General features: G+C 68.9%; 108 protein-coding genes, 1 tRNA gene, 1 pseudogene and 2 riboswitches. Of the genes and pseudogenes, 75 read left to right on the top strand and 35 right to left on the bottom strand.

Going from position 1 to position 110201, the window contains the following annotated elements:
* The 18 genes from ACFPZ3_RS04060 to ACFPZ3_RS03975 form a co-directional block, all read left to right on the top strand.
* The coding region (locus ACFPZ3_RS04060) for a DNA polymerase III subunit delta' C-terminal domain-containing protein (protein WP_379512566.1) at positions 1 to 740 on the top strand (740 nt) is incomplete at its 5' end.
* Between the two features lie 218 nt (positions 741 to 958).
* Positions 959 to 1486 (top strand): sigma-70 family RNA polymerase sigma factor, encoded by a 528-nt coding sequence (locus tag ACFPZ3_RS04055; RefSeq protein ID WP_379512565.1) that lies wholly within the window; start codon positions 959 to 961, stop codon positions 1484 to 1486.
* A 104-nt stretch (positions 1487 to 1590) separates the two neighbouring features.
* Positions 1591 to 2508, top strand: a complete 918-nt coding sequence (locus ACFPZ3_RS04050) for a permease-like cell division protein FtsX (RefSeq protein WP_379512564.1) — start codon at positions 1591 to 1593, stop codon at positions 2506 to 2508.
* Between the two features lie 124 nt (positions 2509 to 2632).
* Positions 2633 to 3466 carry a PSP1 domain-containing protein gene (locus tag ACFPZ3_RS04045; RefSeq protein ID WP_379512563.1) on the top strand — a complete coding sequence of 278 codons (834 nt, stop codon included), beginning with the start codon at positions 2633 to 2635 and terminating at the stop codon, positions 3464 to 3466.
* Positions 3467 to 4098: 632 nt separating this feature from the next.
* Positions 4099 to 4175: transfer RNA gene (locus ACFPZ3_RS04040), tRNA-Thr, on the top strand.
* 279 nt (positions 4176 to 4454) lie between these two features.
* On the top strand, positions 4455 to 7571 hold the full coding sequence (locus ACFPZ3_RS04035; RefSeq protein ID WP_379512562.1) for an AfsR/SARP family transcriptional regulator: 3117 nt from the start codon (positions 4455 to 4457) through the stop codon (positions 7569 to 7571).
* 66 nt (positions 7572 to 7637) lie between these two features.
* Positions 7638 to 7961, top strand: a complete 324-nt coding sequence (locus ACFPZ3_RS04030) for a phosphotransferase-like protein (RefSeq protein ID WP_379512561.1) — start codon at positions 7638 to 7640, stop codon at positions 7959 to 7961.
* A gap of 129 nt (positions 7962 to 8090) precedes the next feature.
* Positions 8091 to 9665, top strand: a complete 1575-nt coding sequence (locus ACFPZ3_RS04025) for a sulfatase-like hydrolase/transferase (protein ID WP_379512560.1) — start codon at positions 8091 to 8093, stop codon at positions 9663 to 9665.
* 128 nt (positions 9666 to 9793) lie between these two features.
* The gene (locus ACFPZ3_RS04020; protein WP_379512559.1) at positions 9794 to 10282 is read left to right on the top strand and encodes a GNAT family N-acetyltransferase; all 489 of its coding nucleotides are present in this window, start codon (positions 9794 to 9796) and stop codon (positions 10280 to 10282) included.
* Entirely contained in the window at positions 10279 to 11220 is a 942-nt protein-coding gene (locus ACFPZ3_RS04015; protein WP_379512558.1) for a phosphotransferase family protein, read from the top strand. Before ACFPZ3_RS04020 ends, ACFPZ3_RS04015 begins: the two co-directional genes overlap by 4 nt.
* Before the next feature lie 70 nt (positions 11221 to 11290).
* Positions 11291 to 11806 carry a DUF305 domain-containing protein gene (locus ACFPZ3_RS04010; protein ID WP_379512557.1) on the top strand — a complete coding sequence of 172 codons (516 nt, stop codon included), beginning with the start codon at positions 11291 to 11293 and terminating at the stop codon, positions 11804 to 11806.
* A gap of 65 nt (positions 11807 to 11871) precedes the next feature.
* Positions 11872 to 12570 (top strand): FadR/GntR family transcriptional regulator, encoded by a 699-nt coding sequence (locus tag ACFPZ3_RS04005; RefSeq protein WP_379512556.1) that lies wholly within the window; start codon positions 11872 to 11874, stop codon positions 12568 to 12570.
* 19 nt (positions 12571 to 12589) lie between these two features.
* Positions 12590 to 13840: an ABC transporter substrate-binding protein gene (locus ACFPZ3_RS04000; protein WP_379512555.1), complete on the top strand. Its 1251-nt coding sequence runs from the start codon at positions 12590 to 12592 to the stop codon at positions 13838 to 13840.
* 14 nt (positions 13841 to 13854) lie between these two features.
* The gene (locus ACFPZ3_RS03995; RefSeq protein ID WP_379512554.1) at positions 13855 to 14688 is read left to right on the top strand and encodes a carbohydrate ABC transporter permease; all 834 of its coding nucleotides are present in this window, start codon (positions 13855 to 13857) and stop codon (positions 14686 to 14688) included.
* Positions 14685 to 15497 (top strand): carbohydrate ABC transporter permease, encoded by an 813-nt coding sequence (locus tag ACFPZ3_RS03990; RefSeq protein WP_379512553.1) that lies wholly within the window; start codon positions 14685 to 14687, stop codon positions 15495 to 15497. The genes ACFPZ3_RS03995 and ACFPZ3_RS03990 overlap by 4 nt, the downstream gene beginning before the upstream one ends.
* On the top strand, positions 15494 to 18427 hold the full coding sequence (locus ACFPZ3_RS03985) for a glycoside hydrolase family 38 N-terminal domain-containing protein (protein ID WP_379512552.1): 2934 nt from the start codon (positions 15494 to 15496) through the stop codon (positions 18425 to 18427). Before ACFPZ3_RS03990 ends, ACFPZ3_RS03985 begins: the two co-directional genes overlap by 4 nt.
* A complete protein-coding gene (locus ACFPZ3_RS03980) occupies positions 18424 to 19641 on the top strand; it encodes an enolase C-terminal domain-like protein (protein ID WP_379512551.1) in 1218 nt (405 codons plus the stop codon). The genes ACFPZ3_RS03985 and ACFPZ3_RS03980 overlap by 4 nt, the downstream gene beginning before the upstream one ends.
* 9 nt (positions 19642 to 19650) lie before the next feature.
* Positions 19651 to 21087, top strand: coding sequence for a S10 family peptidase (locus ACFPZ3_RS03975; RefSeq protein ID WP_379512550.1), 1437 nt, complete (start codon positions 19651 to 19653; stop codon positions 21085 to 21087).
* Here ACFPZ3_RS03975 and ACFPZ3_RS03970 read toward each other — a convergent pair.
* The 5 genes from ACFPZ3_RS03970 to ACFPZ3_RS03950 form a co-directional block, all read right to left on the bottom strand.
* On the bottom strand, positions 21046 to 21876 hold the full coding sequence (locus tag ACFPZ3_RS03970; protein ID WP_379512549.1) for a hypothetical protein: 831 nt from the start codon (positions 21874 to 21876) through the stop codon (positions 21046 to 21048). The genes ACFPZ3_RS03975 and ACFPZ3_RS03970 overlap by 42 nt on opposite strands.
* A gap of 80 nt (positions 21877 to 21956) precedes the next feature.
* Positions 21957 to 22376 (bottom strand): peptidase inhibitor family I36 protein, encoded by a 420-nt coding sequence (locus tag ACFPZ3_RS03965; protein ID WP_379512548.1) that lies wholly within the window; start codon positions 22374 to 22376, stop codon positions 21957 to 21959.
* Positions 22377 to 22607: 231 nt separating this feature from the next.
* On the bottom strand, positions 22608 to 23378 hold the full coding sequence (locus ACFPZ3_RS03960; protein ID WP_379512547.1) for an SDR family NAD(P)-dependent oxidoreductase: 771 nt from the start codon (positions 23376 to 23378) through the stop codon (positions 22608 to 22610).
* Positions 23375 to 24385: a DUF4432 family protein gene (locus tag ACFPZ3_RS03955; RefSeq protein ID WP_379512546.1), complete on the bottom strand. Its 1011-nt coding sequence runs from the start codon at positions 24383 to 24385 to the stop codon at positions 23375 to 23377. Before ACFPZ3_RS03955 ends, ACFPZ3_RS03960 begins: the two co-directional genes overlap by 4 nt.
* Entirely contained in the window at positions 24382 to 25497 is a 1116-nt protein-coding gene (locus tag ACFPZ3_RS03950) for a DUF4185 domain-containing protein (protein WP_379512545.1), read from the bottom strand. Before ACFPZ3_RS03950 ends, ACFPZ3_RS03955 begins: the two co-directional genes overlap by 4 nt.
* A 120-nt stretch (positions 25498 to 25617) precedes the next feature.
* On the opposite strand from ACFPZ3_RS03950, the gene ACFPZ3_RS03945 reads away from it, so the two are divergent.
* From ACFPZ3_RS03945 to ACFPZ3_RS03930, 4 genes are all read left to right on the top strand, one after another.
* Positions 25618 to 27228: an ABC-F family ATP-binding cassette domain-containing protein gene (locus ACFPZ3_RS03945; RefSeq protein WP_379512544.1), complete on the top strand. Its 1611-nt coding sequence runs from the start codon at positions 25618 to 25620 to the stop codon at positions 27226 to 27228.
* Between the two features lie 64 nt (positions 27229 to 27292).
* Positions 27293 to 28105: a hypothetical protein gene (locus ACFPZ3_RS03940; RefSeq protein ID WP_379512543.1), complete on the top strand. Its 813-nt coding sequence runs from the start codon at positions 27293 to 27295 to the stop codon at positions 28103 to 28105.
* Positions 28106 to 28219: 114 nt separating this feature from the next.
* On the top strand, positions 28220 to 29653 hold the full coding sequence (locus tag ACFPZ3_RS03935) for a sigma factor-like helix-turn-helix DNA-binding protein (RefSeq protein WP_379512542.1): 1434 nt from the start codon (positions 28220 to 28222) through the stop codon (positions 29651 to 29653).
* 77 nt (positions 29654 to 29730) lie between these two features.
* Positions 29731 to 30825, top strand: coding sequence for a C40 family peptidase (locus ACFPZ3_RS03930; protein WP_379512541.1), 1095 nt, complete (start codon positions 29731 to 29733; stop codon positions 30823 to 30825).
* A gap of 7 nt (positions 30826 to 30832) precedes the next feature.
* On the opposite strand, the gene ACFPZ3_RS03925 is transcribed toward ACFPZ3_RS03930, so the two are convergent.
* Positions 30833 to 31324: an inorganic diphosphatase gene (locus ACFPZ3_RS03925; protein ID WP_106243463.1), complete on the bottom strand. Its 492-nt coding sequence runs from the start codon at positions 31322 to 31324 to the stop codon at positions 30833 to 30835.
* 109 nt (positions 31325 to 31433) lie between these two features.
* Here ACFPZ3_RS03925 and dacB point away from each other — a divergent pair, with 109 nt between their 5' ends.
* The 11 genes from dacB to ACFPZ3_RS03870 all read left to right on the top strand — a co-directional run bounded on the left by dacB (position 31434) and on the right by ACFPZ3_RS03870 (position 41146).
* Entirely contained in the window at positions 31434 to 32837 is a 1404-nt protein-coding gene (dacB, locus tag ACFPZ3_RS03920; protein ID WP_379512540.1) for a D-alanyl-D-alanine carboxypeptidase/D-alanyl-D-alanine endopeptidase, read from the top strand.
* Positions 32838 to 32883: 46 nt separating this feature from the next.
* Positions 32884 to 33960, top strand: coding sequence for a zinc-dependent metalloprotease (locus ACFPZ3_RS03915; protein WP_379512539.1), 1077 nt, complete (start codon positions 32884 to 32886; stop codon positions 33958 to 33960).
* A gap of 159 nt (positions 33961 to 34119) precedes the next feature.
* Positions 34120 to 35121 (top strand): tRNA lysidine(34) synthetase TilS, encoded by a 1002-nt coding sequence (tilS, locus tag ACFPZ3_RS03910; RefSeq protein WP_379512538.1) that lies wholly within the window; start codon positions 34120 to 34122, stop codon positions 35119 to 35121.
* A 10-nt stretch (positions 35122 to 35131) separates the two neighbouring features.
* On the top strand, positions 35132 to 35683 hold the full coding sequence (hpt, locus tag ACFPZ3_RS03905) for a hypoxanthine phosphoribosyltransferase (RefSeq protein WP_379512537.1): 552 nt from the start codon (positions 35132 to 35134) through the stop codon (positions 35681 to 35683).
* Between the two features lie 227 nt (positions 35684 to 35910).
* The gene (gene ftsH / locus ACFPZ3_RS03900; protein WP_379512536.1) at positions 35911 to 37905 is read left to right on the top strand and encodes an ATP-dependent zinc metalloprotease FtsH; all 1995 of its coding nucleotides are present in this window, start codon (positions 35911 to 35913) and stop codon (positions 37903 to 37905) included.
* Complete coding sequence (gene folE / locus ACFPZ3_RS03895) at positions 37902 to 38480, top strand: GTP cyclohydrolase I FolE (protein WP_379512535.1); 579 nt, start codon at positions 37902 to 37904, stop codon at positions 38478 to 38480. Before ftsH ends, folE begins: the two co-directional genes overlap by 4 nt.
* Positions 38481 to 38538: 58 nt before the next feature.
* Positions 38539 to 39396 carry a dihydropteroate synthase gene (folP, locus tag ACFPZ3_RS03890; RefSeq protein ID WP_465263537.1) on the top strand — a complete coding sequence of 286 codons (858 nt, stop codon included), beginning with the start codon at positions 38539 to 38541 and terminating at the stop codon, positions 39394 to 39396.
* Positions 39393 to 39839: a nuclear transport factor 2 family protein gene (locus ACFPZ3_RS03885; protein WP_379512534.1), complete on the top strand. Its 447-nt coding sequence runs from the start codon at positions 39393 to 39395 to the stop codon at positions 39837 to 39839. Before folP ends, ACFPZ3_RS03885 begins: the two co-directional genes overlap by 4 nt.
* The gene (gene folB / locus ACFPZ3_RS03880; RefSeq protein WP_379512533.1) at positions 39829 to 40194 is read left to right on the top strand and encodes a dihydroneopterin aldolase; all 366 of its coding nucleotides are present in this window, start codon (positions 39829 to 39831) and stop codon (positions 40192 to 40194) included. Before ACFPZ3_RS03885 ends, folB begins: the two co-directional genes overlap by 11 nt.
* Positions 40191 to 40694 (top strand): 2-amino-4-hydroxy-6-hydroxymethyldihydropteridine diphosphokinase, encoded by a 504-nt coding sequence (folK, locus tag ACFPZ3_RS03875; RefSeq protein WP_379512532.1) that lies wholly within the window; start codon positions 40191 to 40193, stop codon positions 40692 to 40694. Before folB ends, folK begins: the two co-directional genes overlap by 4 nt.
* A complete protein-coding gene (locus ACFPZ3_RS03870) occupies positions 40691 to 41146 on the top strand; it encodes a DUF3180 domain-containing protein (RefSeq protein ID WP_379512531.1) in 456 nt (151 codons plus the stop codon). Before folK ends, ACFPZ3_RS03870 begins: the two co-directional genes overlap by 4 nt.
* On the opposite strand, the gene ACFPZ3_RS03865 is transcribed toward ACFPZ3_RS03870, so the two are convergent.
* The 3 genes from ACFPZ3_RS03865 to ACFPZ3_RS03855 are packed head-to-tail and all read right to left on the bottom strand — an operon-like array spanning position 41143 to position 43590.
* Positions 41143 to 41328 (bottom strand): hypothetical protein, encoded by a 186-nt coding sequence (locus ACFPZ3_RS03865; RefSeq protein WP_379512530.1) that lies wholly within the window; start codon positions 41326 to 41328, stop codon positions 41143 to 41145. The genes ACFPZ3_RS03870 and ACFPZ3_RS03865 overlap by 4 nt on opposite strands.
* The gene (locus ACFPZ3_RS03860; RefSeq protein WP_379512529.1) at positions 41321 to 42448 is read right to left on the bottom strand and encodes an acyltransferase family protein; all 1128 of its coding nucleotides are present in this window, start codon (positions 42446 to 42448) and stop codon (positions 41321 to 41323) included. Before ACFPZ3_RS03860 ends, ACFPZ3_RS03865 begins: the two co-directional genes overlap by 8 nt.
* Entirely contained in the window at positions 42445 to 43590 is a 1146-nt protein-coding gene (locus ACFPZ3_RS03855; RefSeq protein WP_379512528.1) for an NADH-quinone oxidoreductase subunit D, read from the bottom strand. The genes ACFPZ3_RS03860 and ACFPZ3_RS03855 overlap by 4 nt, the downstream gene beginning before the upstream one ends.
* 122 nt (positions 43591 to 43712) lie before the next feature.
* Between ACFPZ3_RS03855 and ACFPZ3_RS03850 the strand changes: the two genes are divergently transcribed.
* Entirely contained in the window at positions 43713 to 44363 is a 651-nt protein-coding gene (locus ACFPZ3_RS03850) for a DoxX family protein (RefSeq protein ID WP_379512527.1), read from the top strand.
* Between the two features lie 73 nt (positions 44364 to 44436).
* Here the strand turns inward: ACFPZ3_RS03850 and ACFPZ3_RS03845 are convergent, their stop codons facing one another.
* On the bottom strand, positions 44437 to 45723 hold the full coding sequence (locus ACFPZ3_RS03845) for an aminotransferase class V-fold PLP-dependent enzyme (RefSeq protein WP_379512526.1): 1287 nt from the start codon (positions 45721 to 45723) through the stop codon (positions 44437 to 44439).
* A 45-nt stretch (positions 45724 to 45768) separates the two neighbouring features.
* Positions 45769 to 45884: riboswitch (SAM riboswitch) on the bottom strand.
* A 117-nt stretch (positions 45885 to 46001) separates the two neighbouring features.
* Between ACFPZ3_RS03845 and ACFPZ3_RS03840 the strand changes: the two genes are divergently transcribed.
* Positions 46002 to 46745, top strand: coding sequence for a TerC family protein (locus ACFPZ3_RS03840; protein ID WP_379512525.1), 744 nt, complete (start codon positions 46002 to 46004; stop codon positions 46743 to 46745).
* Positions 46745 to 47938 (top strand): cytochrome P450, encoded by a 1194-nt coding sequence (locus ACFPZ3_RS03835; protein ID WP_379512524.1) that lies wholly within the window; start codon positions 46745 to 46747, stop codon positions 47936 to 47938. The genes ACFPZ3_RS03840 and ACFPZ3_RS03835 overlap by 1 nt, the downstream gene beginning before the upstream one ends.
* Here the strand turns inward: ACFPZ3_RS03835 and ACFPZ3_RS03830 are convergent.
* On the bottom strand, positions 47922 to 48884 hold the full coding sequence (locus ACFPZ3_RS03830) for an SAM-dependent methyltransferase (protein ID WP_379512523.1): 963 nt from the start codon (positions 48882 to 48884) through the stop codon (positions 47922 to 47924). The two genes, ACFPZ3_RS03835 and ACFPZ3_RS03830, sit on opposite strands and share 17 nt — an antisense overlap.
* Positions 48885 to 49071: 187 nt before the next feature.
* Between ACFPZ3_RS03830 and ACFPZ3_RS03825 the strand changes: the two genes are divergently transcribed.
* The 6 genes from ACFPZ3_RS03825 to ACFPZ3_RS03800 all read left to right on the top strand — a co-directional run bounded on the left by ACFPZ3_RS03825 (position 49072) and on the right by ACFPZ3_RS03800 (position 55324).
* A complete protein-coding gene (locus ACFPZ3_RS03825; protein ID WP_379512522.1) occupies positions 49072 to 49299 on the top strand; it encodes a chaplin family protein in 228 nt (75 codons plus the stop codon).
* 312 nt (positions 49300 to 49611) lie between these two features.
* Positions 49612 to 50502, top strand: a complete 891-nt coding sequence (locus ACFPZ3_RS03820; protein ID WP_379512521.1) for a Rossmann-like and DUF2520 domain-containing protein — start codon at positions 49612 to 49614, stop codon at positions 50500 to 50502.
* Between the two features lie 22 nt (positions 50503 to 50524).
* Positions 50525 to 51361, top strand: a complete 837-nt coding sequence (gene panC, locus ACFPZ3_RS03815; protein WP_379512520.1) for a pantoate--beta-alanine ligase — start codon at positions 50525 to 50527, stop codon at positions 51359 to 51361.
* A gap of 19 nt (positions 51362 to 51380) precedes the next feature.
* Positions 51381 to 51887, top strand: a complete 507-nt coding sequence (locus ACFPZ3_RS03810) for a DUF6624 domain-containing protein (RefSeq protein WP_379512519.1) — start codon at positions 51381 to 51383, stop codon at positions 51885 to 51887.
* Between the two features lie 77 nt (positions 51888 to 51964).
* On the top strand, positions 51965 to 54538 hold the full coding sequence (locus ACFPZ3_RS03805; protein ID WP_379512518.1) for an L-aspartate oxidase: 2574 nt from the start codon (positions 51965 to 51967) through the stop codon (positions 54536 to 54538).
* Between the two features lie 3 nt (positions 54539 to 54541).
* A complete protein-coding gene (locus ACFPZ3_RS03800) occupies positions 54542 to 55324 on the top strand; it encodes a type III pantothenate kinase (protein WP_379512517.1) in 783 nt (260 codons plus the stop codon).
* Positions 55325 to 55378: 54 nt separating this feature from the next.
* Here the strand turns inward: ACFPZ3_RS03800 and ACFPZ3_RS03795 are convergent, their stop codons facing one another.
* Positions 55379 to 55858 carry a hypothetical protein gene (locus tag ACFPZ3_RS03795; protein WP_379512516.1) on the bottom strand — a complete coding sequence of 160 codons (480 nt, stop codon included), beginning with the start codon at positions 55856 to 55858 and terminating at the stop codon, positions 55379 to 55381.
* 145 nt (positions 55859 to 56003) lie between these two features.
* Here ACFPZ3_RS03795 and lysX point away from each other — a divergent pair, with 145 nt between their 5' ends.
* On the top strand, positions 56004 to 57485 hold the full coding sequence (gene lysX / locus ACFPZ3_RS03790; RefSeq protein ID WP_379512515.1) for a bifunctional lysylphosphatidylglycerol synthetase/lysine--tRNA ligase LysX: 1482 nt from the start codon (positions 56004 to 56006) through the stop codon (positions 57483 to 57485).
* A gap of 9 nt (positions 57486 to 57494) precedes the next feature.
* On the opposite strand, the gene ACFPZ3_RS03785 is transcribed toward lysX, so the two are convergent.
* Positions 57495 to 58571 (bottom strand): cytochrome P450, encoded by a 1077-nt coding sequence (locus ACFPZ3_RS03785; RefSeq protein ID WP_379512514.1) that lies wholly within the window; start codon positions 58569 to 58571, stop codon positions 57495 to 57497.
* A gap of 306 nt (positions 58572 to 58877) precedes the next feature.
* Between ACFPZ3_RS03785 and ACFPZ3_RS03780 the strand changes: the two genes are divergently transcribed.
* Complete coding sequence (locus ACFPZ3_RS03780; protein WP_379512513.1) at positions 58878 to 59090, top strand: LuxR C-terminal-related transcriptional regulator; 213 nt, start codon at positions 58878 to 58880, stop codon at positions 59088 to 59090.
* 84 nt (positions 59091 to 59174) lie between these two features.
* Here the strand turns inward: ACFPZ3_RS03780 and ACFPZ3_RS03775 are convergent, their stop codons facing one another.
* Positions 59175 to 60218, bottom strand: a complete 1044-nt coding sequence (locus tag ACFPZ3_RS03775; RefSeq protein ID WP_379512512.1) for a C40 family peptidase — start codon at positions 60216 to 60218, stop codon at positions 59175 to 59177.
* 5 nt (positions 60219 to 60223) lie between these two features.
* A riboswitch (cyclic di-AMP (ydaO/yuaA leader) is annotated at positions 60224 to 60372 on the bottom strand.
* Positions 60373 to 60663: 291 nt separating this feature from the next.
* On the opposite strand from ACFPZ3_RS03775, the gene ACFPZ3_RS03770 reads away from it, so the two are divergent.
* From ACFPZ3_RS03770 to ACFPZ3_RS03740, 7 genes are all read left to right on the top strand, one after another.
* A complete protein-coding gene (locus ACFPZ3_RS03770) occupies positions 60664 to 61245 on the top strand; it encodes an amino-acid N-acetyltransferase (protein ID WP_379512511.1) in 582 nt (193 codons plus the stop codon).
* 85 nt (positions 61246 to 61330) lie between these two features.
* Entirely contained in the window at positions 61331 to 62782 is a 1452-nt protein-coding gene (locus tag ACFPZ3_RS03765) for an RDD family protein (RefSeq protein WP_379512510.1), read from the top strand.
* 118 nt (positions 62783 to 62900) lie between these two features.
* Complete coding sequence (locus tag ACFPZ3_RS03760) at positions 62901 to 63389, top strand: RDD family protein (RefSeq protein ID WP_379512509.1); 489 nt, start codon at positions 62901 to 62903, stop codon at positions 63387 to 63389.
* A gap of 512 nt (positions 63390 to 63901) precedes the next feature.
* Complete coding sequence (locus ACFPZ3_RS03755; RefSeq protein WP_043615857.1) at positions 63902 to 64234, top strand: histone-like nucleoid-structuring protein Lsr2; 333 nt, start codon at positions 63902 to 63904, stop codon at positions 64232 to 64234.
* A 1199-nt stretch (positions 64235 to 65433) separates the two neighbouring features.
* Positions 65434 to 67935: an ATP-dependent Clp protease ATP-binding subunit gene (locus ACFPZ3_RS03750; RefSeq protein ID WP_379512508.1), complete on the top strand. Its 2502-nt coding sequence runs from the start codon at positions 65434 to 65436 to the stop codon at positions 67933 to 67935.
* Between the two features lie 160 nt (positions 67936 to 68095).
* Positions 68096 to 68539, top strand: coding sequence for a carboxymuconolactone decarboxylase family protein (locus tag ACFPZ3_RS03745; RefSeq protein ID WP_379512507.1), 444 nt, complete (start codon positions 68096 to 68098; stop codon positions 68537 to 68539).
* 483 nt (positions 68540 to 69022) lie between these two features.
* Positions 69023 to 69964, top strand: a complete 942-nt coding sequence (locus ACFPZ3_RS03740) for a sugar phosphate isomerase/epimerase family protein (RefSeq protein ID WP_379512506.1) — start codon at positions 69023 to 69025, stop codon at positions 69962 to 69964.
* 120 nt (positions 69965 to 70084) lie between these two features.
* Here the strand turns inward: ACFPZ3_RS03740 and ACFPZ3_RS03735 are convergent, their stop codons facing one another.
* Positions 70085 to 70549, bottom strand: a complete 465-nt coding sequence (locus ACFPZ3_RS03735) for a MarR family winged helix-turn-helix transcriptional regulator (protein WP_379512768.1) — start codon at positions 70547 to 70549, stop codon at positions 70085 to 70087.
* Positions 70550 to 70611: 62 nt separating this feature from the next.
* Between ACFPZ3_RS03735 and ACFPZ3_RS03730 the strand changes: the two genes are divergently transcribed.
* Positions 70612 to 70989: a cupin domain-containing protein gene (locus tag ACFPZ3_RS03730; protein WP_379512505.1), complete on the top strand. Its 378-nt coding sequence runs from the start codon at positions 70612 to 70614 to the stop codon at positions 70987 to 70989.
* A complete protein-coding gene (locus tag ACFPZ3_RS03725) occupies positions 70986 to 71405 on the top strand; it encodes a cupin domain-containing protein (RefSeq protein WP_379512504.1) in 420 nt (139 codons plus the stop codon). Before ACFPZ3_RS03730 ends, ACFPZ3_RS03725 begins: the two co-directional genes overlap by 4 nt.
* A 22-nt stretch (positions 71406 to 71427) precedes the next feature.
* Here the strand turns inward: ACFPZ3_RS03725 and ACFPZ3_RS03720 are convergent, their stop codons facing one another.
* Positions 71428 to 72285 carry an HhH-GPD family protein gene (locus ACFPZ3_RS03720; protein WP_379512767.1) on the bottom strand — a complete coding sequence of 286 codons (858 nt, stop codon included), beginning with the start codon at positions 72283 to 72285 and terminating at the stop codon, positions 71428 to 71430.
* Positions 72286 to 72382: 97 nt separating this feature from the next.
* Between ACFPZ3_RS03720 and ACFPZ3_RS03715 the strand changes: the two genes are divergently transcribed.
* The gene (locus tag ACFPZ3_RS03715) at positions 72383 to 73069 is read left to right on the top strand and encodes a hypothetical protein (RefSeq protein WP_379512503.1); all 687 of its coding nucleotides are present in this window, start codon (positions 72383 to 72385) and stop codon (positions 73067 to 73069) included.
* 12 nt (positions 73070 to 73081) lie between these two features.
* Here ACFPZ3_RS03715 and ACFPZ3_RS03710 read toward each other — a convergent pair whose 3' ends face one another.
* The 4 genes from ACFPZ3_RS03710 to trxA all read right to left on the bottom strand — a co-directional run bounded on the left by ACFPZ3_RS03710 (position 73082) and on the right by trxA (position 76961).
* Positions 73082 to 73639, bottom strand: coding sequence for a dihydrofolate reductase family protein (locus ACFPZ3_RS03710; RefSeq protein WP_379512502.1), 558 nt, complete (start codon positions 73637 to 73639; stop codon positions 73082 to 73084).
* A 430-nt stretch (positions 73640 to 74069) separates the two neighbouring features.
* Positions 74070 to 75146, bottom strand: coding sequence for a DNA integrity scanning diadenylate cyclase DisA (gene disA, locus ACFPZ3_RS03705; RefSeq protein WP_379512501.1), 1077 nt, complete (start codon positions 75144 to 75146; stop codon positions 74070 to 74072).
* A gap of 39 nt (positions 75147 to 75185) precedes the next feature.
* A complete protein-coding gene (radA, locus tag ACFPZ3_RS03700) occupies positions 75186 to 76592 on the bottom strand; it encodes a DNA repair protein RadA (RefSeq protein WP_379512500.1) in 1407 nt (468 codons plus the stop codon).
* Between the two features lie 63 nt (positions 76593 to 76655).
* On the bottom strand, positions 76656 to 76961 hold the full coding sequence (trxA, locus tag ACFPZ3_RS03695) for a thioredoxin (RefSeq protein WP_379512499.1): 306 nt from the start codon (positions 76959 to 76961) through the stop codon (positions 76656 to 76658).
* Positions 76962 to 77116: 155 nt separating this feature from the next.
* On the opposite strand from trxA, the pseudogene ACFPZ3_RS03690 reads away from it, so the two are divergent.
* Positions 77117 to 78311 (top strand): annotated as a pseudogene (locus ACFPZ3_RS03690) (RNA-guided endonuclease InsQ/TnpB family protein); the annotation flags it as partial.
* A 34-nt stretch (positions 78312 to 78345) separates the two neighbouring features.
* Here the strand turns inward: ACFPZ3_RS03690 and ACFPZ3_RS03685 are convergent.
* A complete protein-coding gene (locus ACFPZ3_RS03685) occupies positions 78346 to 78714 on the bottom strand; it encodes a MerR family transcriptional regulator (protein WP_379512498.1) in 369 nt (122 codons plus the stop codon).
* Between the two features lie 42 nt (positions 78715 to 78756).
* Positions 78757 to 79455 carry a class I SAM-dependent methyltransferase gene (locus tag ACFPZ3_RS03680; RefSeq protein WP_379512497.1) on the bottom strand — a complete coding sequence of 233 codons (699 nt, stop codon included), beginning with the start codon at positions 79453 to 79455 and terminating at the stop codon, positions 78757 to 78759.
* Between the two features lie 56 nt (positions 79456 to 79511).
* Here ACFPZ3_RS03680 and ACFPZ3_RS03675 point away from each other — a divergent pair, with 56 nt between their 5' ends.
* From ACFPZ3_RS03675 to ACFPZ3_RS03645, 7 genes are all read left to right on the top strand, one after another.
* A complete protein-coding gene (locus ACFPZ3_RS03675; RefSeq protein WP_379512496.1) occupies positions 79512 to 80321 on the top strand; it encodes a sugar phosphate isomerase/epimerase family protein in 810 nt (269 codons plus the stop codon).
* The gene (locus ACFPZ3_RS03670) at positions 80318 to 81091 is read left to right on the top strand and encodes a class I SAM-dependent methyltransferase (RefSeq protein ID WP_379512495.1); all 774 of its coding nucleotides are present in this window, start codon (positions 80318 to 80320) and stop codon (positions 81089 to 81091) included. Before ACFPZ3_RS03675 ends, ACFPZ3_RS03670 begins: the two co-directional genes overlap by 4 nt.
* A gap of 40 nt (positions 81092 to 81131) precedes the next feature.
* Positions 81132 to 81716, top strand: a complete 585-nt coding sequence (locus ACFPZ3_RS03665) for a TetR/AcrR family transcriptional regulator (protein WP_379512494.1) — start codon at positions 81132 to 81134, stop codon at positions 81714 to 81716.
* 136 nt (positions 81717 to 81852) lie between these two features.
* A complete protein-coding gene (locus tag ACFPZ3_RS03660) occupies positions 81853 to 83952 on the top strand; it encodes a (Fe-S)-binding protein (RefSeq protein WP_379512493.1) in 2100 nt (699 codons plus the stop codon).
* A gap of 148 nt (positions 83953 to 84100) precedes the next feature.
* On the top strand, positions 84101 to 84904 hold the full coding sequence (locus ACFPZ3_RS03655) for a hypothetical protein (RefSeq protein ID WP_379512492.1): 804 nt from the start codon (positions 84101 to 84103) through the stop codon (positions 84902 to 84904).
* Complete coding sequence (locus ACFPZ3_RS03650; protein ID WP_379512491.1) at positions 84901 to 85968, top strand: glycosyltransferase; 1068 nt, start codon at positions 84901 to 84903, stop codon at positions 85966 to 85968. The genes ACFPZ3_RS03655 and ACFPZ3_RS03650 overlap by 4 nt, the downstream gene beginning before the upstream one ends.
* Positions 85969 to 86006: 38 nt before the next feature.
* Positions 86007 to 86288, top strand: coding sequence for a metal-sensitive transcriptional regulator (locus ACFPZ3_RS03645; RefSeq protein WP_080044376.1), 282 nt, complete (start codon positions 86007 to 86009; stop codon positions 86286 to 86288).
* Between the two features lie 105 nt (positions 86289 to 86393).
* Here the strand turns inward: ACFPZ3_RS03645 and ACFPZ3_RS03640 are convergent, their stop codons facing one another.
* Together ACFPZ3_RS03640 and ACFPZ3_RS03635 are read right to left on the bottom strand one after the other, a co-directional pair.
* Complete coding sequence (locus ACFPZ3_RS03640) at positions 86394 to 86555, bottom strand: hypothetical protein (RefSeq protein WP_020540796.1); 162 nt, start codon at positions 86553 to 86555, stop codon at positions 86394 to 86396.
* 214 nt (positions 86556 to 86769) lie between these two features.
* A complete protein-coding gene (locus ACFPZ3_RS03635; protein WP_379512490.1) occupies positions 86770 to 88098 on the bottom strand; it encodes a hypothetical protein in 1329 nt (442 codons plus the stop codon).
* Positions 88099 to 88151: 53 nt separating this feature from the next.
* On the opposite strand from ACFPZ3_RS03635, the gene ACFPZ3_RS03630 reads away from it, so the two are divergent.
* A complete protein-coding gene (locus ACFPZ3_RS03630; RefSeq protein WP_379512489.1) occupies positions 88152 to 89054 on the top strand; it encodes a hypothetical protein in 903 nt (300 codons plus the stop codon).
* Here the strand turns inward: ACFPZ3_RS03630 and ACFPZ3_RS03625 are convergent.
* Entirely contained in the window at positions 89026 to 89547 is a 522-nt protein-coding gene (locus ACFPZ3_RS03625; RefSeq protein WP_379512488.1) for a gamma carbonic anhydrase family protein, read from the bottom strand. The two genes, ACFPZ3_RS03630 and ACFPZ3_RS03625, sit on opposite strands and share 29 nt — an antisense overlap.
* A gap of 150 nt (positions 89548 to 89697) precedes the next feature.
* Here ACFPZ3_RS03625 and ACFPZ3_RS03620 point away from each other — a divergent pair, with 150 nt between their 5' ends.
* Complete coding sequence (locus ACFPZ3_RS03620; protein ID WP_379512487.1) at positions 89698 to 90702, top strand: hypothetical protein; 1005 nt, start codon at positions 89698 to 89700, stop codon at positions 90700 to 90702.
* A gap of 167 nt (positions 90703 to 90869) precedes the next feature.
* Here ACFPZ3_RS03620 and ACFPZ3_RS03615 read toward each other — a convergent pair whose 3' ends face one another.
* The 4 genes from ACFPZ3_RS03615 to ACFPZ3_RS03600 form a co-directional block, all read right to left on the bottom strand.
* Positions 90870 to 91112, bottom strand: a complete 243-nt coding sequence (locus ACFPZ3_RS03615) for a hypothetical protein (RefSeq protein WP_379512486.1) — start codon at positions 91110 to 91112, stop codon at positions 90870 to 90872.
* A gap of 123 nt (positions 91113 to 91235) precedes the next feature.
* The gene (locus ACFPZ3_RS03610) at positions 91236 to 91988 is read right to left on the bottom strand and encodes a GntR family transcriptional regulator (RefSeq protein ID WP_379512485.1); all 753 of its coding nucleotides are present in this window, start codon (positions 91986 to 91988) and stop codon (positions 91236 to 91238) included.
* Between the two features lie 152 nt (positions 91989 to 92140).
* Positions 92141 to 92605: a VanZ family protein gene (locus tag ACFPZ3_RS03605; RefSeq protein ID WP_379512484.1), complete on the bottom strand. Its 465-nt coding sequence runs from the start codon at positions 92603 to 92605 to the stop codon at positions 92141 to 92143.
* 118 nt (positions 92606 to 92723) lie between these two features.
* The gene (locus tag ACFPZ3_RS03600; protein ID WP_379512483.1) at positions 92724 to 93443 is read right to left on the bottom strand and encodes a dienelactone hydrolase family protein; all 720 of its coding nucleotides are present in this window, start codon (positions 93441 to 93443) and stop codon (positions 92724 to 92726) included.
* 138 nt (positions 93444 to 93581) lie between these two features.
* On the opposite strand from ACFPZ3_RS03600, the gene ACFPZ3_RS03595 reads away from it, so the two are divergent.
* The 7 genes from ACFPZ3_RS03595 to kynU are packed head-to-tail and all read left to right on the top strand — an operon-like array spanning position 93582 to position 100046.
* The gene (locus ACFPZ3_RS03595) at positions 93582 to 94991 is read left to right on the top strand and encodes an aldehyde dehydrogenase family protein (protein ID WP_379512482.1); all 1410 of its coding nucleotides are present in this window, start codon (positions 93582 to 93584) and stop codon (positions 94989 to 94991) included.
* Positions 94984 to 95781, top strand: a complete 798-nt coding sequence (locus ACFPZ3_RS03590) for a 2-keto-4-pentenoate hydratase (protein WP_379512481.1) — start codon at positions 94984 to 94986, stop codon at positions 95779 to 95781. Before ACFPZ3_RS03595 ends, ACFPZ3_RS03590 begins: the two co-directional genes overlap by 8 nt.
* Entirely contained in the window at positions 95778 to 96203 is a 426-nt protein-coding gene (locus ACFPZ3_RS03585; RefSeq protein WP_379512480.1) for a RidA family protein, read from the top strand. The genes ACFPZ3_RS03590 and ACFPZ3_RS03585 overlap by 4 nt, the downstream gene beginning before the upstream one ends.
* Entirely contained in the window at positions 96200 to 96715 is a 516-nt protein-coding gene (locus ACFPZ3_RS03580) for a 3-hydroxyanthranilate 3,4-dioxygenase (RefSeq protein WP_379512479.1), read from the top strand. The genes ACFPZ3_RS03585 and ACFPZ3_RS03580 overlap by 4 nt, the downstream gene beginning before the upstream one ends.
* The gene (locus tag ACFPZ3_RS03575; RefSeq protein WP_379512478.1) at positions 96716 to 97684 is read left to right on the top strand and encodes an amidohydrolase family protein; all 969 of its coding nucleotides are present in this window, start codon (positions 96716 to 96718) and stop codon (positions 97682 to 97684) included. It begins immediately after the preceding gene.
* 13 nt (positions 97685 to 97697) lie between these two features.
* Positions 97698 to 98840 (top strand): ABC transporter substrate-binding protein, encoded by a 1143-nt coding sequence (locus ACFPZ3_RS03570; RefSeq protein ID WP_379512477.1) that lies wholly within the window; start codon positions 97698 to 97700, stop codon positions 98838 to 98840.
* A 12-nt stretch (positions 98841 to 98852) separates the two neighbouring features.
* Complete coding sequence (kynU, locus tag ACFPZ3_RS03565; protein ID WP_379512476.1) at positions 98853 to 100046, top strand: kynureninase; 1194 nt, start codon at positions 98853 to 98855, stop codon at positions 100044 to 100046.
* Here the strand turns inward: kynU and ACFPZ3_RS03560 are convergent.
* Positions 100039 to 100410, bottom strand: a complete 372-nt coding sequence (locus ACFPZ3_RS03560) for an MmcQ/YjbR family DNA-binding protein (protein WP_379512475.1) — start codon at positions 100408 to 100410, stop codon at positions 100039 to 100041. The two genes, kynU and ACFPZ3_RS03560, sit on opposite strands and share 8 nt — an antisense overlap.
* Positions 100407 to 101459, bottom strand: coding sequence for a DUF2293 domain-containing protein (locus ACFPZ3_RS03555; protein WP_379512474.1), 1053 nt, complete (start codon positions 101457 to 101459; stop codon positions 100407 to 100409). The genes ACFPZ3_RS03560 and ACFPZ3_RS03555 overlap by 4 nt, the downstream gene beginning before the upstream one ends.
* A 92-nt stretch (positions 101460 to 101551) precedes the next feature.
* Between ACFPZ3_RS03555 and ACFPZ3_RS03550 the strand changes: the two genes are divergently transcribed.
* The gene (locus ACFPZ3_RS03550) at positions 101552 to 102355 is read left to right on the top strand and encodes an FKBP-type peptidyl-prolyl cis-trans isomerase (RefSeq protein ID WP_379512473.1); all 804 of its coding nucleotides are present in this window, start codon (positions 101552 to 101554) and stop codon (positions 102353 to 102355) included.
* Positions 102356 to 102396: 41 nt separating this feature from the next.
* Here ACFPZ3_RS03550 and ACFPZ3_RS03545 read toward each other — a convergent pair whose 3' ends face one another.
* Positions 102397 to 103308 carry a M23 family metallopeptidase gene (locus ACFPZ3_RS03545; RefSeq protein ID WP_379512472.1) on the bottom strand — a complete coding sequence of 304 codons (912 nt, stop codon included), beginning with the start codon at positions 103306 to 103308 and terminating at the stop codon, positions 102397 to 102399.
* Between the two features lie 113 nt (positions 103309 to 103421).
* On the opposite strand from ACFPZ3_RS03545, the gene ACFPZ3_RS03540 reads away from it, so the two are divergent.
* Positions 103422 to 106145 (top strand): AfsR/SARP family transcriptional regulator, encoded by a 2724-nt coding sequence (locus tag ACFPZ3_RS03540; RefSeq protein ID WP_379512471.1) that lies wholly within the window; start codon positions 103422 to 103424, stop codon positions 106143 to 106145.
* Here the strand turns inward: ACFPZ3_RS03540 and ACFPZ3_RS03535 are convergent.
* Both ACFPZ3_RS03535 and mads6 read right to left on the bottom strand, forming a co-directional pair.
* The gene (locus ACFPZ3_RS03535; protein WP_379512470.1) at positions 106142 to 106651 is read right to left on the bottom strand and encodes a GNAT family N-acetyltransferase; all 510 of its coding nucleotides are present in this window, start codon (positions 106649 to 106651) and stop codon (positions 106142 to 106144) included. The genes ACFPZ3_RS03540 and ACFPZ3_RS03535 overlap by 4 nt on opposite strands.
* Positions 106648 to 107994, bottom strand: coding sequence for a methylation-associated defense system protein kinase MAD6 (gene mads6, locus ACFPZ3_RS03530; protein WP_379512469.1), 1347 nt, complete (start codon positions 107992 to 107994; stop codon positions 106648 to 106650). Before mads6 ends, ACFPZ3_RS03535 begins: the two co-directional genes overlap by 4 nt.
* Before the next feature lie 61 nt (positions 107995 to 108055).
* Between mads6 and ACFPZ3_RS03525 the strand changes: the two genes are divergently transcribed.
* Both ACFPZ3_RS03525 and ACFPZ3_RS03520 read left to right on the top strand, forming a co-directional pair.
* On the top strand, positions 108056 to 108673 hold the full coding sequence (locus ACFPZ3_RS03525) for a DJ-1/PfpI family protein (protein ID WP_379512468.1): 618 nt from the start codon (positions 108056 to 108058) through the stop codon (positions 108671 to 108673).
* Positions 108670 to 109125 carry a MarR family winged helix-turn-helix transcriptional regulator gene (locus tag ACFPZ3_RS03520; RefSeq protein ID WP_379512467.1) on the top strand — a complete coding sequence of 152 codons (456 nt, stop codon included), beginning with the start codon at positions 108670 to 108672 and terminating at the stop codon, positions 109123 to 109125. The genes ACFPZ3_RS03525 and ACFPZ3_RS03520 overlap by 4 nt, the downstream gene beginning before the upstream one ends.
* Before the next feature lie 14 nt (positions 109126 to 109139).
* On the opposite strand, the gene ACFPZ3_RS03515 is transcribed toward ACFPZ3_RS03520, so the two are convergent.
* Positions 109140 to 109583: a hypothetical protein gene (locus tag ACFPZ3_RS03515; protein ID WP_379512466.1), complete on the bottom strand. Its 444-nt coding sequence runs from the start codon at positions 109581 to 109583 to the stop codon at positions 109140 to 109142.
* Positions 109584 to 110201 lie beyond the last annotated feature (618 nt).

The raw sequence follows: 110201 nt of genomic DNA, 5'->3' as shown, positions 1-110201 counted from the left end.
ACCTCGCCGCCGCCTGGAGCCTGCTGCCGGACGACATGATGATCACCATCAGGTCGCGGTGCCGCGTGATCAACCTCATCACCCCCGCCACCGAGGCCGTCGCCCACGTCCTGGCCACCCGCGACAGCGTGCCCTGGGACACCGCCAGGTTCGCCGCCAGGGCCGCCCAGGGGCACATCGCCAGGGCGCGGGCCCTGGCGCTCGACGAGGGGGTCAGGCGGCGCAGGGAAGCGGTGCTGAGCATCCCCCGCTCGCTGACCGGCGTCGGCGAATGTGTCTTCGCCGCCGAGCGGCTGGTGAAGACGGCCGAGGAGGAGGCCGCCGCGGCCACGACCGCGCTCAACGAGAACGAGACGTCGGAGCTGCGCAAGCTGTACGGAGAGGGCTCCACCGGCAAGGGGCTCAATCGGGGGCTGGTGCGCGGCGGGGCCGGGGCGTTGAAGGAGCTGGAGGACCGGCAGAAGTCGCGGGCCACGCGGATCAAGCGGGACTCGCTGGACGCCGCTCTGCTGGAGCTGGTGTCGTTCTATCGGGATGTGCTGGCGATGCAGTTCGGGGCGGGCGGGGTCGAGCTGGCCAACGATGATCTTCGGTTCGAGCTGGATCAGCTCGCCAAGGCGACCACGCCTGAGGAGACGTTGCGGTGGATCGATGCGATCATGCAGTGCAGGGAACGGCTGGCGGTCAACGTGAATCCGCAGATGGCCGTCGAGGCCATGATGCTGGCGCTCCGGCCCTAGATCCACGGGGGTCCACGGTCGGCGGCGTGGGGCAGAGTCGCGGTCGCGAGGCGGGCAGGTGCGGGCTCGTGGCCGACGGGTGCGGGCAGGTGCGGGCTCGGCGTCGATGAGGCGGGTTGTCCACAGGTTGCGCTCACGAGCTCCGAATGCCGTGACGATCGGCGGAAGATAACCGTGTGACCCAAGCAGCAGATGAGGCCGACAGGCGTCTCTGTTACGTGGAAGTCGAACTACTCACCCAGCAGGAAGACCTGGCGCGGCGACGAGTCGACGTGGCGTCCATCTTCGCCGAGCATCATGTCGGCCTCGTGCGGCTGGCCCTCATCATGGTCGGCGATCAGGCGACCGCCGAAGACGTCGTCCAGGAGGCCTTCGAGCGCACGCATGCAGGCCGGGCCAGGCTGCGAGATGCCGACAAGGCGCTGGCCTACGTGCGCTCCGCGGTGCTCAACGGGTGCCGGTCGGTGTTGCGCAGGCGGTCGACGGTGTTCCGGCGGGTGGTGCCGTACGAACCGCCTGTCTGGTCGGCGGAGAGCGCCGCCATGCTGGGCGAGGAGCGGCGGGAGGTCCTGCTCGCGCTGCGCCGGCTGCCTCGCAGGCAACGGGAGGCGCTGACGCTGCGCTACTACTTCGATCTCGCCGACCATGAGATCGCCGAGACGATGAAGGTCAGCGCGAGCACGGTCCGGTCCACGATCACGCGGGGGCTGGCGGCCCTCGGCCGAGCTCTTGGGGAGAATTCATGAACAGTCCCATGGAAGACAGACTGCGCGACGCCCTTTCCGAGGCGGGAGCGACGCTGGACCCGGGCACGCTCAAGCCTCTTCGGGCGTCGGAGCGGCGCTTCCGGGTGGACCTCCGGCTGCTGAGCGTGGCGGCGGCCGTGGTGCTCGCGGGGGCGACGACCGCCGTCGTGCTGGGCGCCGGTGGCGGCGACGAGGATGGCGTGGTGATGGCGGAAGCGGAGCCGGCCTGGAGCGGCGAGGCGGACGTGTCCGTCTTCCTGTGTACGAAGTCGGCACCTGAGGAAACGCCGTGCCAGGGGCAGGCCGCAAGTGCTCAGCAGGTCAAGACGATCGAGGAAGAACTGAGGCGGCTGCCGCAGGTCGACGGCATGTTCTTCGAAAACCAGGCGCTCGCCTACGAGAACTTCAAACGGAGCTACGCGCATAACCAGGCGCTGCTCGATGCGGTCAAGGTCACAGACCTGCCCCAGTCGTTCAGACTCAAGATCAAGGAGGGCGGCGACCGGAGGCAGGTGCGGGAATCAGTCCGCGGGCTGGCCGGGATTCGGGATGTCGTGGATCGTGCCTCGCTCGGCACACAGCCGATCGACGGCCAGGTGGAGTGGGAGATCAGTGTCTTCCCGTGCAGGAAGGCGACGGCTATGCCGACGTGCATGAGTGGAAAGAATGGCGTGTCCCAGGGGGCGACGAATGCTCAGAAGCAGGCTGTCGAGGCGTTGATCCGGAAGGCGCCTGAGGTGGAGAAGTTCGTCTTCGAGGACCAGGCGATGGCGTACAAGAACTTCCAGCAGGCGTTCAAGGGCAACAAGGCACTCATGCAGGCGACCAAAGTGGAGGACCTGCCGGAATCGTTCAGGGTCACGCTGAAGGAGGATTCCGACGGGACGGATTTGGCCAACAAGCTGAAGAAGCAACCGGGGGTGGCCCAGGTCGTCTACCAACGGTGCCTGGTCGACCAACTGACGCTGCTCGGTGACTTCGGATTGCCCCTGCCGGAGAAGGCGTGCCCCGTCGGCAGGTGATCACATGAACATGTCCGCCGCCACCCCCCTCACTCCCACGTACGGACACACGTAATGTGGCAACGAAGGCCGCAAGTTTCCCCCTAGGCCGTCAGGAGGCGAGCTCGAGCCCATGGGAATGATCATGGCCGTGAGCTTTACCCGTTACGGGAGGCTCTACTACCTCGATCCCGGCGAGCACAGCCCCAAGGTGGGCGACAAGGTGCTCGTGCCGACGGATTCGGGTCCCGAGGTGGCGGAGTGCGTGTGGGCGCCGCAATATACGAGCGAGGACATCGACGGGTTGCCACGCTGCGCCGGATTGGCGGGGGAGGAAAACCTGACCCGAGATGAGACGAACAAGCGCCGCAGGGCTGAGGCCCGCAGCGTGTCCAAACGGTTGATCAAGCGGCACACGCTGCCGATGAAGGTCGTCGGCATCGACTACCTCGACCAGGACAACATCTATACCGTCTACTTCTCGGCGCCGCACCGGGTGGACTTCCGCGCTCTCGTACGCGACCTGGCCCGCAACCTCCGGGCCAGGGTCGAGCTGCGGCAGATCGGTCCCAGGGACGAGGCGCGGTTGCAGGGCGGCATCGGCCCCTGTGGCCGTGACCTGTGCTGCGCCACGTTCCTCAAGGACTTCGAACCGGTCTCCGTGCGCATGGCCAAGGACCAGGACCTCCCGGTCAACCCGCTGCGGATCGCGGGGGCGTGCGGGCGGCTCATGTGCTGCCTGAAATACGAGCATCCGCTCTACCAGGAGTTCCGGGCGACGGCTCCCCGCGTTGGGGCCAGCGTGGAGACTCCGCAGGGGGGCGGGACGGTGGTGGGGCACAACGTGCCGTCCGATTCCGTCGTGGTGCGGCTCAACGATGGGGGGCGGAGGTGCGCTTGCTCGAAGGCGAGCGTTTGCGGGCCGCGGCAGGCGTACGACTCTACGTATGGGGGTGAATCGGAGGGGGATGCGGTGTAAAGGCCGCTCCGGCTCCGGCTCCGGTTGCTCGTTTGACGTGGCAGGGGGCGGTGGGGCATGTCCGGCGGTGGGGCGCATCGCGGGCGGTGGGATCGCATCCGGAGGCGCGCGGTAGGGCAGGCGGTGGATCTGGTGCCGGTGGTGCGAAGTAGGGCGCGCTGCGGGGCTGGTGTCCAGCGTTGCGGAGTGGGCGGGGCGGTGGGTCTGGTGCCCGGGGGCGCGAAGTAGGGCGCGCTGCGGGACCGGTGCCCCGGGGGCGCGAAGTAGGGCGCGCCGCGGGGCTGGTGTGAGTGTTGAGGAGTGGGCGGGTCGGTGGGTTCGGTGCCCGAGGGCGCGGAGTGGGGCGGGCGCTGGGTCTGGTGTCCGAGGGCGCGGAGTGGGGTGCGCTGCGGGCCCGGGGCCCGGTGGTCCGAAGTAGGGCGCGCTGCGCGGCTGGTGTCCGGTGGTGCGGGGTGCAGAGGTGATGGCCAGTCGATCCGGCGTCGGGGGGGCGATGTGGTGGAACCGTGAGCGGTGGCTTGGGGGTTGTGGTGGGCGGTGTTAGGGGTGGACGGTCTGTCTTGGCACCGGATGATCAATGGGAGCGAGAACCCTTCGGGCTCCTGTAGACTCTTCCACGCTGCACAGCAGATGCCGCCTTAGCTCAGTCGGTCAGAGCACTTCACTCGTAATGAAGGGGTCTGGGGTTCGAATCCCCAAGGCGGCTCCAGGTCAGAAGCCCTCCGTGAGATCGCGGAGGGCTTCTGCGTGTCTATTGCGCCTGTTCTCGTTGGGCGTCATGGCGCGACGAGGGGTCGCCCTGGCATCCGCTGGCATCCGGCGCACTCGCCGATGCCCCACCTGCGAGGACAACGGTCCGATGAAGGCCGGCGGTGGTTGCGGATTGTGGGCAATGGCGGTGATTCGGTGGTAGTCAAGGTACGGCACTATTACTGGTGTGAGAGTCGGATTGCTTGGGCCGTTCGAAGTCCGGAACAGCGATGGGGCCGTGGTCGAGGTTCCTGGGATTCGGCTGCGCGCACTGCTGGCCGCACTCGCCCTGGAACCTGGCCGGATCGTCACGCGTGCGAGGCTGGTGGACTGGATCTGGGGGGAACAGCCGCCCGCGGACGAAGTGAATGCCTTGCAGGCGCTGGTGTCCAGGCTGCGCAGGGTGTTGCCGGACGGTGTGATCGAGGCGGATTCCGGCGGGTACCGGCTTGCCGCGGCTCCTGATGACGTGGACGTGGCCCGGTTCGAGCAACTGGTCGGTCAGGCCCGTGCCGCCGAGCCCGCCGAGCGGGCGGATCTGCTGCGGTCGGCCCTGGCCTTGTGGCGCGGTACGGCCATGGCGGACATCGCCATGCGGGACAGCAACACGTTCGACGCCGCGGTCGCGCGTCTGGACGAACTCCACGTTGCCGCGCTCGGGGATCGGGTGGATGCGGATATTCGCCTCGGCCGTGGCTCGGAGCTGGTCTCCGAACTGACCGAGCTGGTTGCCGCGTACCCGCTGCGAGAGGGGTTCGTGGCGGCCCTGATGAGAGCGCTCGCCGAGGCGGGGCGTGGGAATGAGGCGTTGACCGTCTACCAGCGGACGCGCGAGCGGCTCGCTGAGGAGCTGGGCGCCGATCCATCGGACGAGCTCTCCGCGCTGCACACGGCGTTGCTGCGGGGCGAGCTGGGCGAGCGGGCGGAGAACCGCAGGACGAACCTGCGCGCCGAGCTGACGAGTTTCGTCGGCGAGGACGATGACATCTCCGCGGTCGCCGCTCTGGCCATGAAGCACCGGCTGGTCACCTTGACGGGGGCGGGTGGCTCCGGCAAGACCAGGCTGGCCACGGAGACCGCGCGGACGATGCTCGCCGAGTTGCCGGATGGGGCGTGGCTGGTCGAGTTGGCCTCGGCGCGGGCGGGCGGTGAGCTGGCGCAGGCCGCCCTTACCGCGATCGGCCTGCGTGATCAGGCCTTGCTCGGTGGTCCGCGGGGTGGGGAACCGATGGATCGGCTCATCGCCGCGGTCCGGGAGCGCGCGATCTTGCTGGTCCTGGACAACTGCGAGCACATGATCGAGGCGACCGCGGCTTTCGCGGATCGGCTTCTGGGGGAGTGCCGGAGGCTGCGGATTCTGGCCACGAGCAGGGAACCGCTCGGTATCACTGGGGAGGTGTTGTGGCAGGTCGAGCCACTCGCGCTGCCCGCGAACGAAGCGGAGCCCGCCGAGGTCGGGTCCTCGCCCGCGGTGCGACTGCTGCGGGATCGCGCGGGTTTGGTGCGCAAGGACATCGGCTCCGACGCGTACACGCTGTCGGCCATGGCGCGGATCTGCCGGGCGCTCGACGGGATGCCGCTGGCGATCGAACTGGCCGCGGCACGGTTGCGCACCATGTCCGTCGATCAGCTGGCACGTCGGCTCGATGACCGATTCCGGCTGTTGACCAGCGGCAGCCGTACGGCGCTTCCCCGGCACAAGACGCTGCGCGCGGTCGTGGACTGGAGCTGGGATCTGTTGACCGAGGCCGAGCGCGGCGTGCTGCGCCGGTTCTCGGTGTTCTCCGGCGGGGCGAGCCTGGAAGCGGCCGAACGGGTGTGCGGGGACGGGGACGGGGCATTTGACGGGGACGGGGCGTTCGACGGCGAGCAGGTGCTCGACGTGCTGACCGCGTTGATCGAGAAATCGCTGCTGCTCGCCGACGGCGAGGGCACGCCGCGCTACCGGATGCTCAACACCATCAGGGAGTACGCGGCGCACCGGCTCGCCGAAGCCGGGGAAACCGAGTCGGCGCGCCGGGCGCACCTTGCCTACTTCACCGAGCTGGCCGAGACGGCCGATCCGCACCTGCGCCGGGCCGAGCAGATGGAGTGGCTGTCCACGCTCGAGGCCGAGCGCGACAACATCAACACGGCCCTGCGCGGGGCGATCGCCGAGGAATGGGCCCAGGAGGCGATGGACCTGGTCGCGGCCGCGGGCTGGTACTGGTTCCTCAGCGGGCACAGGGCCGAGGGCACCGAGTTGAGCATCGCGGCGGCCTCGCTGCCCGGTGAGGTGTCCGATGAGGCGCGGGCGATGGCGTACACCGTCGTGACCATTTTCGTGACCTCCGGGCCCGGCCGTGATCAGTATCAGGCGGAGAAGTGGATCACCGAGGCGCACCGGTTCATCCAGCGCAGCGGGTATCGCAACCCGCTGCTCGGATTCGTCGCGCCGCTGGAGCGGATGTTGCGGGAGCCGACGGAGTTCCTGTCCGCCTTCGAGCCGCTCATGGTCGATGACGATCCATGGGTGCGCGCGCAGGCCAGGCTCACTCATGGCCGCTTGCGGCTCACGCACGGTCGCGACGAGAGCGCCGCGGACAGCGACCTCGAAATCGCCCTCGCCGAGTTCCGCACGCTGGGCGACCGCTGGGGGATCTCGTTGGCGCTGACCTACCTCGCCGATCGGCTCGCCACGCGCGGCGAGTTCGCACGCGCGTGTGAGCACTGCGAAGAGGCGGTCGCGGCGCTGAGCGAGGTAGGCGGGGCCGAGGACGTGGTCGGCCTGCGGGCGCGGCAGGCTCAGCTGTACTGGCTGCTCGGCGATGAGCGATCCAGCACGTCCTCCATGGCCGAGGCGCAGCGGTGCGCGGGCGGGATCGCCTGGCCGGACGCGCTTGCCGACCTGGCGCTTTCCAAGGCGCAACTGGCGCGCTGGCGGGGCGAGCCGGACAAGGCGTACGAGCACCTGGCCACGGTGCGGAAATTGCTGGACGGCGCGGAGGAAAGCGGCTCGTTCCGCATCCAGACCGAAGACCTGTACGGCTACCTCGCCGAGGATCTCGACGAGGCCCGCGCGCATCGGAGCGAGGCGCTCCGTGCGGCTGTGGAGATGGCGTATCCACCGCTGATCGCCGAGGCGTTGATCGGGATCGCGGATCTCGCGCTGCGCCAGGGACAGGACGAGCAGGCCGCGCGATTGCTCGCGGCAAGCGACGAGGTTCGCGGTACGCCGGATCGTTCGCACCCGGATGTTTCCAGGATCGCCGCGGACACGCTGAATCGCCTCGGCGAAACCGGGTTCGCCGAGGCGACCCTTGCTGGACAGCGCCAGGACTTCCGTGAGCTGGCCGAGGTCACGCTCGCACCGTGAACGTACAGGCACGATGTCCTGAACAAATTGGTGGATCACGAATGCGGCGCCGTCCTACCGTGAATCATGGAACTTCACCGCGGGCTCTTCGGTCCTGCGCCGCAAAGAGTGGGTCGGCTGGTCTTTCTCAACGGGACGCCGAGCGCCGGGAAGACGACCGCGGCCAGGGCTTTGCAGGAGGAATTGGCTGAGCCGTTCTTTCACCTGTCGCTCGACGAATTACGCGGTGGTTATCCACGCCAGTTCTGGCGGCAGGACAGCGACGGCGTGTTGTTCCGCCGGGTGCTCGATGGTTACCTGCGTATGCTGCGCGGTTTCACGCCGCTCGGGCATGACGTGATCTCGGAGGCGGTGATCACGCCTGAGATGCGTTGGTGGAGTCGCCGATAACCTTCGACCGGCTGCGGGCGCGTGTGTCAGGGCAGGTCTGAGCGGCACATTCCCCCTGATACCGGTCGGCCCGGAATTGGCGTACGTTGAAGCCGACCGTGATCTCCATCGTTGTCAAAGGGGTTTGTCATGTCCGTGACCGGACATCTTCGCAGGGGCCTGGCGGTGGTGTTAGCCGTCGTCCTGGCCATGACCGTGGCGACGCAGGCCGGGGCCGGGACGACGGCGGCCGCGCCCAAGCGGCCGAACATCATTTTCTTCCTCGTCGATGACATGTCGGCCGACCTGCTCCCGTACATGGACACGGTGAGCGGTCTGGCGCACGACGGCACGACGTTCGGCAGTTATTACGTGTCCAACTCGCTCTGCTGTCCGTCGCGGGCCTCGATGTTCACCGGGCAGTTCCCGCACAACACGGGTGTCGCCACGAACAAGAACTCCGACGGGGGTGGTTATGCGGCGTTCGAGCGGCACGAAGGCCGTACGTACGCCGCCTCCCTGGAGGCGGCCGGCTATCGGACTGGTTACCTGGGCAAATACATCAACGAATATCCCGTCGGCGCGGACTACAAGGTGCCGGTCGGCTGGGATGAGTGGCATGTGGCGGCCGGGGGCGGATACAACGAGTTCAAGTATCAGCTGACCGGCTACATCAAGGAGGAGACGGCCGGGGAGAAGCCGCTCGACCCCTCCGGCGGCACGTACCTGGTGGACGAGCTGGGGAATCGGGCGGTCGGTTTCATCGAGCGGTCCAGGGAGCACGCGCCGGGTGAGCCGTTCTTCCTGCAGGTTTCGCCGTTCGCGCCGCATTCCAGAGTTCCTTTCACGGCGGGGGAGAAGGAGCCGCGATTTCCGCCCGCGCGTCGTGACCGGCCCAAGGACCGGTTCCCCGCCGGGGAGTTCCCGCACGGCGACTGCGGCGGTCCCGACTGTCTCGACATCGACGTGACGACCACGCCCGCCTTCAACGAGGACACCGCCGACAAGCCGTCCTGGGTACGGCGCCAGCCCCTCGGCGCCCCGCTCGTCAAGGAACTGCGCCAGGACTTCCGGGACCGGATTCGCATGGTGCAGTCCGTGGACGACATGGTGGAGCGGGTGCTGGGCGCGCTGACGGCCGAGGAGCGTCGCGAGACCTATGTGGTCTTCACCAGCGACAACGGGTTCCACCTGGGGCAGCATCGGCTCGTGCGCGGCAAGTCCACCGCCTACGACCATGACGTACGGGTGCCGCTGCTGGTCAAGCGGCCGGCGGCCGGGCGGCACGGCGACCTGACGACCGACGCCATCGCGCAGAACGTGGACCTCTACGCGACCTTCCTCGACATGGCCGGCGCCGCGCCGGACGACCGCGACGGGCGCAGCCTGCTGCCGCTCATCCAGGGGCACAAGGTCAAGGACTGGCGGCAGGCGGCGCTGATCGAGCACACCACGCCGAATCCGGCCGCGCCCGGCGAGCCGGACCCCGACGGCGAGGAGCTCCAGGCGGGCATGCCCAGCTATGCCGCCGTGCGGACCGCCGGCGACCTGTACGTGGAGTACGACGGGGTGACGACGCCCGAGTACTACGACACGGTCGCCGATCCGCGCCAGGAGTCGAACGACCCGGGCAACGCCAGGACGGGCGAGCTCGGCACGATGCTGGATCGGCTGAGGGGGTGCGGGCAGCCCGGGGCGGTGGACTGCTGGACAGCGGCCTCATGACACAAACAGCCCCGGTGACACAAAGCCTGGTGACACAAAGGCACCGGTGGCATAGAGCCTGGTGGCGTAGAAGTCTCGTGACATAAACACGTGGCATCAGGAGGGTGATCCGGGAACACTGGCCCCTCATGACGACAGTGAGACCTGCCACGCAGGAGGACGTGGCCGTTCTGGCGCGATTGAACGGTTTCGTCCATGGCCCGCACGTCGAGGGGCGGCCGGACTTCTTCCAGCCGCCCTCCGACAAGGAGAAACTCGCCTCCCTCTTCCATGATTTCCTGGCGGGCGAGGACGCACTGGCCTTCATCGCGGAGGCGGAGGCCGAGGAGGCGGAGGCCCGGCCGGTCGGCTATGTCACGGCCACGATCCACCACAATCCCGGCAGTGTGCTCACCCGGCCACGGAGTTTCGCGTTCGTCGAGCACATCGCGGTGGACCCGGAGCACGCCCGGGAGGGGATCGGCGCGGCCCTGGTCGAGGCGGTGCGCGCGGCGGGCAAGGACGCGGGATGCACGACCGTGCTCACCGACGTGTGGGACTTCAACAAGACGGCCCTGGCCTTCTTCGACGGGCTGGGCTTCGTACCGATGCACCATTGGCTGGAGCGATCGTTGTGAGCAGGACCTTCGCGGGACGCGAGGAGCTGGCCGGGCTGGTACGCGAGGCCTTCGGGGCGGATCGCCGGCTCGACCGGGTGGATCGGCTCAGAGGGGGCAGCAGCAAGGGGGTCTATCGGCTGACCTTCGAGCGCGGCCCGAGCGTCGTCCTCTATGTCTGGGCCGCGGATGAGAACTTCTGGGACCACCGGCCCGACGAGGGGTTGCACATGTTCCAGGCCGCTCACGCGCGGCTGAACGACATCGGCGTGCGGGTCCCGAAGGTGTACCACGTCGACGGCAGCGCGAGGCACTATCCGGGCGAGGTCGCGTTCGTCGAGGACGTGCGCGGCGGGACGCTGGAGGAGCGGCTCGGCAAGGGCACCGAGGGGCTGGACCGGCTGGCGAGCCACCTCAGGACCATGGCGGGGTGCCGGGATCGAGGGCTGGGGAGGGTGGCGCTGGTCGAGGCCGGGCAAGGACTCCAGGAGACGTGTCCTGAGCGGGTGCTGAGCTGGGCGTTGAAGGATCTCGCCGAGGCGGCCACGCGGGTCGAGACGATCGGCAGGGCGCGCGCCGAGTTCGAGGAGTGTCTGCAAAAAATGGCCGCGGCCATCGAGGCGCGTCCCGATCACGGGCTGATCCATGGGGAGTTGGGGCCCGACCACGTGCTGATGGACGAGGACGGCGAGCCCGTGCTCATCGACATCGAGGGCGCGATGTTCTTCGACGTCGAGTGGGAGCACGTCTTCCTGCGCATCCGCTTCCACGAGCACTACGAACGGCTGCGCTCCGATGACCTGGACGAGCGCAGGATGCGGTTCTACCGGCTCGCCCAGCATCTGTCGCTGGTGGCGGGGCCGTTGCGGCTGCTGGATGGCGATTTCCCTGACCGGGAGTTCATGATGGGGATCGCCAGGCAGCACGAGGAGGAGGCGCTCGCCTTTCTGCGCGGGTAAGGGGGCCCTTGCGTGCCTGCCTCAAATCGATTAGGAAGGTTTCCTATCTATTTAGGGAGTTGAGGGCCAGGTGCGCACACTCTTAGCGATCCTCCTCCTGCTGGTCGCCGGATGCGGGCAGCAGGAGGAGCCGCCGGTGAACGCCGAGGACGTCATGTTCGTGCAGATGATGGTGCAGCACCACCGGCAGGGCATCGAGATCGCCAAGGTGGGCGCGGCCAAGGCCGCCAATCCCGACCTCAAGACGCTGACCGCGGCCATCGTGAGCACGCAGCAGAGCGAGGTCGAGATGATGCTGCGCTGGCTGCACTCCTGGGACCAGCCGCTCACGCCCGCGACGGGCGCCCACGACCACCACGGCGGCATGCCGGAGACCGACGCCAAGCAGGTCCAGGCGCTGAAGCGGTCCAAGAACTTCGAGTACGACCTGTGCAACCTCCTGATCGCCCACCAGGACGACGCCGTTCAGATGGCGGCCTCGGAGGTGGCGAGCGGCGCCAACCCGGCGGTGCAGCAGTGGGCGGCCCAGGTGGAGGCCTCCAGAAGGGGCCAGATCGACACGATGATGAACCTGATCAAGAAGTAACGCCCGCACACAGCCGACGGCGAAATCATGGACGCCCAGGGCATTAAGTGATTAGATCACTTGATATGTCCGAGGTAACGCGGCCCACGTTGTCCGACGCTCTGACCGAGCGCATGCTGGAGCTCATCCGTGCAGGAGGGCACCGGCCCGGCGACAGGCTGCCCTCGACCAGGGAGCTCTCCCAGCGCTTCGCCGTCACCACCCCGACACTGCGCGAGGCGCTACGCAGACTCGAGGCCACCGGGGCCATCGAGATGCGCCACGGCTCCGGCATCTACGTCGGTGCCGACATCGAGCGGCTGGTCCTGCCCAACCCGAATATGCGCGAGATCCACGCCGCCCAGCTCCTGGAGCTGCTCGGCGCGCGGGTCGTGATCGAGCCGCCGCTGGCCGCCATGGCCGCGGAGCACGCCGACCGCGAGGAGCTGGCGGCGCTCAAGCGGGTGCTCGACGAGGCGGGCAGGCATCTGCGCGGCGAGGACGCCGAGCTGCACGACGCGAACATGACCTTCCACCGGGCGACCGCGCGGATGGCGGGCAACAGCGTGCTGCACGAGGTCGTCGACTCGCTGCTCACGGTCCACGGGCCTGAGCAGCGCGAGATCCTGCAGATCTTCGACGACCGGCGCCGCGACTACGACGAGCACCTGGCGATCCTGGGGGCCATCGAAGCAGGCGACGCGGCGCAGGCCGAGTCGCGTATGCGGGCCCACCTGGTCGACGTGAAGACGGTTATAGAGAACAGGTTGCAATCCCCCCGATGAGAACCAAGGAGGCCGGCCCATGTTCCGGTCACGTGTGGCCACGCTCGGCGTGGCGGCGCTCGTCCTGACCGCCTGCGGCGGCAACGGCGCAGGCGCGCCGCAGAAGAAGACCGAGCTGACGCTGTACAACGACAAGGGCGCGTGGTCGAAGTACTTCGACGAGATGGGCGCCCTGTCCAAGCAGCAGATCGGCCTGGGCATGAAACCGACCGGATACACGGACTCGGCGCAGTACCAGGCGTTCATCAAGGCGTCGTTCCGCACGAACGTCAAGCCCGACCTGTTCACCTGGCAGACCGGGGGGATGCTGGAGGAGGTCGTCAAGCAGAAGCAGGTGGCCGACACCACGGCCATCTGGCAGGAGGCGATCAAGGCCGGTGACCTTTCGCAGGACCTCCTGCCGTACTACACGGTCGCCGGCAAGCAGTACTGCGTGCCGATGAACGTGGCGTACTGGGGGATGTTCTTCAACAAGAAGATCTTCGACAAGTACGGTCTCAAGGCCCCGGAGACCTGGGACGACCTCGTCAAGACGGCGGAAACCCTGAAGAAGAACGGTGTGAAGGCCTTCTACCACACCAGCGTGTTGTTCTCGTTCGTCTGGTTCGAGCAGCTCATGGCCGGCACCGACCCCGACCTGTACGACCGCCTGTCCACCGGCAAGGCCAAGTACACCGATCCGGGTGTGGTCCAGGTGATGGAGAAGTGGAAGCAGCTCATCGACGCCGGATATTTCATTAATCCGGGCGACAAAACCGACCCTGGTGACGTGCTCAAGAACGGCAAGGCCGCGATGGTCTCGTTCGGGACCTTCTTCAACACCAGCATGACCACGCGGGACATGAAGGCGGGCACCGACTACGACTTCTTCGTCATCCCCAACGTCAACCCGGCGCTGCCCAAGACGTCGATGATCTTCGAGAGCGGGCCGCTGTGCTCGCTCACCAAGGCGGCCGACCCCGACGCCAGCACGAAGTACCTCAAGTGGTGGACCACCTCGCAGGCTCAGGAGAAGTGGGCGACGAGCCGGGGCGACGTGAGCGCCAACCCGAAGGTGACGATCGACGACAAGGCGCTCGGCACGATCACCAAGGACGCGGGCGCCGGCAAGTACCGCCTGGTCAACCGCTACTTCGAGGCCACACCGCCGCCGATCCTGACCGCCGCGCTCGACGGGTTCAGCAAGTTCGTCACCGAGCCGGGGACGTACAAGGAGGTGCTGGAGACGATCCAGAAGGCCGCGGATGAGTACTGGAGTACGCATCAGTGAGCCGCAGCGCACCTATGTTCGGCAGGTTCAGATACGGATACGTGGCGCCGGCGGCTCTGCTGGTCGCGGGACTGCTCTATGCGCCGTTCCTGTGGACGGCGTACCTGAGCCTGACCCGCTACGACGGCCTGGAGCCGCCCGCGTTCACCGGGCTGGCCAACTTCGCCAAGGTGTTCGATGACGAGGCCCTGCTCACCTCGACCCGCAACACGCTGATCTGGGTGATCGGCACCATGGTGCTGCCGGTCGGGCTCGGCCTGCTGGTCGCGGTGTTGTCCTACGACATCAGGGGCGGCGCGTGGTTCCGGGTGCCGTTCATGTTGCCGTACGCGCTGAGCGGCGCCGGCCTGGCCATGGTGTGGAGCCCGGTCCTGTCCCATGGCGGCATCGCCAACCTGCTGCTCGGCGTGGACACCGCGTTCCTTCAGGAGGCCCCCGCCAACACCTTCGCGATGCTCGCGGTCTGGACGTGGCAGCAACTCGGCGTGAACACGTTGTTGTTCGTGGTCGGGTTGCAGTCCATCCCCAAGGAGCCGATCGAGGCGGCCCGGATCGACGGGGCCTCTGGATGGCGGTTGTTCCGGCACGTGATCTGGCCGCTCATGCGGCCGCTGACGGCGGTCGTGGTGGGGCTCGCGCTGGTGGCCAGTCTGAAGACGTTCGACATCGTGTGGGTGCTGACGCAGGGCGGGCCGGGGCGCAACTCGGAGACGCTGGCGGTGACCATGTACAAGGAGACGTTCGTGGCCAGCGACTACGGCTACGGCTCGGCGGTGGCGGTGATGCTGACCGTGGTGACGGGGCTGGCGTCCTACCTCTACCTGCGCAGGCAGGTGACGGCCACATGATCAGGCGGGCCGTGCTCATCGTGCTCGGGCTGGTCTGGCTCGGGCCCACGTACCTGCTGCTCGTCAACGCCTCGCGGCCGGCGAGCTCGTACGATCCGGGCCGCGCCTGGATCCCCTCCGGCGACTTCGCGCTGTTCGAGAACTTCGGCCGCGCCCTGGACGGCGCGAACCTCACGCAGAGCCTGGCCAGCACCGCGCTCTACAGCATCGTCTCGCCGCTGCTCGGCGTGCTGATCGGGGCGCTGGCGGGGTATGTGATCGTGGTGCTGCGGCTGCGCCACGGGTTCTGGTGGTTCCTGCTGCTCTTCGGCGGCACCGTGTTCCCCTCGCAGATGTTGCTCGTGCCGCTCTTCGTCGGCTACAGCGACGCCGGCCTGTACGACAGCCGCCTCGGCATGATCCTCATCTACACGGCGATCAACGTGCCGCTGGCCGCGTTCGTGCTGCGGAACTTCTACACCGGCGTGGCCTTCTCGATCTTCGAGGCCGCGCGGATGGACGGCGCCTCGACCTGGCGCATCTTCTGGCGCATCTACCTGCCGATCTCGTTCACCGCGTTGACGGCCGTGTTCATCCTGGAATTCACCTTCATCTGGAACGACCTCATCTTCGGCCTGACCCTGACTCAGACCGAGGACGTGCGGCCGGTGATGACCGCCATCGCGGGCCTGATGACCGACGTGTACGCCGGCACCCCGGTCCCCGTCGGCCTCGCCGCGGGCCTGGTGGTCTCGTTGCCGACCGTCGTGTTGTTCCTCGCCACCCAGCGCCTCTTCGCCAGAGGCCTGTCTCTAGGGAGTGTTCAATGACCAGCCGGTTGCTCCAGCGCAGCCTGGGGAGCCCCGACTACGACGGGATCAGGCAGGAGCTGCGCGACGGCACCTCGACGCCCGTGATCAGCGAGCGCGGGCTGGAGGTACGGGTCGCGGTGCTGCCGCTGTTCACCCACGACGGCCGCCAGGCGGTCAGGGTGTCCAGCACGGTGCCCCTGACGCACGTGCTGGTGGGGGCGGACAGCGCCTCGGGCAGCGACGTGACGTTGCTGGTGCCCGAGGTGGACGCGCCGCGCGTGCTGACCCTGGAGTGCCGCGACGACGCGGGCGTGGTCGGTAGCGCGCAGGTCACGGTGACCCCGCAGCGCAAGTGGAGCGTGTTCGTGGTGCACCACTCGCACCTGGACATCGGCTACACCGACCCGCAGGGCACGGTGCTGCGCCACCACCTCGACTACCTCGACTCGGCGCTGCGGCTGGCCGAGGAGACCGCGTCCTGGCCTGACGACGCCAGGTTCCGGTGGACGGTCGAGTCGTCGATGCCGGCGCTGAAGTGGCTGGAGGCGCGGCCGAAGGAGATGGTGGACTCCTTCGCCGCGCTGGCCAGGGCGGGGCTGATCGAGGTGACGGCGCTGCCGTTCCAGCTCCACACCGAGGCGTGCTCGACCGAGGAGCTGCGCCGGCAACTGCGCTTCACCGCCCAGCTCGAACGGGACTACGGCTTCGCGACCAGATCGGCCATGCACACCGACGTGCCGGGGGCGGTCGTGGGGCTGGTGGACGCGCTCAGCGCGGCGGGCGTGCGTTACCTGGCCGCGGCGCACAACTGGGCCGGGCGCTCTGTGCCGTATCTGCATGGCGGTGACAAGCTGACCAGGCCGTTCCGGTGGCGGGCGCCGAGCGGGAACGAGATCATCGTGTGGTTCACCGACACGCCGCACGGGATGGCGTACATGGAGGGGAACACGGTCGGGCTGACCGACTCCTACGAGCTGGCCGACGACCTGCTGCCGCGGTACCTGTCGGCGCTGGCCACGCGGGGGTATCCGTACGGGCCGGGGACGTTCGGGTGGCAGGGGCCCGACGCGCCGAAGGAGCCGTACGAGCTGGATGTGCTGCACCTGCGGGTGCAGGGGGCGCACGCCGACAACGCGGGGCCCTCGATCGTGCCCGCGACGATCGCGCGGCGGTGGAACGAGCAGTGGGCCTATCCGCGGTTGCGGTCGGCGGTGAACAGCGACTTCTTCGAGCACGTCGAGGAGCGTTACCACGACCGGCTGGCCGTGCACGAGGGTGACTGGACGGACTGGTGGGCCGACGGGCTCGGGTCAGGTGCGCGCCCCCTCGGGTACGTCCGCCGGGCGCAGTCCGCCCTGCGGGTCGCCGAGACGTTGCACACGCTGGCGGGCGTGGACGCCACCGAGCAGATCGACGCGGCCTACGACAAGGTCGCCCTGTTCAACGAGCACACCTGGGGCGCGGCCAACCCGTGGGAGGACGCCGAGGAGGCGGGCGACTCGGGCGGGCTGCAGTGGACGCGGAAGTCGTCCGGCGCGTACTCCGCCCAGGACGACGCGGCCGACCTGCTGCACGCCGCGACGCGCAGGTTCGCCGCGGCGCTGTCCGAGGCGGGCACCGAGGGCGGGGCGCTGGCGTCGTTCGCGGTCTTCAACCCCGGCACCTGGACCAGGACCGACCTCGTGCGCGCGTTCCTGCCCAGGGACGTGGTGGGCGTGGAGGTGCCGATCGCGCTGGTGGATTCGCGTACCGGGGAGAGGCTGGCGCATCACGAGGAGTTCGTGGACCCGGTGGACTGGCCGACGCGTCCGATCGGACGGCACATTCACGCCGTCGTGCCGGAAATTTCGGGATTCGGGTATGCGCGGATCGATGTGGTCCCGGGCGAGAGCCAGGCGCCCGAGCCGGTCAAGCTCGATCCGAGCGGAGTGATCGAGAACGAGTTCTACCGCGTGACGTACGACGTGGGCGAGGGCTACATCAGCTCGATCTTCGACAAACGCGCGGACCGCGAGCTGGTCAACGGCGAAGCGGCGGCCGGCTTCGGCCAGTACGTCTACGACCAGTACGCCACCGCCCCACATTTCAACCATTTGTCGGGACACGTCGGCGCGCAGGACCGCACACTCCTCGGCGACCGCGCCATCGGCAGGCACGCCGTCATCACCGAGGTCACCCGCACGGCCGTGGGCGAGAAACTGGTCGTGGAGCTGAGCGGCAAGGGCGTCGACTGGATCCGCACCACGATCGAGCTGCACCGCGGCGTGCCCCGGCTGGACCTGACCTACCAGCTCGCCAAGCAGGGCACCCCCTCCAAGGAGGCGGTATTCCTGGCCTTCCCGTTCGCCGCGGGCAAGGCCGCCGCCTGGGAGCTGACCGGCGGCGTCGGAGGCCCCGACGTGCCGAGGGTGCCGGGCTCGGCCGAGTACATGCTCCCGATCCGGCACTGGATCGCCTTCGAGGACCCCGAGCTGACCATCGCCTGGGCCACGCTGGAGGCGCCGCTGGTGCAGCTCGGCACCATCCACATGCCGTACGCGCCGTTCCCGCCCACGCTCGACCAGGAGGACGGCACGGTCTACTCGTGGGCGCTCAACAACATCTGGGACACCAACTTCCCCTCGCAGCAGCAGGGCGAGACCACCTTCCGCTACGCGGTCACCTCTGAAGCGGGGGCTCAGGGCCGCAGGCTCGGCGCTGCGGCGGCCTCGGGGCTCACCGAGCCGTTCGTCGGCGCGCTGATCACCGACAGCCCGGACGTCTCGGAGACGTACGTGAGCGTCGATCACCCCGACGTGCTGGTCACCTCCCTGGGCTGGGACGGCGTGCGACTGCAGTCGCTGGCCGCCGAGCCGGTCGAGGTGAAGGTGGCGATGCCGGGACACGAGACGGTCGAGGTACGGCTGCCCGCCTGCGGCGTGGCCGTCGTCAGGGGGACGCGCCAGTGAAGATCGTCGACATCAGGGCCACGACGGTCGCCGTCCCCCTGGAGGCGCCGCTGCGGCACAGCAACGGCGCCCACTGGGGCCGGTTCGTCCGCACGATCGTCGAGGTCGAGGCCGACAACGGGCTGGTCGGGCTGGGGGAGATGGGCGGCGGGGGCGAGAGCGCGGAAGCGGCCTTCCGCGCGCTCATGCCCTATCTCAAAGATCACGATCCCTTTCAGCTCGAAGCGCTGCGCTTCAAGATCGCCAACCCGACGGCCTCGCTCTACAACAACCGCACGCAACTCCTGGCCGCCATCGAGTTCGCCTGCGTCGACCTCATCGGCCAGCACCTCGGGGTGCCCGCTCATGACCTGCTCGGCGGGCGGATCAGGGACGAGGTGCCGTTCGCGTCCTACCTGTTCTTCCGGTACGCCGCCGACGGCCACCCCGAGATCCGCACCCCCGGGCAACTCGTCGAGCACACCGCCAGGCTCAAGGAGCAGCACGGGTTCACCGTGCACAAGCTCAAGGGCGGGGTCTTCCCGCCGGACTACGAGCTGGAGTGCTACCGCGCGCTGGCCGAGGCGTTCCCGGGCGACCGGCTCAGGTACGACCCGAACGCCGTCTTGTCGGTGGCCGAGGGACTGCGCTTCGGCCGGGCCATCGAGGGGCTGAACAACGACTACCTGGAGGACCCCGTCTGGGGGCTCGAAGGGCTCAGGATCATCCGCGAGCAGGTGGCGGTGCCGCTGGCCACCAACACCGTCGTGGTCAACTTCGAGCAGCTCGCCTCGAACGTCCTGCGCAGGGGCGCCGATGTGGTGCTGCTGGACACGACGTTCTGGGGCGGCATCAGGTCGTGCGTGAAGGCGGCGGGGGTGTGCGAGACCTTCCAGCTCGGGGTGGCCGTGCACTCGTCGGGTGAGCTGGGCATCCAGCTCGCGACCATGCTGCACCTGGGCGCGGTGCTGCCGAACCTCACCTACTCGGCCGACGCCCACTACCACCAGCTCAGGGACGACGTGATCGAGGGCGGCAAGATGGCGTACTCGGAGGGCGCCATCGCCGTGCCGTCGGGGCCGGGGCTGGGGGTGCGGCTGGATCCTGAGCGGGTGGCCCGCTACGCCGAGCTCTATCGGGAGCTGGGTGGCTACCCCTATGACCGTGATCCGGGGCGGCCCGGTTGGTACGCGACGGTCCCCAATGAGCGCTTCGCGGATCCCTACCTAGAATAATGCGGGGATATGTCTGAAGAGTCCAAGCCCGCCGCCCCCGCCGACAACCTCGTCACCACCTCCCACACCCTCCCGTCCGGCCAGTCGTACACCGCCACCACCGGCACCATGGTGCTGCGCGAAGAGGTGATCACCGACGGCAGGTTCGAGGGTCTGCGGCCCAAGGCCGAGGTGTTCGTCACCGCGTACACGCTGGACGGGGCCGAGCCGTTGAGCAGGCCGGTGACGTTCGCCTTCAACGGCGGGCCCGGGTCGTCCAGCGTGTGGCTGCACCTGGGCGTGCTGGGGCCGCGCCGGGTGGTCATGGGGGACGCGGGGGCGCTTCTGCCGCCCCCGTACGGGCTGGCCGACAACGAGGAGAGCCTGCTCAAGGTGAGCGACCTGGTCTTCATCGACCCGGTCTCCACCGGCTTCTCGCGGGCGGCAGAAGGGGAGAAGGCGGAGCCGTACCACGGGTTCACCGGCGACCTGGAGTCCGTCGGCGAGGTGATCAGGTTGTGGACCACCAGGAACGCGCGGTGGATGTCGCCGAAGTTCCTGGCAGGGGAGTCGTACGGGACCGTGCGGGCCGCCGGGCTGGCCGACCACCTGCAGTCGCGCTACGGCATGTACCTCAACGGCGTGATGCTGATCTCCTCGGTGCTCGACTACGCCACGGGCGAGTTCAACGACGGCCACGACCTGGCCTACGCCCTCTACCTGCCGACCTACGCGGCCATCGCGCACTACCACGGGCTGCACGGCGACCGGCCGCTGGCCGACGTGCTGCGCGAGGCCGAGGCGTACGCCGGCCGCGACTACCTGTGGGTGCTGGCCGGCGGCGACCGGCTCACCGCCGAGGAACGCTCGGCCGCGATCGCCAAGGTCGCCGCGCTGACCGGGCTGAGCGAGGACTACGTCGACCGGGTCAACCTGCGCATCGAGCACATCCGCTTCTTCACCGAGGTGCTGCGCTCGCGCCGCCAGACCGTCGGGCGGCTCGACGGCCGGTTCACCGGCTGGGACCCCGACTCCGGCCGCGAGCACTTCACCGCCGACCCCAGCATGGACGCGATCATGGGTCCCTACAGCGGGGTGCTCAACCACTACCTGCGTTCGGAGCTGGGCTACGCCAACGACCTGCCGTACGAGGTGCTCACCTCGCGCGTGCAGCCGTGGTCGTACAAGGAGTTCGAGAACGCGCACGTGCACGTGGCCTCCCGCCTGGCCTCCGCCATGCGGACCAACCCGCACCTGCGGGTGCACGTGGCCTGCGGCTACCACGACGGCGCCACCCCGTACTACGCCGCCGAGCACACCTTCGCCCACCTGCCCGTGCCCGCCGAGCTGGCCCGCAACATCGAGTTCCGGTACTACGAGTCCGGACACATGATGTACGTCCACGAGCCCAGCAGGCTCGCGCAGTCAGCGGACCTGGCCGCCTTCGTGCTCAGAGAGCAGCCGTGAGGCCCGGCTCAGACGTTGTCTGAGGTTGGCGCGCAGGGCGGCGAAACGGTCGGGGTTGTCGCGGATGACGGCGCGCTGGAGCTCGGCGTCGGCCGCGAACCAGGCGGCGACCAGGCCCGACGACCACTTGCACGCGGTGTCGGAGATCGCGGTCTGCTTCTCCTCCTCGGTGACGGCGGGCTTGTCGAGATCCCAGCGGCCGTCGGCGATGGCCGCCTCAGGATTCGGGTACGAGTGCCCGGCCTGGCCCATGCACGACTGCCAGCGCTTGATCGCCGCCGTCACCGACGGGTGCTTGGCGGCCTGCTCCAGCGTGAGCGAGTCCTGCAACGACAACCAGGGCCAGTCCGCCTTGCGCGCGCCCTTGTCCAGGGTGTGCGTCGCGCGGTCCAGGCAGCCGCGGTCGGCCGCCGTGCCGTACAGGCGGTGGCGGGTGCGCTTGGGCAGTTTGCCGGCCCAGGCGCCGGTCGTGTCGGGAGAGGGCGGCCTGGCCAGGTGGTAGCCGTGGCTCTTCGCCGCCTCCATGTCGGTGACGCCGTAGCGACGCGAGTTGCCGGGGTCCACCGCGGCGATCGCGGCCCGGTCCTCGGCGGGCGGGGCGATGGTGATGCCCTGCCTGCGCATGCAGCGTACGACGAGGTGGTTGTGGGCGTTGCCCAGGGAGGCCCGCTGCTCGGGAGTGGTCTTGTAGGCGTCGAACGGCAGCACCAGCTGCGACACCGAGGTGACGCCCCTGACGGGCGTCGGTGGCGCGGGCTCGTCAGCGCCGCAGGCCGCGGTGGTCGTCACCAGCAGCAAGGCGCCGGCGAGGAGACCGCGGCAGCCGGTTTCCGGCGGCCAAGCCCGGAAACCGGCACTCCCGTTAATGCTCAGTGGCACCAGATGTCGATCGCGCTGGCGCGGTTGTTACCGATGGCGTTGTTCGCCAGGAAACCGTCGTTCGAGTTGTGCGTGAACGTGCTGTGGGCGCCGGTGTAGCCCGGGTGCTGCCACAGGGTGGCGCTGCAGCCGACGCGGTTCCTGACGGAGCTGGTCTCGTTGTTCATGCTGTGCCAGGAATTGCTGAAGTCCCAGTTCAGCCAGTTGTTGTCCTCGAAATTCGAGTCGTCACTGGTGAAGTCCCGCCAGTGGTCGGCCTGACCGCGGTTGTAGTCGAAGCCGGCGTACAGGCAGACGCGACCGCCGTAGCAGGTCGAGCGGGGGCTGGCCGCCGCGGTGGCAGCGGGGGCGACCGCGGCGAACATCGCGACCGCGGCGACGAAGCCGGCGGCCTTTCTGGATAGCCTCACTGGTCTCTCCTCGATGGGTGAGTCATTTTCGACCTCGTAACCTAGCGTGCCGAATCGAATACGAGTCGTCATGACTCGCCGATCCCAAAGGCTCGGCGCCCATATGAGGGTCGCCTGCCTGGCCCGCCAGGACCCACTCGTATCAGGGAAAGGACCTGGGAATTCGCCGCATTGACGTAACGCTTGCCAGCTCGGGTGTGCGACCGGAGGAACCCGTGGGGTCCCCCAGACCTATTCGGGAAGCGCCGCTGGGTTTTGCGCGAGCAGGCCGCCGTCCACGCGGTGCTCGGCTCCCGTGATGAACGACGAGCGCGGACCCGCCAGGAACGCCACCAGTTCCGCCACCTCCTCCGGCCGGCCCACGCGGCCCAGCGGATGGGCGCGGCCCCACTGCGCCACCTGCTCCTCCTGCGACAGCTCGCCCCGCCACAGGTCCGCCGCCCAGCGCAACATGGGCGTGTCCACCGAGCCGGGGCAGACCACGTTCACCCGGATGCCGTCGGGCGCGTGGTCGAGCGCCATGGCCCTGGTCAGGCCGTTGAGCGCGGACTTGCTCGCGGTGTAGGCCGCCACCTGCGCCTGCGAGGAGAACGCCTGCACCGACGACATGACCACGATCGAGCCGCCCCCGCGGGCGCGCAGGCTGGGGATGGCGGCCTTGCAGGTCAGGAAGACGCCCTTGAGGTTGATGTCGAGCACCTCGTCCCAGACGTCCTCCGGGGTGTTCTCCACGGTGCCGTAGCGCTGCACGCCCGCGCAGGTGACCACGATGTCGAGCCCGCCGTACCTGGCCACGGCCAGGTCCACCAGATCGCGCATGTCGCCGGCCCTGCGTACGTCGGCGATCCTGCCGGTGACGTGCTCGCTGTCCAGTTCGGCGTCCTTGTCGGCCCCGCAGAACACCACGGACGCCCCGCCGTCGGCCAGCCGGTCCACCACGGCCCGCCCGATGCCCATCGAGCCGCCCGTGACCAGCGCGACCTTCCCGTCGAACTCACTCATGCGATGACCTCCGCACCGAACTTCAGCACCTTCGTCTCATGGGGCTCCAGCACCAGGGCCGTGCCGTTGGCCACGGCGCTGGCCAGGCCGTCGGTCGGCATGCTGGAGAACGGTTCGAGCCCGATCGTGTACGCCCGCCCCCACCAGGGGTAGCCGGTGGACGCGCCGAGCTCCTGCCACATCCACAGGTACGGCAGCACGGTCGCGTCCCACTCCACACGCAAACCGATATCCCCCGAAATTTCGTACCAACCCTCTGTGAAGCCGGTCATGTACACGATGTCGCTCGGCGCACCCCGCTCCGGCACCACGCTCAGATCGATCTCACCCCCACCGGCGGCCGGCACGACCGGCCACTCCCACGGCCCACCCGGGTGTACCCGCCGCGTCGGCGGGTTGATCGCGCTCTCGTGCGGGATCACGGTGACGCCCTCCGGCAGGCGGATCCTGGCTCCGGGGCGCAGGAACGGCAGGCCGTACACGATGTGCTGCCCCCACATGGCGTGCAGCCGCAGGTCCGCCTCGTTCGTGACCCGCGCCTCCACCTCCAGCGCCGCCGTCCCCTCCCGCAGCCTGAAGACCTTCTCGATCCGGTACGGCAGCCGCCGCGTCCGCACGCTCAGCCGTACCGCGACCTCCTCAGGGGAGTCGGCCAGCACCTCGCACTCCCACGGCAGCCCCGACACCTCGCCGTGCTGCGCCAGCCGCGCCCCCCGGTATTCACTGGGCGCGCCCCCGCTGGGGAAGATCTCCTGCCAGCCGCCCTCGTAGTGGTCGACGAACTGGGCGACGTCGTCGGCCGCGCCCTGGAGGTGCTCGCGCGGGTCGCGCAGGCCCTGCGGCGAGAGCCAGACGAAGTCGGTGTCGGTGGGCTTGTGCAGGAACTCCACCACGTCGCCCCCCTTGCCCGGCAGGACGGTCACGCGCAGGCGCTCGTTCTCCAGAGTGGCCGCCCGCAGCCCGTCGATCGTGCCGAGCCGCAGGCGGGCCGCCCAGTTGCGCCTCACCTGAATGTCACATCCAGGAACCGGGGACGGTAGATGGTGACGTCGCTGTAGTGGTCGGTGTTGACGAAGCTGTTGACGTTGTACGACACCACGAGCCCGTTCCCCGACACGTCGGGATGGGCGTGGGCGTTGTAGGTGAAGATGTTCCCGCTGGTCTCGGGGGTGGTGTAGACGTGCTGCTTGCCGGTGAAGGGCCCGGCGGGCGAGCACGAGGAGTAGGCCACGATGTTCGGGTTGAGTGCCTCGGACGTGTCATGCGTGATCAGGACATATCCCGATCCGACCTTGCTCACGCTGTACTCGTTCGCCACGCCGCTCATCATCCGCGCCGAGTCGGCCTCGTTCGCCGACCACGTGCCGTCGGCCTTCAGGTACTCCCACCGGCCGAGCAGGCTCTGCCCCGCGACCCTGGCGACGTGCATGTACTTGGGCGAGCCGAGATCCTCGACCCCGTACACGTAGGTGTAGCCCCCGTCCTTGAGCGTCGCGGAGGCCCACGCCACCCCGTGCCCCGACGGCAGGTCGTGCACGCTGATCGGCCGTTCGAGCCGCCCGGGCGCGAACCTGGCCACCACGTTCCTGTGCCACTTCCAGTCCCAGGTCCCCGTGCCGAAGCGCTCGTACTCCTGGTAGGTGACCTCCACGGTCCCGCCGGCCAGCGTCGCGTCGCCGGCCCAGTACCAGTGCTTGTCGTCGCGCGGCGGCATCACGGCCGTCGGCTTCGCCTCGGTGCCGTCGTGAATCGTGGACAGGCGCCCGTTCCGCTCGACGGCGAAGGAGTTGTTCAGGAAGACCGTCGTCCCGCCCTCCTCGACCACGGGCGGCCGGGTCCCGTCGGGGTTGACCCGTCCGAGGAAGGTGTCGGAGAACACCCACAACTCGCGCCCGCTGGGCAGTTTGAGCGAGTAGGTGCCGTCGGCGCCCGTCCAGTCGTCCAGGCGGCTGTTGTCGTTGCCGTAGTTGGTGAACAGGCTGGTCAGCCGGGCATCGGTGACGGCGCTGCTGACGGTCGGGGCGCAGGCGGCCGCCAGGGCGGAGGCGGGTTGCGGCACGGCTGTGAAGCCGAGCAACGCGATGGCCAGGGGGGCGAGGGCGGAGCGAAATCGCGTCATCACTTGTCCTAGGGAGGGGTCCCTACAGTTCTAGTCATTAGATCACTTACTGTCTAGAGTCTGCGTGAGTGCGCGGAAATCCGAATGACCGGAGGAAGCGCGGGCGGTTACCCTGCCGGGATGGGCCACGTTGAAGTAGGACATCTGACGTACGTGCTGCCCGACGGGCGGCCCCTGCTCAACGACGTGTCCTTCAGGATCGGCGAGGGTGTGAAGGGGGCGCTCGTCGGGCCCAACGGCGCGGGCAAGACCACGCTCATGCGCCTCATCGCCGGCGATCTGCAGCCGGTCGAGGGCAGTGTGGCGAGCTCCGGCGGGCTGGGCGTGATGCGGCAGTTCATCGGCAGCGTGCGCGACGGGAGCAACGTGCGCGACCTGCTGCTGGGCGTCGCGCCGCCGGCCGTGCGCAAGGCCGCCCAGCGGCTCGACGAGGCCGAGTTGGTGATGATGGAGCGCGACGACGAGAAGGCGCAGATGCGCTACGCGCAGGCCATCAGCGACTACACCGACGCCGGCGGTTACGAGATCGAGGTGCTCTGGGACACCTGTACGGTCGCCGCCCTCAGCATCCCCTTCGAAAAGCTGAAATATCGGGACGTGTCAACGCTGTCGGGCGGTGAGCAGAAGCGCCTGGTCCTGGAGGCGCTGCTCCGTGGCCCCGACCAGACACTGCTGCTCGACGAGCCCGACAACTACCTCGACGTCCCCGGCAAGGAGTGGCTGGAGCAGCAGCTCAGGGAGACGCCCAAGACCGTGCTGCTGGTCAGCCACGACCGCCAGCTCCTGGCGAACGCCGCCAACCGCATCATCACCGTCGAGTCCGGAAATATCTGGATCCATGGCGGCGGCTTCACCACCTACGCCGAGGCCCGCAAGGCCCGCAACGAGCGCCTCGACGAGCTGCGCCGGCGCTGGGACGAGGAGCACGCCAAGCTCAAGGCCCTGGTCAACATGCTCAAGAACAAGGCCAGGTACAACGACGGCATGGCCCCCGCCTACCACGCGGCCCAGACGCGGCTGCGCAAGTTCGAGGAGGCGGGGCCGCCCGAGGTGGCGCCGAGCGACCAGAACATCAAGATGCGCCTGCGCGGCGGCCGCACCGGCAAACGCGCGGTCATCTGCGAGGAGCTGGAGCTGACCGGCCTCATGCGCCCGTTCGGCCTGGAGGTCTGGTACGGCGAGCGCGTCGCCGTCCTCGGCTCCAACGGCTCGGGAAAGTCCCACTTCCTGCGCCTCCTGGCAGGCGAGCAGATCAACCACGAGGGCGTGGCCAGGCTGGGCGCCCGCGTGGTCGCCGGCCACTTCGCCCAGACCCACGCCCGGCCCGACCTGCTCGGCCGCACCCCGGTCGAGATCGTCATGGCCGAGCACGCCAGGCTCAAGAACGAGGCCATGAAGATCCTGGCCCGCTACGAGCTGGCCGGGATGATCGCCGAGCAGCGGTTCGACACGTTGTCGGGCGGTCAGCAGGCGCGCCTGCAGATCCTGCTGCTGGAGCTGTCAGGGGCCACGCTGCTGCTGCTCGACGAGCCGACCGACAACCTCGACCTGGCCAGCGCCGAGGCGTTGCAGGTGGGCCTGGAGGCCTTCGACGGCACGGTCATGGCGGTCACCCACGACCGCTGGTTCGCCGCCGACTTCGATCGCTACCTGGTCTTCGGCTCGGACGGCATGGTCTACGAATCCCCTGAGCCGGTATGGGACGAGGCCAGAGTCGTACGTCAGCGTTAAAGAGTTGGTAGGACTGGCGCGTGTCCCGCGCCAGCCCTCCACAGGCTCGGGTTATCACGGCAAAGTGATCCCGCGTAGCCGAACCGTCAGCCTCCTCGCACTCGGGGCGATCTGCCTCCCAATCTGCCTATCCGGGTGCGCGAGCGAGGAACAGCCAGTACAAGAGCTCAAGCCGCTCGCTCTCAAGGACCAGGTCTCGAATGTCGTCAAGTCCGCCGACGGGTACGCCGTCAACTGGGCGGGCGTGCTCAGCAACGCCAACCCGTGGCACTTCGGCGAGCACGTGGTGGCCACGATCGTCGGGCGCGACGCCAAGGGCGCCGAGGTGCTGAAGTTCGACCAGCCGCTCGACGCCGTGCCGCCGGGCGGGACGCTGCCCTTCACCGGCCAGGCCGCCGTCGCCGAGAAACCGGTCAAGGTGAGCATCCAGTACCGTCCGGCGCAGTGGCGGCCGGCGGCGCGCATCGCCTCGGCCTTCCAGGCGTTCCCGATCTCACGGGTTCAGACAATGCGCCAGAAAGACGGCTCATACCTCATTACCGGCTATGTCGGAAATCCTTATCAAATATCGGCGAGCAGCCTCGTCGTGAACGCGCTTCTGCGCGACAAGACCGGCAAACTTCTCGCCGGCGGCAGTACATTCGTGGACGACGTCAAAGCGGGCAGCCCACCGCGATTCATTCTCACGGTGGGCGGGTTGCCGGCGGGCGCCAAGGTGGCCAAGACTGAGATCAGCGCCAGGACCTGGGGATCCACCGGCCGTCCCTTCGAGGAGCTGGCGCTCGCCGGAGCCGTGCCGATCCACACCGTCAAGCCCACGACCGAGCCGTTCGCGGTGGACCGGAGCACGCAAGTCGTCTCCGAACATAAGCAGTAAAACTGAAATATCCGGACGAAATGCAGGCGCGGCGAGGGCAACACGCCCGACAAGCGATGCCATCGGCGTGGAACAGGTAGAACTACTAGTTACCGATCCATTACCTTCGGTCACATGAATGACCGCGTCCTGGTCGAAGCACTCCGCGCCCGTGACCCAGGAGCACTCGCCGCGCTCTATGACGCGTACGCGGAGAGCGTCTACCGCTACTGCTGGTCCCACCTCCTGAGCACCGACAGTGCCCAGGTGGCGCTCCGTGACACGCTGATCGCCGCCGAGGCGCACGCCGGGGCCCTGGCCGACCCCGGCCGGCTGCGAGCCTGGCTGTACGCGCTGGCCCGCGTCGAATGCCTGCGCCGCAGGGCCGCCGCACCGCCGGGCGCGGCCGAGGGGCTGGCCCAGGCGCCGCCACCGGACGACCCTGCCGACGCCGACCTGCGGGTCATGGCGTGGAACGCCGTGCAGAGCCTGCCCGTGACGTCGCGGGAGGTCCTGGAGCTCGTCCACCGGCACGCTCTGCCCTCCGCCGAGGTGGCCCAGGTGCTGGGCGCGCCTGCGCGCCAGGTGGAGCAACTCCTGGAGGAGGCCCGCGAACATCTTCGCGACGCGATCACCGCCGAGGTCCTGGCCAGGAAGGGCCCGTACGACTGCCCGCGGCGCGCCCGCATCCTGGCCGGCTTCTCCGGCGAGCTGACCCCCGAGATGCGCGAGCACCTGGTCAGGCACCTGCCGCGGTGCGAGGTGTGCGCTCCGCACCGCACCCGCGAGGTGTCGGCCGCCAAGGTCTACGACCTGCTGCCCGCGCCCGGGCTGCCCGACGCCCTGCGCGTCAGGGTGTTGAGCTGCTTCGCCGACCCCGAGCTGCTGCCCTACCGCCGTTACGTCGCCAGGCGTACGGGCGTGCTGGGCGCCGCCGGGTTTCCCGTTCCCGACGGCAGACAGGTTCGGAAGTGGCCTCAGGCGGTGGCGGGCGCACTGGCGGCGATCGCGGCCGTGGTGGCGATAGCGGTGATCTTCGATCAGATCGGGAGGGAGAACGGAGGGGTGACAGGCGTCGCGACGGCCGCGTTCCCGGCGACGGGCGAGCCGCCCGGCATCCGGCTGCCCTGGCAGGGCGATCCCCAGGACGAGCCACTGGCCGTGGTGCCGATCCTCGACAGCACCGCCACGCAGCCCCTGGGGGTGACCGGGTCGCCGACGCCGTCTCCCCACATATCCTCTCTTGTCCCGACCGCCTGGGGCTCGCCCACCGCGGGCCCGACGCCCGGCCGGGGTCCCAGGCCCGAGCCGACGCCACCGTCGGGCGAGCAGCCCCCGGTCCAGCAGCCCCCGGTCCAGGAGCCGCCGACCGAGGCTCCGCCACCCAGCGAGAAGCCGGAGGAGCCGAAGCCGTCCGACCCCGGCACCCGTACCCCCTGCCCGACCCCGACGCCCACGCCGACCCCGACGCCCACCCAGACCCCCACTCCCACCGCCACCCCGACCGAGACGGCCACTCCCACGCCCACGGAGGAGCCCTCGGCGAGTCCGTCGGAGTCAACAAGCTGAGAGGTGACGATTACGTTACGTGAGCGAATTGCTGGGAACTGTGTGCATAGAGTAACCATCTGTTTCCAGGGGGACCTATGCGCGCATTTCGGGCCGGGCTCCTCGTGGGCTGCCTGCTCGTCGGCCTGTGCCCGCCGGTCGAGGCCGACCCGGCCCCCTCCTCGCGCGACGTCAAGAAGGCTCGCGAGGCCGTACGCGAGCGGTCGGGAGAGCTGAGCAGGACGACCGCGGAGCTGGCCACCGCGCGGTCGCGGCTCGACCAGCTCGCGGCCGAGGTGGAGCGGCTGGTGGAGGCGTACAACGGGGAGGTGGTCCGCCTCGGGCAGGCCGAGCGGGCCCACGCGCAGGCCAGGGTACGGCTGACGGCGGCCGAGGCCGAGGTCGAGCGGGCCCGGCAGGACGTGGCGCTGGTGGCGACCGAGAGCTACGCCGGGCTGGGGCTGACGAACCCGATCGTGGGCATGATGACCGATCGGGGCGGCGCGGACGGGTTCCTGCATCGGGCGAGCGTGCTGGAGCACCTGGGAGGCGAGCGGTCGGCGATCCTGGGGCGGATGCGCGACGCCCAGGAGGTGGCGACGATCCTGCGTACCCAGGCGGGCAACGCCTACGCGGCCCAGCAGGAAGCCGCGGAGCGCGCCCGCCAGGCCAGGCTCGCCGCCGAGGCCGCGGTGGCCGCGCAGCGGCGCGACACCGAGGAGCTGATGACCAGGGAGCAGACCCTGCGACGCAGGGTGGAAGCGGCCCGCGGCCACGCGAAGTCGCTGGCCAGGCAGCGGGAGGCGGCGCTGGTCGCCGGTGGGTCCGCCATGGGGGACCTGGCCGCGAACTGGGCGCTCACCCAGCTCGGCAAGCCGTACGTGTGGGCGGCCGACGGCCCGGAGACCTACGACTGCTCGGGGTTGTCGATGCGGGCCTGGGAGCGGGTCGGTGTGCGGCTCGACCACTGGACCGGCACCCAGTGGACCTCGGGCCCCCACGTCCCGCTGGACCAGCTACGCCGCGGCGACCTGCTCTTCTTCGCCCACGTCACCGGTGACCCCTCGACCATCCACCACGTCGGGATCTACGTCGGGCAGGACCAGATGGTGCACGCCCCGCAGACCGGCGACGTGGTGCGGGTCGCCTCGATCTGGCGCGGGGACCTGGTGGGCGCCACCAGGCCCCGCTAGAGGTGGATCAGTGGTGGCCCTCTTCCTTGGCCCGGCGGAACGAGCGCTCGATCTCGGCCTCGGCCTCGATGCGCCCCACCCAGTTGGCGCCCTCGACGGACTTGCCGGGCTCCAGGTCCTTGTAGACCTCGAAGAAGTGCTGGATCTCCAGCCGGTCGAACTCCGACACGTGGTGAATGTCCTGGATGTGATGCATCCTGGGGTCGGTGGACGGCACGCAGAGCACCTTGTCGTCCCCGCCCTTCTCGTCCGTCATCCGGAACATCCCCACCGCCCGGCACGTGATGTAACAACCCGGGAACGTCGGCTCCTGGAGCAACACCAGCGCGTCCAGCGGGTCGCCGTCCTCGCCCAGGGTGTGCTCGATGAAGCCGTAGTCGGCGGGGTACTGCGTGGAGGTGAACAGGAGCCGGTCAAGCCTGATCTTCCCGGTCTCATGGTCCACTTCGTACTTGTTCCGTTGTCCCTTGGGAATCTCAACGACAACGTCGAACTCCACCGCGGTTCCTCCGCTCAGGCCCCCGGGCACCCCCGGCTGGGCGTTAATGTCTCGTAGGCGAACACAGGACGAGAGGGCAGGCGACGTGGCGCGGCGCGACCGGTTGGTGATGCTGACCACTCTCGCCGTGCTCCAGGTCCTGACGATCGTCATCGGCGTTTACGCGATGACCACCGAATTCAGCCTGAGTGCGCTGACGAGCGGGTCTTCACCGACCAAGCCGACGGCGTCACCGGCGGAAGGGTCTCCCCCCGTCCCCGTGGTCACCTCCGGGCCAGTGCTGGCCCAGTTGTCGGTGAAGTCAGGAGACGGACCTCTCCCGACCAAGGGTACTTTGACGCGGCAGCTCACCAGCGCCCTGGGTGACAAAGCGCTGGGCAGCCGGGTGGGCGCGGTGGTCATCGACACGGTGACCGGCGAGCAACTTTTCGCCACCAATCCCGACATGAGCGTCACGCCCGCCTCGACCACCAAGATCGTCACCTGTGCCGCCGCCCTGACCTCCCTGGGCCCCGACACCCGCCTGTCCACCCGCGCCGTCCAGGGAGACAAGCCCGGCACGGTCGTCCTCGTCGGAGGCGGCGACCCGCTTCTCGCCGGCCCTTCTGCCCGGCAGTCGGACTACCCCAAGCAGGCCAGCCTGGCGACGCTCGCCTCCCGGACCGCCGCGAAGCTCAAAGCCCAAGGTGTACGCAAAATCACCCTTTCGTACGACAGTTCGCTCTTCACCGGCACCCCGAAGGCCCCCGGCTGGAAGCCGAACTACATCGTCCCCGACGGCGAGGTCGCCCCCGTCTACGCCCTCACCATGGACGAGGGCCGCCAGGACCCCCGTTTCAGAGCCCCCCGTGTCCCCAACCCCCCGCAGTACGCCGCCGCCGCCTTCGCCAAGCTCCTGACCAAGCAGGGGATAACGGTCGGCAGGTCGGTACGCGCGGCCGAGGCCCAGGCCGGCGCCCCCGAACTGGGCAGAGTCGACTCCGCCCCCCTCTACGCTCTCGTCGAACACACCCTCACCCGCAGCGACAACGACATGGCCGAGGCTCTGATGAGGCACGTCGCGATCAAGGAAGGCCAGCCGGCGTCGTTCGACGGCGGCGCCAAGGCCGTGCTCGCCGTGCTCCAGCGTCTCGGAGTCGCCCAGAACGTGGCGCTCTCGGACGGCAGCGGCCTGTCCATCCGCAACCGCATCAGCCCGAACGCCCTGGCCAAGACCCTCGCCATGTCCGGCTCCGCCAACCATCCCGCCCTGCACGCGATCGCCTCCGGCATGCCGATCGCGGGCTTCTCCGGCACGCTCGGCAACGGCAGACGGTTCACGGAGCGCGACGCCAAGGACCAGGTCGGCCTCGTACGCGCCAAGACCGGCACCCTCAACAACGTCAACACGCTGGCCGGGATGGCGACGACGAAGGACGGGCGGCTGGTCACGTTCGCGTTCATGGCGGACCAGGTGCCCAGCACCGCCGAGCCCGTGCTCGACCGTCTCGCCGCCATCGTCTCGCGTTCCTGACGACACTCCTTCGCGGCGCCGGGGAGAACCACGTACGGTGGACGTTATGCAGGTGATCGACTGGGATCTGGCCGTCACGACCGGCACGCGCCTGGTGCGCCCCGGTCCTCAGGTAAGCCGGGAGGAGGCCAGACAGGCCGTCACCGAGCTCCGCACCCTGTCACGTGAGGCCGAAGGCCACGTGCGGGAGTTCACCAAGATCCACACGGAGACCGCGCCACAGCCCGCGACCGTCGTCGACCGGCCCGGCTGGATCAAGGCCAACGTCGAGGGCTTCCGCGTGGTGCTCGAACCGCTGACACAACGCATGGGCAGCGGCGACAACCAGCCGCCGGCCATCGTCTCCGCGGTCGGCTCCCGCATCACGGGCGTCGAGGTCGGGGCCGTCCTGGCCTTCCTCGCCTCCCGCGTGCTCGGGCAATACGAGCTGTTCCTGCCCCCCGACCCCACCGGTCAGGAGGCCGCGGGCCGGCTCACGCTCGTCGCGCCCAACATCGTCCACGCCGAGCGCGAGATGAACGTCAACCCGCACGACTTCCGCCTGTGGGTCTGCCTCCACGAGGAGACGCACCGGGTGCAGTTCACCGGGGTGACGTGGTTGCGCGAATACGTGCGCTCGCAGATGACCGAGTTCCTGCTCGCCTCCGACCTCGACCTGCCCACCCTCCTCGAACGCCTCCGCAACGCCGCCGACACGGTCGCCGACGTGGTGCGGGGCGGCGAGGGCAGCCTCATCGACGCCATCCAGTCGCCGGCCCAGAAGGAGATCCTCGACCGCCTGACCGCCGTCATGACCCTCGTGGAAGGCCACGGAGACTACGTCATGGACGCGGTGGGCCCGTCCGTGGTCCCCTCGGTGGCCGACATCCGCGCCAAGTTCGCCCAACGCCGCGAGGGCGGCTCCCGCGTGGACCGCACGGTGCGACGGCTGCTGGGCATCGAGGTCAAGATGAAGCAGTACGCGGAGGGCTCGGCCTTCGTCCGCACGGTGGTGGGCCGGGTGGGCATGGACGGCTTCAACAAGATCTGGACCTCCCCGGAGACCCTCCCGACGATCCAGGAGATCGCCGACCCGGACTCCTGGATCAGCCGCGTCATCGGCACTCCTGCTCTGCCGGCCTGACCTCACTTCCATCTTTTACGCGCTGCCGTGGCCTGCCACCCGCCGCACTCCGGCTGAGGACCTTCCAGGAAACGCCCTCTGACCCTTCACCACTGTCCCGCCGCCACGGAGAGCCCTGTTGACCCTCACGCCGGCAGACCGCGGCCGGCGCGGGGGAGAATGGCACGCGTGGGTCCACATCCAGCCGTAGCCGACGTCCGCAGGGCAGTGCGGGAGGCGCTGGCCGACGTGCCGCACGACGCGCTGATCCTCGCGGCCTGCAGCGGCGGAGCCGATTCACTGGCGCTGGCCGCCGCCCTGGCCTTCGTGGCACCCCGCCTGCGCCTCCGCGCCGGCCTGCTGACCGTGGACCACCAGCTCCAGCCAGGCTCGGCCCAAAGAGCCCGCACGGTGGCGGAGACGGGCGGCGAAATGGGCCTCGCCCCGGCGGAGGTTCTCACCGTGGACGTGGGGACGGCGGGCGGTCCCGAGGCGGCGGCGAGGGAGGCCAGGTACGCGGCCCTGGCGGAGGCGGCGGACCGGCTGGAGGCGGAGGCCGTGCTGCTCGGCCACACCAGGGACGACCAGGCGGAGACGGTCCTCCTCGGCCTGGCGAGGGGGAGCGGCCCGCGCTCGCTCTCCGGCATGGCGGCCAGAGCCGGCCGCTATCGCCGCCCCCTCCTCCACCTCCCCAGAGACACCACCGTGGCGGCTTGCAGGGCCCAGGACCTGACCCCCTGGGACGACCCGCACAACGAGGACCCCCGCTACACCAGGGTCCGCGTCCGCAGGAAGGTGCTTCCCCTGCTGGAGGCGGAGCTCGGCCCGGGGGTGGCCGAGGCGCTCGCGAGGACCGCTGCGATGGCGAGGCAGGACGCGGACGCCCTCGATGCATGGGCGGAAACGGCGTACCAGGATTGCGCTCTTAGCGATATCGGCGGGTCGGTAAAGGTGGCGGTGGCCGAACTGGACAAGCTGCCCGACGCCGTCAGGCGGCGGGTGCTGCGGCGGGCGGCGATCGCCGCGGGGGTTCCGTCCGGCGCCCTGTCCGCGACCCACATACTGGCCGTGGACCGGCTGGTCACGCATTGGCGGGGGCAGAAGGCCGTGGACCTGCCCGGAGGTCTGTCCGCTGTCCGGCGATATGGCACCCTGATACTCGCTATCAGTCCTATCCCGTAAGGAACCACAGGTGGACGCTGCCGACATGGGCAATGACCTGGAAAAGGTCCTCATCCCCGAGGACGAGCTCCAGGCCAAGATCAAAGAGCTTGCCGGCCGGATAGACGAGGACTACGCGGGTAAAGACGTGCTGCTCGTGGGCGTGCTGAAGGGCGCGGTCATGGTGATGGCCGACCTGGCCAGGGCGTTGCACGTGCCGGTGCAGATGGACTGGATGGCGGTGTCGTCCTACGGCGCGGGCACCAGGTCCTCCGGCGTCGTACGCGTGATGAAAGACCTCGACACCGACATCTTGAACCGTCACGTGCTGATCGTCGAGGACATCATCGACTCCGGCCTGACGCTGCACTGGCTGCTGGAAAACCTGAAGTCGCGCAATCCGGCCTCCCTGGAGATCTGCACCGCGCTGCGGAAACCCGACGCGGTGAAGGTGCCGATCGAGGTCAAATACGTGGGCTTCGACATTCCCAGCGAGTTCGTGATCGGTTATGGGCTCGACTACGCGGAGCGATACCGGAACCTGCCGTTCATCGGCACGCTGGCTCCGCACGTTTATAAGTAGCCGGCCGGGAACATCGCGCAACGTGACGTACGTTGATAGGGCAAGACCGGTGTAGCGGGCGGGTCCCTCCGCGTGCTGTGCCGGTGTACCTTCAGACTCCGGGAGGGTGACCACGCGTCCCCTTCGGGTAGTCAGAAGTCGCGGTGTCGGATGCCGCGGCCCCGGGCCAGCCCGGGGTTCCAGGCCATGGTCAGGAAGGGACGGGCCCGCAAGGGGTTCCGCATCGGATGGATCTCAAGCGATTTACACGTGGGCCACTGCTGTGGATCCTGGGCATCGTCGTGCTGCTCCTCCTCGTCACTCAGCTTTGGAGTGGCGGCGGAAATTACAAGTCGGCCGACACGTCCTTGGTTCTGCAGCAGATTCGCGCCGGAAACGTCAGCAACGCCAAGATTGTCGACAAGGACAACCGGATCGAGGTGACGCTGGTCAACCCGGTTCCGGTCAAGGCCGGTGACACCCCGACGAAGCTGATCCAGTCAGACTGGGTGACCGGCTACGGCAGCAAGCTGACCGACGAGCTCCAGGCTCAGGTCGTCGCGGGCAAGACCAAGAGCTTCACCACCGAGGTCCCGCAGGAGAACATCCTGCTCAGCCTCCTGGTGAGCTTCCTGCCGATCGTCATCATCGTGCTGATCTTCCTGTTCATCATGAACCAGATGCAGGGTGGCGGCTCTCGTGTGATGAACTTCGGCAAGTCGAAGGCCAAGCTCATCACCAAGGACACCCCCAAGACCACTTTCGCCGACGTGGCAGGCGCGGACGAGGCCATCGAGGAGCTTCAGGAGATCAAGGATTTCCTGCAGGCCCCGGCCAAGTTCCAGGCGATCGGCGCCAAGATCCCCAAGGGCGTGCTGCTCTACGGCCCGCCCGGCACAGGTAAGACCCTGCTGGCCCGCGCGGTCGCCGGCGAGGCGGGTGTGCCGTTCTACTCGATCTCCGGTTCCGACTTCGTCGAGATGTTCGTCGGTGTCGGCGCCTCGCGTGTCCGCGACCTGTTCGAGCAGGCCAAGGCCAACGCCCCCGCGATCATCTTCATCGACGAGATCGACGCGGTCGGCCGCCATCGCGGCGCCGGCCTGGGCGGCGGTCACGACGAGCGCGAGCAGACGCTCAACCAGCTCCTCGTCGAGATGGACGGCTTCGACGTCAAGGGCGGCGTGATCCTCATCGCCGCGACCAACCGGCCCGACATCCTCGACCCGGCGCTGCTGCGTCCCGGCCGGTTCGACCGTCAGGTCACCGTCGACCGGCCCGACCTGGAGGGCCGCAAGGGCATCCTCAAGGTCCACGGCCGCGGCAAGCCGTTCGCGCCCGACGTCGACCTCGACGTCATCGCGCGCCGCACCCCCGGGTTCACTGGCGCCGACCTGGCCAACGTGATCAACGAGGCGGCCCTGCTCACCGCGCGGGCCGACCAGAAGCTGATCGCGATGGACACCCTTGAGGAAGCGATCGACCGTGTCATGGCAGGGCCCGAGCGCAAGACGCGGGTCATGTCCGACAAGGAGAAGAAGATGATCGCCTACCACGAGGGCGGTCACGCGCTGGTGGCGCACGCGCTACCCAACTCCGACCCGGTCCACAAGATCACGATCCTGTCCCGCGGCCGCGCCCTCGGTTACACGATGACGCTGCCGATGGAGGACAAGTTCCTGGCCACCAGGTCGGAGATGATGGACCAGCTCGCGATGTTGCTCGGCGGCCGCGCGGCGGAGGAGCTCGTCTTCCACGAGCCCACCACCGGCGCCTCCAACGACATCGAGAAGGCCACGGCCGTCGCCCGCCGCATGGTGGTCGAATACGGCATGAGCGAGCAGCTCGGCGCCCGTAAGTTCGGCACCGGGCAGGCGGAGGTCTTCCTGGGCCGCGAGATGGGCCACGAGCGCGACTACTCCGAGAAGATCGCCTCCTCGATCGACGAGGAAGTCCGCCGGATGATCGAGACGGCGCACGACCAGGCGTGGGACATCCTGGTCGAATACCGCGACGTGCTCGACAACCTGGTGCTGGAGCTCATGGAGAAGGAGACGCTCTCCCGCGACCAGGTGCTGCAGATCTTCGCCCCCGTGGTGGTCAAGGCGCACCGCCCGTCCTACGCGGGCTACGGCAAGCGACTCCCGTCCGACCGCCCGCCGATCCTGACGCCGAAGGAGCAGTCGGCCAACGGCTCGCTCACCACAGGTCATCAGGACGCCCTGCCCTCCGGGGACAGTGCGTGACACAGCACGACGTCGACCTGGGGCGGATCGAGAAGGCCGTTCGCGAGATCCTCTACGCCATCGGCGAGGATCCCGACCGTGACGGCCTGATCGAGACGCCCTCCCGGGTCGCCCGCGCGATGGCCGAGCAGTATTCGGGGCTCGGCCAAACGCCGGAACAGGTGCTCAACAAGGTCTTCGACGTCGATCACGACGAGATGGTGCTGGTTCGTGACATCGAGGTCTACTCGACCTGCGAGCACCACCTGGTCCCCTTCCACGGCCTGGCCCACGTGGGCTACATCCCCAACGAGAAGGGGCAGGTCACGGGCCTGTCGAAGCTGGCGCGCCTGGTGGACATGTATGCCCGCCGCCCCCAGGTGCAGGAGCGCATGACCTCCCAGATCGCCGACGCGATGATGAGCGTGCTGGACCCCCGCGGGGTCATCGTGGTCGTGGAGGCCGAGCACCTGTGCATGACGATGCGGGGCGTACGCAAGCCGGGCGCCAAGACGGTCACCTCGGCCGTCCGCGGCAGCTTCCGCACCAGCGACAGCACCCGATCCGAGGCTATGGCGCTCATCCTGGGCCGCTGAAGACCGAACGGGGTACCCACGATGTCAGCAGGTGTGGGGAAGCGCCTAGGCTTGGCCCATGACTAGCGTGCCCATCAACGTGCCGGGAGGTGCGGAGCGGTGCCTTGTCATGGGTGTGGTCAATGTGACTCCCGATTCGTTCTCCGACGGCGGCCAGTGGTTCGATGAGGCGGCCGCCATCCAGCATGGGCTTGACCTGGTCCAGGAGGGCGCCGACATCGTCGACGTGGGTGGCGAGTCCACCCGTCCGGGCGCGGCCAGGGTGTCGCTGGAGGAGGAGCTGGCCCGGGTCGTCCCGGTGATCAGCGCGCTGCGCGCCGAGGGGGTGGCGGTCAGCGTCGACACGATGCGGGCCGAGGTGGCCAAGGCCGCGGTCGAGGCGGGCGCGCAGCTCGTCAACGACGTGAGCGGCGGCCTGGCCGACCCCGAGATGCCGCGCGTGGTGGCCGCGACGGGGGTCACCTACGTCGTGATGCACTGGCGCGGCCACAGCCATGACATGGACACCCGAGCCGTCTACGCCGACGTGGTGACAGAGGTGCGCGAGGAGCTGAGCAAACGAGTGGATCTGGTGCTGGCCGAAGGCGTCACGGAGGAGCAGATCGTGCTCGACCCGGGCCTCGGCTTCGCCAAGAACGCCGGGCACAACTGGGCGGTGCTCGCGGGGATCCCGCAACTGGCCGAGCTGGGCTATCCGCTGCTCATCGGGGCCTCACGCAAACGTTTCCTGGGGCGGCTGCTGGCCGATCCCGACGGCACGCCCAGGCCGTTCAGCCGCAGCGACGACGCCACGCTGGCCGTGACCGCGCTCGCCGCGCAGGCCGGCGCGTGGTGCGTGCGTGTGCACGAGGTAGGTCCCAACGCCGATGCCGTGCGCGTGGCAGCCGCATGGAAGAGAGCCGGAGCAGGCACATGAGCGTCGACACCGCCGCGATCGAGACGGTCAACCAGGAGTTCTATACCGCGATCGAGAGCGCGGACCTGGACAAGATGACCGAGATCTGGGCCGAGGACTCCACCGATGACCAGGTGAGCTGCGTGCACCCGGGCTGGACCCTGCTGACGGGCCGCTCCGAGGTGTTGCGGTCGTGGGCCCTGATCATGGCCAACACGACCTACATCCAGTTCGTGCTGACCGACGTCAGCACGACCGTGCTGGGTGACGTGGCCGTCCTGACCTGTGTGGAGAACATCCTGACCGCGGGGGAGGAGGGTGAGGCCAGCTTCGCCGCGGGCAAGGTGGTGGCCAGCAACGTCTACATCCGTACCTCGCTGGGCTGGCGGCTGTGGATGCACCACGGCTCGCCGGTCCTTCAGGGGGACGACGACGAGGAGGAGGAAGGCGAGCTTGAGCGCTGATCGCATCGCTCTCAAGGGCCTGCGCGCCCGGGGGAGACATGGCGTGCTCGCGGCCGAGCGGGAGCTCGGGCAGGAGTTCGTGGTGGACGCGACGCTGTTCCTCGACACCGCGCCGGCGGCGGCCGGCGACGACCTGACCAAGACCGTCCACTACGGGGAGCTGGCGCAGGCGCTGGCCGAGGTGGTGGAGGGCGAGCCGGTCGAGCTGATCGAGACGCTGGCGCAGCGTCTGGCCGACGTGTGTCTGGCCAGCGAGCTGGTGCACAAGGTAGAGGTGAGTGTGCACAAACCGGCGGCGCCGATCCCGCTGCCGTTCGATGATGTGATCGTGACGATCGAGCGGAGCCGCGTATGAAGGTCGTGCTCTCTCTCGGCAGCAACCTGGGACACCGGTTCCAGACGCTGCAGGGTGCCGTGGACACGTTGTTCGACGCGCCTGGGCTGGACTTCGTCAAGGCGTCCCCCGTCTACGAGACCGACCCTGTCGGCGGGCCCGAGGGGCAGCGCCCCTACCTCAACGCGATCGTGGTCGCCGAGACCACGCTGGAGCCGCGCACGTTGCTGGAGCGGGCGCAGGGCGTGGAGAACGCCTTCGGCCGCGAGCGCGCGGAGCGCTGGGGGCCGCGCACGCTCGACATCGACCTGATCGTGGTGGGCGAGACCGTCTGCGACGACCCCGACCTGACGCTGCCGCACCCGCGGGCCCACGAGCGCGAGTTCGTGCTCGTGCCCTGGTCGAAGGCCGATCCCCAGGGCGTGGTGCCCGGGCGCGGCCCGGTGGCGGAGCTGCTGGCGGGGCTGGCGGAGCAGGGCGTGCGCCTGCGTGACGACCTGAAGCTGCAGAGGCCCGATTGAAGCTCACCAAACCCGGCCACCTGGTCGGCATCGTCGTGGTCCTGGCGCTGATCACCTGGGCGGTGGTCAGGCGGTTCTACGGTGACATGCCCCTTGTGCCGTGGACCGCGATCCCCACGGTGCTGCTGCTGGCCATCGGCGAGGCCTACAGCGGCTGGGCGACCAAGGCCAGGATCGCCAGGAAGCCGGACACCAAGCCGGTGGAGCCGCTGGCGGTGGCCCGGCTGGCGGCGCTGGCGAAGGCGTCGGCGTACGCGGGGGCGGCGTTCGGCGGGATATTCGCCGGGTTCGCCCTCTACACGGTGCAGATCCTCGACCGGGAGACGCCGCGCGAGGAGTTCATCGTCGCGGCGGGCTCGTTCGTGTCCTGTGTGGTGCTGGTCTGCGCCGCTCTCTACCTGGAGCACGCCTGCCGGATCCCGAAGGAGCCGGAGGAGCAGAAACGCGACTAGTTGTGCTCGCCGAGCCCTTCGACGGCCGGTTTCGTGGCGGCGCTCAGGCGGTCGTACCACATCTCGCGCTGGAGCAGGCGTAGCGCGCGGCGCAGGACGTCACTCGGCCGCTCGCCTTCGCGCAGGGCGGTGCGGATGATCCGCTCGTCTTCTGCGTTGGCCCGGAAGGCGATGTCAGCCATGCTCCGAGCTTATGGACTTGCCGGCGTCCTTGTCCGCCGTTTGCCGGACCGGGGCGCGGCGGCGGCCGAAGAGGTAGATGACCGGAGTCGTGCAGATGAGGGGCCCGATGATGGCGATCGGGCGTTCGAGCCACCATTTCATGTCCGGCGGGATCTGGTCGCCCAGGGTGCCGAACAACCACCACGACAGGCCCAGCGAAATGGCCATCCCGGTGGTGTGGAACAGGAACAGCGGCAGCGCGTACCGGTTGATGAAGTCGTTGAGGCGCCGCCAGCGGGGGCGTTCCAGGACACGTTCCATGGACGGGCGCAACACCTCGACGACCCCGATCTGGAACAGCAGCAGCGCCACGATCACGAACGTGGGCGGCGCCATGTTGGACCACTTGTCGCCGGGCACCCCCACCATCGAGCCCGGGTAGATGCCCGAGTAGACCAGCCCGAACAGGGCGAACAGCCCGGTCCACAACACGGCGATGTCGTAGCGCCTGGGCAGCAGGACGATCCGGTCGTAGAAGAACCCGGCCTGGTGGGCCAGCCCCCAGACGATGATCATGTTGAGCCAGCCGGCCCACTCGAGCCCGTACCGGAAGCGCAGCACGTCCACCACCAGCGCCGCGCCGCCGAGCCAGATCAGGGTCAGCACGTCGTAGTGCTTGTGCAGCCAGAGCGCGACCGGCAGCAGCGCGATCAGCATCAGGTAGACGGCGAGGAACCACAGCGGGCTGAGCACCAGCAGCACCACCCGCCACATCCAGTCCACCCCGAACGTGTACGTCACCACCGCCCCGATGACGATCCACGCCCCGGACAGGAACAGCGCAGGCAAGGCCAGCCCGCGCAGGCGACGCCAGACGAACGAGTGGATGCCGGTGCCGCGCGCCTGGGCCCGGCGCCAGGACAGCAGGTGGACGTGGCCGCCGACGTAGAAGAAGAGCGGCAGCACCTGCAGCAGCCAGGTGAAGATCCACAACCCGGAGGTGAAGCCCAGCGGGTTGGTGGGCTCGGGGCCGTATGGCTTCCACTGCAGGATCGTGAACGCCCAGTGCCACAGCACCACGACGATCAGGCTCAGCGCCCGCAGCCAGTCGACGTATTTGTCGCGTTCAGGGGCCGTCACTTGTCGATGTCCCCCACCACGAAGAACATGGAGCCGAGGATGGCCACCATGTCGGCGACGAGATGCCCGGGCAACATCTCGCGCAGGACCTGGATGTTGCTGAAGGACGCCGAGCGCAGCTTGAGCCGCCACGGGGTCTTGTCTCCCTTGGAGACCAGGTAGTAGCCGTTGATGCCGAGCGGGTTCTCCGTCCACGCGTACGTGTGCCCCTCCGGCACCTTGAGCACCTTCGGCAACCGCTGGTTGATCGGCCCTGGAGGCAGCGAGCGCAGCCGTTCGACGCAGGCGTCGGCCAGGTCGAGCGAGACCTTGAGCTGTTCGAGCAGGACCTCGAACCGGGCGTGGCAGTCGCCGGCGCTGCGGGTGACGACCTTCACCGGCAGCTCCGGATAGGCCAGGTACGGCTCGTCGCGGCGCAGGTCGAAGTCCACCCCGGAGGCGCGGGCGATGGGACCGCTGGCGCCGTACTGCAGGATCTGCTCCCGCGTCAGCACCCCCACGCCCTTGGTGCGGGCGACGAAGATCTCGTTGTGCAGGATGAGGTTCTCGATGTCGGGCACGCGGCGCCGGGTCTCCGCGACGGTCTCGGACACCCGGTCGAGCCAGCCGAGCGGCAGGTCCTCCTTGAGCCCGCCGACCCGGTTGAACATGTAGTGCATGCGCCCGCCGGAGATCTCCTCCATGACGGCCTGGATGCGCTCGCGCTCGTTGAAGGCGTAGAACAGCGGCGTGATCGCGCCGAGCTCCAGCGGGTAGGACCCGAGGAACATCAGGTGGTTGAGCACCCGGTTGAGCTCGGCCAGCAGCGTGCGTGCCCACACGGCCCTGACCGGCGGCTCCATGCCCAGCAGGCGCTCCGCTGCGATCACCACGCCGAGCTCGTTCGCGAACCCCGACAGCCAGTCGTGCCGGTTGGCCAGCATGATGATCTGGCGGTAGTCGCGCACCTCGAACAACTTCTCCGCGCCCCGGTGCATGTAGCCGATGATCGGCTCGGCGCTGGCGATGCGCTCGCCGTCCAGCATCAGCCGGAGCCTGAGCACTCCGTGGGTCGAGGGATGTTGTGGCCCGATGTTGAGGATCATGTCCTCGGTGGCCAGCTCTTTCGCGCCCGCGCCGATTCCGACCACACGTTCCGTCATACGGCAATGCTGCCACCGCAGCCCCTGGTGATCCAGCGGTGGGGTTGGTCAAGAGATGGCATGCAAACGCATCCCGAAGCCGGACATGGGGAGGAATACCGGGAACGGGGGGAGAAAACACTATGAAGAGAGTTCTCTTTGATGTGGCGGCGTTGATCGCGCGGATCGCGACCGGCGTGATTTTCGCGGCCCACGGCTGGCAGAAGTGGCAGGGCGGGCTCGGCGCAACGACACAGGGTTTCAGGGAGATGGGGATCCCGATGCCCGGACTGGCCGCCGGGTACAGCACCGTCGTCGAGACCGTCGGCGGCATTTTGCTGATCCTCGGCCTGCTGGTGCGTCCTGTGGCGCTGCTGTTGCTGCTCGGCATGCTCGGCGCGATCGCGTTCGTGCACGGGGGCAACGGCGTGCTGACGGCGAACAACGGCTGGGAGTTGCCGGGCGCGCTGGGGGCGCTCTGCCTGCTGTTCCTGGCTCTGGGCGGCGGCCGGATCGGGCTGGACGGCATCTTCAACACGATGTTCCGCAGGCGTTCCGAACGGCGTGTGGCGGAGGAGGAACTGGCCGTCCACGCGCCGAACAGGACCACCGGCGGGCCGATCACACCCGCGGAGTCGACGACGGCCGCCGAGCCGCCGAACGTGCCCAGGCAGCCGGCCGCACCCGCTTCCGGGACCACCCCGCGCAACAAGCTGAACGACGAGGACATGCGCGACATCGACGCCCTGGTCTCCGACGAGCCGCCGCAACACCGCAAGCCGCCGAACCGCTGAGGAAAGTCAGCGGGAGACGAGGTCCCGCTGACCTGACCCCAGCGGAGGAGACGAGGTCCCGCTGACCGGCCCCTCAGCGGGAGACGAGGTCCCGCACGGCCTCGATCAGCCGGTCCACGTGCTCCTGCGTGCTGCCGATGCCGATCGAGGCCCGCACCGCCGAGGCGGTGTCGTCCTCACAGCCCCCATCGCGAGTGCCGAGCAGGTGCTGCACGAACGGATGCGCGCAGAACTTCCCGTCGCGGACCCCGATGCCGTACTCGCCGGACAACACCTCGGCCACCTCACGAGCCGAGTATCCGGCCACGGTGAACGACACGATCCCCACACGCGGGTGATCGTCTCCCCACAGCGACAGCTCGCGTACACCCTCGACCGAGGCCAGCCCGGCCCGCAGCCGCGCGATCAGCCGCTCCTCCTCGCGTACCAGCTCCGTCCAGCCGGTGGCGGTCAGGGCGTCGCAGGCGGCGGCCAGCGCGATGGCGCCCAGCACGTTGGGGGTGCCCGCCTCGTGCCGCGGCTCGGGGTCGTCGTGCCACTCCGTGCTCTCCCCGACCGCCCGTACGGCGCCGCCCCCCTTGAGGTACGGCTCCCCCTCGGCCAGCCAGTCCCGCCGCCCGATCAGCACGCCGGCCCCGAACGGCGCGTACAGCTTGTGCCCAGAGAAGGCCACGTAGTCCAGGTCGAGCGCCGTCAGGTTGACCCGCCGATGCGGTACGAGCTGCGCCGCGTCCACCAGGATTCTGGCCCCGTGCCGGTGCGCGATGTGGGCCAGGGCGGCGATGGGCCACAACTCGCCGGTGACGTTCGAGGCGGCGGTGACCACGAGCAGCTTCGGCCCGTCGATCCCGGCCAGCGCCTCGTCGGCGGCGCGCACGGCCTCGCCGGGGAAGGCGGGCGGCGCCAGCCGTACGGAGTGCTGCCAGGGCAGCAGGGAGGCGTGGTGCTCGGTGTCGAAGACGACGGCGGTGGTCCCGGCGGGCAGGCAGCCGGCCAGCAGGTTCGTGGCGTCCGTGGTGTTGCGGGTGAAGATCACGGCGTCGTCGGGACGGGCGCCGACGAAGGCCCTGATGGTGTGGCGGGCCTGCTCGTACCTGGCGGTGGTGAGCTGTGAGGCGTAGCCGGCGCCTCGGTGGACGCTGGAGTAGGCCGGGAGCGCGGCGGCGACGGCCGCGTTGACCGGCTCCAGACAGGGCGCGCTGGCGGCGTAGTCCAGGTTGGCGTACCCCACCAGCCTGCCCCCCTTGACCGGAACCTCCAGGTCGGCGCCGAGCACGGCGGGAATCGGCCTGCCCGTGGTGGCGGCGGCCGGGAGGGTCTCGGCGGTACGGGCGGAGTTGAAGATCGTCAGAGTGGACACGGCACGACTCCCCAGGGGTCATCGGACCCCTGGAAGCGACCACGGAGCCCGCGCTTGCCCACCACACCTCGTGGCGGACCAGGTCTTCACCCGGGGCACCCCGCCGCGGACGCGAGGGTTGCCGGCCAGCTAGCCGGGGCTTGTCGCTGGCACTCATGACCTACTCCAGGAACTATAACCGACACCCAGGCAGGAATCGCAAGCCCGCGAACTTATCCGGCCCGTGACTCGTTGCTACCGGAAACCCCGTCAGCCCCCCGAGTCATGGAGGTATGCCGATGTTGGACTGGGTGTCCGACCCGCAGATTTGGATCGGCTTCTTCACCCTGGTCGCCCTGGAGATCGTGCTGGGGATCGACAACATCATCTTCATCTCCATCCTGGCCGGGAAACTGCCCCCGGAACAGCGGGACCGGGCGCGTGTGCTCGGCCTCGGGGCGGCCCTGATCAGCAGGTTGCTCCTGTTGCTCGGCCTGTCGTGGGTGGTCCAGCTCACCGAGCCGCTGTTCGGGCTCTTCGGCCACGAGATATCGGGACGCGACGTGATCCTGCTGCTCGGGGGCCTGTTCCTGCTGGGCAAGAGCGTCACGGAGATCCACCACAGCATGGAGAGCGCGAGCGGCGAGGACGGCAAGAAGGCCGCCGCCGTCTCCTTCACCTCGGTGATCCTGCAGATCATGGTGCTGGACGTCGTGTTCTCGCTGGACTCCGTCATCACCGCCGTCGGCATGGTGGACCAGCTCGGCGTGATGATCGCGGCCGTCGTGGTGGCCGTGGTGGTGATGTTGTTCGCCTCCGGGCCGATCAGCCGGTTCGTGGACGCGCATCCGAGCATCAAGATGCTGGCGCTGTCGTTCCTGGTGCTGATCGGCGTGGTGCTCGTGGCGGAGGGCCTCGACCAGCACATCCCGAAGGGGTACATCTACTTCGCGATGGCGTTCTCGGTCGTCGTGGAGTTGCTCAACATCCGGATGCGCGGCAGGAACGCCAAGAAGGAGGTTCCCGCTCCTAAGATGGATTAGTGGGCTTTGATCCTTGGAATCCGGATTTCGTGGCGTACCCGTACCGGGCGTACGACGAGTTGAGACGCCAGGCGCCGGTCAGCTACTTCGAGCCGACCGGCCAGTGGCTCGTCGCGCGGCACGCCGACGTGAACGCGTTGCTCAGAGACCGCCGTCTGGGCCGCTCCTATCTGCACACGGCCACGCACGAGGAGTTCGGCAGGCCGGGGGAGCCGGAGTTCCAGGAGCCCTTCTGGCGGGTGATCAGGGCGGGCATGCTCGACGTGGAGCCGCCGGTGCACACCCGGCTGCGCCGGCTGGTCTCCAAGGCGTTCACGCCGCGCATGGTCGAGTCGCTGCGGCCCCGCGTCCGGGCCATCGCCGGGAGCCTGGTGGAGGCGTACGTGGACAAGGGCGGCGGTGATCTGATCGCCGAGGTGGCCGAGCCGCTGCCGGTGACCGTCATCGCCGAGATGCTCGGCATCCCCGACCAGGACCGCCACCTGCTGCGCCCCTGGTCGGCCGACATCTGCCTCATGTACGAGCTCAACCCGGCCCCCGACGCCCAGCACGCCGCGGTGCGCGCCGCCTCGGAGTTCGCCGGCTATCTCAGGGCCCTGGCCGCCGAGCGCCGCGCGAACCCCGGGGAAGACCTGATCAGCGCGCTCACCCAGATCGAGGAGCTGACCGAGGACGAGCTGGTCGGCACCTGCGTCCTGCTGCTCAACGCCGGCCACGAGGCCACCGTGAACGTGACGGGCAACGGCTGGTGGTCCCTGTTCAGGAACCCCGGCGAACTGGCCCGCCTGCGCGCCGACCGTTCCCTGCTGCCCACGGCCGTCGAGGAGCTGATGCGCTGGGACACGCCGCTGCAGATGTTCGAGCGCTGGGTGCTGGAGGACATCGAGGTGCATGGCGTGCGGATCCCGCGCGGCTCGGAGGTGGCGCTGCTGTTCGGCTCGGCCAACCGGGACGAGGCGGTGTTCGAGGACCCGGACCGGCTCGACGTGGGCCGCGCCGACAACCCGCACATCTCCTTCGGCGCCGGCATCCACTTCTGCCTGGGCGCGCCGCTGGCCCGCATCGAGCTCATGGAGTCGTTCGGCGCGCTGCTGGACCGGGCGGCCAAGCTGGAGCTGCGCCAGGAGCCGACGTGGAAGCCCGGCTACGTCATCCGCGGCCTGCGGGCCCTGGAACTCACCGCCGCTGACTGAGCCAGCCGAACCCGCCCAGACCCGACGCGTCGATCAGCTCGCCCTCCTCCGAGGCCCTCGTCAGCGCGCGCAGATAACCACGCGGATCGGAGTGCGCCAGCTCCAGGGGCGGCCGTGCCCCGGTGAGCCCCAGTTTGTGCAGCGCGTCACGCTGTGTGGACAAGGTTGTGGATATCGCACCGGACCTGATCCCGGCCGACGCGCACGAGTCGAGCGCGACGTGAGCGGTGATGTCGCAGGTCCCGTCGGGTACGGGGGCCACGACCGCGCCGTCGCGGTAACCGGTCAGCGTGCCGTGCAGCGGACGGTTATCCACAGGGTGTGCATAATCGATGGCGATCGCCCGGCCCGCGCTGAGGCGTACCAGGACCGAAGCCCAAGCCTGGTCGCGGGGCCGGCCGATCTCGGCGCGCGAGCCCACGCAGGGCAGCGGCCACCACCGCTCGAGCCAGGTGCGGTCGGCCGGGCGCAGCGGCCCGCCGAGGCGCTCCTCGCCGGTGTGCACGTTGACCATGATCATCCGTGGCCCGTCGGGTGTCTGCTCGACCACGTCGAGGGGCACGTTGTCCAGCCACTCGTTGGCGATGGCCAGCCCGGCGAAGTCGACGGGCAGGCTCCTGGACCAGCCGATCCGCTCGGGCAGGCCCTCCGGCCTGGGTGAGAGGTCCACGGCGGTGACGCGCAGCCGCTCGCGCAGCGCGGGCTCGGCGGTTTCGAGCACCTGGGTCACCAGCACGCCCTCGCCCGCTCCGATGTCGACCAGGTCGAGCACGTCGGGTTCGCCCAGTTCGGCGTCCACTTCCGCGAGCAGCGCCAGCACGGCTTCGGCGAAGGCCGCCGAGGCGCTGACCGAGGTGCGGAAGTGGCCTGACGGGCGTTCGCGGAGGTAGAAGCCCTCCTCGCCATACAGCGCGCGCTCCGTTGCGGCGCGCCAGGTGAGCCACATGTCTGGACTATCTCATGACTCGTACGCGATACGCACCGTCATCATATGACTACTCAACGTCCTCAGATTGCGCTAACGTTTACCCATTGTCATCGAGTGATTGCGTTACGCCAACCCCCAAGTGGCGAAGCCCTTCACTTCAGAGCAAGCACCCGCGGCCCAGGCCGCGAAACCGAGAGGAGCCCTCGTGCTGAAGAAGGTCCTGGTCGTCACCGGAGCCGTCGCCATGCTGTCGCTCGCCGCTCCGGCGCACGCCGACATCACCAATGGCGCTGGCGGCGTGGCCTCCGGCAACCAGCTTCACATCCCCGTGGCCATCCCGATCGACATCTGCGGCAACGCCGTTGCCGTCATCGGCGTCGCGGTGGCGGGCTGCAAGGGCGGCGCGAACGCCTACGTGCCCAGCCACCACTGACATAGCTAAAGAGTCCGGACCGGCGCAGGCCGGCCCGGACTCGGGTCCCGGCTGGTCACTCGGCGGATGACCAGTCGGCGCACCTCCAAGAGGTCACCGTGCGGGCGTCGCGTCTCAATCCAGGGACTCGGCGCCCGTTGCCATGCGATGAACCCCTCTCCTCATCTCTTTCGACAGGGGGTGCACGATTCGTATGCCCTTGTCGTTTTTGTCGTTAACTCAACGCGCGGCAAAACGCCGGTCACGCTCGCCACTCCAAGAGGCCGTTACCCTGGTCGGCAGTGCCATCACGTTCGACAGGGGTGAGACGTCATGGACGCAGGGGATCGGCCGGCCCGGCTGACTGTCGGCGTTCTCGGGGCGGGCAAGGTCGGCTCGGCTCTCGGTTCCGCGCTGGCGCAGGCCGGGCACCGGATCGTGGCCGCGAGCGGCGTGTCGGACAACTCGCATCGATGGGCCGCCGACCGGCTCGGGGTGACGCCGTCCAGGCCCGACGAAGTGGTCGCGGCGGCCCAGCTCATCCTGCTCACGGTGCCCGACGACGCGCTGCCCGACCTGGTCAACGGGCTGGCCTCCACCGGGGCCGACCTCCGGGGCAAGATGCTGGCGCACACCAGCGGGGCCTACGGGCTGTCGGTGCTCGACCCGGCGGCCGAGGCCGGGGCGCTGCCGCTCGCGTTGCACCCGGTGATGACGTTCACGGGCAGGGACGACGACCTCAACAAGCTCACCGGCATCTCCTACGGCGTCACCGCTCCCGAGATGCTGCGCCCCGTGGCCGAGGCGCTGGTGATCGAGATGGGCGGCGAGCCGGTGTGGATCGCCGACGCCGACCGCCCGCTCTACCACGCGGCCCTGGCCGGGGCCGCCAACCACATGGTCACGCTCATCGCGGAGTCGTCCGACCTGCTGCGCGGCATCGGCGTCGAACATCCTGGCCGCATGCTGGGCCCGCTGCTCGGCGCCGCGCTCGACAACGTGTTGCGGCTGGGCATCGCCGGTCTGACCGGCCCCGTCGTACGCGGTGACGCGGGAACGGTGCGCAAGCACGTGGACGCGCTGATCCTGGCGGCCCCCGAGGCGGCCGACGCCTACATCGCGCTGGCCCGGCTCACCGCTGACCGCGCTCTGGCCGCGGGATTGCTCAAACCGGAGGAGGCGGAGCGGCTCCTCGACGCGCTGGGGGGCAATATATGGACCTGACCGTCGCGTTCGGAGGGCAGTTATGGAGCTGATCGTCGCCAGGAACCGGGAAGACCTGGTCAAGGCGCGCCGTGCCGGGCCGGTGGCGCTGGTGCCGACCATGGGCGCGCTCCACGAGGGGCACAGGTCGCTGATCAGGCAGGCCCGGGTGCGCGCCGATCAGGTCGTGGTGAGCATCTTCGTCAACCCCCTGCAATTCGGGCCTAACGAGGATTTTTCACGCTATCCCCGTACATTTGAGGCCGATCTCGACGTGTGCCGGGCCGAGGGCGTGGACGTCGTGTTCCACCCGTCCGTCGAGGACATGTACGCCCCCGACCGCCAGATCGGCATCTCCTCCGGCGAGATGGGCCGGATCGTCGAAGGCGCCTTCAGGCCGGGCCACTTCGACGGCATGCTCACGGTCGTGCTCAAGCTGTTCAACCTGGTCCAGCCCGACCTGGCGGTGTTCGGCCAGAAGGACGCCCAGCAACTCTCCCTCATCAGCCGCATGGTCGCCGACCTCAACCTGCCGATCGAGGTCCTGGGCGCCCCGACCGTGCGCGAGCCCGACGGCCTGGCCCTGTCCAGCCGCAACCGCTACCTGTCGGAGGACGAGCGGCGGGTGGCGCTGTCGCTCTCGCGAGCCCTGCGGGCGGGCGCGGCCGAATTCGCCCCGGACGCGATCAGGCGGGCGGCGCGGGCGGTGCTCGACGAGGCCGGCTCCCGGCTCGACGTGGACTATCTCGCCCTGGTCGATCCGGCCACGTTCGCCGAAGTGAGCGAGGACCACCAGGGCGTGGCCGTGCTCGCGGTGGCCGCCAGGGTCGGCGCCACCCGGCTGATCGACAACGTCACCCTCACCTTGAATCCCGCCTGAGGCGGATTACCGTCGGAGCATGACGGACCAGGAGTTAAGGGCGGAACTGCTCCGGCGTCTGGAGATGGACCAGGCGATGCGCGATCCGGCCAAGGGCTTTCCCGGGGACAAACGGCTCGCGCGCCTGCAGAAGCTCGACGAGGGCAACACCGCCTGGCTCTACTCCGTCGTCGTCACCCGCGGCTGGCCGCTGATCTCCCAGGTCGGGGAGCGGGCGGCGCGCGCGGCCTGGCTCCTGGCGCAACACGCGACCTCACCCGCGGCGCAGCGCCTGTTCCACCAGGTGATGGGCGACGCCGTGGAGTCGGACGAGGCCTCGATGCGCGACTTCGCGTACCTGGAGGACCGCGTACGCGTGCGCTCCGGCCGCCCCCAGCTCTACGGCACCCAGTTCCACGACGGCGGCGACGGCCTTGAGCCCATGCCGATCGAGGACCCCCACCTGCTCGACGAGCGCCGCAGGGCCATGGGACTGGAGCCGTTCGCCGAGTACGAGGCCTTCATCAGGAAGACCGAATCCCTTTGAGCCCCCCGGGGCATGCTCACGCCACCCCAGGCGTTATCGTCATAGTGACGAAATCGCCTCATGTGAGGAGACCCCCAATGAGTGCACCGGCGATTCCCCTGCGTTTGAGCGCGCCCGCGCCCGGCTGGACCGTGGAGGCGGACGTGGTCGTCGTGGGCTCCGGCGTCGCGGGCCTGACCGTGGCCCTGCGTCACACCGAACTGGATCCGGCGGCCAAGGTCCTGGTCGTCACCAAGGACGTGCTGTCGTCGGGCTCCACCCGCTGGGCCCAGGGCGGCATCGCGGCCGTGCTCGACCCGCGTGACACCCCCGACGAGCACCTGAAGGACACCCTGGTCGCCGGGGTGGGGCTGTGCGACACCCGGGCGGTGCGCACGCTGGTCACGGAGGGCCCGGGCGCGCTGCGGCGGCTGATGGCGCGCGGCGCCCGCTTCGACCGCACCCCCGACGGGGAGCTCCAGCTCACCAGGGAGGGCGGCCACCGTCGCCGCCGGATCGTGCACGCGGGCGGCGACGCCACCGGCGCCGAGGTGCAGCGGGCGCTCGTCGAGGCGGTCCGCGCACTCGCCCGGCCCCAAGACTCGCGCGACCACCATGACGCCACACCGCCCGGCTCGATCGAGGTGATCGAGCACGCGCTGGTGCTCGACCTGCTCAAGGACGCCCAGGGCCGGGCCAGGGGCGTGACGCTGCACGTCATGGGCGAGGGCGCACGTGACGGGGTGGGCGCGGTGCACGCCAGGGCGGTGGTGCTGGCCACCGGCGGCATGGGCCAGGTGTACGCGGCCACCACCAACCCCGCCGTCTCCACCGGCGACGGTGTGGCCCTGGCGCTGCGGGCCGGGGCGGTGGTGCGCGACCTGGAGTTCGTGCAGTTCCACCCGACCGTGCTCTGGCTCGGCGAGGGGTCGACCGGGCAGCAGCCGTTGATCTCCGAGGCGGTCAGGGGTGAGGGCGCGTTCCTGACCGACCACGAGGGCAACCGGTTCATGACCGACGTGCACGAACTGGCCGACCTGGCGCCGCGCGACGTCGTGGCCAAGGCCATCATGCGCACGATGAGCGAGACGGGGCGCGACCACGTGTACCTGGACGGCCGCCACTTCGGCCGCGACACGTGGGAGTCGCGCTTCCCCACGATCTACGCGGTCTGCCGCGAACACGGCATCGACCCGGTCACCGAGCCGATCCCGGTCTCGCCGGCCGCCCACTACGCCAGCGGCGGGGTGCGTACGGATCTGCGCGGCCGTACCTCCATCGACGGCCTGTACGCCTGCGGCGAGGTCGCCTGCACCGGCGTGCACGGCGCGAACCGGCTGGCCTCCAACTCGCTGCTCGAAGGGCTCGTCTTCGCCGAGCGCATCGCCGAGGACATCCACGCGGCACACCCGTCGCCCGGCGAGCCGGTCCCCGGCGGAGCTCAGGAAGGACTGGTAGACCCTCGGGTGAGGTCCAGAATCCAGGCCCACATGAGCACCGGGGCGAGCGTGTTGCGCAGCCGCGAGTCCCTGGTCGCCACCGCCCGCGCGCTGCGCGACGCCCGCTGGACCCCGGTCGAGGTGGCGGCCTGCACCGAGGCCTGGGAGACCGCGAACCTGCTCACCGTCGCCACCGTGCTCACCGGCGCGGCGGCGGCCAGGCTGGAGACGCGGGGATCACACTGGCGCGAGGATCACGAGACCCGCGACGACGACGAATGGCTGGGCCACCTGGACGTGACCCTGACCGAGGAGGGGCTTCGTATGACGTACACACCTCATGGCGACGCGATGCCGTCGCGACTGGCGCAGGAGCTCACCGCCGCCGGGCTGGACCCGGCCGAGGTGGACGCGCTGATCGGGCGCGCGCTGGAGGAGGACCTGCAGGAGGCCGGCGACGTGACGAGCCTGGCCACCATCCCCGCGGGGCAGCGCTCGGTCGCCGACGTGGTGGCCCGCAAGGCCGGCGTGGTGGCCGGGCTGGCGGTGGCCGAGGCGGTGTTCGTGCGGCTCGGGGCGGCGCGGGCCGAGCGCAGGGCGAAGGACGGCGAGCGCGTGCGCGCGGGCGACGTGCTCATGAGCGTCGAGGGTCCGGTGCGGGCCCTGCTGACGGCCGAGCGCATCGCGCTCAACCTGCTCACGCACCTGTCCGGGGTGGCCACGCTGACCGGCCGCTGGGTCGAGGCGATCGACGGCACCGGTACGCGCGTGCGTGACAGCCGCAAGACGTTGCCGGGGTTGCGGGCGCTGGAGAAGTACGCGGTGCGCTGCGGCGGAGGGGTCAACCATCGGATGTCGCTGTCGGATGCCGCCCTGATCAAGGACAATCACGTGGTGGCCGCCGGGGGAGTGGCCGAGGCGTTCAGGGCGGTGCGGGAGCGTTACCCCGATCTGCCCATCGAGGTGGAGATCGACCGGCTCGACCAGCTCGACCCCGTCCTGGAGGAAGGCGCAGAGTTGATCTTGCTGGACAACTTCACGGTTGAGGACACGGCACATGCCGTACATGTCGTGAAAAATCGGGCGAAAAACAGGGTTGCGCTGGAGGCGAGCGGGGGATTGACCTTGGAATCGGCCCGTGAGGTGGCGGAAACTGGCGTTGACTACCTTGCGGTGGGAGCGCTAACGCACTCAGCGCCGGCCCTTGACATCGCACTTGATCTGCGGGGGTAATTGATGCTGCTCACGATCGACGTCGGCAATACTCACACGGTGCTTGGGCTGTTCGAGGGCGAGGACGTCATTGAGCACTGGCGGCTGGCCACCGACGCCCGCCGCACCGCCGACGAGATCGCGGTCGTTCTCCAGGGGTTGCTGACGCAGTCGCCATTGCTCAAGGGGGCCGACGTTGACGGCATCGCCATCTGCTCGACCGTGCCGAGCGTGCTCAACGAGATGCGCGAGATGTGCCGCCGCTACTACGGCGACGTGACAGCCGTGATCGTGGAGCCGGGCATCCGCACCGGGGTGCCCGTACGCATGGACAACCCCAAAGAGGTCGGCAGCGACCGCATCGTGAATTCCCTGGCCGCCATCGACCAGTACGGCGGTCCCTGCATCGTCGTCGACTTCGGCACCGCGACCTCGTTCGACGCGGTCTCCGCCAAGGGCGAATACGTCGGCGCGGTCACCGCGCCCGGCATCGAGATCTCGGTGGACGCGCTGGCCGCCGCCGGGGCGCAACTGCACAAGGTCGAGCTGGTCAGGCCGCGCTCGGTGATCGCCAAGAACACGGTCGAGGCGCTGCAGGCCGGGATCATCTACGGCTTCGCGGGCCAGGTGGACGGCATCGTCGAGCGCATGGCGGCCGAACTGGCCGACGACCCCGACGAGGTGACCGTGGTGGCCACCGGCGGGCACGCGGCGCTGGTGGTGGGCGAGTCGCGTTCGATCGACGTACACGAGCCGTGGCTGACCCTCATGGGGCTGCGCCTGATCTACCACAGGAACACCACCTGAACATGACGAACGGCCCCCCGGTCAGATCCGGGGGGCCGTTCATGTCTTTCGCGGTCACTCGCTCTCGGCGGTGTAGAGGTCCTCCCAGCGGCCGCATTTCGTGGGGTAGCTGCTGTGCAGGCCGATCTGGCACACCTTCACCCGGACGCTGGAGACGTCGTTCTCGCTGAAGGAGAACTTCTTGTAGCCGGGGAAGCCGCAGTACTTCTTGGAGTAGAGCGGGGACCAGTCGTCGTCGAAGTCGCTGGCCTCGAACTTCACGAACGCGCACTTGCCGCCCTCGTCGTAGCTGCGGTTGTCCAGGTCGTACAGGCGGCCTCTGACCGTGACCTCGTTGGACTCCCCGTCCTCATCCCAGTTGACGCCGATCCAGCCCTGGGACTTGGCGAGGTGATGCTTGGAGTAGACGGGTCCCCAGCCGGAGGAGTAGTCGTGGTTGTCCGAGGTGCTCGCGCTGGCGGCGGCAGGAACGGACAGAGCCAGGGCGGTCGTCGCGCCGGCGGCCAGGAGGCCAATGGCGATCTTCTTGAACATTTTCTCTCCTTGAGCTCCCTTGGACCGGTTCCCTACCGGTTCCCCCCCGAGCTCGTGAGATATTGATACGGCAGCGCTCTTGCAAAGGGTATGCAGAAGGCTGACGAACCCTTGCAGTTCGCCATATCCCCTACCCTTTGATGTTGTGAGCGACGAACTTCCCGAGCAGATGCGCATCCGGAGGGAGAAGCTCGACCGCCTTCGTCATGACGGCGTCGATCCTTACCCGGTGAATTTCCCACGCACGACGACCAACACCGAGGTCAGGGAGAAATACCAGGGCCTGGAGCCCGACACGGCCACCGGTGACACGGTCGCGGTCGCGGGGCGCGTCATGCTCAACCGCGTGGGCGGCAAGCTCTGCTTTGCCACACTCCGCGACGGCGGCGGCGACCTGCAGGTCATGATCTCGCTCGACAAGGTGGGCGAGGAGTCCCTGGCGAGCTGGAAGCGCGACGTCGACCTGGGCGACCACGTGGGCGTGATCGGCGAGGTCATCACCTCACGCAGGGGCGAGCTGTCCATCCTGGCCGAGAGCTGGCAGATCACCGCCAAGTGCCTGCGCCCGCTGCCGGAGAAGCACGTCGGCCTCACCGACCCTGAGGCGCGGGTGCGCCAGCGCTACGTCGACCTCATCGTCAACGACGAGGCCAGGACGATGGCGCGGGTCCGCAGCGCCACGGTGCGCGCGGTGCGCGACTTCTGGCACGAAGAGGGTTACCTAGAGGTAGAGACGCCGATGTTGCAGCCGATCCACGGCGGCGCGACGGCCAGGCCGTTCAAGACCCACATCAACGCCTACGACATGGACCTCTACCTCCGCATCGCGATCGAGCTCTACCTCAAGCGGCTCGTGGTCGGCGGCATCGAGAAGGTCTTCGAGATCAACCGCAACTTCCGCAACGAGGGCGCGGACTCCACGCACAACCCCGAGTTCACCATGGTCGAGGCCTACGGGACCTACCTCGACTACAACGGCATCGCCGACCTGACCCAGCGGATGTACCAGAAGGCCGTCCTGGCCGCCCTGGGCACCTCGGTGGTCGTCCACGAGGGCACGGAGATCGACCTCGGCATCCCCGAGTGGCCGCGCATCACCCTGCACGACGCGGTGTCGCGGGCCGTGGGCGAGGAGATCACCACCTCCACCACCCTGGAGGAGCTGCGCAAGCTGGCGGACCACCGTGAGATCCACTGGGACCCGAAGTGGGGCTCGGGCAAGCTCGTGCAGGAGTTGTTCGAGGAGCTCGTCGAGCACACGCTCGTCCAGCCCACGTTCGTCATGGACTACCCGCTGGAGACCTCGCCGCTGGCCCGCAACCACCGCGACAACCCGCTGCTGACGGAGAAGTGGGACCTGATCGGTTTCGGCACCGAGCTGGGCACCGGCTACTCCGAGCTGAACGAGCCGATCGAGCAGCGCCGCCGCCTGGTGGAGCAGTCACTCCTGGCCGCCGGTGGCGACCTGGAGGCCATGCAGCTCGACGAGGACTTCCTGCAGGCGCTGGAATACGCGATGCCGCCGACCGGGGGCATGGGGGCGGGCATCGACCGGATGATCATGGCCTTCACCGGCAAGAACATCCGCGAGACCATCCTGTTCCCGCTGGTCAAGCCCACCCACTGAGCGCGGGGGCTAGCCGCGCCGCAGCCGTACCGGCAGCGTGGCCAGGCCCCGCAACACCACGTTCTCCTTGTACGGCGGCGCGGCGTCGGCGAGCTCCAGCCCCGGTGCCGCCGTCGCCAGTGCCGACAGCACGATCTCGCCCTCCATCCTGGCCAGCGTCGCCCCGAGGCAGAAGTGGATGCCGAGCCCGAAGGCGAGATGCCGGCTCGGTTCGCGGGTGACGTCGAAGCGGTCGGGATCGGGAAAGACCGCCGGGTCGCGATTGGCCGCGCCTATCAGGACCATCACTTCCGTGCCCTTGGGCAACGGCACGCCGCCCAGCTCCGTGTCCTCCAGCGCCACCCTGGTGGTGAGGTGGACCGGCGGGTCGTACCTGAGCACCTCCTCCACCACGTGCTTGGGCCGCTCGGAGGCGTGCCGCAGCAGGCCGTGCCGGGCCAGGTTGAGCACCCCGTTGGCGATGAGGTTGACGGTCGTCTCGTGGCCGGCCACGAGCAGCAGCACGCAGGTGGCGAGCAGCTCGGGCTCGCTCAGCTCCCGTACCTGTGTCAGGGCGCTCAGGAGGTCCTCTCCGGGACGCTCACGCCGGATCGCGGCGAGTTCGCGGAAGTAGTCGCGAAACTCCCTTCCGGCCCGCCCGGTTTCCGACATGTGGTCTTCTGTCAGCATCGGGTCAAGGCCGCGGGCCAAGATCTCGCTCCAGCCCCGGAAGCGATCGTGGTCCTCCGGAGGCACTCCGAGCATCTCACTGATCACCATGACCGGAAGGGGGTAGGCGAGTCCGGACACGAGGTCGGTTTCCTCCGGCAGCGCGGCGATCAACTCGGCGGTGATGGCCTCGATGCGCGCGCGCAGCCGTTCGAGCATGCGCGGTGTGAAGGCCCTGCTCACCAGGGCGCGGAGCCTGGTGTGGTCGGGCGGGTCCATCCACAGGAACGACACAGCGGCCTGACCTGTGCCTCCGTCGCTCCACGGGTCGTAGTCGCGGCCGAAGCGCGGCTCGCGGAGCAGCGTCGTACAGAGCGCGTGAGTGGTGGCGACGAGCAGTCCTCCACGCGTACGGAAGAGAGCGCCACGTGCGCTCATCTCGCGGTAACGGGAATAAGGATCATGCAGAAATTCGCCGTCGAACGGATCAAAACCCAGAACGTCGACTGCGCTCATTGATGCCGGATCCAGCGACTCGGAAGGCTCGACGAGGTCGCTCATCGCGAAGTGATCGGTTCTGACATATCGGCAGTACGCCATATATATCGGATCATGTCAATAGCATTCGTCAAGCGTGGCGATTATCGTGCTTGACGACCTTTCCAGGATGCGTTTACCGTCTGCGAGGAGCGACTTTGGCCCGGTTGTGAGGTCAAAGGTTGCTGTTGGGGGGGAGGGCTCCCGATGGATGTGCTCACTGAAGGTGTTGAGCTGAGCCATGCGGACGTCGCGTTATTGGCGGAGCTTGCCAAGGGGGTCACAGTAGATCGAGTGGGCAGACGTCTGGATATCAGCGGTCGTACCGTGCGCCGGAGGTTGCGGGGCATCTGCGACCGCATCGGTGTGGCCACGGCGATCGAGGCCGTGGCGTGGGCGGCCCGCCGCCAGTTGATCTAGCGGCGGGCGGCCACGGGGAAATGTGATGGCAGGTCGGCTCGGCCGGCTCAGTCGGTTGTGGCCGGCTCAGTCGGCTCAGTCGGCTCAGTCGGCTATGCGCACCGCGCCGGCGAACGGCCGCCGGTCGAGTGAGGCGATCCGTACCACGTCACCGGTCTGCGGCGCGTGCACCATCATGCCCCCGCCGAGGTAGATGCCCACGTGGTGCAGGTCGCCGTAGAAGAACACCAGGTCGCCCGGCCGCAGCTCGGAGCGTGAGATGTGCCTGCCCGCGGTCCACTGGCTGCCGGTGTAGTGCGGCAGGGAGATGCCCACCTTCTGGTAGGCCGCCATGACCAGCCCTGAGCAGTCGTAGGTGCTGGGGCCTGAGGCGCCCCAGACATACGGCTTGAGCTGCTGTGTGAGCGCCCACCGGGCCGCCTGCGCCGCCTTGCCGCCGCCGATGATCGGCAGGTTGACGCGCTGCGCCCGCGTGCCGGCCTGTCCGGCCTCGCCCAGCGCCCGCTTGAACAGGTTGCTCTCCACCCTGGTCACCAGGTTGGTGATCTTACTGCGCTTGGTCTCGAGCTCGCTGACGAGCTTCTGGACCTCCTCGATACGCGTCTTGGCCCCGGACTTGGCGCGCTCGGCGGCCTCCCTGGCCTTGGTGACCTGGTTGACCTCCTCGCCCTGCTGCTGCTCGAGGATGTAGGTGGTGGCGGCGCGGTCGAGGAAGGTGTCGGGGTCCTGGGAGGTGGTGAACGCCAGCGCCTTGCCCAGGCCGCCGGTCATGTAGGCGTTCTCGGCGAGCATGGCGGCCTTGGCGCGCTTGGCCGCCAGGTCGGCCTCGCTGGTCGACAACGTCTTCTCCGCGGCCTCGGCGGACTTCTTGGCGGTCTTGAGCTTCTCCCGCTGGCCGTTGTACTGCTCGGTCAGCGTCTCGATCTCCGTGTGCATCTTGTTGACCTGCTTGGCCAGGGCCTGGAGCGAGGGTTTGGGGTCAGCCGACGCCGAGCCGACGGGGATGGCGATCAGGAATGCGGCGATTGTGAGACTCACCACACCGAACCGATGTGGTCGCCTGGCCCGTTCCGGAGGGCGGGCGTTCTTGCCCGCCGTCTTCCCCCCACCGTTGAGCGTGCGCTTCACCAACCAGCTCCTCTCATAGACGCCTACCGGGTTAGCTGACGGGTTCGGGCCGGAGCAGCCCTACCGAACGCTCGGATTCACCCCATTGGTGACGCTGGAGGACGTCACCGGCGGGTCCCCGGCTCCCCTCGCGGGGATTGGGCGTGTTCCTCGCGCGCCGATACGGGGGCGACACGCAGGGAACATCGTCGCAGGACACTAATGCACTCCAGGTTCGTGCTCAACCAGAACTGCCGAGTCTGTAGAGGTTTCACAACCGAAGGGTCACAAGGTGATCTCGTGCACACTCGTGCAGAACAGACTTTATGTCCTCTTTGCCGTCGCCCTCACCCCAACCCGGCCAGGGCATGCAGGCACGCGCCCATATGACCAACACATGTAACAGGATGGGCCGAGACATGGGAGTTAGGTCTGAGCCGTAATGACATCTGTACTCTGGAGAGCCATGGAGCAGGTGGCCGAACTGACAGCGTCCGAGACCGCGCCCGAGAGCGCGGTCGTGGTCAGGCGTGCCCGCACGCCTGACGTGCGCTTGGTCAGGGCTCTGGTGGACACCTACGCGGGCGCGGGGCCGCGGCTTCTGAAGAAGGCCACGGTCACGCTGTACGAGGACGTACAGGAATTCTGGGTGGCCGAGCGGGGAGGGCAGGTCGTCGGCTGCGGCGCGCTCCACGTGCTGTGGGAGGACCTCGCGGAGGTTCGCACCGTGGCCGTGGATCCCGAGTGCCGGGGGATGGGCGTCGGCCATCGGATCGTCTCTGCGTTGATACAGCACGCAAAAGATCTAGGTCTGCAACGTGTATTCTGTCTGACTTTTGAGGTCGACTTCTTCGCGAGACATGGCTTTCGCCCGATTCAGGGCACTCCGGTCTCACCCGAGGTGTACGCCGAACTGCTGGCCTCGTACGACGAGGGTGTGGCGGAGTTCCTCGACCTGGAACACGTCAAACCGAACACCCTGGGCAACACCCGCATGCTGCTCCATCTGACATCGGGTGACGCAGACCTTGACCAGTTGGAAAGGTGATTGTTGATACCTATGTCGATACGTTGGGCAGCACAGGCATGTGTCCTGACACGTGCCACATGCGCACTTGGAGCGAGGTGACACGGTGAGCACCGGACAGCCGCCGTACCCACAGGACGATTCCGGCGAGAATTCTGCGCCTGGCACCCCCTACGGGCAGCAGCAGAACACGGGCCGCCACCCCGGCGAGCCCGACCCCGACGTCACTGTGGTCGGCTACCGGGCGGACGACGCCTACGGGCAGCAGCCCCAGTACGGACAACAACAACAGCAGCAGGGCTACGGCCAGCAACAGCCCCAGTATGGGCAGCAGCAGCCCCAGCCCGGTTACGGCCAGCAGGACTATGGCCAGCAGCAGGGCTACGGCCAGCAGCAGCAGTCCCAGCCGGACTACGGCCAGCAGGCCCAGTACGGTCAGCAGCAGGGCTACGGTCAGCAACCGCAGTCCGGCCAGCAACCTCAATACGGGCAGCAGCAGGGCTACGGTCAGCAGCCGCAGTCCGGCCAGCAGCCTCAATACGGGCAGCAGCAGCAGCAGTCCCAGCCCGGTTACGGCCAGCAGGACTACGGCCAGCAGCCCGGCTACGGCCAGCAGCAGCAGTCCCAGCCTGGTTACGGCCAGCAGGACTACGGCCAGCAGCCCGGCTACGGCCAGCAGCAGGACTACGGGCAGCAGCAGGGCTACGGCCAGCAGCCGCAGTCCGGCCAGCAGGCCCCATATGGGCAGCAGCCCCAGTCGCAGCCCGGCTACGGCCAGCAGCCTCAGTACGGGCAGCAGCAGGACTACGGGCAGCAGCCCGGCTACGGCCAGCAGCAGGACTACGGCCAGCAGCAGCAGTCCCAGCCCGGCTACGGCCAGCAGGACTACGGCCAGCAGGGCTACGCTCAGCAGCAGTACGCCGACCCGCAGCAGCAGCAGTACGGCGGGCAGCCCGGCTACGGTCAGCAGCCGCAGCAGTACGCGCAGGGCGGCTACGGCCAGCCCGGCTACGGGCAGCCCTACGGCCAGCCGGTCGGCGTCCAGCCGCCCGGGGCTCCGGCTCCGCTGGCGGAGTGGTGGCAGCGACTGGTGGCCAGGATCATCGACGGCGTCATCTTCGGCATCGTGCTGGTCGTGGTCCAGCTCATCCTCACCCCGCTGTACCCCTCGTACAGCTCGATCACGGGGCTCACCACCGGCCTCACCTTCGCCCTGCTGTACTACGTGGCCGTCTCGGTCTTGGCGACCATCATCTACGTCGTCTACGACTTCATCCTTCACAAGATGAAGGGCCAGACGGTCGGGAAGATGGTGCTGGGCATCAAGGCCGTCCAGGTGGGCGGGCACGTGCAAGCCGGCGGCCTGCCGACCGACGTGGCGGTCAAGCGGGCGGTGCTGACCGTGGGCGGCTACATCCTCTACTGGGTGCCCATCCTCGGGGCCCTGCTCGCGGGCGTCGCCTACGCGCTCAACGGAGCGTCGCAGCTCTGGGACAAGCCGCTGCACCAGACCTTCGCGGACAAGTTCGCGAAGACCGTGGTGGTGAAGATCAAGTAGTCTTCCGCACACGCAAAACAGGGGCCGGCTTCCCGCCGGCCCCTGTGTTTTGTCCGCCCGCTCCGTAGAGAATGTTGTCCTGGAGACCCCGAGCCGCCGATGACGCGAGGTGGGAGTTATGGCCGGGACGGCGCCGTGGCAGGACACGCGGCCCGCGGAATGGTGGGAACGCCTCGCTGCCCGACTGATTGAAGCACTCGTCTTCGGGGTCTTCTATTACATTCTGTTCATCGTGCTGTGGGGCTTCTTCCGAACTGTCGGGATGTCGGAGGTGTTCGGCGGGCGTCTGCCGGGCGTGTTCGCGTGGTTGGCGGCGGGGCTGGGTTATGCGGTCTACGACTGGCGGGCGCATTCCCGCCACGGGCGCACCTTCGGTAAGGCGATCATGAGGATTCGCCTGGCTCCGGCCGGTCTTCCGCCCCGTGCTCTGCTCAAACGAGCGCTGGTCTATCCGGCGCCCGTCATGCTGATGGGCATTCCGGTCGTCAATCTGCTGGCCGGAATGCTGCTGTTCGGGGTGGGGTTGCTCATCCTGATCGACAAGCCGCTGGAGCGGGGGCCGCACGACAGGCTGGCGGGAACACGCGTCGTAAAAGATCTTCGCTGAGTCAGCCGTACCTGCGCCGATGCCTTTTCGCAAAATTTTCGCTTGATCCGGTAAGGAGCCTGGAGAGACTGGCATTAGGCTATGGGGCGTCCGGGTTGCCGGATGTTGGCGCCCCTGCGACACGCAGGGCATCTCTGTGCCGCTATGGTCGGGTGCGGGTGGTTGTCGCCTGCGTGTCATGAGGGAGCGGGCTCCCCGTGGCCGCGCTCCAGCGCTTAATGCGCCCCCGAAACCCCGCTAGCCGTGGAGGCTGAGGACGAATGGAAGCCCTAACAGACGTATTGTCAGCGCTCCTCCCCCCGGTGGTGGTGGGTGGAGCCTTCATCTTTGGCGTCGTGAAGTTGGTCCGGTCCGAGGCGCTGGGAGGCCGTCGAAACCGCGAGGATCAGCCCGAGAGCCAGAACTGATCGGCTAGTCAGCCGAATCCCCGTAGCGCTGAATTGTCTCCACGCCTTTCCGGGTATATGTTTGGGCAGGCGAATGAAACAATGCTCCGCGAAAGGATTGCGTACATGGCCAAGCAGATCCAGGAGATTCTCATCGATGACCTCGATGGGGGCGAGGCCAATGAGACGGTCAGCTTCGCTATTGACGGCTCCTCCTATGAGATTGACCTCAGCGACCTTAACGCGAAGAAGCTGAGGGACGCTCTCACGCCTTTCGTGCAGCACGCGCGCAGGGCGGGCGCCGTATCCACACGTCGCCGCGGTCGCGGCGGCAACCGCGCGATGAGCCGCGAGAAGAGCTCGGAGATCCGGCAGTGGGCCAAGGCTCACGGCCTGCCGGTCAGCGAGCGCGGCCGCATCGCCTCGACTGTCGTGGAGAAGTACGAAGCTGCTCACTAAGGGGCCGGCTCTCGACCATGCGCTTATGATGCTCGCCTTGGACCCCGGCGGCCGCCATAAGCGCATGATCGTTTCTGTGGCGTTCCCGAAACCGGGACCGTCTCGGACGAAGGTCTCCAGATACGCCCAAATGTGGGCGTTTTGGGCGTGCGTTCCGGCCTGACTCTGCCGCCGATTCACTGGCCGCTGTTCGGATATGTGACAGCGCCGCGCATAGTGTGTGTGCCGATCGTACGTTGAATGAGGCATGGCGGCCCCGTACGCATTGTCACGACGGCGACGGGGCCGGTCTCCTACATGGAACGGGCCACAGGGAAATCGCGGGTGTCGTTAACCCCGCGACGGTCTTCACGCGCTGTAGCGCTAAATCCCCGCCCTCGACGGCGTTCCGGCCCCCGTATGGATGCGCGCGACCCCGGGATAACCCTCCCGTTACGGATGCCCGGCGCCCCCGGAAAACCCGGCCGGTACGGATGTGCTGGAGCTCCGGATAACCCGGGCCCCTGGATCTGCCCGGAGGAGCATAACCCGAGAGCATGAGCTTGCCTCACACAATGCCGCTTCCCCGGCACGCGCCCACAATGCCATCAAGCTGTGAGTGCGCTGTGAGTCGGCGGATTCCGTGTGCAAGGTGAGCCGGCGAATGCCGCACAGTGCCGGGGACGGCGTCTCATGATGCGGGATGAGTTCGGTAACCCGGCTGACCGGATGACGGCATTACCGATTACCGTGCGTACCACGCGTACCGGATGAGGGGCGGCAGGTGCGGGATGCGGTCCGTGCGGCGTTGTGCCCAGGGCGTAGCCCCGCTCGCTTGGCCAAGCATTGCGTGGGGGACATAGGATGATTGCGTAACAGATACGGACGCGGCATCTCCGATGCGCGGCCGAAGAGGCGTCCCCGCGCCGGCTTCGGGCCTGACGTCCGACGGCCGGTCCGTGTGGGATCAGGCACGCCGCGGGCGGCAATTGACAGCCGCTTCTCTGAAGCGGCGTAAACCTCGTTCGCTTGCGGCGTATCGGGAACACGTCACCCCCGAACGGTAGTTGGATGGAGGGTGAACGCCCTGCTCTCGGGGAACGTCTCTGATATAGAGCGTGTCAGCGGCAGTGGGCACGGTTCGCCGAGCCAGGGCTAACATGCGGGAGGACGGGACCGGATTTACCGGCCTGACTGACCGCTCTGTGAGGAGCGACGAGATGTTCGAGAGGTTCACCGACCGAGCGAGGCGTGTTGTCGTCTTGGCCCAAGAAGAGGCCAGGATGCTCAACCACAACTACATCGGCACTGAGCACATTCTTCTTGGTTTGATCCATGAAGGTGAGGGCGTAGCCGCCAAGGCTCTGGAGAGCCTCGGCATCAGCCTTGAGGGTGTGCGCCAGCAGGTCGAGGAGATCATCGGCCAGGGCCAGTCGGCTCCGTCGGGGCACATTCCGTTCACCCCGCGGGCCAAGAAGGTCCTCGAGCTGTCGCTCCGTGAGGCTTTGCAGCTGGGTCACAACTACATCGGCACCGAGCACATCCTGCTCGGGCTCATCCGCGAGGGTGAGGGTGTGGCTGCCCAGGTGCTGGTCAAGCTTGGAGCTGATCTCAACCGTGTCAGGCAGCAGGTCATCCAGTTGCTCCACGGCTACCAGGGCAAGGAGCCGGCCGCCGCGGGCGGTCCGCAGGAGGCGGCCCCGTCGACGTCCCTGGTGCTCGACCAGTTTGGCCGCAACCTGACCCAGGCGGCCCGCGAGGGCAAGCTGGACCCGGTCATCGGCCGCGAGAAGGAGATCGAGCGGGTCATGCAGGTCCTCTCCAGGAGGACCAAGAACAACCCCGTTCTCATCGGCGAGCCCGGCGTCGGCAAGACCGCCGTCGTCGAGGGCCTGTCGCAGAAGATCGTCAGGGGCGAGGTGCCCGAGACGCTGAAGGACAAGCAGCTCTACACGCTTGACCTCGGCGCCCTGGTCGCCGGCTCCCGCTACCGCGGTGACTTCGAAGAGCGCCTGAAGAAGGTGCTCAAGGAGATCCGCACGCGCGGCGACATCATCCTGTTCATCGACGAGCTGCACACCCTCGTGGGTGCGGGCGCCGCCGAGGGCGCGATCGACGCCGCCAGCATCCTCAAGCCGATGCTGGCCCGCGGCGAGCTGCAGACGATCGGCGCGACCACGCTCGACGAATACCGGAAATACCTGGAGAAGGACGCCGCGCTGGAGCGCCGTTTCCAGCCGATCCAGGTGGCCGAGCCCTCTCTCAGCCACACGATCGAGATCCTGAAGGGTCTGCGCGACCGCTACGAGGCGCACCACCGCGTGTCGATCACCGACGACGCGCTGGTCGCCGCGGCGCAGCTGGCCGATCGCTACATCAGCGACCGCTACCTGCCCGACAAGGCGATCGACCTCATCGACGAGGCCGGTTCCCGGATGCGCATCCGCAGGATGACCGCTCCGCCGGACCTGCGCGAATACGACGAGAAGATCGCCAACGTCCGCCGCGACAAGGAGTCCGCGATCGACGCGCAGGACTTCGAGAAGGCGGCTGCCCTCCGGGACCAGGAGAAGCAGCTCCAGCTCAAGCGCGAGCGGCGGGAGAAGGAGTGGAAGGCCGGCGACATGGACGTCGTGGCCGAGGTCACCTCGGAGCTCATCGCCGAGGTCCTGGCCACCGCCACCGGCATCCCGGTCTTCAAGCTGACCGAGGAGGAGTCGCAGCGCCTGCTCCGCATGGAGGACGAGCTCCACAAGCGGATCATCGGCCAGGACGACGCCATCAAGGGTCTGTCGCGGTCCATCCGGCGCACCCGCGCCGGTCTGAAGGACCCGCGCCGTCCCGGTGGCTCGTTCATCTTCGCGGGTCCCTCCGGTGTCGGTAAGACCGAGCTGTCCAAGGCTCTGGCGGAGTTCCTCTTCGGCGACGAAGACTCTCTGATCAGCCTGGACATGTCGGAGTTCATGGAGAAGCACACCGTCTCCAGGCTGTTCGGCTCGCCTCCCGGCTACGTCGGCTACGAGGAGGGCGGCCAGCTCACCGAGAAGGTGCGGCGCAAGCCGTTCTCCGTGGTCCTGTTCGACGAGATCGAGAAGGCCCACCCCGACATCTTCAACTCGCTGCTGCAGATCCTGGAAGACGGTCGCCTGACCGACGCCCAGGGCCGGGTGGTCGACTTCAAGAACACGGTCATCATCATGACCACCAACCTCGGCACCCGTGACATCTCCAAGGGCATCGGGGTCGGGTTCGCGAAGTCCAACGACGCCGACTCCAACTACGACCGGATGAAGAGCAAGGTGCAGGAGGAGCTCAAGCAGCACTTCCGGCCCGAGTTCCTCAACCGTGTCGACGACATCGTGGTCTTCCACCAGCTCACGCCGGCCGAGATCATCCTGATCGTGGACCTGATGCTCAACCAGGTCGACTCCAGGCTGAAGGACCGCGACATGAGCCTCGACGTCTCGACCGAGGCCAAGCAGCTGCTGGCCGAGCGGGGCTACGACCCCGTCATGGGCGCACGGCCGCTGCGGCGCACGATCCAGCGCGAGCTGGAGGACTCCCTGTCGGAGAAGATCCTTTACGGTGAGCTCCGGCCGGGGCAGGTCGTCAAGGTGACGGTCGAGGGCGAGGGCGACAACGCCGTCTTCGTCTTCAAGGGCGAGTCCGCCTCGCAGGTTCCGGACTCGGCGGCGGCGATCGCCGCTCCGATCCAGAACTGACCTACCGGTCTGACGGAAGCCCCCGTGTGAGTACGTTTCACACGGGGGCTTTCGCATACGGTCGGGCGGTCTCGGTAGGAGGCTTTTCGCCCGTGGTTGTCACAGCGGGAGGGCGCGTCTTGTCCTAGTTGGCGTACGACGAAAAGCTACGGAGGTTTCCATGTCTCAGCGGATCAACGTCGCCAAGCAGGTCCCCGAGGTGTACCGCCACCTGTTCTCGGTGGAGAAGCTGTTGCACGACAGCGGAGTGCCCGCCGCCACACTGGAGCTGGTCAAGCTGCGGGCCAGCCAGATCAACGGCTGCGCCTACTGCGTGGACATGCACAGCCGCGACATGAAGAAGGCCGGTGAGAGCGACGAGCGGCTCTGGATGGTCGCGGCGTGGCGCGAGGCCACCGTGTTCACACCGGAGGAGCGGGCCGCGCTGGCGCTGACGGAGGAGGCGACCAGGCTGGCCGATCGCGAGGCCGTGCCCGACGCGGTGTGGCAGCAGGCGGCCGAGCACTACAGCGAGGAGCAGCTCGCGGTGCTCGTCGTGGCCATCGCCATGATCAACACCTGGAACCGGATCAACGTGACCACGCGGGTCTCTCCGGGCGTGTGAGCCTGCCCACTCGGCATTCGGGTACGCCGGCGCGCGCACGGGCAGGCCATGGCGGTCCAGGTCTCGTCGCGGACGAGGCCGTACGGCGGCCTGAGGCTGCCCGTGTGCGCCCATTGAGGCGTACCTGACTACTCTTTTCCCTGTTTGTCTGAGGACCGCCGACCGGGGCGATGAGCGGCGTTTCGTAGATCCTCACATCCGGAATGGCCGAGAAGTGAGAAGCTCGCCGTCGTTGCGTAATTGTTGGACACACGGGTGTACCGCCACCGCGAGTAGTACTACACTGCGTAGAGCTTAACCAGGTCTCATCCAAGTGAGACACAAGATCGTGTTCCTACGCTGAGGGTTTGCTGCTCCCTGGGGAGTAGCCGGAAATCAACTCAGGGCGGACGCGCGCGCCACCCGCAAGCAGGCATGCTTTCCCAGGGTTCGCACGTGCGAGGCGGGCGACGGGAACACACAAGCAAGCCGTGGAGGAAACCGATGCGCCTGCGTCACATCGACGGAACGCTCGTTCACCTCGCCTACAACGCAGGCGTCCACCCCGCTGAGGACCTGGAGAACCTCATCGCCCATCTGACCCGATACGCCGTCCCGGTGCGCAAGCGGCTGGGCGTGGAGCGCATGGGCGTCGGGCTCTGGTTGTCCCCGAGCGTCGCCGACCACCTCACGGCTGACCGCATCGAGCTCGTACGGCTGCGCCGCTCCCTGGAGGAGCGCGGCCTGGAGGTCGTGAGCCTCAACGGCACCGGCGGACGCAACCAGGAGGTCCCCGGCCCCGACTGGGCCAAGCCCGAGCGCTACCGCTACACCATGGCGCTGGCCAAGATCCTGGCGTTCCTGCTGCCCGAGGACGTACGGTTCGGCAGCATCTCGACGATCCCCATCGGCTGGCGCCGCGACTGGCCCGCCGACCTGCACGCCATCGCCACCCGGCGGCTGGAGCGGCTGGCCCGCGAGTTGCGCGGCATCTACAGCACCTCGGGGAAGACGATCAGGGTCGGGTTCGAGCCGTGGCCCGGGTGCGTGCTGGAGACGACCGAGCAGGCGCTGGAGCGGGTGTGCGGGATCGACTCCGAGCACCTGGGTGTGTGCCTGGACGCCTGTCACCTGGCCTGCGGGGACGAGGAGGCGGGGGCGACGCTCAAGGGGCTGGCCAAGGCCGGCGCGCCTGTGGTCAAGCTCGGGCACGTGCACAACCACACGGGGGAGACGCCCAGCAGTACGGGGGCGGTGTTGCATGACACGTTGACGGCCATGTTGTCGGGGGCGGTCAGCGGGAGTGCGCACATCGAGGTCGAGACCCACAATCTGACCGTTCCCGGGCGGGCCAAGGGGCCGGGGGCTCTGGTGTCCCTGCTGGCTGAGGAGCTGGCTTGGGCGCGTACCAGTCTGACCAGCCTGGGGCTGCAACTGGCCGCCTAGGGGTGGTATTTCGCGCGTCGGTGGCCGCTCCTTGAGGTGCGGCTGCCCCGCGTTTCCCGGGGGCTGGCGCCCCAGCTCGAATTTCGTGGGCCCTGTGGGTGGAGCGGGCGAGGAACGGGTCTAGAGGTTGCCGAACCAGCCCGGTGTGTCCAGGCGCCAGGGGTTGCCCGGGGTCATTCTGCGGAGGTCGGATTCCAGGGCGCTCAGGCGGTCCTCGCCGAGCTCGTCCGCCCAGCGGGCGCGGAGGTCGTCGAAGATGCGGGCCGAGCGGTTGAGGGCGTCCATGCCGTACGGGGTCAGGCGGACGATCTTGCGTCTGGTGTCCTGAGGATCCGTGGCGCGTTCGACGTAGCCGACGCGTTCCAGGGTGTCGATGGTCTTGCCGGCGGCCTGTTTGGAGACGCCCAGCGTACGGCCCAGTTCGACGGCCGTGGTGCCGCCCGGGCCGATCGCCTGCATGACGAAGCCGTGCATGGGCCTGATGTCCGGGTGGCCTTGCCGGGCCAGTTCTGAGTGCAGTTCGTCGATCAACATCCTGAACGCGAGCAGCAGGCGTAGCGGGAGTTCGAAGCCGTAACTTGACACGATAGACAACCTGGTTAACTATATGGACAACGTGGTTGCCTATCTTAGGGGGTAAAGCGGCGATGACCGTCATACGTGACGCCGAGGCGCGTCGGTCGGAGACTCCTGGCGGGGTCATGACGACGTTCGCCTCGCCGACGCAGGGAGGGGCCTCCAGGGCCCTGTGGAAGGTCGAGGCCAAGCCGGGGGCCGAGGGGCCCGTGCACGACTTCGACAGTGAGCAGGTGTGGAGCTGGGTCGCGGGAGCGGCGATCGTCGAGCTGGGCGGGGAGAGATACGCGGTGGCCGCTGGTGACACGGTCGTCATGCCCGCCCGTACCGTGCGGCGGGTCCTGGCCGACCCCGGCACCGGCTACACCGCCGTCGTCACCGGGGCCGCCGGCGCCCGCGCCTTCGCCCCTGACGGTGCCGACTACGGCACTCCGCCGTGGATCGCATGATGTCCGTGGTGTCGGCGGGTGAGTCCCGCAAGGTCGATACGCCCAACGGGGTGATGACCACCCTCGCCTCCCCGACCCAGGGGCAGGCGGGGCAGGCCGTCTGGCGGGTGGACGCCAAGCCGGGCATGGTGGGGCCGGTGCACGCGTTCGACGCCGAACTGGTGTGGACGTGGCTGGAAGGGGCCGCCGTGGTCGAGCTCGGTGGGCGGCGATTCGAGGTGGGGGCTGGGGACACGATGGTGTTGCCGGCCGATGTGAGCCGGCAGATGTTCGCCGACGGGGAGCGGGGGTTCGTGTCGGTGGTGGTCGGGCCGGCGGGGACTCAGGTGTACAACCCGAGCGGGGTGTCGGAGCCGGACGCTTGCGACCTGGCACCCAAGAACTTGGAGCGGCTCGTACCGCCCTGGGCCCGCTGACGCTTCACCGCCTGGTGTGGGGTCAGGCGTGGGGGAGGCGGTAGGTGCCGTCGTCGAGGGCTTCGGCCAGGCCGTCGGTGATCAGGCCGTCCAGGGCGCGCTCACGTTGCACGGCGTCCTCCCAGACCACGTCGAGGGCGGCCTTGGGGACCGGGCCGTGGGCCGCGCGGAGCACTGCCAGGAGACGGCCCCTGCACTGGCGGTCGGTGCCCGCGTACGTCTGGCCCTTGCGCGCGGGACCGGAGTGCGGCGGTTTGCCGGCCAGGCGCCACTCGCACAGGTGGGTGATCGGGCAGTCGGCGCAGCGCGGGGAGCGTGCCGTACACACCAGGGCGCCCAGTTCCATGACCGCCACGCCCCAGCGGGCCGCACCCAGCTCGGGCAGGAGGGTCTCCGCAAGACGGCGCTCGGCCGCCGACGTGGCCGTGGGCGGGTATTCCTCCGCGCGGACCGCCCTGGCGAACACCCGCCGCACGTTCGTGTCCAGTACGGCGTGACGGCCGCCGTAGGCGAAGCTGGCGACGGCGGCGGCGGTGTATTCGCCGATGCCGGGCAGGGACAGCAGGGTCTCGTGGTCGGAGGGCACCTCGCCGCCGTGTTCGTCGGTGATGGCCTGGGCGCAGGCGTGCAGGCGCAGCGCTCTGCGGGGGTAGCCGAGGCGGCCCCAGTGGCGTACGGCCTCACCGGGTTGCTCGGCGGCCAGCGCCTTGGGGGTGGGCCAGCGTCGCATCCATTCGTGCCAGATGGGCAGGACGCGTACGACCGGGGTCTGCTGGAGCATGATCTCGCTCACCAGGACGCCCCACGGGGTCGCGTCCGCGTTCCGCCACGGAAGGTCTCGGGCGTTGTCCTCGTACCAGTCGAGAACTGGTACGTGCATAAGGTTCGGCTCAACCACGCGGTCAAGGGTATTCGCAGATGGCCCACTCTCGGCGTGTCGTCACTCTAGGTCGTCGCTCGCTCACCATCCTGGTGCTATGGATCCGGATACGATGCCTGGCGACGGCGGTGACATCTACTGGCGGCGCCGGATGAGCGTGCTGGTGGCCGTGCTCGTCGTGGTGGCCGTTGTGGCGTGGGCGTGCTCCAGCGGAGGCAGCGGCCCCGAACGTACGTCCAGCGCGCAGTCCTCCCCGAGCCCGGGCACCAGCGCCACGCCCGCCGCCGATCCGCTGCTGGCAGGGCTGCGTACGCTCGCCATGGGCACGGCGAGCCCGTCGCCCACGCCCACCACGCCGAAGGCGACGCCCGTACAGCGCCCCAAGCGGCCCGGGGAGCCGTGCGCCGAGGGGGACCTGGTGCTCAGCATGCAGGGCGGCAGGGAGCAGATCTACGCGGGTGAGTCCCGGCCCACCTTCCTGGTCACGCTGGTGAGCACGGGGCCGGTGATGTGCACGGCCGACGTGGGGCCCCGGGCGATGGAGATCCGCATCACCTCGGGGGCCGATCGCATCTGGTCCACGGCGGACTGCGTGAGCGGCGAGGGCACGGAGGTCAAGCAGTTGCAGCGCGGGGTGCCGTACGTACGGTCGCTGGAGTGGGACCGGCGGCGCTCCAGCTCCGACTGCCGCGCCACACCCCCGCCCGCCCTGCCCGGCACGTACGTGGCCATGGTCCGCATGGGGAAGATGCGCAGCACCAAGGGGGTCTTTCACCTCCGTTGAGACGCGCTGAGGTCAGGTGCGGTCGTAGCGCGTGATCACGATGTTCGAGTCGCAGGTACGTGACTCGACGAGCCGCAGGCCGAGGCGGTCCTCCCGGGGCAGGAACAGGGGCCTGCCGCCGCCGAGGACCACGGGGTGCACGGCGATGTGGTACTCGTCGATCAGGCCGTGCTCGGTCAGCGTGCCGGCCAGGCCGGAGCCGCCGGTCAGCAGCAGGTCCTTGCCGGGCCGCCGCTTGAGCTCGGCGACCTGCTCGGCGACGTTCTCGCTGATCACGGTGGCCCACTCCGTCCGCTCCAGGGTGGTCGAGACGACGATCTTCGGGGTGCCGCGCCAGATCGGTGCGAACTTCAGTACGTGGGGATGGTCGGAGAGCGACTCGGCGTCGGGCCAGAAGCTCGCCATGCCGTCCCAGACGCCGCGCCCGTACAGGAAGGTGTCGGATCGCCGGCTGAGGGCCTCCGAGTACGCGGACAGCTCCTCGCCCATGATCGGCCAGTCGAACTCGCCCTTGGGGCCGTCGATGTGGCCGTCGATCGAGGCGTGCACCCAGTGAATGATCTTGCGCATGGTCCCGGTTTCCCTTCGTCTTCCGCTTTTCGCGGAGGGGTCGGAGCCGGGCGTTCGTCCTCGACATCTGGGTGGAGGTCTTTCGCGAATTTCTGTGGAGCTTCATCCGGTCACCGCAACACCTGGCCCAGCTTGTCGGCGAAGGCGGCGGAATGGGGGCAGGAAGCCGGTTGGCCGCCGGGAAAGGTCTCGGCTTCGACGCCGAGGCGTTCAATGGCGACAGGTAACCAGGTGTCGCGTCCGGGGAGCGCGAGGGGCTGGCAAGTCCCTCGCCCGGGATCGCGGCCGAGCCGCGATCCCATTGAATACAGCCCTTGCGGGGCGAGGACCGTGCTGTTGCGGGGTCGAAGGGGCGGAGCCCCTGGGAGGCAGGGCCCGAGTTATCGCAAGGCGCGTGAGCGCCCCCATGCGAGGACCTTGCTTGGGGGCGTCAGACGTAGCGTTCGAGGATGGAGGATTCGGCCAGGCGGGAGAGGCCCTCGCGGACGCTTCTGGCTCTGGATTCGCCGACGCCTCCGACAGCCTGCAGGTCGTCGATGCTGGCCGCCAAGAGTTTCTGCAGGCCGCCGAAATGGTTGACCAGTCTGTCGACGACCGTCGCGGGGAGGCGGGGGACCTTGGCCAGGAGGCGGAAACCCCTGGGGCTCACGGGGCTGTCCAGTTGCTCGGTGCCGTTGTGGCCCAGGACTCTGGACACGGCTGAGAGGTCCAGGAGTTCGTTGCCCGACAGCTTGTCGAGGTCGTGCATCGCCTCCTGGAGGCGTCTCTGGCGGCGGCCGGCGGGGGCAGGGAGGTAGTCGCGGATGACCAGCTCGCGTTCCGAGTCGACTCCGGCCACCAGCTCGTCCAGCTGGAGGGAGAGCAGGCGGCCGTCGGTGCCCAGCTCCACCACGTAGCCCTTGATCTCGTCGGAGATGCGACGGACCATTTCCAGGCGTTGCGCGACCGCCGACACGTCTCTGACCGTGACCAGGTCTTCGATCTCCAGGGCCGACAGGGTGCCGGAGACCTCGTCGAGGCGGTGTTTGTAGCGCTCTAGGGTGGCCAGGGCCTGGTTGGCCTTGGAGAGGATGGCGGCCGACTCTTCCAGCACGTAGCGGATGCCGTCGAGGTAGAGGGCGATGATGCGCATCGACTTGCTGATGGCGATGATCGGCAGGCTCGTCTGCAGGGCCACGCGCTGGGCGGTGCGGTGGCGGGTGCCGGACTCGTCGGTGGGGATGGAGGGGTCGGGCACGAGGTGCACGGCGGCGCGCACGATCTTCTGGTCGGCGCTCACCACGATGGCACCGTCCATCTTGGCCAGCTCACGGAGCCTGGTGGCCGAGAACTCGACGTCCAGCTCGAAACCGCCGCTGCAGACCTCGTCGACGACCCTGTTGTAGCCCAGCACGATCAGCCCGCCGGTCTGCCCGCGCAGGATTCGCTCCAGGCCGTCGCGCAGAGGTGTGCCCGGTGCCACAGCGGCCAGAGCTTCGCGACGGCGGTCGTCCAGACTCCTGTCCACCTGACCCCCGTGTCGATCGGTCACCTCAGCTTAGCCGCGCTATGTGACGTGTGTGAGTGCGTCCCAGACGTTCTCCGCCTGGACCACCTCGAACCCGGGCGCGAACGCCACCGGCCCCACCGGCACCAGGGCGCGCTGGCCGCCGCGCCTGTTGCCGACTTCTTCAAGGGATCCGGTGGGTACGAGAGCGCGCTTGAAACCGAGCCTCGCCGCCTCCGTGAGCCGCCTGCGCACGTCCTTGACCGGGCGCAGCTCACCCGCCAATCCCACCTCCCCCAGCGCGACCAGGCCGGCGGGCAGCGGCTTGTCGCCTGCGGCGCTGGCGACGGCGAGCATGAGCGCCAGGTCCACGGCCGGATCGGACAGCTTGATGCCGCCGACCGTCGCGGTGAACACGTCGCAGCCCCCGAGCCGGGCGTTGAGCCGGCGCTCCAGGACGGCCAGGATCATCTGCACCCGGTAGGAGTCGAGACCCGACGACGTGCGCCTGGGCTGCTGGGCCTCCGTGCGGGCGACCAGGGCCTGAACCTCGGCGGGCAGCGGGCGGGTGCCCTCCACGGTGACGGTGACGCAGGTGCCGGGCACCGGCTCGCTGCGCCGGGAGACGAACAGCCCGCTCGGGTCGGTGATGCCCTCGATGCCCCGCTCGTGCAGGTCGAAGCAGCCGACCTCGTCGGTGGGGCCGAACCTGTTCTTGATCGCGCGCACCATGCGCAGCCTGGAGTGGCGGTCGCCCTCGAAGCTGAGCACGACGTCCACCAGGTGCTCCAGCGTGCGTGGGCCGGCGATGGAGCCCTCTTTGGTGACGTGGCCCACGAGGACGGTGGCCATGTTGCGCTCCTTGGCCAGACGCACCAGGTTGGCCGCCACCTCCCGGACCTGCGTCACCCCGCCGGCCACACCGGTGCCCTGCGCGGAGCCGATCGTCTGGACCGAGTCGACCACCAGCATGCTCGGCTGGACCTTCTCCACGTGCGTCACCAGGGCCGACAGCTCGGTCTCCGCGGCGAGGTAGAGCTGGTCCTGGATCGCGCCGATGCGGTCGGCCCGCAGGCGCACCTGGGCCGCCGACTCCTCGCCCGTCACGTAGAGCACGGTCGTGCGCTCGGCGATGCGGGCGGCCGCCTCCAGCAGGAGCGTGGACTTGCCGATGCCGGGCTCGCCCGCCAGCAGCACGACCGCGCCGGGCACCATGCCGCCGCCCAGCACCCGGTCGAGCTCGGCCACGCCGGTCGTGCGGGCGGTCGCCGTCTCGGCCTTGACCTGGCCGATCGGGAGGGCGGGCGCGGTGGTCGCCCCCGCCTGGACGACGTTGACCCCGGCGCGGGCCCCCTCCTCGTCGACAGTGCCCCAAGCCTGGCACTCGCCGCACCTGCCCACCCACTTGGTGGTGCGCCATCCGCATTCGGCACAGCGGTATCCGGGCTTCTGGGCAGTCTTGGCCATGCGGAGCAGGCTAGCGGCTTACGCCGACAATCTTCGAGATGTACGCCTCCGGGCTTGGAGGGATCAGGACAGGCCGAGCTCGGAAACGAGCAGGCGCTTGGGCTTGGCGCCCACGATCTGCTTGACCGGCTCGCCGTTCTCGAACAGCAACATCGTCGGCACGGCCATCACGCCGTACCGGGCCATGATCTCGGGGTTGGCGTCGGTGTCGAGCTTGCCGATCGTCAGCCCGTGCTCGGCCTCGATCTGCTCCAGCACCGGCCCCAGCATCCGGCACGGCCCGCACCACTCCGCCCAGAACTCGACCAGCACCGGCTTGTCGCTCTTGAGTACCTGCTCCTCGTAGTTGTCCGTGGTCAGCGTGATCATCTTTATCAAATACCTCCGAGGAAAACCCCGCCTTCAGGCGGGGGAGGAATGGGACGCCTGCGGAGCAGGGCAAGGGCAGGCGGTTCGCCGTCGGGCGGGCCGCTGTATCGAACATCAGCACGACAGGCGCGAGATCGTGGCGTAGAGTGTCCGGTGTGGCACACACCGTGAAGCGGGGGTACAAGTACCGCTTCTACCCGACCCCCGAGCAGGCCGCTGGGCTGGCCCGCACGTTCGGGTGCGTGCGCCTGGTCTACAACAAGGCTCTGGAGGAACGCACCCGCGCCCACGCCGCCGGGAACCGCCGCGTGTCCTATGGGGAGTCGTCGGCCGCGTTGACGGCGTGGAAGCGCAGCGACGCCCTCGCCTTCCTGGGTGAGGTGTCGTCGGTGCCGTTGCAGCAGTCGTTGCGCCATCTGCAGGCGGCGTTCGCGAACTTCTTCGCCAAACGCGCCAAATATCCCACGCTCAAGTCCCGCAAGCGGTCGCGGGCCTCGGCGGAGTACACGCGTTCGGCGTTTCGCTGGCGTGAGGGGCGGTTGACGCTGGCGAAGATGGATGCTCCGCTGGCGATCGTGTGGTCGCGTCCGCTGCCGGAGGGGGCGCAGCCGTCCACGGTGACCGTGTCCCGGGATGCGGCGGGCCGCTGGTTCGTGTCCATCCTCGTGGAGGAGAAGATCAGCCCGCTGTCTCCCGCTGATCGGAGCGTGGGGGTGGACGCGGGCATCACCGCGCTGGCCACGCTGTCCACCGGAGAGAAGATCGCCAACCCGCGTCACGAACAACAAGATCGGCGCAGGCTGGCCCGGGCGCAGCGGGCGCTTTCCCGCAAGCAGAAGGGGTCGGCGAACCGGGCCAGGGCCCGGCTTGCGGTGGCGCGCATTCATGCCCGGATCGCCGACCGCCGTCGGGATCACCTGCATCAGGTCAGCACACGGCTTGTTCACGAGAACCAAGTGATCGCCGTCGAAGACCTGCCCGTCCGCAACATGGTCAAGAACCGCAGCCTGGCACGGGCGATCGCGGACGCCTCCTGGCGGGAACTGCGGACCATGCTGGAATACAAGGCTCGCTGGTATGGGCGCACGCTGGTGGTGTTGGATCGCTGGTTCCCCTCCTCCAAGCTCTGCTCGGCCTGCGGGGCCCTGCAAGAGCGGATGCCGTTGCACCTGCGGGAGTGGACGTGCGCCTGTGGCGCGGTCCACGACCGGGATGTGAACGCGGCCAAAAACGTGCTCGCCGCCGGGCTGGCGGAGAGCTGAAACGCCTGTGGAGCTGGTGTAAGACCTCAACGAGAGCCTCCTCTCAGGCGGGCGACCGGCGGTGAAGCAGGAACCCTCACGGGCGACCGTGGGAATCCCCCTTGTTGACGAGGGGGAGGATGTCAACCCTTCACAAAACAGCCTGGGCACGACTGGGCGAGCTGGGCGGCCACCTCGGCGCGGCGGGCCAGCAGGAGGCGGATCTCCTGGTCGATCTCGCTGAGCTTGCGCTCGTAGACCTCGACCGACTCCGAGCACGCCCCGCCCGAGCTGTGCCCGCGTCGCAGGCAGTCCACGAACGGCCGGGTCTCCTCCAGCGTGAAGCCGATCTGGAGCAGGGCCCGGATCTCGGTCACCAGCCTGACGTCGTCCTCTCGGTAGGCGCGGTAGCCGTTGGATCCGCGGCGTGAATGCAGCAGCCCGTGCTGCTCGTAGTACCGGAGTGAGCGGGTGCTCACCCCGGTGCGTTCCGCCAGCTCACCGATGCGCATAGGACCACGGTAAACATTGACACTGGCGTCAATGTCAAGGGGTCAGAAGTAACGCCAGCGAAGGACGTTCGGATAGGGCAGCTCCAGGCCCGGCGTCTCGGCGATGGCCTGCTCGGCCACCTCGGGCGTGAACTCGATGCGCAGCACTGCTTCGAGGTCCGCCCGCCGCTGGAACGTCATGCGCAGGTCGAGCGCCCGCCGCTGCCAGCCCTGCCGGTCCCAGAACGCCTCGACCTCGCGGGCGGAGTAGGCCGGCACGGTACGCGAGAACCAACGGCCGAACGAGCCCCGGGTGGCGTCGAGGTCGAGGACGAAGGCCGCCCCGCCCCGGCGTACGACCCGGGACAGTTCGCGCAGTCCCGGCTCACAGCCGGGCCCGAAGAAGTACGCCCATCGCGCCATGGCCACGTCCACCCCGGCGTCCGGCAGCGGCAGGTCCTGGGCCGTGGCGGCGTGCACGCTCACGTTGGCCAGCCCGGCGCAACGCCGGCGGGCCAGCACGGCGAGGTCCCCGTGCGGCTCCACGCCGATCACGTGGGACGCCTCCGCGGCCAGGACCGGCAGGTGGTAGCCGGTGCCGCAGCCGATGTCGAGCACGGTGGCGTCGTCCCAGGGGCGCAGGGCGCGCATCGCCGAGTCGGCCGCGCCCTCGGGGTCGACGGCGCGGTTCTCCAGCTCGTAGACCTGGGGTGTGTTCCAGATGTTCGGGCTCGGGATCGCACCTTTCGCTATCCGTGGCATGCCTTAACGCTAGGGCCTCGCGCGCCAGATCGGCTTGTCCGGCTTAGGCTGGCAGCGTGGCTGACGTCATCCGAGTGCCCAATGCGAAGATCGCGTTGAGCACCGCTTCGGTATATCCGGAACGCACTCCTGACGCGTTCGAACTGGCCGCGCGCCTCGGCTACGACGGCGTGGAGATCATGGTCGGCGCCGACCCGGTGAGCCAGGACATCGACGTGATCGAACGGCTTTCCGAGCATTATGAGATACCCGTTCTGGCCATCCACGCGCCCTGTCTGCTGGTCACCCAGCGGGTTTGGGGCCGTGACCCGTGGGCCAAACTGGTCAAGGCGCAGAAGGCGGCCGAGCGGCTGGGGGCCTCGACGGTCGTGGTGCATCCGCCGTTCCGCTGGCAGCGCGAATACGCCCGCGACTTCGAGCACGGCCTGGCCAGGATGCGCGACGAGACAGGTGTCAAGTTCGCGGTGGAGAACATGTTCCCGCTGCGCGCCAGGGGCAACGACGTGGTGCCCTACTCGCCCGACTGGAACCCGATCGACTACGACTTCCCGCAGGTCACGCTGGACCTGTCGCACACGGCCGTGTCGGGCTCCGACGCCATGGAGATGGCCGTCAAGCTCGGCGACAGGCTGGCGCACCTGCACCTGGCCGACGGCCTGGGCGTGACGAACAAGGACGAGCACCTGGTGCCCGGCAGGGGCAACCAGCCGTGCGCGCGGATGCTGGAGCGGCTGGCCGGCACCGGCTACACGGGGCTCGTGGTCCTGGAGATCAACACCCGCAAGGCGGCCAGCCGCACCGAGCGGATCGACGATCTGGCGGAGGGGCTGGCCTTCGCCCGGCTGCACCTGGCGGCGTCCACATGAAGACAGGGCCGATCAAGGATCTGGGCAGAGCCTTCGACCGGGTGGCCGACGCGTACGACGCGGGGCGGCCCTGCTACCCCGACGAGCTCTACCACGCGCTGACCGACGTGTCCGGCATCGACCTCGACGGCGCCACCACGGTCGACGTCGGCGCGGGCACCGGCATCATGACGCGCGCGCTGAGGGCGCGCGGCTCGCAGGTCATCGCGGTGGACCCGGGCGAGGCGATGCTGACGCGGCTGGTGTCCAGGGCCGCCGACAGGCAGGGCACGCCGCTGGCCGCCGTGCTGGCCGACGGCAACGAGCTGCCGCTGGCCGACGGGGTGGCGGATCTGGTGACGTACGCGCAGTCGTGGCACTGGCTGGATCCCGTGGCCTCGATCACCGAGGCGCGGCGGGTGCTCAGGCCGGAGGGGGCCATCGCGGGTTGCTGGAACTTCCATCACGCGGCGCAGGCCGAGTGGCTGGCGGCCTATGAGGCGCGGCTGGCGGAGGAGGTCTCCTCCTACTGGGGGCCGGCGGTGGAGGAGTGGTCGGTGCCGCCGATCGCCGCGGCCTTCGAGGTGATCGAGGAGCGCTGGATCCCCTGGACCAGGCTGATCGGCATCGAGCAGTTCCTGCTCGACCTGCGCTCCCACTCGTACATGGCGGCGTTGTCGCCCGAGCGCGCCGACGAGCTGGTCGGGCGGCAGCGGGCGGAGTTGCGCAAGGAGTTCCCAGAAGGCGTGCTCTCCGTGCCGATGCGGGTCTATCTGGCGGTGGGCAAGTGACACAGGGGAGGGCGGCCGAGCCACCTCAGGGGGAGAGGCCATGAGCGCGGTGAAGAGGCGTCCTGGGCGCAGGCCGGGGTCGGCCGACACACGTGGGGAGATTCTCACGGCGGCGCGCAGGGTGTTCGCCGAGAAGGGGTTCGACAAGGCGACCGTGCGGGGCATCGCCAGGGAGGCGAAGGTCGATCCCGCGCTCGTACATCACTATTTCGACACAAAAGAGGGCATGTTCGTCGCTGCGATGCAGCTTCCGATCACCCCTCAGGAGATCATCCCGCTGTTGCTGGAGGGCCCGCGCGAGGAGATCGGGGAGCGGCTCGTACGCATGATCCTGCGCGTCACCGCCAGCCCCGAGACCCGCGAGCCGATGGTGGCGCTGATCCGCTCGGCCATGACGAACGACCAGGCGCTCGCCATGTTCAGGGAGTTCATCTCGAACGCCCTGCTCTTCCAGGTGGCCGACCGGTTCCAGGTGCCGCACCTGCGCATCGAGGCGGCCTTCGCGCAGATGTTCGGCGTGATCATGGGCCGCTACGTGATCAAACTGGAACCGCTGGCGAGCGCCAGTCACGACGAGCTCGTCGAGCTGCTCGCGCCGACCGTCCAGAGGTACTTCACGGGATAGAGCATTGTTCTGGAGACGGCGATGACCTTAGGGTATGTCGAGTGACCAAGTAAAGTTACTCGTGGGTAGGATTGTGAGGCATGCCTGCGCAGCGGGTGACCGTACGCTGACAGCATCGTCGTCTTGGGAGGATCCCGTGCTCTGGGTAGCCATCATCGGGCTCGTCATGACCGTCCTGGCGGTGGGCGTGGCCGGCCGCAGGGTGATGTTCCTGTTCCGGCTCGCGACCGTGGGGCCGCCCGCCCCCGAGCGGATCGACTATGCCAGGACACATGTGGGCGATGAGGTCAAGGCGCAGCTCGTCGAGGTGTTCGGGCAGAAGAAGCTGCTCAAGTGGACACCGTCGGGCACCGCCCACTTCTTCGTCATGTGGGCGTTCTTCATCTTGCTGACCGTCTATGTGGAGGCGTACGGCGCGATCATCCAGGGGGCGATCACCGGCACCCCCGACTTCCACATCCCGCTCATCGGGACCTGGGGCGTGCTCGGCTTCCTGCAGGACTTCATCGCGGTGGCGTGCCTGCTCGGCCTGGTCGCCTTCGCGATCATCCGGGTCAAGAACTCTCCCAAGTCGCTGGGCCGCGACTCCCGCTTCTCCGGCTCGCACCTGGGCGGCGCGTGGCTCGTGCTGTTCATGATCTTCAACATCATCTGGACGTTGTTCCTGGCCAGGGGCGCGGCCGCGGCCAACGGGAACTTCCCCTACTCCTCGGGCGCGTTCGTCTCGCTCGGGCTCGGCGACGTGCTGCCGGCCAGCTCGCTGCTGGAGGAGATCGCGCTGATCCTGCACATCGGCTTCATGCTGGTGTTCCTGGTCATCGTGGTGAACTCCAAGCACCTGCACATCTTCACCGCCCCGCTCAACGTGCTCTTCTCCCGCCGCCCCGACGGCCTCGGCGGCGCGCAGGAGATGCGCGTGGACGGCAAGGTGGTCGACTTCGAGGACGAGGACCTCGATCCTGAGCGGCTCGGGCGCGGCAAGATCGGCGACACCACGTGGAAGGGCTTCCTCGACTTCTACTCCTGTACGGAGTGCGGCCGCTGCCAGTCGCAGTGCCCCGCGTGGAACACCGACAAGCCGCTGTCACCGAAGATGCTCATCCTCGACCAGCGCGACCACGCCTTCGCGGTGGCCCCTTATTTGATGGCGGCAAACCAGGAGCACCAAGACACGGATGTGCTGGCGCTGCTGAACAAGCCGCTCGTCGGCGAGGAGGGCGTGATCCACCCCGACGTGCTCTGGTCCTGCACCAACTGCGGCGCCTGCGTCGAGCAGTGCCCGGTGGACATCGAGCACATCGACCACATCCTCGACATGCGCCGCTACCAGGTGATGGTGGAGTCGTCGTTCCCGTCCGAGGCGGGGGTGATGGTGAAGAACCTGGAGAACAAGGGCAACCCGTGGGGGATGTCCGAAATGAAGCGGGCCGACTGGATCGAGGACCTGGACTTCGAGGTCGAGGTCGTCGAGGAGAAGATGCCCGAGGACGCCGAATACCTGTTCTGGGTGGGCTGCGCGGGCGCGCTGGAGGATCGGGCCAAGAAGACCACGAAGGCCGTCGCGGAGCTGCTGCACATCGCGGGCGTGAAGTTCGCGGTGCTCGGGCCGATGGAGGCGTGCACGGGCGACCCGGCGCGGCGGCTGGGCATGGAATACCTGTTCAACATGCTCGCCCAGCAGAACATCGAGACGCTCAACGAGGCCGGCGTGAAGAAGATCGTGGCCACGTGCCCGCACTGCTTCAACACCCTCGCTAACGAGTATCCGCAGCTCGGCGGCACCTACGAGGTCGTGCACCACACGCAGTTGCTCTCGAAGCTGGTCGACGAGGGCCTGCTCACCCCGGTCACGCCGATCGAGGAGAAGATCACCTACCACGACCCGTGCTTCCTCGGCCGCCACAACAAGGTCTACTCCCAGCCCCGCGACATCATGTCGAAGGTCCCCGGGGTGCAGACCCAGGAGATGCACCGCCACAAGGACCGCGGCTTCTGCTGCGGCGCCGGAGGGGCGCGCATGTGGATGGAGGAGCGCATCGGCAAGCGCATCAACACCGAGCGGGTGGACGAGGCGCTGACCACGAACCCTGACACGGTCTCCACCGCCTGTCCGTTCTGCATGGTGATGCTGGGCGACGCCATCAACGAGAAGAAGAACAGCGGCGAGGCCAAGGAATCACTCGAAGTCGTGGACGTCGCGCAGCTCTTGATCAAGTCGGTCAAGGGAGCTTCCTGACTGCTGTCAGTCGGACTCCTCCACACCTGCTGTGGAGGAGTTTCCCACGTCAATGGGGCTGGCTACCCGAAACCTGGCATCCACATAACGGGAAAATCACGGTAACCTCAACGTCGCATGGCCTTATTCGACGGGGAGGGGGCTCGTGATGGGCGTCGTTGTCACGGACGCCGAAGTCACCCTGGCCGACGTGCTCTCGCTCCGACTCGCCATCGACGAACCACTGGAAGACGGCACCGAACTCGTTCTCAGGCATCGCACCACGGGGGTGGAACGCGACGTGCTGCTCGGAACTCCACGCGCTCGGGCGCGCGAGGTCTCGCTGGCGGTCTCGCTGGCGCCGCTGGAGCTCACCACCGGGCGCTGGGACGCCTACCTGCGCCATGAAGGCAAGCGCAGCAGGCTGCGCAGCGTCGATCCGGGCTTCTCGCTCGACCACCTCGACGCCTACTCGCTCTGCCAACGGACCCTCGCCTACCGCTCCTACCGCACCCGCAACGGTTTTCTGGCGCTGAAGATCTCCGACGCCGAGCCGGTGGCCGAGGTGCGCTCCATCTGGTTCAGGGAGGGCCGCTTCGAGGTGATGGGCCTGCTGGCCTTCACCGGCCTCGAGGACGACGACTCGCGCCACGAGGCCATGCTGACCCTGGACCGCAGGCAGACCAGCGCGCACCTGTCGGCCACGGCCACGGTGCAGGGCGTGCGCTTCCACGCCGCCGTCTCGCTCGTGGACGTGCTGGCCGCCGACCCCGACGGCGCCGCGAACTCCGGCACCTGGGAGCCCGCGCTGGAGGTCGACGGCGTGCCCACGCCGCTGCGGCTCGGCGCGCGGCACGACGACGTGGACGGCAAACGCCGGCGCCTGCACTATCCGTCGGCCAGAGTGGACGACGTGCTCATCCAGCCCTGCTACACCGCGGACGACGAGCTGCGGATCGAGGTCGGCGGATGAAGGTCAGCCTGGTCCTCGCCTCCGCGTACGGCATGCGCGGCGACGTGCGCGCCACGCTGAACCTGGCCACCGCGCTGGCCGAGCGCCACGACGTCGAGGTGATCAGCGTCAGGCGGCAGAAGGAGAAGCCGTTCTTCCCCATCGGCCCCAAGGTCACCATGCGCAGCGTGGTCGACGCCCGTCCCGGGGTCAGGCACCTGCTGCCGCGCGGGCAGGTAGGCACCGAGGTGGCGCTCTGGCGGGTGCTGCGCAACCTCAAGTCCGACGTGCTCATCACGACGAGGCCGGGAATCGGCGTCCAGGCCGCCAGGCACGCGCCGCGCGAAACGATCAAGATCGCCAGGGAGTGGGGCCGGCCGGCCGTGCCGGGTCCCGTCAAACGCTTCTATCCGCGCCTGAGCGCCGTCGTGACGGCCACGGAGTCGGCCCAGGAGGAGTGGAGCAAGCTCCTCGGCGACGGGCCCTCCGTGCTCAGCGTGCTGGACGCGCTGCCGAACGGCCCGTGGCCGCGCTCGCGGATGGACAACCGCATCGTGGCCGCGGGCGGGCGGTGGGTGCCGGTGAAGGCGTACGACCGGCTGATCAGGTCGTTCGCGATCGTGGCCGACAAGCGGCCCGACTGGCGGCTTCGGCTGTACGGAGGCGGCCCCGAGGAGCGGCGGCTGCGCTCGCTGGTGCGCGAACTCAACCTGCACAACCACGTCTACTTCATGGGCACCACGCCGGACCTGGCGGGCGAGTTCGCCAAGGCGTCGATCGTGGCCAACACCTCGCGCAGCGAGGACCTCGGCATGACGGTGCTGGAGGCCATGGGGTGCGGGGTGCCCGTGGTGGCCTTCGAGGGCGCCAGGGGGCCCAGGGAGTTCGTGGCGACGGGGTACAACGGGGTGCTGGTGCCCGAGGTGGACAGCGACCTGCAGTTGTTCGCCGGCGCGCTGCTGGCGCTGATCGACGACGAGCGCAGGCGGCGCTCGCTGGCGGCGGGCGCGCGTGACACGGCCGCGCGGCACGCGGCCGACGAGGTGGCCGAGCAGTGGGAGAAGCTGATCGCCGACCTCCGCTGACGACAGGCCCTCATACCTGTTACGGGTACCGTAGGAGCATGCATGGGTACAGCGGAGACAAGCAGGCATATCTGACGCGCCTGCGGCGAATCGAGGGGCAGATCAGAGGTCTGCAACGCATGGTCGATGACGACGCCTACTGCATCGACGTGCTCACCCAGGTCTCCGCGGCGACCAGGGCGCTGCAGGCGGTGGCGCTGGGGCTGCTGGAAGAGCACATCTCGCACTGCGTGGCCGACGCGATCAACACGGGCGGTCCCGAGGCCGAGGCGAAGGTGAAGGAGGCGTCCGCGGCCATCGCGCGCCTCGTCCGTTCGTAAGTCGTACGACGTTCTCGTCCGTAAGTCGGAGACCGGCCAGTGGATTGACTAGTTATGGGAAACCCCGGGAACTAGGTCCCCGGGGCTAGTAATCGAGTTGGTCCTTCAGCGGCTCGCCGAAGTCCGCAATCCGAGCGCGTCGTCGAGTTCGTCCAAGGTCAGCCGCCGCTCGCTGACTGCCACAGCGGTAAGCACCTCGGCGTAGAGCGCAATCTCGTCCAACGCGACACGGTCGTGGACCCGAGAGTCCAGGTCGTCGTGCCCCACCGCGTCGTCCTTCCTTCCGCAGCCCACACCCTCTACGAGGTTACGGCGGAGGCCCTTCCGGCGACATGGCCCATCGGAGTCATTCCTTTCCGCGCCGCGGGGCCCCTGGTGGGATCATTTCCCGAATCCGAGATCACAATTCAGCGTATTTGCTGTTATCAGAAGTGTTAGAACGATATAGGAGGAGTAAGAGGGAAATAGCGGCATTTGTGGTTTAAGTGAGACCCGTGTGGTTGTCGTCCCGTTCGTGCACCATCCTGCGTACGAGCGCCGCCTGCCCGGCCAGCCCCCGCTCCGGCACCTTGGCCCCCGTCAGACGCCCCCAGGCGAGCCCCGTGGCGTACGCGGCCCCGAGCACCGCCGCCGCGCTCCCCCGGTCCGGTGGCGCCACCTCCAGCACCGGCGCGGGCGCGGTCGAGACCCCGCCCGTACGGACCGGGAAGCCCTCCGGCTCCGTCGACTCGGCGGCCGACGTCCCGGTGCGCCCCGCGAGCCGCAACTCCTCGTACGCCAGCCGCAGCCGATGGTCCAGCCGCCCCGGCAGCGCCCCCTTGGAGTCGGACAGGTCGGCCAGGAACCCGGCCGCCGCCCGCCGGGGGTCCGGCACGAAGGACAGGGCCTCCACGAGGTCGTACAGGGCGTGGGAGAAGTGCGCCTCGGAGTCGGTCTCCACGTGCAGGGCCCGGCACAGCCGCGCGGGGCAGCGCTCCAGCCACGCCCGCCGTACGGCCTCGTCGTCCTCGTGCAGGTCGTCGAGGCCCGGGCGGCGCAGAATGGGCTCGACCATCGTGAGCAGCGCGAGCGCGCGCGGCCTGAAGCGGGTGTCGAGGAGCAGGATCTGGGCGGTGTCCGCCATGATGGCGGCCAGCCTGAGCGCGGCCCGCGGCTGACCGGCCCGCAGGCGCTCCGCCACCAGCGTGACGAGGTTGAGCAGCGGCGGCGCGGGCAGCCAGCGCACCCACTCGTCGCCGGGCAGCGAGCGGCGCAGATATTCGCCGAACACCGTGATCAGCCGCTCGTTGCCGTCGAAGGCGGGCGCGTACGCGCACCACATGACCGTCCCCCAGACGGCCGCCACCGTGCTCGGCACGTCGGAGGCGAAGATCTCGCCGAACGCCGTCAGCGGGTAGTCCAGCTCCGACTTGAGCCCGGCGCCGCGTACGAGCTGCCTGACCTGCTCGGTGAGGTGCGCGGGCACGTCGGGCCCGACGAACGACTGCGTGGAGCCTGGCTCGGCGTGGAAGTCGTGGCCGGGCGGCACCACGGAGTCGGGCAGCACCCCCGCGGGATGCCCCACCTGACGCGCCCGCGTGCCCCTCGGCGGCGGGGCGAGGTGCCAGCGGCCGTCGGCGGGATCGTGCAGATGCCAGCGCGCGTGCGCGCCGAAAAGCCAGCGATCTCCCGCTGGAGTCACAAGGATTCTCACTGCCAGCACATGGGCGCGATCAGGCACGGAAAGCCCCTGCCAGCGCGGGTCCGCGACCATCGCGCGGACCTCCGCCTCGGCGGCGGTGAACGCATCCCAGGGTGGCACGGCGGTCATCGTACTGGGAGTACTCGGATCATCCATCGGCATTTCACGGCAGAATGGCCGCTATGAGGGCGAAGGTAGTAGGGATGTTGGTGGTCGGCAGCGTGCTCTCCGGTTGCGGCACGGCTACGTCGGCGCAGCCGACCCCTACCGGACCAGGCATACTCACGCTACAGAACGCCACACCGCCCGCGCCCGGCGGGGAGGTGGGTGAGGCGTCGACGGAGTTCGACAACGCCGGCGACCTGTCGATGTGGACCAAGCTCAGCTCGACCGAGAAGGACATCGACCGGCTCACCAAGTTCGACGTGAACAAGACCGTGAAGGGCTCGATGTACCTGGAGCCCAAGGTTTCGGCCTGGTTCGACGGCTTCCGCGGGCCCTACGTGTACCAGGAACTGGCCGGCGACATCGTCATGTACGCCCGGGTCAAGGTCACGGGCAAGAGCGGCGGGCAGCCCAAGCGGAAGTTCTCGCTCGGTGGGCTCATGGCCCGCCAGCCGAACTCCTACGTCAAGCCCAACTGGGTCTCGGTCACCACCGGCACCGCGGAGAAGAGCGGCCAGGTCGAGGTGAAGTACACCCAGGACGGCAGCTCCAAACCGAAGGAGCTGACCGTCAAGAGCGGCTGGGTGGACCTCGCGCTGGCCAGGGTCGGCCGCGTCTTCGTCGCGCTGTACAAGGAGGACAACGGCAAGTGGAAGGTGGGCCAGCGCTGGCCGTCCACCCTGCCCGACGTGCTCCAGTGGGGCGTGACCGCCTACACCGACTGGGACAGCTACAGCCTGCTCCAGAAGGACGCGACCAAGGGCAACGCCAAGCAGGTCACCGGCGTGCCCGACCTCAAGCTCACGGTCGACTTCGTCCGTTTCCTGAGGCCGGAGCTGCCGGAGTACGCCGACCCGCTCAACACCGCGTCGGTGCCGGACGCCGTCCTGATCAAAGCGATGACGCCTGCCGGTGCCTGAGTGCCTTGGCCATGTAGCCGTCCGGCGTGCGGGCGAAGGAGTCGCGGTCGTCGTCGGTGAGCTCACGCACGATCTTGCCGGGCACCCCGGCGACGAGCACCCCGGCGGGGATCTTCTTGCCGGGGCCCACGAGCGCTCCGGCCGCCACCAGCGTGCCCGCGCCGATGTGGGCGCCGCCCAGCACGATCGCTCCGATGCCGATCAGCGCGCCGGACTCCACATGAGCGCCGTGGACCATGGCCTTGTGGCCCAGGCTGACGCGGTCTTCCAGGATCGCGGGCTCGCCGGGATCGGAGTGCAGGCACGACAGATCCTGTACGTTGCACTCCTCGCCGACCTCGATCCGCTCGTCGTCCCCCCGGAGAACGGAGCCGTACCAGATGCTGGATGCTCGGCCCACCCGTACGTTGCCGACCACGACGGCGCCGTGAGCTATGTACGCATCGGGGTGTATGTCCGGGACTGCTCCGTTGTCCAACGCTGCTATGTACATTCGAGACATCGTAATTCCAGCTCTGGGTATGGCGTTCGGGTTGCGGACGTGGGCAGATGGCAGGAAAGTCGTTTCCTGACGTCCCGTTGCCAGACCCTCACAACCCGCAGTTTTCCCCCGCCTCACGCAAACCACCCTTAGGTAACCCCCATGACACACCAGCACGAGAGCATTCCCGACCTGATGCAAGAGGACACCTTCGAAGTCGTGATGCGCGGCTACAACCGCCGTCAGGTCCACGACTACATGATCCGTACCCGTAACCAGATCCGGGATCTGGAAGAGCGGCTGGCCCGGGCGATCGAACAGGCCGAGCAGGGCCGTATCGAGCTGGCCGACGCCCGGCGGCGCATGGTCGAGACCCCGCAGAGCTATGAAGACCTCAGCCCCAGGCTCGCGCAGATCCTCCGGCTCGGGGAGGAGGAGGCCAACTCCAAGCGCGAGGACGCCGAGGCCGAGGCCTCCAGCGTCCGCGAGGCGGCCAAGTCCGAGTCCGAGCGGCTCGTCACCACCTCCAGAGAGACCGCCGACAAGATCCTCACCTCCGCGCAGGCCGAGGCCGAGCGCCGGGTCGGCGAGGCCACGCAGGCCGCCGAGCGCATGCTGGCCCAGGCGGGCAGCGACGCGGAGGAGCAGCTCACCGCCGCCCGCACCGAGTCGGAGAGCTCGCTCAAGGAGGCCCAGGCCGAGGCCGAGCGGCTGGTCAGCGGCGCCAGGGCGGAGTCGGAGCAGGTGATGCAGAACGCCAACGCCCAGGCCGAGCAGCTCGTGACCGGAGCGCGTGGCGAGGCCGACGCGATGCTCGCCACGGCGCGGCAGCGCACCGCGACGCTGGACGAGCAGGCGGGGCGGCGGGTCGAATACCTGTCCAACACCCACACGGAGGTCGTGCGGCGGCTGACGGAGGTCAGCTCGGTGCTCGCCGACCTCATGCGCAGCGAGTCGAACGCCGGTCCGCTCGTCCCCGACGCCCTCGCGCCGCCGGCCCTCCAGAGCCCTCAGGACGACGTGCGGGTCATCGTCGAGGAGGAGGAGACGGGCGGGGAGCCGGAGCAGCCTGAGCAGCTTGAGCAGCCCGCTCTCGCTCAGGAGGAGAGCATCTCGGACGACACCGACGTGCACACCACCATCCGGGTGGCGCGGGCGCACAAGTAACCGCGGCGCAGGGCTCCACGGAGCGGAAGCCCCCGCCCCCGATAGGGTCGGAGGCTTCCGCGTTCGTGGCCCCTCCTGATTGGGGGCCCGGTACCGGGGCCGCCGAGACGCTGGACCCGGCACCGGGCTGCTTGTGGACGCAGGCCGCGGAACGCTCCACGACCTGGTCAAAGAGGTGCGGGGCCGGCCCGCCACGATTGTTGCTCGCCGGTCCGCCTCTCCTGGTCCCGGAGCTGGTCGCGCAGACCGTCCGGGTCGTCCGCGTCGATGGTCATCGCACATCCGTCGTCACGCTGCGCCGCGTTGAGCGGATGGTGTCTCGTGGCCCACCAGCGGCCCGCGTCGCTCCGCCAGATGGTCCACTGGGGGTACTCCCGGGCGATCTCGGCAAGATGCCGATCAAAGGACATCGCTGTCCGCCTTTCCCGGGCCCCCAGGCGAGGTTCCATCTCCTTAGAAGATGCTGCACCTCTCTAGAGAATTCAATGATCGTGACGGACAGGTCAACCTATCGCTTGACAGATCCACTTGAATCAAGCGTCGAAGTCGTACTGGAGTACATAGGCCGCCGAGTCCAGAACCATCTCGTTGACCTCGATCGGCAGCCCGCCCGACGTGTACGCGGTCCGCGAGATGACGATCACCGGTGTGCCGCCCGGCAGATCGAGCAGCCCGCTCTCCAGCGGCCCGGGCATGCGGGCACGCACCTCCTCGGTGAAGTGGGCGGGAGGAACGCCCAGATCGCTCAGCCTGGCGTAGACGCCACCAGGGCCGGTGTCCTCCGACGTGATAGCGCTGCCCTCGACGAGGGTGGCGGGGAAGTAGGACGTGGCCAGTTGCACAGGCCTGGTGTCGACCGAGTAGCGCCGCCGTCGAACCCATACCTCGGCGCTCTCGAGGACGCCGGCGACCTCCTCGGTGGCTCGCTCCAACGCGACCTCGACGTGATCCACGACGAAGGGCCGGCCGCGTGTGTCGGCGTCCCAGATGGCCCGCCCCTGTCCCCACTGCTCTCGTGACAGACGGCGCGAGCCGTGTCTGCGTATCGGTTTGAACAGCCGCACGTAAACCCCCGAACCTCGTCTGGGCACCGCCAGCCCTTCGTTGATCAGTACGGCAAGCGCCTGCCTGGCGGTGGCTCGTGCGATTGCGTAGTCGGCCATGAGCGCGTTCTCGCCCGGTAGTCGGTCCCCGTCGCGCAGTTCGCCGGACAGAATCCGGGCGCGGAGGCCGTCGGCGATGCGTCGATAGATAGGGGGCTCGTGGGGTACCGGGGATTCAGACAACTTTGATCACCCTCTGTCACCAACCAGGTTGTGGCGTCTCCAGAGAACTTGCCCCGTCTTGTCCACGATCGCACAGAAGAAGGTGATGGTCCCGGGCAGATTTTGAGCGGATCGTGCCCAAGTGGTGAATTCGGCGATGTTTTAGCGGGCCGTTACCGTGGAACGGTCCCGGCCGGTATTCGATCGGCCCACCAGCGGCGAGTAACCAAAGCGAAGATCACCGCGCCTGCCGTGTTGAGCAGGACGTCGTCCACCGAGGAGAAACGGCCCAGGCGGAGCACGTACTGGAGGACCTCGACCAGGACCGAAAATGCCGCCGCGACGGCCGCAACGCGAGCCGGACAGGACATGGCGCGGCTGCGCACCGGCAGCAGCGCGCCCAGCGCGGCGAAGACCAGCAGGTTGCCTCCGACCTGCACCGACGCCACCTCCCACGGCACGTGGGCCAGGTCGGCGAGGTCGGCGAAGGGGACCAGGCCGACTCCTGCCGGGCCGTCCGACGGCGTGAGGATCATCCATATCCATGGCACGGTCCCGGCCACGATGCCGATGTCGGCGATCGAGGTGCGCAGGGGTGCCTGATGGCCGGCGCGGGCGCGGTGGCGGGAGAGGAGCAAGATTGCTAGCAAGGCCAGGGGGAGCGCAAAGGTACCAGCAATAATGACGTTTCCCCACAATTCCCACGTCCGCGCCATCCGACCATCATGGCGATGATCTAGGGGTACCGGAAGATGTCTATCTGGACAGGTCCGGGCGGACGGGCAGATGATCGTTCAGGAAGTCGAGCGCGACCCGCCATGTACGCTCCGCTGCCTCCGGTTGGTAGAACATCGGCGCCTCACTGTTGGTGAAGGCGTGCCCGGCCTCTTCCTCGACGTGCATGACCACGTTCGGCCGGCCCTCGGCCGCCCGCTCCACGACGGCCACCCGGTCCCGCGTGATGTAGGGGTCGCTGCCGCCGAAGACCAGCAGGAGCGGCGCCTGGATGCGGTCCATCAGCCCGGTCGCCTCGGGGACGGCGGAGCCGTACAGGGACACGACCGCGCCCAGCTCGATCTGGGTGGCCAGCATGTAGTCGACCGAGCCGCCCAGACAGAAGCCGACCGCGCCGACGCCGCCGCTCACCTCGGGCAGGGACTCCAGGTGGGCGACCGTGAGCGCGCAGTCGGCCACTCCCTGCGCGAGGTCGAAGCCGCTGGCCAACTCGATCGAGGCCGCCGTGCCCTCGGGCGTGTGCTCACCGCGCCAGTGCGGCTGCAAGCGCCAGAACAGATCGGGCGCGGCCACCACGTAGCCGCGAGAGGCCAGGTCGATGGCCACTTTCTCGATGTATGAGCTGATGCCGTAGATCTCCTGCACGACAAGGATTCCGGGCCCTGTCGCCGCGTCGGGAAACCACAGCTGTACGTCGAAAGAGCCGTCATGGGCGGCGATTCGATCTGTTCGGTTCTGCATGTCCACCAGCATCGCGCATAGCGCGCGCCGCGTTCGGGCGAGACGATGCGATCGGAGGTTCCGTGTCCCGGAACCCTCTGTTGTCCACAGCGGCACCGCGATCTATACCGGGAGCGAGGGAGAGATGAGGAGACAGTTGTGCTGACCCATTTCATCGGGGGACTGCCGGTGGCCGTGGGCAAGGCGTTCCCCGTCCACGATCCGGTGACGGGCGCCCTGGCCAGGCAGGTCCACGAGGCCGACCCCGAGATCGTCGACCGGGCGGTGCGCGCGGCCAGGGAGGCGGCCCGCGACTGGGCGGCGCTGCCCGTCGGCGAGCGCGCGGGGTGGATGCGCCGCCTGGCCGAGGGCATCGAGGCGCGCTTCGACGACCTGGTGGCGGCCGAGATCGCCGACACGGGCAAGCCGCTCGACCAGACGCGCACGCTCGACATCCCGCGCGGCATCGCCAACTTCCGCGCCTTCGCCGACATCGCCGCCCAGCGCCCCGACGACGCCTTCCACCTGTCGGGCCTGCTCAGCTACACCGTGCGCAGGCCGCTCGGCGTGGTCGCCGTGATCGTCCCGTGGAACCTGCCCTTCCTGCTCATGACCTGGAAACTCGCGCCGGCGCTCGTCGCGGGCAACACCGTGGTCGTCAAGCCGTCGGAGCAGACGCCGGGCTCGGCCGCCGTGTTCGCCGAGATCTGCGCCGACGCCGGCCTCCCGCCCGGCGTGGTCAACATCATCTTCGGGTACGGCTCCGCCGGCCAGCTCCTCGTCGAGCACCCCGGCGTGGACGCCGTGACGTTCACCGGATCCACCAGGACCGGCTCGGCGATCATGCGCACGGTGGCCGACCGGGTCACGCCGATCTCGTTCGAGCTGGGCGGCAAGAACGCCGGGGTGATCTTCGAGGACTGCGACCTCGACCGGGCCGTCGAAGGCACGGTGAAGTCGGTCTTCACCAACGGCGGCCAGGTCTGCCTGTGCACGGAGCGGCTCTACGTACACCGCTCGATCTTCGAGGAGTTCTGCGCCCGGCTGGCCGTGCGCGCCCAGGAGATCGAGCCGCAGCCCATGATCTCCGCCGAACACCGCGAGAAGGTGCTCTCCTACTACGCCCTGGCCCGCTCGGAGGGAGCCAAGGTGCTCACAGGAGGGAGTGTCCCCGTGTTCGGTGATCATCGCGATTCCGGATATTTCGTGGAACCCACGGTGGTGACAGGCTTATCGGAATGGTCGAGGTTCAACAGGGAGGAGATCTTCGGTCCCGTGTGCCACGTCGCGCCCTTCGACAGCGAGGCCGAGGCGATCGACCTGGCCAACGGCAGCGACTACGGCCTGGCCGCGACGGTGTGGACCACCAGCCTCGACCGCGCGCACCGGGTGGCCCAGCGCCTGGAGGCCGGGCTCGTCTGGGTCAACACCTGGTACCTGCGCGACCTGCGTACCCCGTTCGGCGGCGTGAAGCTGTCGGGCATCGGCCGGGAGGGCGGCACCCGGTCACTCGACTTCTACTCTGAACCCACCACGATCACCATCAAACTGGAGCAGCCCGATGCATGACGAATGGTCCCAGGCAGTGGACGGGCGCGCCCAGGCCGCCGACAGGCTGGCGGAGGCGGCGCGCTCGGGCAAGCCATGTGCGCCGATCAGGGACCTGGTCAGCACGGCGGCCGACGGGTACGCCGTACAGGAGATCAACACCAGGCGGGCGCTCGGCGAGGGGCGGCGGCTGGTCGGGCGGAAGGTCGGCGTGACGAACCCGGTGCTGCAGGCGCGCTTCGGGATCGACCAGCCGGACTTCGGCATGTTGTTCGCGGACATGTCCTACTGCGACGGGCTGCCCATCCCGCTGGAGCGTTTCCTGCAGCCCCGCGCCGAGGCGGAGGTCGCGCTGGTCTTCGGCCGGAGCCTGGAGGGCGGGCCCTTCACGGTGGCCGACGTGATCAGGGCGGTGGAGTTCGCGCTGCCCGCCATCGAGATCGCCGACTCCCGGATCGCCGACTGGGACATCACGCTGGCCGACACGGTCGCGGACAACGCCTCTGCGGGCGCGTTCGTGCTGGGCAACACGCCCGTGTCGCTGATGGGGCTCGACCTGCGGGCGGCCGGGATGACCATGACGCGGGGCGGGCAGGAGGTCTCGACCGGCTCGGGCGAGTCGTGCCTGGGCAACCCGCTCAACGCCGCCGTCTGGCTGGCCACCCGGCTGGGCCGCACCGACCACCCGCTGCGGGCCGGTGACGTGGTGCTGACCGGCGCGCTCGGGCCCGTGGTGCCCGTCGAGCAGGGAGATGTGTTCGAGGCGCGGATCGAGGGGCTCGGCTCGGTGCGGGCGGTGTTCGGCAAGTGAGACCCAGGGCCATCCGGGTTCCGGGCAAGGCCACCCCCCGAGGGCGGTTCCCGCACGTCAAGCGCGCCGGCGACTTCCTGTACGTCTCGGGTACGAGTTGCCGGCGCCATGACGACACGTTCGTGGGCGTGGAGGTGGACAAGTTCGGGACCACGAACCTGGACATCCGCGCCCAGACCCGGGCGGTCATCGAGAACATCGGCGACATCCTCAAGGCCGCGGGCGGCTCGCTCGCGGACCTCGTGCAGATCACCACGTATCTGGTGAACATGAACGACTTCATGGGTTACAACGAGGTCTACTCCGAGTTCTTCGACGAGGAGGGCCCCACGAGGACCACGATCGCGGTGCACCAGCTCCCGCACCCGCATCTCCTCATCGAGATGCAGGCCGTCGCCTACCACCCACAGGAGCGATCATGATTCCTCCCATCGACCTCACCAAATGGATCGACGAGCACGCTCACCTGCTCAAGCCGCCGGTCGGCAACAAGGTGGTCTTCGAGGCGACGGACGACTTCATCGTGATGGTGGTCGGCGGGCCCAACTTCAGGACCGACTTCCACGTGGACCCGTTCGAGGAGCTGTTCTACCAGGTACGCGGCAACATGCACGTCGACGTCGTCACCGGGAACGGTCCTGAGACCGTGCACATCAGGGAGGGCCAGATGTGGTTGTTGCCGGCGCGCGTGCCGCACTCCCCGCAGCGGCCGGAGGCTGGGTCCGTGGGGCTGGTGGTGGAGCGGATCCGGCCGGAGGGTGAGCTGGAGAGGTTCCGGTGGTACTGCATGGAGTGCACGGCTCCCGTCCACGAGGTGGAGCTGCAGGTACGCGACATCGTCAAGGACCTGCCGCCCGTCTTCGAGGCGTTCTACACCGATGAGAAGGCCCGCACCTGCGGTCAATGCGGCGCGCTGCACCCTGGCAAGGGCTAGATGGTCACTGACGTACACACGCACCACGTGCCCAGGGGCTGGCCCGAGCTGGGCTGGTCCGGGGCGCCCAGACTGAGGATCGAGTCGGAGCGCGAAGCCACGATCCTCGTCAACGACCGACAATTCCGGAAAATTCAGGATGACTGCTGGGATCCGGCCGTCCGGCTGGAGCGGATGGACCAGGACGGCGTGGACCGGCAGGTGGTCTCGCCCACGCCCGTCTTCTTCGGCTACGACCGGCCGGCCGAGCAGGGCCTCCGCGTCGCGAGGGTCTTCAACGACCTGGCGCTGGAGATCTGCGCGGACGAGCGGCTGATCCCGTTCTGCCAGGTGCCGCTGCAGGACCCGGAGCTGGCCTGCGCGGAGCTCGACCGCAGCCTGGCCAACGGCCACCGCGGCGTCGAGATCGGCAACCACGTCGGCGACCGCGACCTCGACGACCCAGGAGTCGTCGAGTTCCTCCAGCACTGCGCCGCGCGCGGCGTCCCCGTCTTCGTGCACCCGTGGGACCTGCCCACGGGCCCGCGCGTGGAGCGGTGGATGGCGCAGTGGCTGGTCGGGATGCCGGCGGAGACCCACCTTTCCATCCTGGCGATGATCCTCGGCGGCGTGTTCGACCGCGTGCCGGACACCCTGCGGATCTGCTTCGCGCACGGCGGCGGCTCGTTCGCCTTCTGGCTCGGCCGGTTCGACAACGCCTGGCATCGCAGGCGCGACCTGGTCGGCGTCTCGGAACGGCCGCCGTCCCACTACCTCGGCAGGTTCAGCGTCGACTCTGCCGTCTTCGACGAGCGCGCGCTACGGCTGCTCGTCGACACTCTCGGGGAGGACCATGTGATGCTCGGAAGCGACTTTCCCTATCCCCTGGGCGAGTCACCCTCAGGTTCCCTGATCAGTAAAGCCGGCTTCCTGACCAGCGCGGCCCGTGCCAAGCTGCTCTCAGCCAACGCCGAGGCGTTCCTGGGCTGAAGGGAGCCTCCCCATGCGCGTGCCTGTGCTGGGGCTGCCCGTGGTCGGGCTTGCGGTGCTGATGGCCGCGGGGTGCGGCGGATCGGTGCCCTCGTCCGACGAGGAAGGGACCCCGGTCAAGATCGGCGCGATCATCTCACAGACCGGCGTGTACGCCATGCTCGGCGACGACATGGAGACCGCCATGCGCCTCTACCTCGACGACCACGGCGACCGCCTGGGCGGCAGACCGGCCGAGCTGCTGGTGGCCGACGACGCGGGCTCGCCCGAGCGGGGCGGGAACGAGACCAGACGGCTGATCGACGACGAAGGCGTGGACGTGATCACCGGACTGATCGCCTCGCCCGTCGCCGTGGCCGTGGCCGAGCAGGCCCGCCGTACACAGGGGGTGGCCGGGGTGACGGGCCCGACGCCGGTGGTGGTCGCCAACGCGGGCGACGACGGGCTCGGCGGCCCGAACGTCTTCCGCGTCTCCTACACCAACCACGACCACGGCCACGCCGCCGGGCGTTACGCCGCGGAGCGGTACGGCAAGGAGGGCGTGGTGCTCATGGCCTCCGACTACTCGGCCGGCGTCGAGACACTCAAGGGCTTCGCCGAGGGGTACGGCGCCAAGCCGCTCAAGACCATCCTCACCCCGTACGGCAGGGTCACCGACCTGGAGCCGTACTTCGAGCAGATCCCGCCGGAGGCGAAGCTGCTGTTCGCCTTCTACGCCGGCGGCGAGGCGGTCACGTTCGCCAGGTCGTTCAAGCAGCTCGGCTACGACGCCAAGATCGAGCTGCTGGCCTCCATGAACCTGACCGACGAGGACGTGCTGCGGGTGATCGGCCCCGACGCCGAGGGCATCACGAGCGTCGGCATGTACTCGCCCGCCCTGGACAACCCGGACAACGCCGCGTTCGTCGCCAGGTGGCGCGCCAAGACCGGCAGGAACCCCTCCGCCGTGGCGCTGCAGAGCTGGGACGCCATCCGTCTCATCGACGCGGCGCTGTCCAGGGGAGGCGACCTGACCCGGCGGCTGGGGGAGCTGGGGGCGCTGACGGGGCCGCGCGGCACGTTCCGGTTGAACGCCGCGCACAACCCGGTGCAGAACTGGTACGCCCGTGAGTACCACAATGGCGTGAACAGGGTGATAGCCACCATCCCTCCATGACGGGAGCGATCCTTGGACCGTGACCAGTGCCTGGCCCTCGACGCCGAGGATCCGCTCAGGGCCTTCAAAGACGAGTTCGTGCTGCCGGAAGGGGTGGTCTACCTCGTCGGCAACTCGCTCGGCGCGCTGCCCCGGCATACCCCTGAGCGGGTGCGGCAGGCCGTCGAGGACGAGTGGGGCGGGCAGCTCGTCGGCGGCTGGAACCATTCGGGCTGGTACGAGCAGCCGCTCACCGTCGGCGACCGCATCGCGCCGCTGATCGGCGTGGGCCCCGGGCAGGTGGTGGCGGGCAACACGACCTCGATCGCGATCTTCCAGGCGGTGGCGGCGGCGCTGAAGCTGCGGCCGGAGCGCCGGGTGATCGTCTCCGACGTCCGGAACTTCCCCACCGACCACTACATGGTCCAGGGCCTGGCCGGGCTGCTCGGCGGTTACGAGGTGCGCGACCTGTCCGAGGGGCGCTTCGACGACGCGGCCGTGGTGCTGCTGTCGGAGGTGGACTACCGCACCGGCGCCCGCCACGACGTGCCGTCGGTCACCGCGCGGGCGCACGCGGCGGGGGCGCTCATCGTGTGGGACCTGTGTCACAGCGTGGGCGCCATGGAGGTGGACGTCTCCGGGGCCGACTTCGCGGTCGGATGCACGTACAAGTATCTGAACGCAGGGCCGGGCGCGCCCGCGTTCCTCTACGTCAACCCGCGCCACCAGGACTCCGCCGAGAACGTGTTGTCCGGCTGGCACGCCCACGCGGAGCCGTTCGGGTTCGAGGCCGGTTACCGGCCGGCCGAGGGCATCAGGCGGTTCGCGGTCAGCACCCCGCACGTGTTGTCGTTCGCGGCGCTGGAGGCGGCGCTCGACGTGTGGGAGCGGGTGCCGATGGACCTGGTGCGGGCCAAGAGCATGGCTCTGACCTCGCTCTTCGTCGACCTCGTCGGCGACAGGCTGGAGCTGGCCTCACCCGCCGACCCGGCCGCGCGCGGCAGCCAGGTGAGCCTGCGTCACCCCGACGGCTATCCCGTGATGCGGGCGCTGATCGACCGGGGCGTGCACGGGGACTTCCGCGCGCCCGACATCCTCAGGTTCGGGTTCGCGCCGCTCTACACCGGCTACGCCGACGTCCACGACGCCGCCGCGGGGCTGCTGGAGGTGCTGGACAAGGAGCTCTGGCGGGAGGAGAGGTACGCCACGCGCCTGGCCGTCACCTGAGGTCGAGCTCCTTGACCGCCCGCTTGGGGGCGATCGCCCGGTAGCTCTCCTCCACCCAGTCGAGCAGCACCTCGGTCTCCGGCAGCTCCGACAGGAACGGCACGGTCACCCAGCCCGCCTTGCCCAGGCCGTAGCCGCTCGGCTGGGCGCCCTCGACGGTCAGCGCGTGCCCGTGCGCCTCCGACGACAACTTCACGCCGAACGTGGGATCCCACTTCTCCGTCTGCTCGTCGAGACCCAGGAAGACGAAGACCTTCTTGTTGACCTTGATGACGGTCTCGCCCCAGGGGTGGTCCTCGTGGGTCTCGGGCAGGCCGAGCGCGAACGTGCGGATCTCTTCCCTTACGTCGTGCCAGTCGCTCATGTTTTCGACGTTAGCTCACGGAACTCGTCGAGCTTGCGATCGATGTCGCGCCTGATCCGCTCGCGGGCCTCCATCCGGGGGACGCCCGACATCAGCAGCTGGTCGTAGCCGGTGTCGAGGTGCCGGATCGAGGCGATCACGGCCAGGGTGATGGCGTTCTCGTCGAGTGCCTTGGCCGCCGCCGACCTGCCCACCCGGCCGCTGCCGCGCTGGGCGGCGTGCTCGGCGATCTCCCTCGCCCTCGGTTCTGGGCAGCCGGGGAACAGGCGGGCGATCTCGGCGGCCATCCGCTGCTGGAACTCGACGTCCTGCTCCGCCCTGCGAACCCGGTCGCGGTCACGGCGCAGCAGCCGCACCTCCTCGTCGGCCAGGCAGCGGTCCTCGGCCGCCGTCAGCGCGGCCTCCTCCACCAGCAGGCCCTGGCGCTGGTAGACCTTGCGCCGCCGGTTGTACCGCACCACCACCGCCGCCAGGCCGCTCTCCTGCTTGGCGCGGCGGCTGAGTGCCGCGTTCCCGGACGGCAGGAACACCAGGTGGTCCATGTCGGTGCAGGTCAGGCAGTGCGGCCGCTCGTCCTCCATGATCAGGTATGGTCCTGTGTCGCCGCAGGACGCGCACCTCCAGTCGTCGAGCGGGGCCACCGCCACCAGGTCGGGCGCCTTGCTCTGCGCCTCGGTGAGCCGCCGCACCCGGGCCTCGCTGAGGTCGGGCGACAACCAGTGCACCCGGAACTGCTCCTGCGAGTGCGCGGTGGTGAAGCGCAGCTCGCGGCGGTCGCGGGTGCCCGCCACATACGGGGTGTCGACCGGTTTGAGCCCCTTGGCCCGCGCCCAGTCGCGCAGCAGGCCGGCCGTGGTGAGCAGGCGCTCCTCGTCCACGGCCGCCAGCTCGGACAGCGTGGCCGCCCGGCCCTGGCGCCAGATGTCCACGTGCCTGGAGTGCAGCCAGCGCAGGCTCGTCACCACATCGATGAACGTCACGTATTTGCGGGTGGTCAGCGCGATCTCGGCCGCTTCCGCGACCCTCCTCGCCAAGTTCGGCTTACTCACCCCCCAAGTTTGTCGTGTGATGGGAGGACTCGAAGCTTTGCTTTTGCAACTTGCGGCAAGAAACTCCTTCGGATCTGGTCCGGGAGGAAATCGTGCGTCTGTTCTGGCCTGCCCTTCTCATGCTCGCCACCACGTGTGGCGTGTCGGAGGAGAGCACGCAACCCGTCGTCACAGGACGCTTCGGCAGCAGGCCGACCGTCTCGATACCCAAGGGCCAGCCGGGGCGCACACCGCGGATCACGGTGCTGTCGGTGGGCAGCGGGCGGCGTACGGTGCCCGGTGACGTGGTGCTCGCCGACGTGGACATCCGGCGCTGGTCGGGGAATCGGCCGTACATGAGCACCTACGACGGCAACCAGCCCACCACCGTCGTCTTCGACGGCAGGAAGGTGTCGGAGACCTGGCGGCAGGCGCTCATCGGCCGGCCCGCGGGCAGCCGGATCATGCTCGTCAGCCCGGCCGCCGAGGCCCTGGGGCCGAACATGCCGCTGACCGGGGTCTCGCCCGCGGACACGCTGGTGTTCGTGTTCGACATCCTGGGCGGTTACCCGCCGGACGCCCGGCTCGTGGGGCGGACGCTGCCGATGATCCCGGCCGACCTCACGCCCGCCGCGTCGCCGCGGATCCTCATCGACGGGTCGGGGCGGACCGTCGTCGCGGGGTCGAAGGTGGTCATCCAGTACGTGGCCGTGTCCTGGCCGTCCCGCAGCGTCGTGGACTCCTCCTACCGCCGGGGCGGTCCCGCCGCGTTCACCCTGGAGGCGGGCGCCGTCCCCGCGGCCTGGGTCGGCGCGCTCGCGGGCCGGCACGTCGGCAGCCGCGTGGCGGTGCCGTCACCGGGCGATCGCCCGATGCTCTACGTCATCGACATCCTGGACACGATCACGCGCGAATGAGGGGCCGCCGCGGCGACCCCTCATCCGCGGTGCGGTGGGGTTCAGTCGCAGTGCTCCAACGGGCTGTTGTAGGTGGAGGCGCCGGCCTTGCCGCCCCACCTGACGCAGGTGCCGGAGGCCGAGGCGACGACCGGGCCCGCGTAGTAGGTGAAGTTGCCGGAATCGGTCTTCCTCGTGCCGCCCTCCACCTCCAGATAGGCGGTGGTGGCGGTGGCGGTGCCGAGCGACTTCGCCTTCAGCGTGGCGACGCAGTTGTTGCCGTTGCCGCTGTTGTACAGCAGGTAGACGGTGCCGTCACTGCCGAGCGCGGCCGAGTCGATCACGTCGTAGCCGGAGCCGCAGACCTCCTGCGGGGTGTACGGGTTGGTCGCCGAGCCGCCGCAGTTCTTCGAGGTCACGGCCTGCTGCGGATACCCGAAGGTGACGCCGTTGAAGACGGCCTTCTGGATGTTGGACGGGTAGCTGGTCCCCAGCCGTACCTCGTAGTGGAGGTGAGGCGAGATGTTGTTGCCCGGCTTGCTGGTGTTGCCGACCGTGCCGATCTGCTGGCCCTGCGAGACGGCCTGGCCGGCGCTGACCGAGCGGGAGTTCAGGTGGGCGTAGTACGTGGCCCAGCCGCCCCCGTGGTCGATCTTGACGAGGTTGCCGTAGCCGTTCACCGAACCCTGGTGGGCCGAGATCGCCACCGTGCCCGCCGCGGCGGCCACCACGGTGTCGCCGAGGTCGGCGCCCGCGCTGCTGCCCCGGTTGAAGTCGATCTCCCACGACTCGTGCGCGCTGCTGCCGCTGGAGTTGCCCGTCCACGTCTGGCCGCAGGGGAAGGGCAGCTGGAAGTTCGTCGCGAGTATCTGCGCCTGCTCCGACCCCGGCTCCGGATCGGCCCAGGCGACGGAGGTCGTACCGATGCCGAGTAACAATGCGACGCCCGCGACCATTGCACCGCTGAGCTTCATGGGGTGATCCTTTCCCGTGGGATCTCTGAGACCAGAGTCCGCACAGGCCGCACAAGAAACGTCCAGAAACCCGTACAAGAGCTGTCAGGCCCCTGGAGAGGAGCCGATGTGCGATGACGGTTACCTACCACCTGCTCGGGCCGCTCGAGGTCCGCTCCGGCGGGCGTCCCGTCCGGATCTCCGGCAGGAAGCCGCGCCTGCTGCTGGCCACACTGCTGCTCGAAGCGGGGTGCGTGGTCGGCGCCGACCGGCTGGCCGAGGTGCTCTGGCCGGACCGCCCGCCGCGCTCCGCCCAGGCCAATCTGCGCACGTACGTCAGCTCGCTCCGCTCCGACCTGGGCCCCGGGCAGCTGCGGGCCGACGCCTCCGGTTACGCGATCGACGTGGCCGGGCCCGCGCTCGACCTGCTGACGTTCGAGGAGCTGATCGATCGTGGCGAGTACGCCGAGGCGCTGGCGCTCTGGCGCGGGGCGCCGCTGTGCGACCTGCCGGGCAGCCCCGTCTGGGACCGCCGCCTCGAACACCTCCACCGGATACGCCTGCACGCCGCCGAGGCGCTGATCGAGCGGCGGATCGCGCTCGGGGACCACGACGGGGCCATCCCCGAGTTGCGGGGGCTGCTGAGCGAGCATCCCTATCGGGAGGACCTGTGGGGCCGCCTGGTGCTGATCCTGCACCGGGGCGGCAGGAAGGCCGAGGCGCTGCGGGCCTACGCCACGGTGCGGGATCGGCTGGTGGAGGAGCTGGGCGTCGAGCCGGGGGCCGAGTTGCGCGGCGCGTACGAGCTGATCCTCGCCGACGAGTCCCTGCCGGTCGTGCCCCGCCAGCTCCCGCCCGACCTGCCCGACTTCACCGGCAGGGCCGAGGCCGTGGCCGAGCTGGGCCGGCCGTTCTCCGTCGCGGTGATCTCGGGGCCGCCGGGGGCGGGCAAGTCGGCGCTGGCGGTGCACGTGGCGCACGCCCTGCGCGAGGTGTACCCGGCGGGGCAGCTCTACCTGGAGCTCGGCGTCAGGGAGCCGGCCGATCTGCTGGCGCAGGCGCTCAGGGCGCTCGGCGTGACGTCCGCGCCGCCGACGGTGCCCGAATGTTCGGCGCTGCTGCGCTCGCTGCTGGCCGAGCGGCCCATGCTGGTGCTGCTCGACGACGCCCGCGACGCCGAGCAGGTACGTCCGCTGCTCCCGGGCAACGACAGCGCGGTGATCGTCACCAGCCGCCGCAGGATCACCGAGTTGCCCGGCGCCGTACGGGTCCAGCTCGCCGACCTCGATCCGGGCGAGGCCCTGTCGCTGCTCCGCCACATCTGCGGCGAGGACCGGGTGGCCCGCGAGCGCGAGGCGGCGCTGGCCATCGTGACCTCCTGCGGAGGGCTCCCGCTGGCCGTCCGCAACGCGGGCGCCCGCCTGGCCGCGCGGCCGGGGTGGTCGTTGTCGGTGTTGCGGCAACGGCTGGCGGACGACTGGCTGGGGGAGCTGAGGGACGTACGCGCCAGCCTGGACCACGGGTACACGGGTCTGCCGCGCGAGGCCGCCCGCACCCTCGGCGCCCTGGGCCTGCTCGGGACGGTCGCCCAGCCGGGCTGGGTGGTGGACGCGGCGCTCGGCCGGCACGGGGCCCACGACGTGACGGACCTGCTGGTGGAGGTCAACCTGCTGGACCTGGTGGGCACGGACTCGATGGGCCAGCCGCGCTACCGCGTCCCCGGCCTCATCGCCCGCCACGCCCTCGAACGCGGCCCATCCCTGCTCGGCGCGGTCGGCTGCGCGGGGCCGGATGAATCGAATGGGCCGGACCTGGACGGGCGCGAGGCCGTGGGGCGGGTGCTGGCGGCGTGGACGGTGACCAGCGAGCGGGCGATGGCCCGGCTGCCCACCACCGTGTTCAGCCTGACCGCCGCCAGGGCCCCGCGCTGGCGGCTGCCCGAGCAGACGCTCGAACGGCTGACCTCCGACCCGGTCACGTGGTTCGAGGCCGAGCACGAGGCGCTGGCCGGCGCGGTGGAGGTGGCGGCCGGGCTGGGGCTGGCGGAGTCGGCTTGGGGGCTGGCCGCCGCGATGGTCCCGTACCTGGATCTGCACTGCCACCTGGGCACGTGGCGGAGCACCCACACCGCCGCCCTGGCCGCCTCCCAGGCGGCCGGTGACAGGTACGGCGAGGCCGCCATGCTCAGGGGCCTGGCGCAGGTGGGCCTGTACCAGGATCGGTACGAGGAGTCGGCTGAGGGCTTCACCCGCTCCCGCCGGATATTTCATGATTTAGGGGACCAAAGGGCCGAAGCTATCTCCATCTGCGGCCTCGGCGCCGTCCACCAGTTCAGAGGCAGGCACGCCCGCTCACTGGGCCACTTCAAACACGCCCTGGCCATCTTCCTGGCCACCGGCGACAAACCCGGCGAAGCCTACACTCGCCAGGCCATCGGCCGGGTCTGCCTCAAGTCCGGCGACCTGGCGCAGGCCTCGGAGTCCCTGGGCCAGGCCATGCGACTGGCCCAGGAGCTCGGGGACGCCCACCGCGAGGGCTGCGTATGCCTCCAGATGGGCCACCTGCACCAGGCGATGTCGTTCCACCGGCACGCCCTGGAGATCTTCGAGTCGCTGGGCGACCGGCACTGCGGCGCGTACGCGTTGCAGAGCCTGGCCGGGCTGCAGGCGGCACACGGCGACCTGGCCAGGGCCTCCACCGGCCTCGAACGCTCGCTGGAGATCTTCCAGGAGCTGGGCGACCGCAGCGGCGAGGCGTCCACCACCCAGCTCCTCGGGGAGTTGCACCGCTCGGCCGGTCGTACGGGCCTGGCGCTCGACTACCTCAGGCACGCCAGCGCCCTGCGCTCCAGCATCTAGGTCAGGTCGGAGCGGATCATGCTGTAGAGGACGCCGTCGTGCCACCGCCCGGCCCGGAACCCGCACCCCCGCAGCACGCCCTCCCGGGTGAACCCCGCCTTCTCCAGCGCCCGCTGCTCCGCCACGTTCGTGATCTCGGTGGTCGCCTCGATCCTGTTGACCACGGAGTGGTCGAACAGGTAGCGCGCGATCAGCCGCTGCGCCTGGGTCCCGTGCCCCTGGCCACGGTGCTCGGGGGCCACGATCAGGCCCATCGACCAGTAGTAGCTGGCCCGGTTGGCGACCTGCTTGGTCCACGACACCAACCCGACCGCGCCGCCGTCGTTCGCGATGATCAGGATGCCGCCGTCCTCGCTCAGCATGCCGTTCGTCTCCCAGCGCTCACGCATGCGGTGGGGGTTCTGGAACCCGTACCACTGGAACTCGCCGGTGCTGCCGGGGTCGCTGGTGAGCCTGTGGAGGAAGGGCAGGTCGTCTTCTTCCACAGGGCGCAGGCTGATCGTCATGGCCGGGACACTATGCGACGCACGAGCCGTCTGAGCCTGGACTCCGGCTGCGGTGTCTCGTGCAGGTCCTCCAGCGCCTGGGCCGCCGTGGGCCGCTTGGCCGGGGACTGGTCGAGCATCCGCCGCACGACCTCGGGCAGGTCGGGCTCCTGGGCGTCGGCGCTGGTCGGGAAGCGGCCGGTGAGGAGCTGGTAGGCGATCGCCCCGGCCGAGTAGACGTCGGAGGCGGTCGTCATGCGGTCGGGCCGCTCCTGGCACTCCGGCGCCACGTAGTGGGCGTCGAGCACGTTGCCCAGCTCGTGGGCCACCGTGTAGTTGCGCGGCCCCGGCTTGGCGTAGTCGAACCCTGTCAGCACCGCGTGCCCGCCGTCGGTGACCAGCACGGAGGCCGGGGTGAGCGCCCGGTGCACCACGCCGTTGGCGTGCGCGTGCGCGAGCCCGCGCAGCAGGTCCTGGATCACGCCCAGCGGGGCGCCCTTGCCCAGCGCGAGGTGGAGCGCCTCGCCGTGCACGTCGTCGAGCACCAGCACGAACCGACTCTCGTCGTCGATGGCGAAGAAGTCACGTGAGCGCACCACGCAGGGGTGCGGCGGGATGCGGGCCAACGTCTGGTAGGCGTTGGCGATGCGCTGCCGCTCGGCCGCCCGCGAGGCGTGGTCGGCCAGCGGGTCGGCCTGGTAGACCCGCAGCAACACGGTCTCGCTGCCCGGCAGCGTGACGTTGAACGCCCGGTATTCGGTGACCTTGGCATCGCCGCCGAGCTGCTCCTCGACCTCCCAGTTGCCGAACCTGGGCGGCGCGGTGCTGCGGCGCACGCTCTGGTTGAGCGCGTCGAGGATCGCCGTCATGTACGGCTTCGCGTCGGGACTGCACCCCCGCCTGACCCGCGAGACATCGCTCAGCGTGGCCAGCAGCCTGGGCAGGGTGGTGACGTTGACCGCGTCGCGCCCGACCTGATCGACCAGCTCGGCGTCGGGCGAGGTGAGCACGACCAGGCTGTCGACGTAGACGCGTTCGAGCTGCGTGGCCTTGGACACCAGCAGCCCCTTGAGCGCCTTGGCCGTGCCCCGCAGCTTGGTCACCGGCGACCCGAACGCCTCCCTGCGCGGCGGGAACCACCGCGTGCCCGACACCTCGATGCGGCCCCGGGTGCCCTTGACGTCCACGACCACGATCGAGTGGCCGGTCAGCACGATGAGGTCCACCTCGAAGACGTCGTGGCCGCGTGGCACCTCGACGTTGTGCAGCAGCAACCAGTCGGCGGGCGCGTGGTCTCGCAGATAAGCGATCACGCGCCGTTCGGCGTCGTTGACCGGACGTCCTCCGCCGACGATCTCTGCCATGCCGACTATCCTCGCATGCTCTTGCATTGACAGCATGCTGTCGAAATGACAACATGCTGTCATGAAGGGAATCATTCACCTCGCCGTCTACGACACGCTCGCCGACTGGGAGACCGGTCATGCGACCGCGCACCTGCGTACGGGGCGCTACCAGCGCGAACCGGGCGGCTACGAGATCGTCACCGTCGGCCTCACCACTGACCCGGTCCGCACCATGGGCGGCCTGCGGATCACCCCGGACATCGCGCTCGCAGACCTCTCCCCGGCCGGCAGCTCACTGCTCATCCTGGGCGGGGCCGATCTCTGGGACGAGGGAGACTCGCTGGCGCCGTTCGCCCGCAAGGCCCGCACGTTCCTCGACGCCGGCGTGCCGGTGGGCGCCATCTGCGGCGCCACGGCCGGCCTGGCCCGCGAGGGGCTGCTGGACGACCGCGACCACACCAGCGCCGTGCTCCAGTACCTGGAGGCCCAGGAGGGATATGGGGGCGGCAAGCGCTACCTCGACCAGGACGCCGTGCTCGGGGGCGACCTCATCACCGCCGGTCCCACGGAGCCGGTGGCCTTCGCCCGCGAGATCTTCCGGCGCCTCGACGTCTACCGGCCGCAGGTGCTCGACGCCTGGTTCCGGCTGTTCGCGCGGAGCGACGCCTCGGCCTTCGAGGTGTTGACGGCGGCGTGAGCGAGAGCGGCGAGCTGCTGTCGGGGCTGGCGCTGGGCTCGTTCCGGCTCAACGGGCAGTTCATGCACGTGGCGGAGGGTTTGGCACGGCCGGTGGGGATGACGGCGGTGTGGTGGCAGGTGCTCGGGGCCGTGCTCCGCGAGCCGCTGCCCGTCAGCGGGATCGCCCGGGTCATGGGGATGACCCGCCAGGGCGTGCAGCGGATCGCGGACCTGCTGGTGGAGCGCGGGCTGGCCGAATACCTCCCCAATCCGGCGCACCGGCGGGCCAAGCTCCTCCAGCCGACGGCGGAGGGCCGGGAGGCCGTGGCCAAGATCAACCCCGCCCACCAGGACTTCGCCGATCGGCTGGTCGGCGAACTGGGCGCGGAGGACGCGCGGGCCTGCCTGGAGGCCCTCCAGCGGCTGTCGGCGGCCCTCGACCGCCTGGGCGAGCATCATGACCGTCAGTGAATTCGTGGTCATTCTCATCCCGCCATCCGCGCCGACGGCACGCGAATTCTGCGGCGCGGTTTGAACACCGACAGCGTCGTCGCCGTCATCAGCATGACGATCTGCGTGCTCAGAACCGCCACCTGACCCCACTGCCGCGCGGGCTCGGCGGCCCGGCCGCCCGAGGTCACGGCGGCCATTCCTTCGGGGTCGAACAGCAACATGCCGACCCCGATCACGGCCACCACCAGCGCGAGCTTGACCGCCACCCAGTAATAGCGAAACAGCCCCCAATGGCTGGTCAGGCCCAGTGTGATGCCGGTGATCAATGCGATGAGGCTGAGCGGTATCCCGCCCGCGAACACCAGCGGCGGCATCAGGCGATAGGCGGCGTGCGCCAGCTCCAGATCCTTTGTCAGCGCCGCCGCCGTATTCAGCACGACCAGCCCCCACACCTCCCCGAGCAGCGCGACCGACACGATGACGTGGATAACCACGATCGTCCTGCGGATACGCGATCGCATCTCGCTCACTCCTTTCTGGAGCGGCCATCCTCGCCGCTTTGTATGCCCGCGACATCGCCCCCAGGGCGGCCGTCGGCGTACCACGATCGGCGTACGGGTGATTCCCAAGTTTCGGGTGATCGTTGCCTAACCGGCGGTGAACGAGGGCGGCGCCATTCTCGCGACCGGCCAAAACAATTACCGCCCGGCGGCCCGCCGGCGCGGTGTATACGCCGGGCGCAGTCGACGGGATGGAAAACCGAGTGCCAAGAAAACGAGGTTCCTCCTTGACCTCCAGGTAGGCCAACTGAGTTGCGGTTTTCGCTGTCTGCCGCGATTGTTATTGGCGGCACCTGACAGCCCTGCAGAAACGACTATGGCGTCGGGTTTTCCGCGCCGATCCATGGAGGAAAGCACACATGATCCGTCGCATTCTGGCCGGTGCAGCAATCGCGGCCGTCGCCTTCGGCTTCTCCGCCACCGGAGCCTCTGCCAGCGTCGGCCCCAACCCGCACAACGGCGGGCAGAGCATCCTGAGCCAGCTCAGCATCCTGGACGACCTGACCGCGCTGAACGACGTGCTCAACGACTCCG

This window comes from Nonomuraea insulae (genome assembly GCF_042656245.1).
This window is presented reverse-complemented; position numbering and strand designations above follow the sequence as displayed.

Bases quoted from the DNA above. Each gene is read 5' to 3' on its own strand.
- ACFPZ3_RS04045 (WP_379512563.1), top strand. From the start codon at position 2,633: ATGGCCGTGAGCTTTACCCGTTACGGGAGGCTCTACTACCTCGATCCC.
- ACFPZ3_RS04030 (WP_379512561.1), top strand. From the start codon at position 7,638: ATGGAACTTCACCGCGGGCTCTTCGGTCCTGCGCCGCAAAGAGTGGGT.
- ACFPZ3_RS04025 (WP_379512560.1), top strand. From the start codon at position 8,091: ATGTCCGTGACCGGACATCTTCGCAGGGGCCTGGCGGTGGTGTTAGCC.
- ACFPZ3_RS04020 (WP_379512559.1), top strand. From the start codon at position 9,794: ATGACGACAGTGAGACCTGCCACGCAGGAGGACGTGGCCGTTCTGGCG.
- ACFPZ3_RS04005 (WP_379512556.1), top strand. From the start codon at position 11,872: ATGTCCGAGGTAACGCGGCCCACGTTGTCCGACGCTCTGACCGAGCGC.
- ACFPZ3_RS04000 (WP_379512555.1), top strand. From the start codon at position 12,590: ATGTTCCGGTCACGTGTGGCCACGCTCGGCGTGGCGGCGCTCGTCCTG.
- ACFPZ3_RS03995 (WP_379512554.1), top strand. From the start codon at position 13,855: ATGTTCGGCAGGTTCAGATACGGATACGTGGCGCCGGCGGCTCTGCTG.
- ACFPZ3_RS03990 (WP_379512553.1), top strand. From the start codon at position 14,685: ATGATCAGGCGGGCCGTGCTCATCGTGCTCGGGCTGGTCTGGCTCGGG.
- ACFPZ3_RS03985 (WP_379512552.1), top strand. From the start codon at position 15,494: ATGACCAGCCGGTTGCTCCAGCGCAGCCTGGGGAGCCCCGACTACGAC.
- ACFPZ3_RS03975 (WP_379512550.1), top strand. From the start codon at position 19,651: ATGTCTGAAGAGTCCAAGCCCGCCGCCCCCGCCGACAACCTCGTCACC.
- ACFPZ3_RS03960 (WP_379512547.1), bottom strand. From the start codon at position 23,378: ATGAGTGAGTTCGACGGGAAGGTCGCGCTGGTCACGGGCGGCTCGATG.
- ACFPZ3_RS03950 (WP_379512545.1), bottom strand. From the start codon at position 25,497: ATGACGCGATTTCGCTCCGCCCTCGCCCCCCTGGCCATCGCGTTGCTC.
- ACFPZ3_RS03945 (WP_379512544.1), top strand. From the start codon at position 25,618: ATGGGCCACGTTGAAGTAGGACATCTGACGTACGTGCTGCCCGACGGG.
- ACFPZ3_RS03935 (WP_379512542.1), top strand. From the start codon at position 28,220: ATGAATGACCGCGTCCTGGTCGAAGCACTCCGCGCCCGTGACCCAGGA.
- ACFPZ3_RS03930 (WP_379512541.1), top strand. From the start codon at position 29,731: ATGCGCGCATTTCGGGCCGGGCTCCTCGTGGGCTGCCTGCTCGTCGGC.
- dacB (WP_379512540.1), top strand. From the start codon at position 31,434: ATGCTGACCACTCTCGCCGTGCTCCAGGTCCTGACGATCGTCATCGGC.
- ACFPZ3_RS03915 (WP_379512539.1), top strand. From the start codon at position 32,884: ATGCAGGTGATCGACTGGGATCTGGCCGTCACGACCGGCACGCGCCTG.
- tilS (WP_379512538.1), top strand. From the start codon at position 34,120: ATGGCACGCGTGGGTCCACATCCAGCCGTAGCCGACGTCCGCAGGGCA.
- ftsH (WP_379512536.1), top strand. From the start codon at position 35,911: ATGGATCTCAAGCGATTTACACGTGGGCCACTGCTGTGGATCCTGGGC.
- folP (WP_465263537.1), top strand. From the start codon at position 38,539: ATGACTAGCGTGCCCATCAACGTGCCGGGAGGTGCGGAGCGGTGCCTT.
- ACFPZ3_RS03885 (WP_379512534.1), top strand. From the start codon at position 39,393: ATGAGCGTCGACACCGCCGCGATCGAGACGGTCAACCAGGAGTTCTAT.
- folK (WP_379512532.1), top strand. From the start codon at position 40,191: ATGAAGGTCGTGCTCTCTCTCGGCAGCAACCTGGGACACCGGTTCCAG.
- ACFPZ3_RS03865 (WP_379512530.1), bottom strand. From the start codon at position 41,328: ATGGCTGACATCGCCTTCCGGGCCAACGCAGAAGACGAGCGGATCATC.
- ACFPZ3_RS03855 (WP_379512528.1), bottom strand. From the start codon at position 43,590: ATGACGGAACGTGTGGTCGGAATCGGCGCGGGCGCGAAAGAGCTGGCC.
- ACFPZ3_RS03850 (WP_379512527.1), top strand. From the start codon at position 43,713: ATGAAGAGAGTTCTCTTTGATGTGGCGGCGTTGATCGCGCGGATCGCG.
- ACFPZ3_RS03840 (WP_379512525.1), top strand. From the start codon at position 46,002: ATGTTGGACTGGGTGTCCGACCCGCAGATTTGGATCGGCTTCTTCACC.
- ACFPZ3_RS03830 (WP_379512523.1), bottom strand. From the start codon at position 48,884: ATGTGGCTCACCTGGCGCGCCGCAACGGAGCGCGCGCTGTATGGCGAG.
- ACFPZ3_RS03820 (WP_379512521.1), top strand. From the start codon at position 49,612: ATGGACGCAGGGGATCGGCCGGCCCGGCTGACTGTCGGCGTTCTCGGG.
- panC (WP_379512520.1), top strand. From the start codon at position 50,525: ATGGAGCTGATCGTCGCCAGGAACCGGGAAGACCTGGTCAAGGCGCGC.
- ACFPZ3_RS03810 (WP_379512519.1), top strand. From the start codon at position 51,381: ATGACGGACCAGGAGTTAAGGGCGGAACTGCTCCGGCGTCTGGAGATG.
- ACFPZ3_RS03805 (WP_379512518.1), top strand. From the start codon at position 51,965: ATGAGTGCACCGGCGATTCCCCTGCGTTTGAGCGCGCCCGCGCCCGGC.
- ACFPZ3_RS03800 (WP_379512517.1), top strand. From the start codon at position 54,542: ATGCTGCTCACGATCGACGTCGGCAATACTCACACGGTGCTTGGGCTG.
- ACFPZ3_RS03795 (WP_379512516.1), bottom strand. From the start codon at position 55,858: ATGTTCAAGAAGATCGCCATTGGCCTCCTGGCCGCCGGCGCGACGACC.
- ACFPZ3_RS03785 (WP_379512514.1), bottom strand. From the start codon at position 58,571: ATGAGCGCACGTGGCGCTCTCTTCCGTACGCGTGGAGGACTGCTCGTC.
- ACFPZ3_RS03780 (WP_379512513.1), top strand. From the start codon at position 58,878: ATGGATGTGCTCACTGAAGGTGTTGAGCTGAGCCATGCGGACGTCGCG.
- ACFPZ3_RS03770 (WP_379512511.1), top strand. From the start codon at position 60,664: ATGGAGCAGGTGGCCGAACTGACAGCGTCCGAGACCGCGCCCGAGAGC.
- ACFPZ3_RS03760 (WP_379512509.1), top strand. From the start codon at position 62,901: ATGGCCGGGACGGCGCCGTGGCAGGACACGCGGCCCGCGGAATGGTGG.
- ACFPZ3_RS03755 (WP_043615857.1), top strand. From the start codon at position 63,902: ATGGCCAAGCAGATCCAGGAGATTCTCATCGATGACCTCGATGGGGGC.
- ACFPZ3_RS03750 (WP_379512508.1), top strand. From the start codon at position 65,434: ATGTTCGAGAGGTTCACCGACCGAGCGAGGCGTGTTGTCGTCTTGGCC.
- ACFPZ3_RS03745 (WP_379512507.1), top strand. From the start codon at position 68,096: ATGTCTCAGCGGATCAACGTCGCCAAGCAGGTCCCCGAGGTGTACCGC.
- ACFPZ3_RS03740 (WP_379512506.1), top strand. From the start codon at position 69,023: ATGCGCCTGCGTCACATCGACGGAACGCTCGTTCACCTCGCCTACAAC.
- ACFPZ3_RS03730 (WP_379512505.1), top strand. From the start codon at position 70,612: ATGACCGTCATACGTGACGCCGAGGCGCGTCGGTCGGAGACTCCTGGC.
- ACFPZ3_RS03725 (WP_379512504.1), top strand. From the start codon at position 70,986: ATGATGTCCGTGGTGTCGGCGGGTGAGTCCCGCAAGGTCGATACGCCC.
- ACFPZ3_RS03720 (WP_379512767.1), bottom strand. From the start codon at position 72,285: ATGCACGTACCAGTTCTCGACTGGTACGAGGACAACGCCCGAGACCTT.
- ACFPZ3_RS03715 (WP_379512503.1), top strand. From the start codon at position 72,383: ATGGATCCGGATACGATGCCTGGCGACGGCGGTGACATCTACTGGCGG.
- ACFPZ3_RS03710 (WP_379512502.1), bottom strand. From the start codon at position 73,639: ATGCGCAAGATCATTCACTGGGTGCACGCCTCGATCGACGGCCACATC.
- radA (WP_379512500.1), bottom strand. From the start codon at position 76,592: ATGGCCAAGACTGCCCAGAAGCCCGGATACCGCTGTGCCGAATGCGGA.
- trxA (WP_379512499.1), bottom strand. From the start codon at position 76,961: ATGATCACGCTGACCACGGACAACTACGAGGAGCAGGTACTCAAGAGC.
- ACFPZ3_RS03685 (WP_379512498.1), bottom strand. From the start codon at position 78,714: ATGCGCATCGGTGAGCTGGCGGAACGCACCGGGGTGAGCACCCGCTCA.
- ACFPZ3_RS03680 (WP_379512497.1), bottom strand. From the start codon at position 79,455: ATGCCACGGATAGCGAAAGGTGCGATCCCGAGCCCGAACATCTGGAAC.
- ACFPZ3_RS03670 (WP_379512495.1), top strand. From the start codon at position 80,318: ATGAAGACAGGGCCGATCAAGGATCTGGGCAGAGCCTTCGACCGGGTG.
- ACFPZ3_RS03665 (WP_379512494.1), top strand. From the start codon at position 81,132: ATGAGCGCGGTGAAGAGGCGTCCTGGGCGCAGGCCGGGGTCGGCCGAC.
- ACFPZ3_RS03655 (WP_379512492.1), top strand. From the start codon at position 84,101: ATGGGCGTCGTTGTCACGGACGCCGAAGTCACCCTGGCCGACGTGCTC.
- ACFPZ3_RS03650 (WP_379512491.1), top strand. From the start codon at position 84,901: ATGAAGGTCAGCCTGGTCCTCGCCTCCGCGTACGGCATGCGCGGCGAC.
- ACFPZ3_RS03645 (WP_080044376.1), top strand. From the start codon at position 86,007: ATGCATGGGTACAGCGGAGACAAGCAGGCATATCTGACGCGCCTGCGG.
- ACFPZ3_RS03635 (WP_379512490.1), bottom strand. From the start codon at position 88,098: ATGACCGCCGTGCCACCCTGGGATGCGTTCACCGCCGCCGAGGCGGAG.
- ACFPZ3_RS03630 (WP_379512489.1), top strand. From the start codon at position 88,152: ATGAGGGCGAAGGTAGTAGGGATGTTGGTGGTCGGCAGCGTGCTCTCC.
- ACFPZ3_RS03625 (WP_379512488.1), bottom strand. From the start codon at position 89,547: ATGTACATAGCAGCGTTGGACAACGGAGCAGTCCCGGACATACACCCC.
- ACFPZ3_RS03620 (WP_379512487.1), top strand. From the start codon at position 89,698: ATGACACACCAGCACGAGAGCATTCCCGACCTGATGCAAGAGGACACC.
- ACFPZ3_RS03615 (WP_379512486.1), bottom strand. From the start codon at position 91,112: ATGTCCTTTGATCGGCATCTTGCCGAGATCGCCCGGGAGTACCCCCAG.
- ACFPZ3_RS03600 (WP_379512483.1), bottom strand. From the start codon at position 93,443: ATGCAGAACCGAACAGATCGAATCGCCGCCCATGACGGCTCTTTCGAC.
- ACFPZ3_RS03590 (WP_379512481.1), top strand. From the start codon at position 94,984: ATGCATGACGAATGGTCCCAGGCAGTGGACGGGCGCGCCCAGGCCGCC.
- ACFPZ3_RS03580 (WP_379512479.1), top strand. From the start codon at position 96,200: ATGATTCCTCCCATCGACCTCACCAAATGGATCGACGAGCACGCTCAC.
- ACFPZ3_RS03575 (WP_379512478.1), top strand. From the start codon at position 96,716: ATGGTCACTGACGTACACACGCACCACGTGCCCAGGGGCTGGCCCGAG.
- ACFPZ3_RS03570 (WP_379512477.1), top strand. From the start codon at position 97,698: ATGCGCGTGCCTGTGCTGGGGCTGCCCGTGGTCGGGCTTGCGGTGCTG.
- ACFPZ3_RS03560 (WP_379512475.1), bottom strand. From the start codon at position 100,410: ATGAGCGACTGGCACGACGTAAGGGAAGAGATCCGCACGTTCGCGCTC.
- ACFPZ3_RS03545 (WP_379512472.1), bottom strand. From the start codon at position 103,308: ATGAAGCTCAGCGGTGCAATGGTCGCGGGCGTCGCATTGTTACTCGGC.
- ACFPZ3_RS03540 (WP_379512471.1), top strand. From the start codon at position 103,422: ATGACGGTTACCTACCACCTGCTCGGGCCGCTCGAGGTCCGCTCCGGC.
- ACFPZ3_RS03535 (WP_379512470.1), bottom strand. From the start codon at position 106,651: ATGACGATCAGCCTGCGCCCTGTGGAAGAAGACGACCTGCCCTTCCTC.
- mads6 (WP_379512469.1), bottom strand. From the start codon at position 107,994: ATGGCAGAGATCGTCGGCGGAGGACGTCCGGTCAACGACGCCGAACGG.
- ACFPZ3_RS03525 (WP_379512468.1), top strand. From the start codon at position 108,056: ATGAAGGGAATCATTCACCTCGCCGTCTACGACACGCTCGCCGACTGG.